General features: G+C 68.2%; 104 protein-coding genes and 4 pseudogenes (2 of these 108 running past the window's edge). 54 read left to right on the forward strand and 54 right to left on the reverse strand.

The genetic code is table 11. The features are described from left to right. Window positions 1-134, forward strand: the 3' end of a protein-coding gene (locus ACV22W_RS13510) for a DUF4148 domain-containing protein (protein WP_448019794.1). The gene continues 163 nt to the left of window position 1, outside the view; the window shows 134 of its 297 coding nt (coding positions 164-297); the start codon falls outside the window, past its left edge; its stop codon occupies window positions 132-134. Between the two features lie 228 nt (window positions 135-362). Here the strand turns inward: ACV22W_RS13510 and ACV22W_RS13515 are convergent, their stop codons facing one another. From ACV22W_RS13515 to selD, 3 genes are all read right to left on the reverse strand, one after another. Next, complete coding sequence (locus ACV22W_RS13515; protein WP_448019796.1) at window positions 363-1442, reverse strand: purine-nucleoside phosphorylase; 1080 nt, start codon at window positions 1440-1442, stop codon at window positions 363-365. A gap of 236 nt (window positions 1443-1678) precedes the next feature. Beyond that, complete coding sequence (locus ACV22W_RS13520; protein ID WP_448019798.1) at window positions 1679-2281, reverse strand: LysE family translocator; 603 nt, start codon at window positions 2279-2281, stop codon at window positions 1679-1681. A gap of 70 nt (window positions 2282-2351) precedes the next feature. Further along, the gene (gene selD, locus ACV22W_RS13525; RefSeq protein WP_063888591.1) at window positions 2352-3416 is read right to left on the reverse strand and encodes a selenide, water dikinase SelD; all 1065 of its coding nucleotides are present in this window, start codon (window positions 3414-3416) and stop codon (window positions 2352-2354) included. A 114-nt stretch (window positions 3417-3530) separates the two neighbouring features. Between selD and ACV22W_RS13530 the strand changes: the two genes are divergently transcribed. Further along, window positions 3531-4367 carry an EamA family transporter gene (locus ACV22W_RS13530; RefSeq protein WP_448019800.1) on the forward strand — a complete coding sequence of 279 codons (837 nt, stop codon included), beginning with the start codon at window positions 3531-3533 and terminating at the stop codon, window positions 4365-4367. A 96-nt stretch (window positions 4368-4463) separates the two neighbouring features. Here ACV22W_RS13530 and pdxR read toward each other — a convergent pair whose 3' ends face one another. Continuing rightward, entirely contained in the window at window positions 4464-5972 is a 1509-nt protein-coding gene (gene pdxR, locus ACV22W_RS13535) for a MocR-like pyridoxine biosynthesis transcription factor PdxR (protein ID WP_448019802.1), read from the reverse strand. A gap of 126 nt (window positions 5973-6098) precedes the next feature. Here pdxR and ACV22W_RS13540 point away from each other — a divergent pair, with 126 nt between their 5' ends. Next, window positions 6099-7382 (forward strand): 4-aminobutyrate--2-oxoglutarate transaminase, encoded by a 1284-nt coding sequence (locus ACV22W_RS13540; RefSeq protein ID WP_107938225.1) that lies wholly within the window; start codon window positions 6099-6101, stop codon window positions 7380-7382. A gap of 100 nt (window positions 7383-7482) precedes the next feature. Further along, complete coding sequence (gene gabD / locus ACV22W_RS13545) at window positions 7483-8952, forward strand: NADP-dependent succinate-semialdehyde dehydrogenase (RefSeq protein ID WP_448019804.1); 1470 nt, start codon at window positions 7483-7485, stop codon at window positions 8950-8952. Window positions 8953-9069: 117 nt separating this feature from the next. On the opposite strand, the gene ACV22W_RS13550 is transcribed toward gabD, so the two are convergent. Continuing rightward, on the reverse strand, window positions 9070-10614 hold the full coding sequence (locus ACV22W_RS13550; RefSeq protein ID WP_448019806.1) for a methyl-accepting chemotaxis protein: 1545 nt from the start codon (window positions 10612-10614) through the stop codon (window positions 9070-9072). A 395-nt stretch (window positions 10615-11009) separates the two neighbouring features. Beyond that, window positions 11010-12554, reverse strand: coding sequence for a methyl-accepting chemotaxis protein (locus tag ACV22W_RS13555; RefSeq protein WP_448019808.1), 1545 nt, complete (start codon window positions 12552-12554; stop codon window positions 11010-11012). 533 nt (window positions 12555-13087) lie between these two features. On the opposite strand from ACV22W_RS13555, the gene ACV22W_RS13560 reads away from it, so the two are divergent. Next, window positions 13088-13567: a DUF523 domain-containing protein gene (locus ACV22W_RS13560; RefSeq protein ID WP_448020052.1), complete on the forward strand. Its 480-nt coding sequence runs from the start codon at window positions 13088-13090 to the stop codon at window positions 13565-13567. A 95-nt stretch (window positions 13568-13662) separates the two neighbouring features. On the opposite strand, the gene pcaF is transcribed toward ACV22W_RS13560, so the two are convergent. After that, window positions 13663-14865 carry a 3-oxoadipyl-CoA thiolase gene (pcaF, locus tag ACV22W_RS13565; RefSeq protein WP_448019809.1) on the reverse strand — a complete coding sequence of 401 codons (1203 nt, stop codon included), beginning with the start codon at window positions 14863-14865 and terminating at the stop codon, window positions 13663-13665. A gap of 227 nt (window positions 14866-15092) precedes the next feature. On the opposite strand from pcaF, the gene ACV22W_RS13570 reads away from it, so the two are divergent. After that, window positions 15093-15881, forward strand: coding sequence for an IclR family transcriptional regulator (locus ACV22W_RS13570; RefSeq protein WP_321806074.1), 789 nt, complete (start codon window positions 15093-15095; stop codon window positions 15879-15881). A 216-nt stretch (window positions 15882-16097) separates the two neighbouring features. Here ACV22W_RS13570 and ACV22W_RS13575 read toward each other — a convergent pair whose 3' ends face one another. Beyond that, window positions 16098-17213: a succinylglutamate desuccinylase/aspartoacylase family protein gene (locus ACV22W_RS13575; RefSeq protein ID WP_448019811.1), complete on the reverse strand. Its 1116-nt coding sequence runs from the start codon at window positions 17211-17213 to the stop codon at window positions 16098-16100. Window positions 17214-17258: 45 nt separating this feature from the next. Further along, a complete protein-coding gene (locus tag ACV22W_RS13580) occupies window positions 17259-18011 on the reverse strand; it encodes a transporter substrate-binding domain-containing protein (RefSeq protein ID WP_236873269.1) in 753 nt (250 codons plus the stop codon). A 184-nt stretch (window positions 18012-18195) separates the two neighbouring features. Between ACV22W_RS13580 and ACV22W_RS13585 the strand changes: the two genes are divergently transcribed. Then, on the forward strand, window positions 18196-19116 hold the full coding sequence (locus ACV22W_RS13585) for a LysR family transcriptional regulator (RefSeq protein ID WP_448019812.1): 921 nt from the start codon (window positions 18196-18198) through the stop codon (window positions 19114-19116). 34 nt (window positions 19117-19150) lie between these two features. Here ACV22W_RS13585 and ACV22W_RS13590 read toward each other — a convergent pair whose 3' ends face one another. Together ACV22W_RS13590 and ACV22W_RS13595 are read right to left on the reverse strand one after the other, a co-directional pair. Further along, the gene (locus ACV22W_RS13590; protein WP_448019814.1) at window positions 19151-20482 is read right to left on the reverse strand and encodes an MFS transporter; all 1332 of its coding nucleotides are present in this window, start codon (window positions 20480-20482) and stop codon (window positions 19151-19153) included. 56 nt (window positions 20483-20538) lie between these two features. Next, window positions 20539-21729 (reverse strand): M20 aminoacylase family protein, encoded by a 1191-nt coding sequence (locus tag ACV22W_RS13595; protein ID WP_448019816.1) that lies wholly within the window; start codon window positions 21727-21729, stop codon window positions 20539-20541. 166 nt (window positions 21730-21895) lie between these two features. Between ACV22W_RS13595 and ACV22W_RS13600 the strand changes: the two genes are divergently transcribed. Both ACV22W_RS13600 and ACV22W_RS13605 read left to right on the forward strand, forming a co-directional pair. Beyond that, a complete protein-coding gene (locus ACV22W_RS13600) occupies window positions 21896-22030 on the forward strand; it encodes a hypothetical protein (RefSeq protein ID WP_448019818.1) in 135 nt (44 codons plus the stop codon). An 85-nt stretch (window positions 22031-22115) separates the two neighbouring features. Continuing rightward, window positions 22116-22694 carry a peroxidase-related enzyme gene (locus ACV22W_RS13605; protein WP_448019820.1) on the forward strand — a complete coding sequence of 193 codons (579 nt, stop codon included), beginning with the start codon at window positions 22116-22118 and terminating at the stop codon, window positions 22692-22694. Between the two features lie 133 nt (window positions 22695-22827). Here ACV22W_RS13605 and ACV22W_RS13610 read toward each other — a convergent pair whose 3' ends face one another. Continuing rightward, window positions 22828-23703, reverse strand: coding sequence for an SDR family NAD(P)-dependent oxidoreductase (locus ACV22W_RS13610; protein ID WP_448019822.1), 876 nt, complete (start codon window positions 23701-23703; stop codon window positions 22828-22830). A 199-nt stretch (window positions 23704-23902) separates the two neighbouring features. Beyond that, on the reverse strand, window positions 23903-24481 hold the full coding sequence (locus ACV22W_RS13615; RefSeq protein WP_448019824.1) for a TetR/AcrR family transcriptional regulator: 579 nt from the start codon (window positions 24479-24481) through the stop codon (window positions 23903-23905). 202 nt (window positions 24482-24683) lie between these two features. Between ACV22W_RS13615 and zwf the strand changes: the two genes are divergently transcribed. Beyond that, window positions 24684-26159 (forward strand): glucose-6-phosphate dehydrogenase, encoded by a 1476-nt coding sequence (gene zwf, locus ACV22W_RS13620; protein ID WP_448019826.1) that lies wholly within the window; start codon window positions 24684-24686, stop codon window positions 26157-26159. 99 nt (window positions 26160-26258) lie between these two features. On the opposite strand, the gene ACV22W_RS13625 is transcribed toward zwf, so the two are convergent. Continuing rightward, window positions 26259-27203 carry a LysR substrate-binding domain-containing protein gene (locus ACV22W_RS13625; RefSeq protein ID WP_448019828.1) on the reverse strand — a complete coding sequence of 315 codons (945 nt, stop codon included), beginning with the start codon at window positions 27201-27203 and terminating at the stop codon, window positions 26259-26261. A gap of 101 nt (window positions 27204-27304) precedes the next feature. Here ACV22W_RS13625 and ACV22W_RS13630 point away from each other — a divergent pair, with 101 nt between their 5' ends. The 7 genes from ACV22W_RS13630 to ACV22W_RS13660 all read left to right on the forward strand — a co-directional run bounded on the left by ACV22W_RS13630 (window position 27305) and on the right by ACV22W_RS13660 (window position 33684). After that, on the forward strand, window positions 27305-28507 hold the full coding sequence (locus ACV22W_RS13630; protein ID WP_059528553.1) for an MFS transporter: 1203 nt from the start codon (window positions 27305-27307) through the stop codon (window positions 28505-28507). 29 nt (window positions 28508-28536) lie between these two features. Further along, window positions 28537-28860: a MoaF-related domain-containing protein gene (locus tag ACV22W_RS13635; RefSeq protein WP_448019830.1), complete on the forward strand. Its 324-nt coding sequence runs from the start codon at window positions 28537-28539 to the stop codon at window positions 28858-28860. A 16-nt stretch (window positions 28861-28876) separates the two neighbouring features. Beyond that, window positions 28877-29833, forward strand: coding sequence for an LLM class oxidoreductase (locus tag ACV22W_RS13640; protein ID WP_448019832.1), 957 nt, complete (start codon window positions 28877-28879; stop codon window positions 29831-29833). A gap of 149 nt (window positions 29834-29982) precedes the next feature. Further along, window positions 29983-30789 carry a 2,5-didehydrogluconate reductase DkgB gene (dkgB, locus tag ACV22W_RS13645; protein ID WP_448019834.1) on the forward strand — a complete coding sequence of 269 codons (807 nt, stop codon included), beginning with the start codon at window positions 29983-29985 and terminating at the stop codon, window positions 30787-30789. Window positions 30790-30853: 64 nt separating this feature from the next. Further along, window positions 30854-31969, forward strand: a complete 1116-nt coding sequence (locus ACV22W_RS13650; protein ID WP_448019836.1) for an alkene reductase — start codon at window positions 30854-30856, stop codon at window positions 31967-31969. Between the two features lie 20 nt (window positions 31970-31989). Then, the gene (locus ACV22W_RS13655) at window positions 31990-32994 is read left to right on the forward strand and encodes an aldo/keto reductase (protein ID WP_448019838.1); all 1005 of its coding nucleotides are present in this window, start codon (window positions 31990-31992) and stop codon (window positions 32992-32994) included. A 171-nt stretch (window positions 32995-33165) separates the two neighbouring features. Beyond that, the gene (locus ACV22W_RS13660) at window positions 33166-33684 is read left to right on the forward strand and encodes a DUF3455 domain-containing protein (protein WP_448019840.1); all 519 of its coding nucleotides are present in this window, start codon (window positions 33166-33168) and stop codon (window positions 33682-33684) included. A 141-nt stretch (window positions 33685-33825) separates the two neighbouring features. Here the strand turns inward: ACV22W_RS13660 and ACV22W_RS13665 are convergent, their stop codons facing one another. Then, a complete protein-coding gene (locus tag ACV22W_RS13665; RefSeq protein ID WP_448019841.1) occupies window positions 33826-34491 on the reverse strand; it encodes an O-methyltransferase in 666 nt (221 codons plus the stop codon). A 93-nt stretch (window positions 34492-34584) separates the two neighbouring features. Here ACV22W_RS13665 and ACV22W_RS13670 point away from each other — a divergent pair, with 93 nt between their 5' ends. The 6 genes from ACV22W_RS13670 to ACV22W_RS13695 all read left to right on the forward strand — a co-directional run bounded on the left by ACV22W_RS13670 (window position 34585) and on the right by ACV22W_RS13695 (window position 41511). Continuing rightward, window positions 34585-35217: a TetR family transcriptional regulator gene (locus ACV22W_RS13670; protein ID WP_448019843.1), complete on the forward strand. Its 633-nt coding sequence runs from the start codon at window positions 34585-34587 to the stop codon at window positions 35215-35217. A gap of 536 nt (window positions 35218-35753) precedes the next feature. Beyond that, window positions 35754-37142 (forward strand): NCS2 family permease, encoded by a 1389-nt coding sequence (locus tag ACV22W_RS13675; protein ID WP_448019844.1) that lies wholly within the window; start codon window positions 35754-35756, stop codon window positions 37140-37142. 237 nt (window positions 37143-37379) lie between these two features. Then, complete coding sequence (locus ACV22W_RS13680) at window positions 37380-37973, forward strand: hypothetical protein (RefSeq protein ID WP_448019846.1); 594 nt, start codon at window positions 37380-37382, stop codon at window positions 37971-37973. Window positions 37974-38208: 235 nt separating this feature from the next. After that, the gene (locus ACV22W_RS13685) at window positions 38209-39129 is read left to right on the forward strand and encodes a LysR family transcriptional regulator (RefSeq protein ID WP_448019848.1); all 921 of its coding nucleotides are present in this window, start codon (window positions 38209-38211) and stop codon (window positions 39127-39129) included. Window positions 39130-39354: 225 nt separating this feature from the next. Then, window positions 39355-40137 carry an ABC transporter substrate-binding protein gene (locus tag ACV22W_RS13690; protein ID WP_059528597.1) on the forward strand — a complete coding sequence of 261 codons (783 nt, stop codon included), beginning with the start codon at window positions 39355-39357 and terminating at the stop codon, window positions 40135-40137. A gap of 258 nt (window positions 40138-40395) precedes the next feature. Then, window positions 40396-41511, forward strand: a complete 1116-nt coding sequence (locus tag ACV22W_RS13695; protein ID WP_448019849.1) for a succinylglutamate desuccinylase/aspartoacylase family protein — start codon at window positions 40396-40398, stop codon at window positions 41509-41511. 132 nt (window positions 41512-41643) lie between these two features. On the opposite strand, the gene ACV22W_RS13700 is transcribed toward ACV22W_RS13695, so the two are convergent. After that, a complete protein-coding gene (locus tag ACV22W_RS13700) occupies window positions 41644-42450 on the reverse strand; it encodes a MetQ/NlpA family ABC transporter substrate-binding protein (protein ID WP_448019850.1) in 807 nt (268 codons plus the stop codon). 307 nt (window positions 42451-42757) lie between these two features. Here ACV22W_RS13700 and ACV22W_RS13705 point away from each other — a divergent pair, with 307 nt between their 5' ends. The 5 genes and pseudogenes from ACV22W_RS13705 to ACV22W_RS13725 all read left to right on the forward strand — a co-directional run. Then, window positions 42758-43918, forward strand: a complete 1161-nt coding sequence (locus tag ACV22W_RS13705) for a porin (protein ID WP_059467242.1) — start codon at window positions 42758-42760, stop codon at window positions 43916-43918. Window positions 43919-44139: 221 nt separating this feature from the next. After that, on the forward strand, window positions 44140-44400 hold the full coding sequence (locus ACV22W_RS13710) for a DUF2866 domain-containing protein (RefSeq protein ID WP_059528608.1): 261 nt from the start codon (window positions 44140-44142) through the stop codon (window positions 44398-44400). Window positions 44401-44545: 145 nt separating this feature from the next. Continuing rightward, window positions 44546-44929: a DUF6232 family protein gene (locus ACV22W_RS13715; RefSeq protein ID WP_448019852.1), complete on the forward strand. Its 384-nt coding sequence runs from the start codon at window positions 44546-44548 to the stop codon at window positions 44927-44929. Window positions 44930-45000: 71 nt separating this feature from the next. After that, the gene (locus ACV22W_RS13720) at window positions 45001-45228 is read left to right on the forward strand and encodes a hypothetical protein (protein ID WP_059528614.1); all 228 of its coding nucleotides are present in this window, start codon (window positions 45001-45003) and stop codon (window positions 45226-45228) included. A 237-nt stretch (window positions 45229-45465) separates the two neighbouring features. Beyond that, window positions 45466-45745, forward strand: a pseudogene (locus ACV22W_RS13725) (TonB-dependent receptor plug domain-containing protein); the annotation flags it as partial. Between the two features lie 32 nt (window positions 45746-45777). Here ACV22W_RS13725 and ACV22W_RS13730 read toward each other — a convergent pair. Further along, the gene (locus ACV22W_RS13730) at window positions 45778-46389 is read right to left on the reverse strand and encodes a trimeric intracellular cation channel family protein (protein ID WP_448019854.1); all 612 of its coding nucleotides are present in this window, start codon (window positions 46387-46389) and stop codon (window positions 45778-45780) included. An 8-nt stretch (window positions 46390-46397) separates the two neighbouring features. Further along, window positions 46398-48524 carry a penicillin-binding protein 1A gene (locus ACV22W_RS13735; protein WP_448019855.1) on the reverse strand — a complete coding sequence of 709 codons (2127 nt, stop codon included), beginning with the start codon at window positions 48522-48524 and terminating at the stop codon, window positions 46398-46400. Between the two features lie 209 nt (window positions 48525-48733). On the opposite strand from ACV22W_RS13735, the gene ACV22W_RS13740 reads away from it, so the two are divergent. Continuing rightward, complete coding sequence (locus ACV22W_RS13740; RefSeq protein ID WP_448019856.1) at window positions 48734-49531, forward strand: aminoglycoside phosphotransferase family protein; 798 nt, start codon at window positions 48734-48736, stop codon at window positions 49529-49531. A gap of 108 nt (window positions 49532-49639) precedes the next feature. On the opposite strand, the gene ACV22W_RS13745 is transcribed toward ACV22W_RS13740, so the two are convergent. From ACV22W_RS13745 to ACV22W_RS13765, 5 genes are all read right to left on the reverse strand, one after another. Beyond that, the gene (locus tag ACV22W_RS13745; protein WP_059608096.1) at window positions 49640-50476 is read right to left on the reverse strand and encodes a bifunctional allantoicase/(S)-ureidoglycine aminohydrolase; all 837 of its coding nucleotides are present in this window, start codon (window positions 50474-50476) and stop codon (window positions 49640-49642) included. 701 nt (window positions 50477-51177) lie between these two features. After that, on the reverse strand, window positions 51178-51621 hold the full coding sequence (locus ACV22W_RS13750; RefSeq protein ID WP_059528642.1) for a hypothetical protein: 444 nt from the start codon (window positions 51619-51621) through the stop codon (window positions 51178-51180). A gap of 376 nt (window positions 51622-51997) precedes the next feature. Further along, window positions 51998-52657, reverse strand: a complete 660-nt coding sequence (locus tag ACV22W_RS13755) for a methyltransferase family protein (protein ID WP_448019858.1) — start codon at window positions 52655-52657, stop codon at window positions 51998-52000. 167 nt (window positions 52658-52824) lie between these two features. Further along, window positions 52825-52989, reverse strand: coding sequence for a hypothetical protein (locus tag ACV22W_RS13760; RefSeq protein ID WP_167359263.1), 165 nt, complete (start codon window positions 52987-52989; stop codon window positions 52825-52827). Between the two features lie 255 nt (window positions 52990-53244). Then, window positions 53245-53664 (reverse strand): HIT family protein, encoded by a 420-nt coding sequence (locus tag ACV22W_RS13765; RefSeq protein WP_448019861.1) that lies wholly within the window; start codon window positions 53662-53664, stop codon window positions 53245-53247. A 250-nt stretch (window positions 53665-53914) separates the two neighbouring features. Here ACV22W_RS13765 and ACV22W_RS13770 point away from each other — a divergent pair, with 250 nt between their 5' ends. After that, a complete protein-coding gene (locus ACV22W_RS13770) occupies window positions 53915-55318 on the forward strand; it encodes a serine hydrolase domain-containing protein (RefSeq protein WP_448019863.1) in 1404 nt (467 codons plus the stop codon). A gap of 66 nt (window positions 55319-55384) precedes the next feature. Here ACV22W_RS13770 and ACV22W_RS13775 read toward each other — a convergent pair whose 3' ends face one another. The 6 genes and pseudogenes from ACV22W_RS13775 to ACV22W_RS13800 form a co-directional block, all read right to left on the reverse strand. Continuing rightward, window positions 55385-56008: a glutathione S-transferase family protein gene (locus tag ACV22W_RS13775; protein WP_448019864.1), complete on the reverse strand. Its 624-nt coding sequence runs from the start codon at window positions 56006-56008 to the stop codon at window positions 55385-55387. Between the two features lie 72 nt (window positions 56009-56080). After that, a pseudogene (locus ACV22W_RS13780) lies at window positions 56081-57578 on the reverse strand (TIGR01777 family oxidoreductase). Further along, the gene (locus ACV22W_RS13785; protein WP_448020054.1) at window positions 57575-58441 is read right to left on the reverse strand and encodes a thiol-disulfide oxidoreductase DCC family protein; all 867 of its coding nucleotides are present in this window, start codon (window positions 58439-58441) and stop codon (window positions 57575-57577) included. The pseudogene ACV22W_RS13780 and the gene ACV22W_RS13785 overlap by 4 nt, the downstream one beginning before the upstream one ends. Window positions 58442-58533: 92 nt before the next feature. Further along, the gene (locus ACV22W_RS13790; protein ID WP_059528664.1) at window positions 58534-59004 is read right to left on the reverse strand and encodes a DUF2269 family protein; all 471 of its coding nucleotides are present in this window, start codon (window positions 59002-59004) and stop codon (window positions 58534-58536) included. Further along, a complete protein-coding gene (locus ACV22W_RS13795) occupies window positions 59001-60260 on the reverse strand; it encodes an SDR family oxidoreductase (protein ID WP_448019865.1) in 1260 nt (419 codons plus the stop codon). The genes ACV22W_RS13790 and ACV22W_RS13795 overlap by 4 nt, the downstream gene beginning before the upstream one ends. A 143-nt stretch (window positions 60261-60403) precedes the next feature. Then, window positions 60404-60937 carry a GbsR/MarR family transcriptional regulator gene (locus tag ACV22W_RS13800; protein ID WP_047902276.1) on the reverse strand — a complete coding sequence of 178 codons (534 nt, stop codon included), beginning with the start codon at window positions 60935-60937 and terminating at the stop codon, window positions 60404-60406. A 205-nt stretch (window positions 60938-61142) separates the two neighbouring features. Between ACV22W_RS13800 and fabV the strand changes: the two genes are divergently transcribed. Then, on the forward strand, window positions 61143-62345 hold the full coding sequence (gene fabV, locus ACV22W_RS13805) for an enoyl-ACP reductase FabV (protein WP_448019867.1): 1203 nt from the start codon (window positions 61143-61145) through the stop codon (window positions 62343-62345). Between the two features lie 136 nt (window positions 62346-62481). Here the strand turns inward: fabV and ACV22W_RS13810 are convergent, their stop codons facing one another. Further along, entirely contained in the window at window positions 62482-63060 is a 579-nt protein-coding gene (locus ACV22W_RS13810; RefSeq protein WP_448019868.1) for a hypothetical protein, read from the reverse strand. Between the two features lie 171 nt (window positions 63061-63231). Next, window positions 63232-63762 carry an N-acetyltransferase family protein gene (locus ACV22W_RS13815; RefSeq protein ID WP_448019870.1) on the reverse strand — a complete coding sequence of 177 codons (531 nt, stop codon included), beginning with the start codon at window positions 63760-63762 and terminating at the stop codon, window positions 63232-63234. Window positions 63763-63958: 196 nt separating this feature from the next. Here ACV22W_RS13815 and ACV22W_RS13820 point away from each other — a divergent pair, with 196 nt between their 5' ends. The 3 genes from ACV22W_RS13820 (at window position 63959) to ACV22W_RS13830 (ending at window position 65381) form a co-directional block, all read left to right on the forward strand. After that, entirely contained in the window at window positions 63959-64336 is a 378-nt protein-coding gene (locus tag ACV22W_RS13820) for an ArsR/SmtB family transcription factor (protein ID WP_448020056.1), read from the forward strand. Further along, a complete protein-coding gene (locus ACV22W_RS13825; protein WP_448019872.1) occupies window positions 64299-64784 on the forward strand; it encodes an SRPBCC family protein in 486 nt (161 codons plus the stop codon). Before ACV22W_RS13820 ends, ACV22W_RS13825 begins: the two co-directional genes overlap by 38 nt. A 120-nt stretch (window positions 64785-64904) precedes the next feature. Next, window positions 64905-65381, forward strand: coding sequence for an SRPBCC family protein (locus tag ACV22W_RS13830; RefSeq protein WP_448019873.1), 477 nt, complete (start codon window positions 64905-64907; stop codon window positions 65379-65381). Window positions 65382-65405: 24 nt separating this feature from the next. Here the strand turns inward: ACV22W_RS13830 and ACV22W_RS13835 are convergent. Then, window positions 65406-66137, reverse strand: a pseudogene (locus ACV22W_RS13835) (amidohydrolase family protein); the annotation flags it as partial. Here ACV22W_RS13835 and ACV22W_RS13840 point away from each other — a divergent pair. The 4 genes and pseudogenes from ACV22W_RS13840 to ACV22W_RS13855 all read left to right on the forward strand — a co-directional run. Next, window positions 66123-66683: pseudogene (locus tag ACV22W_RS13840) on the forward strand (IclR family transcriptional regulator domain-containing protein); the annotation flags it as partial. The pseudogenes ACV22W_RS13835 and ACV22W_RS13840 sit on opposite strands and share 15 nt — an antisense overlap. A 133-nt stretch (window positions 66684-66816) precedes the next feature. Further along, complete coding sequence (locus ACV22W_RS13845; RefSeq protein WP_448019875.1) at window positions 66817-67455, forward strand: 2-hydroxychromene-2-carboxylate isomerase; 639 nt, start codon at window positions 66817-66819, stop codon at window positions 67453-67455. A gap of 18 nt (window positions 67456-67473) precedes the next feature. Next, on the forward strand, window positions 67474-67893 hold the full coding sequence (locus tag ACV22W_RS13850; protein ID WP_448019877.1) for a hypothetical protein: 420 nt from the start codon (window positions 67474-67476) through the stop codon (window positions 67891-67893). A gap of 92 nt (window positions 67894-67985) precedes the next feature. Then, entirely contained in the window at window positions 67986-68681 is a 696-nt protein-coding gene (locus tag ACV22W_RS13855; RefSeq protein ID WP_448019879.1) for a phosphatase PAP2 family protein, read from the forward strand. 136 nt (window positions 68682-68817) lie between these two features. Here ACV22W_RS13855 and ACV22W_RS13860 read toward each other — a convergent pair whose 3' ends face one another. From ACV22W_RS13860 to ACV22W_RS13870, 3 genes are all read right to left on the reverse strand, one after another. After that, window positions 68818-69477: a glutathione S-transferase family protein gene (locus ACV22W_RS13860; protein WP_448019881.1), complete on the reverse strand. Its 660-nt coding sequence runs from the start codon at window positions 69475-69477 to the stop codon at window positions 68818-68820. A gap of 130 nt (window positions 69478-69607) precedes the next feature. After that, window positions 69608-70678 carry an MBL fold metallo-hydrolase gene (locus ACV22W_RS13865; RefSeq protein WP_448019883.1) on the reverse strand — a complete coding sequence of 357 codons (1071 nt, stop codon included), beginning with the start codon at window positions 70676-70678 and terminating at the stop codon, window positions 69608-69610. 421 nt (window positions 70679-71099) lie between these two features. Next, window positions 71100-72236, reverse strand: a complete 1137-nt coding sequence (locus ACV22W_RS13870) for an ATP-binding protein (protein ID WP_448019885.1) — start codon at window positions 72234-72236, stop codon at window positions 71100-71102. Between the two features lie 961 nt (window positions 72237-73197). Between ACV22W_RS13870 and ACV22W_RS13875 the strand changes: the two genes are divergently transcribed. Then, window positions 73198-74103 (forward strand): HTH-type transcriptional regulator ArgP, encoded by a 906-nt coding sequence (locus tag ACV22W_RS13875; RefSeq protein WP_448019886.1) that lies wholly within the window; start codon window positions 73198-73200, stop codon window positions 74101-74103. A 31-nt stretch (window positions 74104-74134) separates the two neighbouring features. Here ACV22W_RS13875 and ltaE read toward each other — a convergent pair whose 3' ends face one another. Then, complete coding sequence (gene ltaE / locus ACV22W_RS13880; RefSeq protein WP_448019887.1) at window positions 74135-75148, reverse strand: low-specificity L-threonine aldolase; 1014 nt, start codon at window positions 75146-75148, stop codon at window positions 74135-74137. Window positions 75149-75561: 413 nt separating this feature from the next. Between ltaE and ACV22W_RS13885 the strand changes: the two genes are divergently transcribed. The 3 genes from ACV22W_RS13885 to ACV22W_RS13895 are packed head-to-tail and all read left to right on the forward strand — an operon-like array spanning window position 75562 to window position 78172. Beyond that, window positions 75562-76983: a cytochrome ubiquinol oxidase subunit I gene (locus ACV22W_RS13885; RefSeq protein WP_059528704.1), complete on the forward strand. Its 1422-nt coding sequence runs from the start codon at window positions 75562-75564 to the stop codon at window positions 76981-76983. Window positions 76984-77013: 30 nt separating this feature from the next. Then, entirely contained in the window at window positions 77014-78021 is a 1008-nt protein-coding gene (cydB, locus tag ACV22W_RS13890) for a cytochrome d ubiquinol oxidase subunit II (RefSeq protein ID WP_059528706.1), read from the forward strand. Beyond that, window positions 77993-78172 carry a hypothetical protein gene (locus ACV22W_RS13895; RefSeq protein WP_059598950.1) on the forward strand — a complete coding sequence of 60 codons (180 nt, stop codon included), beginning with the start codon at window positions 77993-77995 and terminating at the stop codon, window positions 78170-78172. Before cydB ends, ACV22W_RS13895 begins: the two co-directional genes overlap by 29 nt. Before the next feature lie 103 nt (window positions 78173-78275). Here ACV22W_RS13895 and ACV22W_RS13900 read toward each other — a convergent pair whose 3' ends face one another. From ACV22W_RS13900 to ACV22W_RS13925, 6 genes are all read right to left on the reverse strand, one after another. Next, the gene (locus ACV22W_RS13900) at window positions 78276-78470 is read right to left on the reverse strand and encodes a YqaE/Pmp3 family membrane protein (RefSeq protein ID WP_044848494.1); all 195 of its coding nucleotides are present in this window, start codon (window positions 78468-78470) and stop codon (window positions 78276-78278) included. A gap of 77 nt (window positions 78471-78547) precedes the next feature. Further along, the gene (locus ACV22W_RS13905) at window positions 78548-79003 is read right to left on the reverse strand and encodes a TIGR00725 family protein (RefSeq protein ID WP_448020058.1); all 456 of its coding nucleotides are present in this window, start codon (window positions 79001-79003) and stop codon (window positions 78548-78550) included. Between the two features lie 70 nt (window positions 79004-79073). Further along, window positions 79074-79889: an ABC transporter permease gene (locus tag ACV22W_RS13910; protein WP_448019890.1), complete on the reverse strand. Its 816-nt coding sequence runs from the start codon at window positions 79887-79889 to the stop codon at window positions 79074-79076. Window positions 79890-79914: 25 nt separating this feature from the next. Continuing rightward, window positions 79915-81003, reverse strand: a complete 1089-nt coding sequence (locus tag ACV22W_RS13915) for an extracellular solute-binding protein (RefSeq protein ID WP_448019892.1) — start codon at window positions 81001-81003, stop codon at window positions 79915-79917. A 35-nt stretch (window positions 81004-81038) separates the two neighbouring features. Next, on the reverse strand, window positions 81039-82070 hold the full coding sequence (locus ACV22W_RS13920; protein ID WP_448019894.1) for an ABC transporter ATP-binding protein: 1032 nt from the start codon (window positions 82068-82070) through the stop codon (window positions 81039-81041). 7 nt (window positions 82071-82077) lie between these two features. Then, window positions 82078-82929 carry an ABC transporter permease gene (locus ACV22W_RS13925; RefSeq protein WP_059698068.1) on the reverse strand — a complete coding sequence of 284 codons (852 nt, stop codon included), beginning with the start codon at window positions 82927-82929 and terminating at the stop codon, window positions 82078-82080. 162 nt (window positions 82930-83091) lie between these two features. Between ACV22W_RS13925 and ACV22W_RS13930 the strand changes: the two genes are divergently transcribed. Then, window positions 83092-83988 (forward strand): LysR family transcriptional regulator, encoded by an 897-nt coding sequence (locus ACV22W_RS13930; RefSeq protein WP_448019896.1) that lies wholly within the window; start codon window positions 83092-83094, stop codon window positions 83986-83988. Between the two features lie 79 nt (window positions 83989-84067). Here the strand turns inward: ACV22W_RS13930 and ACV22W_RS13935 are convergent, their stop codons facing one another. Further along, entirely contained in the window at window positions 84068-85744 is a 1677-nt protein-coding gene (locus ACV22W_RS13935; protein WP_448019898.1) for an alkaline phosphatase family protein, read from the reverse strand. 289 nt (window positions 85745-86033) lie between these two features. Between ACV22W_RS13935 and ACV22W_RS13940 the strand changes: the two genes are divergently transcribed. Further along, window positions 86034-86255, forward strand: a complete 222-nt coding sequence (locus ACV22W_RS13940) for a hypothetical protein (protein ID WP_011548933.1) — start codon at window positions 86034-86036, stop codon at window positions 86253-86255. Between the two features lie 69 nt (window positions 86256-86324). On the opposite strand, the gene ACV22W_RS13945 is transcribed toward ACV22W_RS13940, so the two are convergent. Both ACV22W_RS13945 and ACV22W_RS13950 read right to left on the reverse strand, forming a co-directional pair. Continuing rightward, a complete protein-coding gene (locus ACV22W_RS13945; protein ID WP_448019900.1) occupies window positions 86325-90128 on the reverse strand; it encodes a DUF748 domain-containing protein in 3804 nt (1267 codons plus the stop codon). A gap of 152 nt (window positions 90129-90280) precedes the next feature. Then, on the reverse strand, window positions 90281-91720 hold the full coding sequence (locus ACV22W_RS13950; RefSeq protein WP_448019902.1) for a DUF1254 domain-containing protein: 1440 nt from the start codon (window positions 91718-91720) through the stop codon (window positions 90281-90283). A 378-nt stretch (window positions 91721-92098) separates the two neighbouring features. Between ACV22W_RS13950 and ACV22W_RS13955 the strand changes: the two genes are divergently transcribed. Continuing rightward, a complete protein-coding gene (locus ACV22W_RS13955) occupies window positions 92099-94912 on the forward strand; it encodes a heavy metal translocating P-type ATPase (RefSeq protein ID WP_448019904.1) in 2814 nt (937 codons plus the stop codon). Between the two features lie 167 nt (window positions 94913-95079). Here the strand turns inward: ACV22W_RS13955 and ACV22W_RS13960 are convergent, their stop codons facing one another. The 4 genes from ACV22W_RS13960 to ACV22W_RS13975 all read right to left on the reverse strand — a co-directional run bounded on the left by ACV22W_RS13960 (window position 95080) and on the right by ACV22W_RS13975 (window position 98260). Beyond that, window positions 95080-95559 carry a GNAT family N-acetyltransferase gene (locus tag ACV22W_RS13960; protein WP_448019906.1) on the reverse strand — a complete coding sequence of 160 codons (480 nt, stop codon included), beginning with the start codon at window positions 95557-95559 and terminating at the stop codon, window positions 95080-95082. Between the two features lie 157 nt (window positions 95560-95716). Next, window positions 95717-95872 carry a hypothetical protein gene (locus ACV22W_RS13965; protein ID WP_448019908.1) on the reverse strand — a complete coding sequence of 52 codons (156 nt, stop codon included), beginning with the start codon at window positions 95870-95872 and terminating at the stop codon, window positions 95717-95719. A 175-nt stretch (window positions 95873-96047) separates the two neighbouring features. Further along, window positions 96048-97061 (reverse strand): flagellar hook-length control protein FliK, encoded by a 1014-nt coding sequence (locus ACV22W_RS13970; protein WP_448019909.1) that lies wholly within the window; start codon window positions 97059-97061, stop codon window positions 96048-96050. A 500-nt stretch (window positions 97062-97561) separates the two neighbouring features. Next, a complete protein-coding gene (locus tag ACV22W_RS13975; protein ID WP_448019911.1) occupies window positions 97562-98260 on the reverse strand; it encodes an MgtC/SapB family protein in 699 nt (232 codons plus the stop codon). A gap of 106 nt (window positions 98261-98366) precedes the next feature. Between ACV22W_RS13975 and ACV22W_RS13980 the strand changes: the two genes are divergently transcribed. Further along, window positions 98367-99476, forward strand: a complete 1110-nt coding sequence (locus tag ACV22W_RS13980; protein WP_448019913.1) for an AGE family epimerase/isomerase — start codon at window positions 98367-98369, stop codon at window positions 99474-99476. Here ACV22W_RS13980 and ACV22W_RS13985 read toward each other — a convergent pair. Next, a complete protein-coding gene (locus tag ACV22W_RS13985) occupies window positions 99449-101077 on the reverse strand; it encodes a methyl-accepting chemotaxis protein (protein WP_448019914.1) in 1629 nt (542 codons plus the stop codon). The genes ACV22W_RS13980 and ACV22W_RS13985 overlap by 28 nt on opposite strands. A gap of 272 nt (window positions 101078-101349) precedes the next feature. On the opposite strand from ACV22W_RS13985, the gene ACV22W_RS13990 reads away from it, so the two are divergent. After that, window positions 101350-101793, forward strand: a complete 444-nt coding sequence (locus tag ACV22W_RS13990) for a PaaI family thioesterase (RefSeq protein ID WP_448019916.1) — start codon at window positions 101350-101352, stop codon at window positions 101791-101793. Window positions 101794-101855: 62 nt separating this feature from the next. On the opposite strand, the gene ACV22W_RS13995 is transcribed toward ACV22W_RS13990, so the two are convergent. Together ACV22W_RS13995 and ACV22W_RS14000 are read right to left on the reverse strand one after the other, a co-directional pair. After that, complete coding sequence (locus ACV22W_RS13995; RefSeq protein ID WP_448019917.1) at window positions 101856-102908, reverse strand: CaiB/BaiF CoA transferase family protein; 1053 nt, start codon at window positions 102906-102908, stop codon at window positions 101856-101858. Window positions 102909-103031: 123 nt separating this feature from the next. Beyond that, complete coding sequence (locus ACV22W_RS14000) at window positions 103032-103871, reverse strand: IclR family transcriptional regulator (RefSeq protein ID WP_448019919.1); 840 nt, start codon at window positions 103869-103871, stop codon at window positions 103032-103034. Window positions 103872-104005: 134 nt separating this feature from the next. On the opposite strand from ACV22W_RS14000, the gene ACV22W_RS14005 reads away from it, so the two are divergent. From ACV22W_RS14005 to ACV22W_RS14035, 7 genes are all read left to right on the forward strand, one after another. Next, window positions 104006-104788 (forward strand): crotonase/enoyl-CoA hydratase family protein, encoded by a 783-nt coding sequence (locus ACV22W_RS14005; RefSeq protein WP_448019920.1) that lies wholly within the window; start codon window positions 104006-104008, stop codon window positions 104786-104788. Between the two features lie 70 nt (window positions 104789-104858). Continuing rightward, window positions 104859-106079 carry a CaiB/BaiF CoA transferase family protein gene (locus tag ACV22W_RS14010; RefSeq protein ID WP_448019922.1) on the forward strand — a complete coding sequence of 407 codons (1221 nt, stop codon included), beginning with the start codon at window positions 104859-104861 and terminating at the stop codon, window positions 106077-106079. Next, window positions 106076-106876: an enoyl-CoA hydratase/isomerase family protein gene (locus ACV22W_RS14015; RefSeq protein WP_448019924.1), complete on the forward strand. Its 801-nt coding sequence runs from the start codon at window positions 106076-106078 to the stop codon at window positions 106874-106876. Before ACV22W_RS14010 ends, ACV22W_RS14015 begins: the two co-directional genes overlap by 4 nt. A gap of 94 nt (window positions 106877-106970) precedes the next feature. After that, the gene (locus tag ACV22W_RS14020; RefSeq protein WP_448019925.1) at window positions 106971-108023 is read left to right on the forward strand and encodes a porin; all 1053 of its coding nucleotides are present in this window, start codon (window positions 106971-106973) and stop codon (window positions 108021-108023) included. A 10-nt stretch (window positions 108024-108033) separates the two neighbouring features. Then, the gene (locus tag ACV22W_RS14025) at window positions 108034-109356 is read left to right on the forward strand and encodes an MFS transporter (protein WP_448019926.1); all 1323 of its coding nucleotides are present in this window, start codon (window positions 108034-108036) and stop codon (window positions 109354-109356) included. 38 nt (window positions 109357-109394) lie between these two features. Continuing rightward, the gene (locus ACV22W_RS14030; RefSeq protein ID WP_448019928.1) at window positions 109395-110549 is read left to right on the forward strand and encodes an acyl-CoA dehydrogenase family protein; all 1155 of its coding nucleotides are present in this window, start codon (window positions 109395-109397) and stop codon (window positions 110547-110549) included. Between the two features lie 61 nt (window positions 110550-110610). After that, a complete protein-coding gene (locus tag ACV22W_RS14035) occupies window positions 110611-111549 on the forward strand; it encodes an alpha/beta hydrolase (protein ID WP_448019930.1) in 939 nt (312 codons plus the stop codon). Window positions 111550-111623: 74 nt separating this feature from the next. On the opposite strand, the gene prpF is transcribed toward ACV22W_RS14035, so the two are convergent. Both prpF and acnD read right to left on the reverse strand, forming a co-directional pair. Beyond that, window positions 111624-112814, reverse strand: a complete 1191-nt coding sequence (prpF, locus tag ACV22W_RS14040) for a 2-methylaconitate cis-trans isomerase PrpF (protein WP_448019932.1) — start codon at window positions 112812-112814, stop codon at window positions 111624-111626. Window positions 112815-112840: 26 nt separating this feature from the next. After that, window positions 112841-113268: the end of a Fe/S-dependent 2-methylisocitrate dehydratase AcnD gene (acnD, locus tag ACV22W_RS14045; protein WP_448019934.1), read on the reverse strand. The gene runs 2167 nt beyond the window's last position; the window shows 428 of its 2595 coding nt (coding positions 2168-2595); its start codon lies off the right edge, out of view — the gene reads right to left on this strand; the stop codon is at window positions 112841-112843.

Here is a 113268-nt window from a genome sequence, read left to right on the forward strand (position 1 = left end):
TCGAGCAGGCACGCCGCGACGGCACGCTGGCCTGGCTGCGCAAGGCGAATTCGTATCCGCAAGGGCTCGAACTCGCGCAAGGCCCGTATCGCTCGATGCCGGAAAGCAACCAGCTCGCAGGCGGGGCCCGCTGAACGTCGGTAAACGCGCAACGCCGCGCAGCGGACGATCCACCGCGCGGCGTCGCGATACCGCCGTCGAACACTCGATTAGTCAGTTAGTTGCAGGAGTCAGTGATGAACGACCAACTTCCTTCGCCGCTCGATCATTGGGACGACACCACGCCGGTGTGGACGCCGTTCCGTTCCGCGCCGCAATCGCGTTGACCTTCGCGCCGACGTCTCGTCGACAGCGTGCGGCCGTCAACGGCGCGGCACGCCGTCGCGCCATTCGCCCCAGTGCGTGACGATGTCCTGCACGAGCGGGTTGCCGGCGCGATACAGGTTTTCGGTCGCCGGCGTGAAGCCGCCCTGATCCGCGTAGTTCAGCAGGTTGTCCGCGCTCGTCTGCCCCGCATACGGCCGGTCGAAATCGGAGCCCGTGCGCAGCACCGCGACGCGCGACAGGTCGACCCGCTTCACGCTCGCCGCGCGCTTGAGCGCTTCGTACGTCGCGTTGTCTTCCTGCGCGGTCATGCAGTAGGTGCCCTTGCCGTCGGTGAGGATCTTCGTCCACTGACGCGCGCGCTCGCCGATCAGCGTGCCCGAGAACCACGTATTGCCCGATGACGTGTCGCACTGGATCACCGTCGGCGGCCGGTTCGCCGGCGCATACGTGAACTTCGCGCGCGCGGCCTGGGCCTGCGCGCTGTCGGCGAGCACGACGTTGCGCGAGAGCGCATACGCGGCGTCGGTCAGTTGCGGGTTGAGCTGGAATACTTCGGTGCGGTAGTCGAGCGGCGGCTTGTCGTTCGGGCTCTTCGTATTGATGCCGAGGAAGCCGGTGTTCCAGCCGGCCGGAATCTCGCGCGCATCGAGCTCCCACTGCAGGCTGAAGTCGACCAGATATTTCGACCAGGCGGCGGAACCGACCGTGCCTTGCGCGGGGTCGACGCCCGCGATGCCCGACACGAGGAAGTACGTGCGGCGCAGGTCGAAGCGCTGCGAGAACGTGAGCGCCATGATCGTCGCGGAGGCGTTCGCGTAGCCCATGCCGGTCGTCACCACGCACACGTCCTGCTTGTTGCAGTGAACGGCCGGATAGTCGGGCGACAGGCCGGGCACGGTGACGTCGCGCCACGGGCCGAGCCGGTCGAGCCATGCCTGGCCCTCCGGACCGAACATCGTGATGATCATGACCTTGACCGGGCGGCCCTGTGCACCGGTCTCGGCGAATGCGGCATTGCCCGCGTCGTTGCCCTGGTGATCCTGCGCGATCGACGGCGCGGTCGCACAGGCGGCAAGCGAGAATGCAGCGGCGGAAAGGATGGAGCGAGTCAGCATCGGCGTTCCTTGTTTCGGTGATGTTGGGTGAGAACGGCTCTCGGAGACTGCGCGAGGGAGTATAGAACGCGCGTGCGCGATGCGGAACCCGGCTACGAAACGGCCCGCGGCGTTCGATCACGCGGTTCGTGTGCGCGTGGTTCGAACGATATCCGACAAAAAAATCAGGAATGCCATTCGATTGGGCGACGCGACATCGCCGCTATCGATCGTGACCGGCGACGGCATCCGATTCGCTAAACGCGCAGCATCCCCGCGACGCCATAACCGAGCACGACGAGCGCCGCCAGCACATGGCTCGCCACGAGCCATCGCGGCGACTTCACGATGCGCCCGATCGCGCTGCCGCCGAACGCGAACACGAGTTGTCCGGCGAGACTGCCGGCAAACACGCACGCGGCGCCGAGCGGCCAGTGCCGGTGCGCGCCGGCAGCTTCGGTGGCGGTAGCGGTGGCATAGCCATAAAACAGCAGGATGGTCAGCGGATTCGCGAGCGTGACGACGAACATCGACGTGAACGGGCGCGTGCCCGGCGGCGGGGCGGCGCCATCCAGCGTGCGGCGCCGATCCTTCAGCGCCTGCCACAGCATGCGTGCGCCCATGGCGAGCAACACGAGCGCGCCGACGAAGCGGAACAGCGGCAGGTACGACGCGAGCGTGCTCGCGAGCATCGCGCCGAGCGTGAACGCGACGAGCGCATAGCAGCCGTCGGCCGACGCCACGCCGACCGCCGCGCGCACGCCGCTCGCGGTGCCGGCGCGCATCCCGTGGTTCGCGATCATCAGCGCGACGGGCCCGACCGACAGCGCGATCGCCAGCCCGAACAGGAAATCGTTCATCGGTCGTCGATGCCGTCGAGGGAAGGCATCGATTCCAGCGACCGACGGCGATCCGCGGTAAGAAAACGCGTCAGGCGACGTCGACGCGCGCGGGACCGTCCACCATCTCGCCGATCACGGCCGCGCGATCGAAACCGTCGGCGCGGAAGCACGCGAGCACGTCGTCGACCGCGTCCGGCGCGCATGCGACCAGCAGGCCGCCGGATGTCTGCGGATCGGTCAGCAGCGCCTGCGCGACCGGCGGCAGCCCGTCGGCGAGCCGCACGTCGGCGCCATACGCCGCCCAGTTGCGGCCCGATGCGCCGGTGAACACGCCGTCGGCGACGAACGCCTCGACGCCCGCCAGCCACGGCAGCGACGCGTAATGCACGCGTGCGGTGAGATTCGCGCCGCGCGCCAGTTCGAGCGTGTGGCCGAGCAGCCCGAAGCCCGTGACGTCGGTCAGTGCATGCACGCCCGGCAGCGCGGCGAGTTCGGCACCCGGCCGGTTCAGCTTGGTGGTCGTCGCAACCATCTGCGCGTAGCCCGCGTCGTCGAGCTGATTCTTCTTCAGCGCGGCCGACAGCACGCCGACGCCGAGCGGCTTGCCGAGCACGAGCACGTCGCCCGCGCGCGCGGCCGCGTTGCGCTTCACGCGCGACGGATGCACGACGCCGATCGCCGCGAGCCCGTAGATCGGCTCGACCGAATCGATCGAGTGGCCGCCCGCGACCGGAATGCCGGCATCCGCGCACACCGATTCGCCGCCGCGCAGCACGGCCGCGATCGTCTCGTGCGGCAGCACGTTGATCGGCATCCCGACCAGCGCGAGCGCGAGAATCGGCTTGCCGCCCATCGCGTAGACGTCGGACAGCGCGTTGGTTGCCGCGATGCGGCCGAAGTCGAACGGATCGTCGACGATCGGCATGAAGAAGTCCGTGGTCGCGACGATCGCCTGCTCGTCGTTCAGCCGGTAGACGGCCGCGTCGTCGGAGGTCTCGGTGCCGACCAGCAGGTCCGGGAACAGCGCCGGCGGCGTGGCCCGCTTCAGCAGCTCGGACAGCACGCCCGGCGCGATCTTGCAGCCGCAACCGCCGCCGTGTGACAGGCTCGTGAGGCGCGGAACGGCGGGCGGGGTGAGGGGGGCTTCGGTCATCGTCGGCATCCGGTGAATAACAACGCTCCATTATCGACAATTCCGCGCGAGCGCGCCGGATACCCACATAATTGACGGCGCTCGCCGCTCCCCTTCCCGTCCGCGCCTTCGTTCATGGATCACCTGTTCATCGGTCTCGTGCTGTGCTCCGCGTTGCTGCACGCGATCTGGAATGCCTTCCTCCATGTCAGCGAAGACCGGCTCATCCAGCTCGGCACGATGTCGCTGCCGTATCTCGCGTTCGGCATCGCCGGCACCGTGCTGCTGCCCGCGCCGGCGCCCGCCGTCTGGCCGTATGTCGCGGCGTCGGCGGTGCTCGAGGTCGCGTACTGCTTCACGCTGGCGCGCGCGTACCGCAACGGCGAGTTCGGGCAGATCTATCCGATCGCGCGCGGGCTCTCGCCGCTGCTCGTGTCGGTGCTGGCGCTCGCGATGCTGCACGAGCGGCCGACGCCGTTCGGCTTCGCGGGCATCGCGCTCGTGTCGTTCGGCATCATGTCGCTCGCGCTGCGGCGCGGCTTCCGGTTCTCCGGCGAAGGCGTGCCGTATGCGCTGCTCACGGGTGTGTTCATCGCCGCGTATTCGATCTGCGACGGGATCGGCTCGCGCGTGTCCGGCAGCGCGCTCGGCTACATCGCGTGGGTGTATCTGCTGTGGAGCGTGCCGCAGCTCGTGCTCGTCTGCGTGCTGCGCGGCGGCCCGCGCGCGGTGCTCGCGTCGCGCACCGCGCTCACGCAGGGCGCGATCGCCGGCACGATCTCGCTCGCCGCATACGGGATCGTGATCCTCGCGTACCGGCACCTGCCGGTCGCGACGGTGTCGGCGCTGCGCGAGACGAGCTCGATCTTCGCGGTCGCGATCGGCTGGTTCGCGATGCGCGAGCGGCCCGGCGCGCAGCGGCTCGCCGCGTGTGTGCTGGTGGTCGCGGGCGCGGTGTTGATTCGGCTGTAGCGCACGCCGACGATCGGTCCGCACCGCGGAGGCGATCGTTGGCTCACCCATCGACGGCCCGCCCCGCGGCGCGCGCGTGCCACCGTGCCGTTCCCGTCAGACCGTCGCGACGACCTGCTCGAACGCCCGCTCGTCGATCGCCTCGGCGAGCGTCGCGAACGCCGTCGCGATCTCGTCCTCCGGCACGCACGCATAACCGAGCAGCAATCCCGATGCCGCACGTTCGCGCTGCGCGTAATAGCCGGACAACGGCCGCACGACGATGTTGCGTTCGAGCGCGGCCTGCGCGACCGCGCGATCGTCGACACCGTCCGGCAGCCGCGTGACGAGATGCAGCCCCGCATCGCTGCCGAGCGCCTGCAGCGTATCGCCGTAGCGGCGCGCGACCGCGTCGAGCAGCACCTCGCGGCGCTGCCCGTACAGCGTGCGCATCTTGCGGATATGCGACACGAAATGCCCTTCCGCGATGAACTCCGCGAGCACCGCCTGCTGCAGCAGCTGACCTTCGCGATACAGCTCGGCGCTCGCGGTCGCGAAGCTCTCCGCGAGCGGCTCCGGCGCGACGAGATACCCGACCCGCAGCCCCGGGAACAGCGTCTTGCCGAAGCTGCCGACGTAGATCACCTGCCCGGCCGTATCGAGCCCCTGCAGCGACGCGAGCGGCCGGCTGCCGTAACGGAATTCGCTGTCGTAGTCGTCCTCGATGATCCAGCAGCCGTGCTGGCGCGCGTATTCGAGCAGCATCCGCCGCCGCGCGAGGCTCATCACCATCCCGAGCGGATACTGATGCGACGGCGTGACGAGCATCAGCTTCGGCGGCTCGGCGAGATCGGCGGCCGACGGCGCGATCCCTTCGTCGTCGACCGGAATCGGCCGCGTGGTGAGCCCCGACACGTTCAGCACGCTGCGCACGCCCCAGTAGCACGGATCCTCGGTCCAGATCGCGTCGCCCGGATCGGTCAGCAGCCGCACCGCGAGGTCGATCGACTGGTGGATCCCGGTCGTGATCACGATCTGCTCGGGCGTGCAGCGCACCGAGCGCGACGTGCGCAGATAGTCGGCCAGCGCCTCGCGCAACAGCGCGAGCCCGCCGCCCGGCGCATAGGTCAGCAGGTCCGGGCGCAGGCGCCGCCAGTACTTGTTGTGCAGCCGCGTCCACACGCGCGCCGGAAATCGCGACACATCGGGCACGCCCGGCATGAACGCACCGCCCTGGCGCTTCGACACGCCCGCGCCTTCGACGAGCCGCGTGCCACGCGAGGACAGCCGCCGCGCGGAAGCAGGCACCACCGCCGGCCCGGCGCCCGCGTCGGCCGGCGCGCCGACGATCTCGTCCGGCGCGCTGTCGGCGACGAACGTGCCGCGCCCCGTCGCCGAGTTCACGTAGCCTTCGAGCGCAAGCTGTTCGTAAACCTGCGTGACCGTGTTGCGGGCGATTCCGAGTTCCGCCGCCAGCAGCCGCGACGACGGCACGCGCGTGCCGGCCGGCAGTTCGCGCGACAGGATCGCCTGCTGCAGCAGGCGGTGCAGCTGCCGGTAGATCGGCTGTTCGCCGCCGCGCACGAGGCGCTGCGCCAGCCAGTCCGACAACACGCTTGCGCGCATGATTGGCTCCTGAATATTTATTGAAATGGCTCTGATTGCCAGAGCCAAATGTGATTATAGTCGCCTCCATGGGCTGCCAACGCGGCCGATTTTTATCCCACCGGGCAAAACATCAAGGAGATGACCGTGAAGAATGCCGACCTGCAGGCCCGCAAGAACGCCGCCACCCCGCGCGGCGTCGGCGTGATGTGTGATTTCTACGCAGCCCGCGCCGAGAACGCGGAGCTGTGGGATGTCGAAGGCCGCCGCTTCATCGATTTCGCCGCCGGCATCGCGGTGCTGAACACCGGCCACCGCCACCCGAAGATCGTCAAGGCGATCGCGGATCAGCTGAACAGCTTCACGCACACCGCTTACCAGATCGTCCCGTACGCGTCGTACGTCGAGCTGGCCGAAAAGATCAACGCGCGCGCGCCGGGCGACTTCCCGAAGAAGACCGCGTTCTTCACGACCGGCGCCGAAGCCGTCGAAAACGCGATCAAGATCGCGCGCGCGGCAACCGGCCGTCCGGGCGTCATCGCGTTCTCGGGCGGCTTCCACGGCCGCACGATGATGGGCATGGCGCTGACCGGCAAGGTCGCCCCGTACAAGCTGAACTTCGGCCCGTTCCCGGGCGACGTGTTCCACGCACCGTACCCGAACGCGCTGCACGGCGTGACGACGGCCGACTCGATCAAGGCGATCGAGATGCTGTTCAAGGCCGACATCGATCCGAAGCGCGTCGCCGCGATCATCTTCGAACCGGTCCAGGGCGAAGGCGGCTTCAATCCGGCGCCGGCCGAATTCGTGCGCGCGCTGCGCAAGATCTGTAACGAGCACGGCATCCTGCTGATCGCCGACGAAGTGCAGACGGGCTTCGCGCGGACCGGCAAGCTGTTCGCGATGCAGCACTACGACGTGCTGGCCGACCTGATCACGATGGCGAAGAGCCTCGCGGGCGGCATGCCGCTGTCGGGCGTCGTCGGCCGTGCCGACGTGATGGACGCGGCTGCCCCCGGCGGCCTCGGCGGCACGTACGCGGGCAACCCGCTGGCCGTCGCGTCGGCGCACGCGGTGCTCGACATCATCGACGAAGAGAAGCTGTGCGAACGCGCGACGCAGCTCGGCGACGTGCTGAAGGCGAAGCTGAATTCGCTGCAGGCCGACGTGCCGCAGATCGCCGACGTGCGCGGCCCGGGCGCGATGATCGCGGTCGAATTCCTGAAGCCGGGTTCGGGCGAGCCGGACGCGGAATTCACGAAGCGCGTGCAGGCGCGTGCGCTCGAGCGCGGGCTGCTGCTGCTCGTGTGCGGCGTGTACTCGAACGTCGTGCGCTTCCTGTTCCCGCTGACGATCCCGCAGGCCGTGTTCGACGAAGCGCTCGTGATCCTCGAGGAAGTGCTGAAGGAAACGGTCGGCGTGCCGGCCTGAGTTCCCGTCCGCCTCAACTGAATGTGCCGCCGCCGTCGTGAAGACGGCGGCGGCCGTTTTCATCCGTCCTTATCCGTCCTTTTCAAAGCAGGCGATGCATATGAGCACTGTTCAGGAAACCCTGGCACTGAAAGACCCGTCGCTGTTCCGCCAGCAGGCGTACGTCAACGGCGAATGGCAAGGCGCGGCGAACGGCGAGTCGTTCGAGGTCCGCGACCCGGCAACCGGCGGCCTGCTCGGCACCGTGCCGGCGATGGGCACGGCCGAGACGCGTCACGCGATCGAAGCCGCGAACGCCGCATGGCCGGCATGGCGCAAGAAGACCGCGAAGGAACGCGCGGCGATCCTGCGCAAGTGGCACGACCTGATGATGGAAAACGCCGACGACCTCGCGCTGATCCTGACCACCGAGCAGGGCAAGTCGCTGGCCGAGGCGAAGGGCGAGATCGGCTACGCGGCGTCGTTCCTCGAGTGGTTCGCGGAGGAAGGCAAGCGCGTGTACGGCGACACGATCCCGACGCCGGCGAGCGACAAGCGCATCGTCGTGACGAAGGAAGCGATCGGCGTGTGCGCGGCGATCACGCCGTGGAACTTCCCGGCGGCGATGATCACCCGCAAGGTCGGCCCGGCGCTCGCGGCAGGCTGCCCGATCGTCGTGAAGCCGGCTGAAGCGACGCCGTTCTCGGCCCTCGCGATGGCCGTGCTGGCCGAGCGCGCGGGCGTGCCGGCCGGCGTGTTCAGCGTCGTCACGGGCGACCCGAAGGCGATCGGCGGCGAACTGACGTCGAACCCGATCGTGCGCAAGCTGTCGTTCACCGGCTCGACGCCGGTCGGCCGCCTGCTGATGTCGCAATGCGCGGCGACGGTCAAGAAGGTGTCGCTGGAGCTCGGCGGCAACGCGCCGTTCATCGTGTTCGACGACGCCGATCTCGATGCGGCCGTGCAGGGCGCGATCGCGTCGAAGTACCGCAACAGCGGCCAGACGTGTGTGTGCACGAACCGCTTCTACGTGCACGAAGCCGTGTACGACCAGTTCGCGCAGAAGCTCGCTGCGGCGGTCGGCCAGCTGAAGGTCGGTCGCGGCACGGAGCCGGGCGTCACGCAAGGCCCGCTGATCAACGAAGCGGCCGTGCTGAAGGTCGAGGCGCACATCGAGGACGCGCTCGCGAAGGGCGCGACCGTGGTGACGGGCGGCAAGCGCCACGCGCTCGGCCACGGCTTCTTCGAGCCGACCGTGCTGACGGGCGTCACGCCGGCGATGAAGGTCGCGAAGGAAGAGACGTTCGGGCCGCTCGCGCCGCTGTTCAAGTTCGGCAGCGACGACGAGGTGATCCGCCTCGCGAACGACACCGAGTTCGGTCTCGCCGCGTATTTCTACAGCCGCGACATCAGTCGCGTGTGGAAGGTCGCCGAGGCGCTCGAATACGGGATGGTCGGCGTCAACACAGGCCTGATCTCGAACGAAGTCGCGCCGTTCGGCGGCGTCAAGCAGTCGGGCCTCGGCCGCGAAGGCTCGCACTACGGCATCGACGATTACGTCGTGATCAAGTACCTCTGTCTCGCCGTCTGACGGTTCGGGGCCTGTCGCGTCCGTGACAGGCCCTGACCGCCCGGTGGAAACCGGGCGGTCCCGACGCGGGCCGGCGCCCCCTCTCCGCCGCGCCCGCGTCACCTCCCTCCGCCGCCTTCAACGAAACACGTTCACCGCATCGACGAGCCGCGTCGCCTGCTGCTTCAGGCTTTCCGACGCCGCCGCGCTCTGCTCGACCAGCGCCGCGTTCTGCTGCGTGATGTTGTCCAGATGCACGACTGCCTGATCGACCTGCGCGACGCCCGTGCTCTGCTCGGCCGTCGACGAGCTGATCTCCGCGATCAGGTCCGACACGCGCTTCACCTGCGTGACGATGTCTTCCATCGTCTTGCCCGCGCCGTCTACGATCCGTGCACCCGATTCGACCCGCTCGACGCTCGCACCGATCAGCGTCTTGATCTCCTTCGCCGCGTTCGCGCTGCGCTGCGCGAGCGCCCGCACCTCGCCGGCGACCACCGCGAAGCCGCGCCCCTGATCGCCGGCGCGCGCCGCCTCGACCGCCGCGTTCAGCGCGAGGATGTTGGTCTGGAATGCGATGCCGTCGATCACGCCGATGATGTCGGAAATCTTGCGCGAACTCGCCGTGATGTCGTTCATCGTCGTCACGACCTCGCTCACCGCCTGCCCGCCGCGCTCGGCCGCTTCGCTCGCGGAAACCGACAACTGGTTCGCCTGCAGCGCCGTCTCCGCATTGCTCGACACGGTCGCCGTCATCTCGGCCATCGACGCGGCCGTCTGCTGCACGCTGGTCGACGCCTGCTCGGTGCGTGCGCTCAAGTCGTTGTTGCCCTGCGCGATCTCGTTGCTCGCGCGCTGCACGTTGTGCACCTGCTCGCTGACGTCGTCGACAAGCCAGCGGAACATCAGCCCGAGCTGGTTGATCGTGCGCAGCGTCATGCCGATCTCGTCGACGCGGTTCATCGCCACGCCGGTGCGGCTCTCGCCGCTCGCGACGCGCAACGCCTGGTCGCGCAGCTGCATCAGCGGACGCGCGATCTGCGCATCGAGCCACAGGCCGGCCGCCACCGACACGCCGGCCGTCGCGGCGGCAAACGCCGCGAGCCCGCCGCCGGCCAGCCCGCATGCCCAGCCCGCGCCGACGACGGCCGGCGCGAGCACGCACAGCGTCGAATGCAAACGCGCGCGCACCGACATCGTCTGGAACAGCGACGCGACCCGCATCAGCCCGGTCCGGACGATCAATCCCTTGTGGAAACGGCGATTGCCGGCCTTGCCTTCACGGAACGCGCGATACAGCGCGTCGGCCGCCGCGATCTCGTCGCGCGTCGCCTTCGTGCGCACCGACATGTAGCCGGTCGGCTGCCCGTTGCGCATCACCGGCACCGTATTCGAACGGACCCAGTAGTGATCGCCGTTCTTGCGGCGATTCTTTACCAGTGCGGTCCATGGTTCGCCGTTCTTCAGCGTCGCCCACATGTCGGCGAACGCCTCCTTCGGCATATCCGGGTGCCGCACGACGTTGTGCGGCTGGCCTTCGATTTCCTCGGGGGAAAATCCGCTGACCTGAATGAACGCGGCATTCGCGTATTTGATGTAACTGTCCGCGTCGGTGGTCGACATCAGCGTCGCGTCATCGGGGAATTCGAATTCGCGTTGCGTGACAGGCTGGTTATTGCGCATGGTGTGGAGTTCCCGGTTGCGAATCTTGTGTCCGCTTGTGGATTGGATCGAGACCGTACGCATCGCGGCTGTCCCGCATGCGTTCGGTCACACTCCTGCGCTTTCGGCAAATCCGGCGAAAACATTATGCCGGCCACGGGTAAATATGCATTAATTTCGCATCATCTTGATTCAGCCGAAAACTTCGTTTATACGTGAATCAAAAACCCCGTTTTATCAAATACCTGGCCGTCAATCGTCTGATCAATGGAGACATATCCTCCGTCCGGATTGGCGAAATAAATCCGGGTTCGGAAATGAGAATACCTCTCGTTCGATACATTCGAATCGAATCGGAAAGCCGGGATTTAACCGGCTCGCCGCGACGGAACGCGCGGACGCGCGCCCCCCGCCGATTATCGAAACACGTTCACCGCATCGACGAGCCGCGTCGCCTGCTGCTTCAGGCTTTCCGACGCCGCCGCGCTCTGCTCGACCAGCGCCGCGTTCTGCTGCGTGATGTTGTCCAGGTGAACGACCGCCTGATCCACCTGCGCGACGCCCGTGCTCTGCTCCGCCGTCGACGAGCTGATCTCCGCGATCAGGTCCGACACGCGCTTCACCTGCGTGACGATGTCCTCCATCATCTTGCCCGCATCGTCGACCCGCCGCGCGCCCGACTCGACCCGCTCGACGCTCGCGCCGATCAGCGTCTTGATCTCCTTCGCCGCGTTCGCGCTGCGCTGCGCGAGCGCCCGCACTTCACCGGCGACCACCGCGAAGCCTCGCCCCTGTTCTCCCGCGCGCGCCGCCTCGACCGCCGCGTTCAGCGCAAGGATGTTGGTCTGGAATGCGATGCCGTCGATCACGCCGATGATGTCGGAAATCTTGCGCGAACTCGCCGTGATGTCGTTCATCGTCGTCACGACCTCGCTCACCGCCTGCCCGCCGCGCTCTGCCGCTTCGCTCGCGGAAACCGACAACTGGTTCGCCTGCAGCGCCGTCTCCGCATTGCTCGATACGGTCGCCGTCATCTCGGCCATCGACGCGGCGGTTTCCTGCACGCTCGACGCGGCCTGTTCGGTGCGCGCGCTCAGGTCGTTGTTGCCTTGCGCGATCTCGTTGCTCGCGCGCTGCACGTTGTGCACCTGCTCGCTGACGTCGTCGACGAGCCAGCGGAACATCAGCCCGAGCTGGTTGATCGTGCGCAGCGTCATGCCGATCTCGTCGACGCGGTTCATCCGCACGCCGCGGCGGCTTTCGCCGGTCGCGACGTTCAGTGCCTGGTCGTGCAGCCGTTTCAGCGGACGCACGATCTGCGCATCGAGCCACAGGCCGGCGGCCACCGACACGCCGGCCGTCGCGGCGGCGAACGCCGCGAGCCCGCCGCCGGTCAGCCCGCATGCCCAGCCCGCACCGACGACGGCCGGCGCCAGCACGCACAACGCCGAATGCACGCGCGCGCGCACCGACATCGTCTGCGGCAACGACATGATCCGCAGCAGCCCGGTCCGGACGATCAACCCCTTGTGGAACCGGCGCTGGCCGGCCTTGCCTTCGCGGAACGCGCGATACAGCGCGTCGGTGGCCGCGATCTCGTCGCGCGGCGCCTTGGTGCGCACCGACAGGTAACCGTGCGGCACGCCGTCGCGCATCACCGGCACCGCGTTCGCGCGCACCCAGTAATGATCGCCGTTCCGGCGGCGATTCTTTACCAGTGCGGTCCACGGCTCGCCGTTCTTCAGCGTCGCCCACATGTCGGCGAATGCCTCCTTCGGCATATCGGGGTGCCGCACGACGTTGTGCGGCTGACCGACGAGTTCGTCGTTCGAGAAGCCGCTCACGGATTCGAACGTCGTGTTCGCGTACGTGATGATGCTGTCGGCATCGGTGGTCGACATCAGCGTGACGTCGTCGGGAAATTCGAATTCTTGTTGGGTGACGGGTTGGTTGTTGCGCATGGAAGGCTCCGAAAGGCGGATCCGTCTGCGGGATCCGCGCGGCGCGAGAATCACGCTCAGTAGCCGAAAAACGGTTTATCGCTTTACGACGGTCTCGTCCTTACTGTCGGCAATCACCGGGAAATCCTGAGTCCGAAAGCGCTCGAAAATTTGAATTCCGTCGTCGACATGATTTCGATCAAGTAATCCCGCGATAATCGCGTCCGGCGCTTTGCGGATACGGCCCGATGCTTTGCTGGATTACATCAGGCGACGCATCGGTTCACATAACCATTGCGCACAGCGAAACGATTCAGTCTGCTCGGCCTCATTCGACCGGCATTTGAATTCGATGAAAACATCCAGCAATCAATGGAATCGGTCGTGCCGGAATGCGGCGGCGGACATGCCGCACGGCGCGAGATCCTCCGTCATCCGTACACGCGCGAACGCAACCCGCGCGTAGAATTTCCGCTCGCTCAACACCGCCTGCTCGGAGAACGACATTGCATGACACGTCGCAGCCGCCGGCCTTGCCGAAGATCCTCGTCAGCATGTGCGTGCTCGGTCATCCCGTCCGTTACAACGGCTCGGCGAAGACCGCCGCGCATGAAACGCTCGCACGATGGCAGCGCGAAGGGCGCCTGGTGCCCGTGTGTCCGGAACTGGCAGGGGGATTGAGCGTGCCGCGACCGCCCGCCGAAATCGCGGATGGGGCATCAGGGCAACGCGTTCTGTCGGGTGCCGCGCGCATCGTCGACGTGCACGGCACCGACGTGACGGCGCCGTTCATCGGCGGCGCGCGCACCGCGCTCGCGCTGGCACGCGCGCACGACTGCCGCTACGCGATCCTGGCGGACGGCAGCCCGTCGTGCGGAAGCAGTTTCATTTACGACGGGAGTTTTGCGGGCCGACGGCATGCCGGCGCCGGCGTGACGGCGGCGCTGCTGCGCCAGCATGGCATCGAGGTGTTCGCGGACACCGAGATCGACGCGCTCGTCGCACGCCTCGCGCAACGATCGCAAGCTGAATGACGATGTGGCCGGCACGACGAACGCGTGCCGGCCACATCGTTTGGAGGGAAACCCGGTGAAGCGGCGCGAACTTCGCCGCTCCGCCGGATGCGCGATCAGACGCGTTCGATCGCGATCGCGATGCCCTGGCCGACGCCGATGCACATCGTGCACAGCGCGAAGCGGCCGTTGATGCGATGCAGCTGATACATCGCGGTCGTCACGAGACGCGCGCCCGACGCGCCGAGCGGATGGCCGAGCGCGATCGCGCCGCCGTTCGGATTCACGCGAGGATCGTCGTCGGCGACGCCCAGCATGCGCAGCACCGCGAGGCCCTGCGACGCGAATGCTTCGTTCAGCTCGATCACGTCGAACTGGTCGATCGTCATGCCGAGCCGGGCGAGCAGCTTCTGCGTGGCCGGCGCGGGGCCGATGCCCATCACGCGCGGCGCGACGCCGGCCGTCGCGATGCCGAGCACGCGCGCGCGCGGCGTCAGGCCGAAGCGCTTCGCGGTGGCTTCGTTCGCGAGCAGCAGCGCGGCGGCTCCGTCGTTGACGCCCGACGCGTTGCCGGCCGTCACCGAGCCGTCCGGACGCACGACGCCCTTCAGCTTCGCGAGCGTCTCGAGCGACGTTTCGCGCGGATGCTCGTCACGCGAAAAGACGACCGGATCGCCCTTCTTCTGCGGAATCGTGACCGGGACGATTTCCTCGGCGAGCGTGCCGTCCTGCTGCGCACGCGCGGCCTTCTGCTGGCTGCGCAGCGCGAAGAGGTCCTGGTCGGCGCGGCTGATGTTGTAGTCGACCGCGACGTTCTCCGCCGTCTCCGGCATCGAATCGACGCCATGCAGCTGTTTCATCAGCGGATTGACGAAGCGCCAGCCGATCGTCGTGTCGTAGATGTTGGCCTGGCGCGCGAACGCGCTGGCGGCCTTGCCCATCACGAACGGCGCGCGCGTCATGCTTTCGACGCCGCCGGCCACCATCAGCGCGGCCTCGCCCGACTTGATCGCGCGCGCGGCCACGCCGACCGCGTCCATCCCGGAACCGCACAGGCGGTTGATCGTCGAACCCGGCACGCCCTCCGGCAAACCCGCGAGCAGCGCGGACATGCGCGCGACGTTGCGGTTGTCCTCGCCGGCCTGGTTCGCGCAGCCGTAGATCACGTCGTCGATCGCCGTCCAGTCGACGTCGCGGTTGCGCTCGACGAGCGCCTTGAGCGGCACCGCGCCGAGGTCGTCGGCGCGCACGCCGGACAGCGCGCCGCCGTAACGGCCGATCGGGGTACGAATCGCATCACACAGAAAAGCTTCGGTCATCAGTGTCTCCGGTCTCATGCAAGGCTGGGAAGTGAATGAAACGCGCCCCTTGCATTGCCCGCCGGGATGCGCTTAAATGTTCTATATACGAACATAAGATCGTGTATCGAACGTTCAACGCATCATAGGGAGTGCGGGGACGACCTGTCAAGCGCCCGGTCCGCGGTGCGGTTGGCGTGTCGGGCCCCATGCGCTATCTTCTCGGCTGCACGACAATCCGACCGTTCATGACAACCGAAGACATCCAGACGAAACCGGGCGACTCCTATGTGCAGTCGTTCGCGCGCGGCCTCGCGGTGATCCGCGCATTCGACGCCCAGCGCCCGGAGCAGACGCTCACCGAGGTCGCCTCGGCCACCGGGCTCACGCGCGCCGGCGCGCGCCGGATCCTGCTGACGCTGCAGACGCTCGGCTATGTCGAGGCCGACGGCCGGCTGTTCCGGCTCACGCCGAAGATCCTCGAACTCGGCTTCGCGTATCTCACGTCGATGCCGTTCTGGAATCTCGCCGATCCGGTGATGGAGCAACTGTCCGCGCAGATCCACGAAAGCTGCTCGGCCGCCGTGCTCGACCGCACCGAGATCGTCTACGTGCTGCGCGTGCCGACCCACAAGATCATGACGATCAACCTGTCGATCGGCAGCCGCCTGCCCGCGTACTGCACGTCGATGGGCCGTGTGCTGCTGTCCGCGCTCGACGACGCGGCGCTCGATGAAACGCTCGCGCAGAGCGGCATCCGCGCGCACACGCCGCGCACGATCACCGACATCGGCGAGCTGAAGGCGACGATCGCGCAGGTGCGCCAGCAAGGCTGGGCCGTGGTCGACCAGGAACTCGAAGTGGGCTTGATGTCGATCTCGGCGCCGATCCGCAACCGGCGCGGGCAGGTGATCGCCGCGATGAACATCAGCGGCAACGCGCAGCGGCACACCGCGAAGCAGATGGTGAAGGAGTTTCTCGGGCCGCTGCAGCAGGCCGCGCAGACGGTGTCGGAACTGGTGGCACGGCGCGGGTAAGTGCACCGCGCGATGGCCGGATCGGCGCGACGGCCATTCGCGGACACAATAGGGGGCGGCACCTGGCCGCCCGTTCAATGCTCCGACTCTCCTGCAACACCCCTCCCACGGAACACGGAGCGAACGCCGTACCGCCCGATTTCGTGGCGCGCCAACGCCCGGTCAATTCGACGAGCACGACATTGCACGGTGCCTCTCGGACACCGTGCCCACCACTCACGCGCCGAGCAGCATCCCCGTGCGCACCGGCACCGCCCCCGTCACGCGGCCGAGCGGCGCGCCGGCCGTCACGAAGCGAATCGCGCGGCGCATGTAGAACACGCCGTCGGTGCCGCTCGACACCGTCGTGATCGCGTCGGTCAGCGGATCGACGATGTCGAACAACGGATCGCCCGCACGAATCGTCGCGCCGATCGCCACGCGGTGCACGAGAATCCCGCTCACCGGCGCGTAGAACTGCTCGCTGCCCGCGAGCGGCGTGGCCAGCGCGGCGAGCGGCGGCAGCGGCGTGCGCTCGCCGCGCACCGCGCCCCACCACACCAGATAGTCGACGAGCGCATCGGCGTCGCGCGCCGCGTATTCGTGCGTCACGTCGCGCTGGCCGCGGCACTCGACGGTCACGGCCACCGTGCCCGCCGCCATCGGCGTCCGTTCCGGCAGATGCTGCCGCAACTGCGTCCACAGCAGGTGATGCGCATCGTCGAACGCGTGACCGCCGGAATCCTCGGCGAGCAACGACACCTCCGCACCGAGATAGCGCGCGAGCGGCTCGACCTGCGGCCATGCCGAGTCGTTCGTATACACGTGCATCACCGCTTCGAGCGAGCAATGCAGGTCGATCACGACGTCCGCGTCGTGCGACAGCTTCAGCAACGCAAGCTGCAACGCGTCGAATTCGGTGCGCGGCGCGATCTCGTCGAGCGCCGCGCCGACGCATTCGCGCACGACCGCGCGATTGCGTTCGGGATCCGTGCCGAGCTGGTCGCGCGCCCGCGCGGCGATCTCGGCGAGCGGCAGGAAGCCGCGATTGAAATTGCGCCCGCTCGCGAGATCGAACCGGCCGATGAATTGCCCGAGCAGATGGTGGTTGAGCCCGATCGGGTTCGCGACCGGCACCAGCACGACCTCGGCCGCGAGCCGGCCGGCCGCGTCGAGCTGCGCGAGTCGCTGCTTGAGCGCGACGGCGGCGAGCATCGCGGGCGTCTCGTCCGCGTGCAGCGCGGCCTGCAGGTAGATCTTGCGGCCGGCGTCGGCCGGCCCGAAATGAAAGCTCGTCAGCGTGCGCTGCGTGCCGATCGACGGCGACAGGAGCGGCGTGGTGCGAATCTGCATCGATGGTCCCGAATGAAGGAGTGCGACGGAAACGGCGCGTTCGGCTCAGTCGCCGTACGGGTTGAAATCGAAGTACTGCTTCGCGATCCGCTCGTACGTGCCGTCCTTCAGCATCGACGCGATCGCGCCGTCGATCGACGCCTTGAGCGCCGTATCCGACTGGCGCATTCCGATGCCGACACCGCGATCGCCCAGGTCGAGCGGCGCGCCGACGAACGCGAAGCCCTTGCCCTTCGGCTGGCGCAGGAATCCGTAGTCGGCTTCCACCGTGCCGAGCAGCGCGGCGTCGAGCCGGCCGTTGACGAGATCGGCGAACACGTCGTCCTGGCTCTTGTACGGCACCACGCCGACACCGGCCGGCGCCCAGTGCGCGAGCGCCCACGATTCGAACTGCGTGCCCGACTGCACGCCGACACGCTTGCCGGCCAGCGACGCGGCCGTGCTGCCGAGCCCGCGCTCGGGCCGCGCGACGAGTCGCGACTTGAAGCGGAACAGTTTCGACGAGAACAGGATCTGCTTCTCGCGCTTCTCGGTGATCGCCATCGACGACAAAATCGCGTCGATCTTGCGCGCCTGCAGCGCCGGGATCATCCCTGAGAATTCGAGCTCGACCCACTGGCAGCGCAACTGCGCGCGGCGGCAGATCTCGTTGCCGAGATCGACGTCGAAACCCTTCAGGCTGCCGTCGGGCGCCTTCGCGTCCATCGGCGGATAGGTCGGATCGATGCCGAGGCGCACCACATGCGCATCGAGCGCGTGCGCGGACGGCGCCGCGAAACCGATGCACAGGGAAGCCAGCGGAACGAGGAAGCGGCAGAAGCGAGGCAGGCGTGGCACGCGTTTCATGATCGATGGAAGGCGGGAAATGGGACAACCGGCATGGGCCGGACTGCCTGCGATCGTAGTGCGCGCGCGCCGCCGCCGGAACGCGCGGCTGTCTTATCATGATCAGTATTTCCGATCACCGGCCTCGCGCTCGACCATGGCGTTCACGCTGTCCCAGCTCCGCATCTTCCAGGCCGTCGTCGAACACGGCAGCCTGCGCGCCGCCGCACGCGCGCTGGATCTCGCGCAGAGCGGCGTCACGCAGCAACTGCAGAGCCTCGAAGCGACGCTCGGCGCGACGCTGTTCACACGCACCAATCGCGGGATCGTGCCGACGGCCGTCGGCCAGCGGCTGCTCGCGCGCTCGGGCGCGATCCTCGGCGAATGCGAACAGGTCGAGCACGAGATCCGCCAGCTGAGCGGCGCCTGCGAAGGCACCGTCACGCTGGGCCTCGTGACCGAACCGCTGATCGATGCGTTCGCGCCGGTGCTGACCGCATTCCGCGCGCGCTTCCCGAAGGTCGACGTGCACTTGCGCACCGGCACGTCGCGGATGATGATCGGCTGGCTGCGCGAGAGCGCCGTGGATTTCGCGATCGCGCTCGTCGCGAAGCAGACCGACACGACCGATCTCGCGGTCACGCCGCTGCATGCGTCGGCGCCGGTGGTCGTGTGCCGCAACGGCCATCCGCGGCAGCACGCGCAATCGCTTGCCGAGCTGGCCGACTACGCGTGGGTGTCGACGCGTTCACCGAACCTGAGCGCCGATCCGGTCGTCAACCGGCTGCTCGCGTATTTCGACGCGCACAGCCAGCCCGCGCCGACGATCATCGCGACTGTCGAAGGAATGTTCGAAACGCTGCAGCTCGTCACGCAGACGGATTGCCTCGCGCTCGAATCCGAAGCCGTGACGCGGCACGGGCCGTTCGCGGGCGCGCTCGCGAAGGTGCGCGTGCGCGAGCAGGCTGAATCGCAGGAAGTCTGCCTGCTGCAACGCGCGGCCGTGCCGTTGACGCCCGCCGCGCAGGAACTGGCGACGATGCTCGCGTCGTACCTGAGGACCGTGCGCGGGCGGTAATCCAGACGCGGATCGCCGCCCGCGGCGCCGCACGTCAGTCCATCGATTCGCGCGCCGTCTCGCGCAGCATCGCGACCGCGATCAGCGACAGCACCACGCACACGGCCACGTAGCCGGCCGGCGCGAGCTTGCTGCCCGTCGTCTTCACGAGCCAGGTCGCGATCAGCTGCGCGGTGCCGCCGAAGATCGTCACCGCGAGCGCATACGCGATCGAGATGCCCGTCGCGCGCACGTGGCGCGGCAGCGATTCGCACATCAGCGCCATTTCGGATGCCGAACCGAGCGAATAGAACAGCAGCATCAGCGCGGTCAGCGGCAGGATCACCGGCAGCGTCGGATGATGGTTCATCAGCCAGAACGCAGGGAACAGCAGCAGGACCAGCACGCCGCGCCCAACGAAGATCGGCATGCGCCGGCTGCCGAGGCGGTCCGACAGCCAGCCGAACAGCGGACACGTCACCAGCATCACGCAACCCGACGCCACGCCGACGAACATCGACAGCTTCATCGGCAGCCCGAGCGTATGGATCGCATAGGTCGGCATGTAGAAAGTCAGGATGTAGGTCGACACCGTGCCACCCATCACCGTCAGCATCAGCAGCAGCACCGTGCGCGTGTGCTGCGAGAACAGCTCGCGCAGCACGCCGCGTTCGATCCCGTGATGGCGGTCGCCGGGCGCATCGTCCGCGAGCCGGCGGCGCAGATACATGCCGACCGGCGCGATCAGCACGCCCACCAGGAACGGCAGGCGCCAGCCCCAGCCCTCGAGCGCGTCCTTCGTCAGCGTGTTCGACAGCAGCGCCGCGAAGCCCGAACCCATCAGCGCCGCGCCGCCCTGCGTCGCCAGCTGCCAGCTCGCGCGGAACGCGCGGTGCGACGTGCCGCCCTGCTCGATCAGCGTGGAAGTCGCCGCGCCGAATTCACCGCCCTGCGAGAACCCCTGCATCAGCCGTGCGCAGACGACCAGCAGCGGCGCGGCCACGCCGACCTGCGCGTAGGTCGGCGCGATCGCGATCAGGCCGGTGCCGAGCGCCATCAGCATGATCGTCAGGTTCAGCGCGGCCTTGCGGCCCTTGCGATCCGCATAGACGCCGAGCACGACGCTGCCGAGCGGCCGCGTGAAGAAGCCAGCGGCGAACGTCGCGACCGACAGCAGCAGCGACGTGGTCGGATCGCTCGACGGGAAGAACAGCTTGCCGATCAGCACCGCGAAAAAGCCGTACACGGTGAAATCGAAGAACTCCAGCCAGTTGCCGATCACGGCCGCCGCGATCGCGCCGCGCTTCGTGACGGCCGGTGCGCCGCGCGTATCGGCTTCGGCAGCCCCCGTCGACGCGGGGTGCAGCGCGAGGTGGTCTTTCTGCATCGTTCGTTTCTCCTCTCAATGCGGCCGGAAGCGCCGGCCGCGCGCCGCCGCCGTGGCTACTGCCCGAGGTATCGCTCGACGAGACGCGTCCAGAACGCCGCGCCGATCGGCAGGTTGCGATCGTTGAAGTCGTACTTCGGGTTGTGCACCATGCAGCCGTCCTCGCCTTCGCCGTTGCCGAGCCGCACGAACGAGCCCGGCCGCTGCTGCAGCATGAACGCGAAATCCTCGCTGCCCATCAGCAGGTCGGCCTGCTCGACCACATGCGCGTCGCCGACCAGCTCGCGCGCGACCTGCGCGGCGAAATCCGTTTCGGCATCCGTATTGACGACGACCGGATAGCCTTCGATGTACTCGACGTGCGCGGTCGCGCCGTAACTCGCGGCCTGCGACTCGGCGAGCTCGACGATGCGGCGCTTGAGCAGCGCGCGCACGTCGGGGCTGAACGACCGCACGCTGAGTTCGAGGCGCGCGCCGTTCGGGATCACGTTGTTCGCGGTGCCCGCGTGCATCGAGCCGACCGTGACGACCGCCGGCTGCGACGGGTCGACGTTGCGCGCGACGATCGTCTGCAGCGCCATCACGATGCTCGCCGCGACGACCACCGGATCGACCGTCAGGTGCGGCCGCGCCGCATGGCCGCCGACGCCCTCGATCGAGATGATCGCCTTGTCGCCGGCCGACATGAACGGGCCGCGCCGCGTGAGGAACACGCCTGGCGCCGCGCCCGGATGGTTGTGCATGCCGAATACCGCATCGCACGGAAAGCGGTCGAACAGGCCGTCGTCGATCATCTTCTTCGCGCCGCTGTCGACGCCGTGCTCTTCCGCCGGCTGGAAATACAGGTGCACGGTGCCGGAGAAGTTGCGCGTCTTCGCGAGGTGTTGCGCGGCGCCGAGCAGCATCGTCGTGTGGCCGTCGTGGCCGCATGCGTGCATCTTGCCGTGCGTGCCGCTCGCGTACGGCAGACCGGTCGCCTCGAGGATCGGCAGCGCGTCCATGTCCGCACGGATGCCGATGCTGCGCGTGCCGCCGCCGACGCGCAGCGTGCCGACCACGCCCGTCTCGCCGACCCCGCGCGTCACCTGCCAGCCCCATTGCTCGAGCTTGTCCGCGACGAGCGCGGCCGTCTCGTGCTCCTCGTACGCGAGTTCCGGATGATGGTGAATGTGATGGCGAATCTCGCGCAGCCCGCCGGCGGCGGGCATCAGATCCTCGATTTCGGTGAATCGGACGTCGGTGGTCATCAAGCGGCTCCTGCTGATCGTCAGCGTGTCAGCCGCACGCGAACGGTTGCGTGCGGGAAAGCGAGCCACTATAGCGAGCCGATATCCGTTCAATAAGATGCGGAATTTTTCACCGCGATAAATTTATTTAATCAGGGTTTGTACCAGTGCGAATGAGATCCTATGCTTGCACCGTTCGCTGACAGACTTGCTCCATCCGGCTAGAAACACGCTCTTCGGCGTCGGCAGCGTCATCCCACTTGGCGAGGAGCTGATGAACAACCCGATTCGCGGCGACATCATCGTCGACGTCAACGCATGACGCCACTGGCAACACGCGATGTTTCTTTTTCAGGCCCGCGGCTCGTGCGTCGAGACCGCCCGTGCCATTTCATCCAGGAGACCTCATGACCGCTGCAGACAACACGCCCGTCAGCCGCTTCCCCGTGCCGGCACTCGAAGACCTGCCCGACGACATTCGCGAACGGATCGCGGCCGTCCAGGAAAAATCGGGCTTCGTCCCGAACGTATTCCTCACGCTCGCGCATCGCCCGGACGAGTTTCGCGCGTTCATGGCGTACCACGACGCGCTGATGGACAAGCCGGGCAACCTCACCAAGGCCGAACGCGAAATGATCGTCGTGGCCACCAGCAGCGTGAACCAGTGTCAGTACTGCGTGATCGCGCACGGCGCAATTCTGCGCATTCGCGCGAAGGATCCGCTGATCGCCGACCAGGTCGCGACCAACTATCGCAAGGCCGACATCACCGCCCGACTGAAGGCGATGCTCGACTTCGCGATGAAGGTGTCGCAGACCGCGCACCTGGTGGGCGAAGCGGACTTCGATACGCTGAAGTCGCATGGCTTCACCGACGAGGATGCCTGGGACATCGCGGCGATCTCGGCGTTCTTCGGGATGTCGAATCGCCTCGCGAACGTGACGAACATGCGGCCCAACGCGGAGTTCTACGCGCTGGGCCGCTGAAGGCTGCCGGCAACGGTGATCGCGGTCGGCGACCGGCGTGCATGCGACCGGGCTTCCTCCGGCCGCCGCGCGCACCAGCTTCGGCGACCGGCGCCGCGCTCAAGCGAACCCGCGATGCCCCGGTGTCCCCGGCTTACCCGACCTTCTTCAACGCCTGCAGCCCATCCGGGAGCTTCGCGTCCGGGAACATCGTCGACAGCGTCGCATCGCGCCACCGCGCCGCCTCCTCCGCACGCTGCGCTTCCGCCTGCTCGCACACGAACAGCGCATCGCCGCCGAGCAGCAGACGCATCGGCACGTCGTCGCGACGCGACAGCTCGACGATCAGCGCCGCGATCCGTGCGGGATCGCCGACCTCGTGGCCGCCATACGCGCCGAGCAATTCGAGAATCTTCCCGACCGACGGCTGATAGTCGGGCAGCAAGCCGTCGATCTCGCGCTTCGCCTGCGCCGCCCATTCGGTGCGCATCCCGCCCGGCTCCAGCGTGCACACGCGCACGCCGAACGGCGCGACTTCCTTCGACAGCACGTCGCTGAACCCGCCGACCGCCCACTTCGCGGCCTGATACGCGGACAGGCCGGCCGTCGCCGTACGCCCGCCGACCGACGACACCTGGAAGATGTGGCCCGCGCGCTGCGCACGCATCGTCGGCAGCACCGCGCGCGTCATGTTGACCACGCCGAACAGGTTCGTTTCGATCTGGTCGCGGAAATCGTCGGCGGCCATCTGCTCGAACGGCGCCGTATGGCCGTAGCCCGCGTTGTTCACCAGCACGTCGATGCGGCCGAACGCGTCGCGCGCAGCCGCCACCGCATGCGCGGCCGCAGCGGCGTCGGTCACGTCGAGTTCGATCGGCAGCAGCCGGTCGCCGTACCGCTCCTCCAGATCCGCGAGCCGCGCGGGATCGCGCGCACCGGCCACCAGACGATCGCCCGCCGCCAGCACCGCTTCCGCGATCGCACGCCCCAGGCCGCGCGCGGCCCCTGTTACCAGCCAGACTTTCGACATTTTCCACTCCTCGACAAGGTTGAAACCACAAAATGAATGATTACTCACTCATTAATATGGGCGCTGAAACGATGGTTTTCACCGTGCCTCGCCCTGCCTGAAACCACCTTCCGCCGCAGCGGACGCGCCGGAATCGAACGCGCCGCCGATCACCCGCCTCCCGCTGTCCGCTGCGCAGCCCGCCCGGCGGGCCGTCCGCTCAGACCGCGTGCAACACGGCCCACAGCGCACGAAACCCCGCTTCCCGGTATCCGTCGGCCAGCGCCGGATCGCGCGCGATCGATTCGATCGCCGTCTCCGCGATCGACGTGAACAGCGCCGCGCAGAACGCGTGCGCATCGTCGGCCTTCAGCCCGCCCGCCGCGGCAACCTGCGCGCGCAGCAGCGACCTGATCGCGCCGAACCCTTCTGCCCCGGCCGCGCGATGCGCGTCGTCGATGCGGCCGCTCACGCCGAGCTGCTGCAGCGCGCGGCGCCCGTCCGGGTTCGCGACGCCCCACGACACGTAGCCGTTCCACGCATGCCGCATCGCCTGTTCGGCCGGCGCATGCTCCGGAAACCCGATCATCATCGCCTCGCGCATCTCGGCCTTCAGGCTCAGGTACAGCGCATTCAGCAGCGCATCCTTGGTTTCGAAATAGGTAAACACCGTGCCTTCCGCGACGCCGGCGAGCCGCGCGATGCGCGCGGTGGTCGCGCTCGCGCCGTCCTCCGCGAGCGCGCGGGCGGCGGCGGCGAGGATGGCGTCGTGCTTGTCGGGGCTGCGCGGTCGGGCCACGTTCGATTCCTTTAATGAGTGAGCGCTCAATCATAATCACGGCATGCATGCGATGCAAGTGCTGTTTCAACACGGGAACACATACACGATCGATCAAAAGCGTGCACTATTAGCGTTTTCGCGTACTGGCGCGCCAACGCACCGGCGCCCGGCGCTTCGACGTTCGTTCCACGCTCACACCGCTTCAGACCGCGATCCACTCATGACGAATAAGCCCAACCAGACCGAAGCCGACCAGCCCGTCGACATGATCATCTTCGGCGGCGGCGGCGACCTGGCCGCCCGCAAGCTGTTGCCCGCGCTGTACATGGCGCACCTGCACTGCAACCTGCCGCCGGAGACGCGCATCATCGCGGTCGGCCGGCGCGACTGGGGCATCGACGGCTATCGCAAGTTCATGGACGAGCAATCGCGCCCGTTCATCGACGACAAGGCGTTCGACGCCGACGCGTGGGCCCGTTTCCTCGACCTGTTCAAGTACGTGCTGATCGACGTGAACGCGCCGGAAGACTACGCACGCCTCGCCGACGCGGCGCGCGGCGATGCGATCCGCGTGTTCTACCTGTCGACGTCGCCGGAGCTGTTCACGACGATCTGCGACAACCTGTCGGCCGCGCACCTCGTCGACGCGCGTTCGCGCGTCGTCCTCGAAAAGCCGCTCGGCCACGATCTCGCGTCGGCGCAGGCGATCAACGATGCGGTCGGCAAGCATTTCGCGGAATCGCAGATCTACCGGATCGACCACTACCTCGGCAAGGAAACCGTGCAGAACCTGATGGTGCTGCGCTTCGGCAACCCGATCTTCGGGCCGCTGTGGCAGGCGCCGAGCATCCGCAGCGTGCAGATCACGGTGGCGGAGACGGTCGGCGTCGGCAGCCGCGCGGGCTTCTACGACCATACCGGCGCGCTGCGCGACATGGTGCAGAACCACCTGCTGCAACTGCTGTGCATCGTCGCGATGGAGCCGCCGGTATCACTCGACCCCGACGCGGTGCGCGACGAGAAGCTGAAGGTGCTGCGCTCGCTGCGGCCGATGGCGCTGTCGGACGTCGCGCGCGACACGGTGCGCGGCCAGTACACGGCCGGCGCGGTCGACGGTCAGCCGGTCAAGGGCTATCTCGAGGAAGACAACGTGCCGGCGGACAGCCACGCGGAAACCTTCGTCGCACTGCGCGCGCACATCAACAACTGGCGCTGGGCGAACGTGCCGTTTTTCCTGCGCACCGGCAAGCGGCTGCAGCGCCGCCAGTCGGAAATCGTGATCGAATTCGCGGACATGCCTTTCTCGATCATCCCGACCGGCCCGCGCCACTACAGCAACCGCCTCGTGATCCAGCTCCAGCCGGAAGAATCGATCCAGCTGCAGATGCTCGCGAAGGAGCCGGGCAGCGGGATGAAGATGGTGCCCGTGAGCCTGAACCTCGACCTGCAGCAGGCGATTCCGGAGCGGCGCGCGGAAGCGTACGAGCGGTTGCTGATCGACGTGATCCGCGGGCGCCTCACGCACTTCATGCGCCGCGACGAACTCGAGGCCGCGTGGTCGTGGGTCGAGCCGATCCTCGAGGGCTGGAAGCAGCTCGGCGATCGCCCGCGGCTCTATACCGCGGGCACGTTCGGACCGGCGGCATCGTCGGCGCTGCTGGCGCGCGACAACATGTCGTGGTCCGAGGAAGCGTAAGCGCTGCACGACGGCGTGCCCGCGGCGCAAGCGCCGTGCGGCACGCCGGATCACGCACGGCCCACCGCCGCCCCCCGTTTCCCTTCCGGCGCGCCGCCGTTACAGCGGCCCCATCCAGGCGGCCTTGCGCCGCGTCGGCGCATCGCTGCCGCTGGTCCCGCCGCCCAGCACTTCGATCATGTAATCGACGAACGACGCGATCCGCGACGAGATCGCGGTGTTCCGGTAATACACCGCGTTGATCGGCTGTTCGACTTCGAGCGTCTGCCGTGCGAGCACCTGCACGAGCCGGCCGGCCTCGCGATCCTGCGCGGTCATGAAATCCGACAGGCACACCATGCCCGCCCCCTCCAGCGCGAGCTGCCGCAGCGTCTCGCCGCTCGACGACCATATGCCGGGCTCGATGCGGCTCGGCTCGCCGTCCGCGCCGAGGATCGGCCACACGTTCAGCGATTCCGGCTGCGTGAAGCCGAGCAGCGTGTGCCTGGCAAGATCCTCCACCTTGCGCGGCTGGCCGTGCGCTTCGATGTACGCGGGGCTCGCGAGGATGCGCAGCCGGCTGTTGCCGATCCGCCGGCTGTGCAGCGTCGAATCCTTCAGGCGGCCGATCCGGATCGCGACGTCGGTGCGCCGCTCGAGCAGGTCGATGATCCCCTCGTTGCTGTTCAGCTCCAGCTCGACCTTCGGGAAGCGTTCTCGGTAGCCGCGCACGAGCGGCACGATCACGTGCAGCATGAACGGCGTCGCGGCGTCGACGCGCAGCCGCCCCGACGGCATCTCGCGCCGCGCGAGCATCTGCTCCTCGGCGTTTTCGACCGATTCGATGATCGCGCGCGCATCCTGCAGGAACGCGTGCCCTTCTTCGGTCAGTTCGAGCCGGCGCGTGGTCCGCCGCAGCAGTGTGGTCTTCAGCTTCTCCTCGAGCCGCGCAAGCGTGCGGCTCGCCGCCGACACGGTCACGTCGAGCTGCTGCGCGGCGGCGGTGATCGAACCGGTGTCGACCACGGCGGCAAAGGCCTGGAGTTCGTCGAGCGTGATTTTCATTGTTGACCTGAAATCAAAACAATTTGGTTTATAGACCAGTTTTTCCGCAAAAGTAAAGGCGGCACACTGCGATCCATTCTTACTGGAACCTGGATCCCGCCATGCCACTCGCCCTGCTTGCGCTGACCATCAGCGCCTTCGCCATCGGCACGACCGAATTCGTGATCGTCGGGCTGATCCCGACGATCGGCGCCGATCTCGGCGTCAGCCTGCCGTCGGCCGGCCTGCTCGTCAGCCTCTACGCGCTAAGCGTCGCGATCGGCGCGCCGCTCCTCACCGCGCTCACCGGCCGCGTGCCGCGCAAGACGCTGCTCGCCGCGCTGATGGCGCTGTTCACCATCGGCAACCTCGTCGCCTGGCAGGCGCCCGGCTACGAATCGCTGATCGTCGCGCGCGTGCTCACCGGGCTCGCGCACGGCGTGTTCTTCTCGGTCGGCTCGATCATCGCGACCACGCTCGTGCCGAAAGACAAGGCCGCCAGCGCGATCGCGACGATGTTCAGCGGCATGACCGTCGCATTCGTCGCCGGCATTCCGCTCGGCACCTTCATCGGCCAGCACTTCGGCTGGCGCGCGACGTTCCTGATCGTCGCGCTGTTCGGCCTCGTCGCGTTCCTCGGCGCGGTTGCCTTCGTGCCGCGCGGTCTGCCACGGACGCCGCCGGCGCCGCTCGCCCGCCAGTTCCGCGTGCTGGCCCAGCCGCGCCTGCTGCTCGTCTATGCGATGACGGCGGTCGGCTACGGCGGCTCGCTGATCGCGTTCACCTACATGGCGCCGCTGCTCGAACAGATCGCCGGCTTCACGCCGTCGCAGGTCAGCCTCGTGCTCGTCGGCTACGGCGTGTCGGTCGCGTTCGGCAACGTGTGGGGCGGCAAGCTCGCCGACCGCGTCGGCCCGGTCAAGGCGCTCAAGCAGATCTTCCTGCTGCTCGCGATCGTGCTGCTCGCACTGACCTTCACGGTGCACGTGAAGTGGCTCGCGGTGCTGACGATGCTCGCGTGGGGCGCCGTCGCATTCGGCAACGTGCCGGGCCTGCAGGTGTACGTCGTCAAGCAGGCGCGCCACTTCGCGCCGGACGCCACCGACGTCGCATCGGGCTTCAACATCGCCGCGTTCAACCTCGGCGTCGCCGGCGGCTCGTCGCTCGGCGGCCTGATCGTCGCGAACGTCGGCCTCGGCCATACGCCGTGGATCGCCGCCGTCGTCACGCTCGGCGCGTTCGCACTGACCGCGCTGAGCGGCCGCCTCGACCGCGGCCAGGGCCTGCCCGAACGCACGGCCGAACCCGTCGAACTCGCCCATTGAACGTCACTTTTTTGCAGGAGCCGCACAGCATGAACGCATCGACCCGACGTCCGCCGTTCGCCGGCAAGACTTTCGAAGTCCGTTACGACGATCTCACCGCCCTCAACGCATATGACGAGGACGGCCTCCACATGCGCTACGAGATCACCGAAGGCGCGTACGCGGGCGCGACGGGCGAAGTCGCCTTCACGTGGCAGCACGTCGCCGGCGAGACCTACGCGATCTCGTGGCAGGAAGCCGACCGCGCGACGGTCGTGCACCTCGACGATTTCGCCGGCGGCACGTCGCGCGCGTTCTTCACCGCATCGTCGCTCGTCTTCTACCGGCTCGAAGGCAGCCTGCGCGCGATCTGAACGGAGACGCCCGACCATGTCCACTTCACTCGACAAGCTCGCCGACGGCGGCTTCAGCATCGGCATCGAACTGCCGCTCGACAACGACTGGTCGCCGGCCGGCGACGCGAGGCGCCAGCATGACGGCCGCCGCCCCGGCGTGCCCGACCTGGAAATCCACGCGGAGCTCGCGCAGCTGGCCGACACGCTCGGCTTCCGCGCGCTCTGGGTGCGCGACGTGCCGGTGTACGACCCGTCGTTCGGCGACGCCGCGCAGGTGTTCGAGACCTTCTCGTATCTCGGCTACCTCGCCGGCATCACGCGCGACATCCTGCTCGGCACGGCGGCCGTCGTGCTGCCGCTGCGCGAACCGCTGCTCACGCTGAAATCGGCCGCGACGATCCAGGAACTCAGCCGGGGACGCCTGCTGCTCGGCGTCGCGAGCGGCGACCGGCCGGTCGAATATCCGCTGTTCGGCCGCGACTTCGCGTCGCGCGGCGCGAACTTCCGCGACCAGATCGCACTGCTGCGCGACGGCGCGCGTGCGCATCTGCCGCCCGGCCTCGACGTGCTGCCCGCCGCGCGCTCGCCGGTGCCGCTGCTCGTCGCCGGTCTCGCGCAGCAAACGCCCGCATGGATCGGCGAGCACATGGATGGCTGCCTCGCGTATCCGGGCACGCCGGCCGATCACGTGCAACGCGTCGCGAACTGGCGCGCGGTGGCCGGCGACAAGCCGTACGTGAGCTTCATCCACCTCGACCTCGCGGACGATCCGCATGAGCCGCTGCAGCGGCACCGCTTCGGCGCGCGCGCCGGACGCATCGCGTTGACGGAGGAACTCGCGGCGATGCGCGACGCCGGCGTGCAGCACATCGGCCTGCATTTCCGCCGCAACCGCCGCCCGCTCGACGAGACGATGGCCGAGATCGCGTCGGACGTGCTGCCGGCATTCCATGCGAATGCCGCTGCGAGCGCGCTGGCGGGCACCGCCTGAGGCCGGCACACCGCCAGCCGGCCGGATCCTCGACCGATATTTGACTTCAAATCAAATATTTTTGACCTCTAGAGGCGTTTATCTCATCAGTCCAGGACGCCAGAATGACTTCCATAACGCAATCGGCCCACCTCTTCCAGGAACACAAGATGAGCAACATTCCCGCATTCGGCCTTGGCACTTTCCGCCTGCAAGGCCAGGTTGTCATCGACTCGGTCCGCAACGGCCTCGAAGTCGGCTACCGCGCGATCGACACCGCGCAGATCTACGGCAACGAAGCCGAAGTCGGCGAAGCGATCGCCGCATCGGGCGTGCGCCGCGAAGACCTGTTCCTCACGACGAAGATCTGGGTCGACAACTACGCGCCGGAAAAACTGGTCGCCAGCCTCGAGGAAAGCCTGCGCAAGCTGCGCACCGACTACGTCGACCTGACGCTGATCCACTGGCCGGCTCCGGAGAGCGGCGTGTCGGTCGAGACGTTCATGACCGCGCTCGCCGACGCGAAGGCAAAGGGCCTCACGCGCCGGATCGGCATCTCGAACTTCAACATCGAGCTGACGAAGGAAGCGATCGCGGTGGTCGGCAAGGATGCGATCGCGACGAACCAGATCGAACTGAGCCCGTACCTGCAGAACCGCAAGCTGGTCGAGTTCCTGAACGGCGAAGGCATCCACGTGACGTCGTACATGACGCTCGCATACGGCAAGGTGCTCGGCGACCCGGTGATCGGCGCGATCGCGCAACGTCACGACGCGACGCCGGCGCAGGTCGCGCTGGCCTGGGCGCTGCAGCTCGGCTACTCGGTGATCCCGTCGTCGACGAAGCGCGAAAACCTCGCAAGCAACCTGCTCGCGCAGACGCTGCGCCTCACCGACGAGGACATGGCGCAGATCGCCGCGCTCGAGCGCGACGGCCGCGAAGTCGACCCGGTCGGCCTCGCGCCGACGTGGGACTGAACGCACCGCTCCCTCAATCGAACCGTCCGCGGCCAGCCGGCCGCGGCACCGACAGGAATCCATCATGACCCAGGACCCGCTTTTCCAACCGTTGCAATTCGGTTCGCTGACACTGCCGAACCGCATCGTGATGCCGCCGATGACGCGTTCGCGCGCCAGCCGGCCCGGCGACGAAGCCAACGAACTGATGGCCGCGTATTACGCGCAGCGCGCGAGCGCGGGCCTGATCGTCAGCGAAGGCACCTACATCGCGCCGCTCGGCAAGGGCTACGCATGGACGCCCGGCATCCACACGCCGTCGCAGGTCGCCGGCTGGCGCAAGGTGACGGACGCCGTCCACGCCGCGCACGGCCGCATCTTCGCCCAGCTCTGGCACGTCGGCCGGCTGAGCCACACGAGCCTGCTCGGCGGCCGGCAACCCGTGTCGTCGTCGCCGCTCCAGGCGAAGGGCGTGAACGTGTTCGTCGCCGGTGAAGACGGCAGCACGCCGGGCTTCGTGCAGGCCTCCGAGCCGCGCGCGTTGTCCGTCGACGAAATCCGCGAGATCGTCGATCAATATCGCGCCGCCGCGCGCAACGCGATCGAAGCCGGCTTCGACGGCGTCGAGCTGCACGGCGCGAACGGCTATCTCGTGAACCAGTTCATCGACTCGAACGCGAACACGCGCACCGACGCGTACGGCGGCTCGCTCGAAAACCGGCTGCGCTTCCTGCGCGAAGTCGCGCAGGCGCTGATCGAAGGCACCGGCGACGCGTCGCGCGTCGGCATCCGCCTCGCGCCGCTGACCACGCTGAACGGCTGCGTCGACGACGAACCCGAGACGACCTACCTCGCCGCCGCGAAGCTGCTCGGCGAACTCGGCGTCGGCTACCTGCACATCGCGGAAGCCGACTGGGACGACGCGCCGCTGATGCCGGTCGAATTCAAGCAGCAGCTGCGTGCCGCGTATCCGGGCGTGCTGATCTACGCCGGCGCGTACACCGCCGAGCGCGCGCGCGAAGCGATCGCCGCCGGCTGGGCCGACCTCGTCGCCTTCGGCCGCCCGTTCGTCGCGAACCCCGACCTGCCCGAGCGCCTGCGTACCGGCGCCGCGCTCACGCCGCACGACCGCAACACGCTGTTCGGCGGCGGCGCACGCGGCCTGACCGACTATCCGACGCTCGCGCAGGCCGCGGCCTGAGCGATCGACAGGAGTCCGACATGAGAATCACGTCCCCTTCCCGCGTGGGTTTCGGCACCGCGCCGCTGGGCAACATGTATCGGGACATCCCGAACGAAGAAGCGCTGGCGACCGTCGACGCGGCCTGGGAAAGCGGTATCCGCTACTTCGACGCGGCGCCGCTGTACGGCGCCGGCCTCGCCGAGCTGCGCCTCGGTGAAGCGCTCGCCGGCCGCCCGCGCGACGAATATTCGCTCGGCACGAAGGTCGGCCGCCTCGTGCTCGACGAGCACGAGGATGCGTCGCAGCGCGATCTCGGCGAGAAGGGCGGGCTGTTCCGCCATGGGCTGCCGAACAAGGTCGTCTACGACTACACGGAAGACGGCACGCTGCGCTCGATCGAGGCGAGCCTCGCGCGGCTGCGCACCGACCGCCTCGATACCGTGTGGATCCACGATCCGGCGATCGACTTCCACGGCGAGCGCTGGCTCGAAGTGTTCGACATCGCGATGTCGGGTGCGGCCAAGGCACTCACGCGGCTGCGCGACGAGAAGGTCATCAAGGGCTGGGGCCTCGGCGTGAACCGGATCGAGCCGTGCGAGCTCGCGCTCGAGCGCTCGGACCCGGACGGCTTCCTGCTCGCCGGCCGCTACACGCTGCTCGACCATGCGGGCGCGCTCGAACGGCTGATGCCGGAAAGCGCGGCGCGCGGCCTCGGCATCATCGTCGGCGGCCCGTACAACTCCGGCGTGCTCGCGGGCGGCACGCACTTCGAATATCAGCCGGCCACGCAGGAGATGCTCGACCGCGTCGCGCGCATCCGGCAGATCAGCGAGCAATTCGGCGTCGACGTCCGCGCAGTGGCGCTGCAGTTCTCGCTCGCGCACCCGGCCGTCGCGGCCGTGATCCCCGGCGCGAGCCGGCCCGATCGCATCGACGAGAACCTGCGGCTCGCGGCGGCGCCGATTCCGGCCGCGCTGTGGGACGCGCTGAGGGCCGAGCACCTGATCGCGGAACACGCTCCGACGCCGGCCGGCGCGGCCTGAGCCGCTTCCGCGCGAGCGCCGCGACGAGCGGTCGCGCACATCCCTTCCCTTGCGATCGCGGCGACTATCGCCGCGATTGCCATTTCCGAATTGCAGCCTGCGCAATCGCCGCCTAACGTTTACACGATCGACTCCGCACGACCGTCACCCGAACTGAAAGGACGCCCCGCCATGCCAAGCCGCTTTCCGACACGCGACATGCTGTGGGCCCTCGCGGCCGGCCTTTCGTTCGCGGCCTGCACCTTGCCGGCCTACGCCGACGATGCAACCGGTCTCGTGCCGCCCCAGCCGGCGTCGCCCGTGCTGTCGACGACCGCGACCGGCGTGCAGATCTACACATGCGAATACGACGCCGGACACCGGCTCGCATGGGCATTCCAGCGCCCGGAGGCGATGCTGTTCGACGCCACCGGCGCGCTCGTCGTCCGGCACGGCGCGGGGCCGTCGTGGGAAACGCTCGACGGCAGCCGCATCACCGGCAAGAAGCTCGCGGAAGCGCCCGGCGCGCGCCCGGGCAGCATTCCGCAGCTCCTGCTCGCCGCGACGCCGGCCGCAACCGGCACGCTCGCCGGCGTGCGCTTCGTACAGCGGCTCGATACCGTGGGCGGCACACCGCCGGAGGCGACGTGTGCGACCGAGCATGCGATCGGCCGCTTTCCGTATTTCGCGCGATACGTGTTCCTGAAGTAACGCGCGGCAGCATCCCGAAGCGCGGACGCCGCCGTCAGGGTGCTCACAGCCACGTCAGTTTGATCAGTTATCCTGCATTTACCGCTCGGATACCCGGCGTATGCATCGTCATCGATCCGGTCACGACATGATGCGCGCGCGTCAGCGCGTCCGCATCGACAGCTCGACGTCGCCGCCGAACGGGACCGACAGATAGCCGTTTTCCGGCGCGCGCACGTAAGCGAGGTAGTCGGGGCTGTATTCCGCGTTGTCGGCAACGACGAACGCACCGGGCCGCAACCGCGGCTCGACCCGCGCGAGGATCTCCGGATACAGCGCCTTGGCGCCGTCGAGCAGCAACAGATCGACAGTGTCCGGCAGATCGCTCGCCAGCGTGTGCAACGCATCGCCTTCACGGATCTCCACCAGATCGGCCAGCCCGGCCGCCGCCAGGTTCGCGCGCGCCCGCGCAACCTTCGACGCCTCGAACTCGCTCGTGATCAACCGGCCGCCGCCGTTGTCGCGCAGCGCGGCCGCGAGGTGCAGCGTCGAGATGCCGAACGACGTCCCGAACTCCACGATCGAGCGTGCGCCGCAGCCGCGCGCGAGCATGTACAGCAGCGTGCCCGTCTCGCGCGACACCGCGAGCGGATAGTCCTTCAGGCGTGCATAGAAATCGGTGTAACCGGTCTTGCTGCGCATCAGCCGCGCGTGCTCGTCGTGCGACAGGTCGGCGAAGTCCGGGCTCGACGCGGGCGACGACGCATCGGCTTCGTCGAACAGGCGCGCGAGCAGCGACGCCAGCGGGTCATGAATCAAAGTGGTCATGCGAATCTCCGGTGTCAGGTTGAGTGCGTCAGGGCACCCGACTAGAATATGACGAACTATTCATGTTTTACTATTCGCATTGGCAAATCCGTCATGACCGACCGCCGCAACGCCCCGATCGCCTCGCGCAGACTGCCTCGGCAGGCCCGCTCGACCCAGCTCGTCGATGCCGTGCTGCAGGCCGCTATTCAGGTTCTGGCGACCGAAGGCGCGCAGCGCTTCACGATGGCGCGCGTCGCCGAGCGCGCCGGTGTGAGCGTCGGCTCGCTGTATCAGTACTTCCCGAACAAGGCGGCCGTGCTGTTCCGGCTGCAGTACGACGAGTGGCGACAGACGTCCGGGATGCTGCGCGGGATGCTGGAAGATCGGCACAAGACACCGCCCGAGCGGCTGCGCACGGCTGTCCATGCGTTCATCCGCTCGGAATGCGACGAAGCGCGGATGCGCATCGCGCTCGACGACGCCGCGCCGCTTTATCGCGATACACCGGAGGCGCAGGAAGCGAAGGGCGCCGGCAACCGGATCTTCAGCGCGCTCATGCTCGACGCGCTGCCCGACGTGCCGGATGCCACGCGCGCGCTCGCGTGCGAGCTGATCACGAGCACGCTCACGAGTTCCGGCAAGGCGTTTTCGGAAACCGAACGCACGCCGGCGGAAATCGACGCTTACTCGGCCGCGATGGCCGACATGTTTTGCGCGTATCTCGCGCAGCTCGCGAGCGGCTGATGCAACGGCGGCAACGACGCACGCCAGCGCAGCACGCGCGCGCCCCCGGTATCATCCGGACTCACGTTGCGCAGGGCGGCGCGGCGCGTCACGCGCGGCCGCATTCACGCACCCGCGCGGCCTCGATGAAAGACATTCGTAATGCCCGATGCATCACCCGCTGCCGCCCTGCCCGCCGATCCGGCATTCAAATAATCGCCTTAACGGATTCGAACTAGGCGTATACACGCGTTCCGCGACGACGAAGCCCCGTTGCACGCCGATATAAGCGCTGCGACATGCGCTGCATGCTCTTCCCCCAATGGGACGTGATGGGCCGTTCGCCTAACCTTCGCTACGGCAAAGCACACGTGACGGAATCGACCACGCCACGCGTCGTACGACGCGGCACACGCGCGCCCTTCGACGCGCGGACGACGACACGAAGCACGCGTGATGCGTCCCCACGACGCCGCCGATAATTTCAACCAGATACGAGACACCCTGACGACGGCCTGCCACAGGCCGTTTCAGCATGCTGATAAAGGAGCAAGCTCATGAGTGATACCCCGGTGCAGCCGACGGTCGGCGTCGGCGCGGAAGAAACGGACTTCGGCACCAAGGGAGTCATCGACCGGTACTTCGGCATTTCGTCGCGCGGCAGCACGCAGCGTCGCGAAATCGTCGCGGGCGTGACCACTTTCCTCGCGATGGTCTATTCCGTGTTCGTCGTGCCCGGCATGTTCGGCAAGGCCGGCTTCGACACGAGCGCGGTATTCGTCGCGGTCTGCCTCACCACCGCCTTCGGTTCGCTGCTGATGGGCCTGTGGGCGAAGCTGCCGATCGCGATCGGCTGCGCAATCTCGCTGACGGCGTTTACCGCGTTCGGCCTCGTGCTCGGCAAGGGCCTGCATCCGACAGTCGCGCTCGGCGCCGTGTTCCTGATGGGCCTCGTGTTCACGGGCATCTCGGTCACCGGCGTGCGTTCGTGGATCCTGCGCAACCTGCCCGCGGGTGTCGCGCACGGCACCGGGATCGGCATCGGCCTGTTCCTGCTGCTGATCGCGTCGAACGACGTCGGCCTCGTGATCAAGAATCCGGGGGCCGGCCTGCCGGTCTCGCTCGGCCAGATCACCGCGTTCCCGGTCATCATGTCCGTCGTCGGCCTGGCCGCGATCTTCGGGCTCGAGAAGCGTCGCGTGCCCGGCGGCATCCTGCTCGTCGTGGTCGCGATCTCGCTGATCGGCCTCGTGTTCGATCCGGCCGTGAAGTATCGCGGCATCTTCGCGCTGCCGTCGCTGAGCGCACCGGGCCACGCATCGCTGATCGGCGCGATGGACATCAAGGGCGCGCTGTCGATGGCCGTGCTGCCAAGCGTGCTCGCGCTCGTGATGACCGCCGTGTTCGACGCGACCGGCACGATCCGCGCGGTCGCGGGCCAGGCGGGCCAGCTCGACGAAAACGGCCGCATCATCAACGGCGGCCGCGCGCTGACCGCCGATTCGGTCAGCTCGATCTTCTCCGGCTTCCTCGGCGGTGCGCCGGCCGCGGCCTACATCGAGTCGAGCGTCGGCGTGGCCGCCGGTGCGAAGACCGGCCTCGCGGCCGCGGTGGTCGGCGTGCTGTTCCTGGTCGTGATGTTCTTCTCGCCGCTCGCGGGCCTCGTGCCGTCGTACGCAACGGCCCCGGCGCTGATGTACGTCGGCCTGCTGATGCTCGGCAGCGTGAGCAAGCTGCACATGGACGACATGGTCGATGCGATGTCGGGCCTCGTGTGCGCGGTGTTCATCGTGCTGACCGCGAACATCGTGACCGGCATCATGCTCGGCTTCTCGACGCTCGTAATCGGCCGCATCGCCAGCGGCGAATTCCGCAAGCTCAACGTGGGCACCGTGCTCATCGCGGCCGTGCTCGTCACCTTCTACCTCGGCGGCTGGGCGATCTGACCGCGCATCATGCGCGACGTCGCCGGCAGAAGGACGGCGCGCATCGGGACGACATCGTCTCCTCCACCATCGTCGTCGATGGCCTCGCGGTCCGGAAACGCATGTTTCCGGGCCTTTTTTGTCGGTGCGGCCGGCGTTGCGGCGCGCTGTCCGGGCGGGATGGAAGGCGACGAGCGGCGTGTCGCACCGCGAGTCCGCACGCGGTGCTACGATCGCATTTTGTCCTCCGGAACGACCATGAATCCGTTCGGCATCGTCTCTGAATCAGGCACGCGGACAGCGGCGCACAAGCCGCCGTTCATTCCGTCGTTCGGCTTCGTCGAAGTTCATGAATCGCACCCGATCGACGCGCCGCCATCGCGCATCATCGACGCCGTGGCCGCGCTCGACATGCGCGCCGATCCGGTCATCGACGCGCTGCTTGCCGTGCGCGAATCGCCGGCGGCCATCGCGCGTGCGCTGGGCAACCGCCCCGCCGAGGCCGCACGCGAGCGCTTCGGCTTCGATACGTTCACGCTGCTGCATCGCGACGACACGTCGCTGTCGCTGGGGCTCATCGGACGCTTCTGGCGCCCGACGCCCGACGTGCGGACGATCGACGACGCCGCGGCCTTCGTCCGGCACGACGATCCGCGCGACGCGAAGCTCGTGCTGCGGTTCGAGGTCGTCGGACTGTCGTCCGGCACGCGCCTGCTGCGCACCGAAACCTTCGTGCACTGTCCGAGCACGCGCACGCGCCTGCTGTTTCTGCCGTACTGGCTCGCGATCCGGCTCGCGAGCGGCTGGATCCGCCGCCGCACGCTCGCGGCCGTCGAACTGGCGCTTGCCTGACACACCGGGCCGCCACGGTATCTTCACGCGGTGCGTCGTCGCGGCGCATCTCGACGTCTTCACGGACCGCACGCACCGTCATCTGCAATCCTGATCGCTTCGCCGTCGGTCGCGGCGCAAGAATGCCGTGCCGCGCCCCGCGGTTTTTGATCCGCCCGGCGTTCGCCGTCGCGGCGCGCTACCCTATCGATCTTCGCGCCGGCGCCCCGGCCCGCCGCCAGATCCGGACCGATCGATGACCCGCATCCGAAACCACCTGAACATCGCGCAGCTCCAGGCGTTCGTCTCGGCCGCGCATCACAAGAGCCTGCGCGCCGCCGCGCGCGAACTCGGCGTCACGCAGCCCGCGATCACGCACACGATCCGCGAACTCGAGACAGCGCTGAACGCGGAACTGCTCGCGCGCAGCGTGCGCGGCGTCGAGCTGACCGCGTGCGGCCACGCGCTGCTGCCGCGCGCCGAGCAGTTGCTCGGCGACATGCGCCGCACCGTCGAGGCCGTCGAGCAGGTGAAAGGGGAAATGTCCGGACGTGTCGCGGTTGGCACGATGCCGTCGATCGCGCTGACCGCGCTGCCGCACGCGGTCACCGCCTTCCGCCGGTCGATGCCGAACGTGAGCCTGCATCTGGAGGAGGTGACGGTGCCGGACGCGCTCGCGCAATTGCGCAACGGCACGCTCGACATCGCTGCGATGCACCATGTGCCCGCGCTCGACCGCGATCTCACGCAGGTGCCGCTGCTGTCGACCGAATTCACCGTCGTGATGCGCGAAGGCCACCCGCTCGCGCACGCGCGCCGGTTAGAGGAATTGCTCGACGCCGAATGGATCGTCACGGTCGGGGCCGAGCAATTCCCGCACAGCGTGATGGTCGGGATGTTCGAGGCGCGCGGGCTGCCGCTGCCGAAGCGCCTGCTGCGCTCGCCGATGTCGTTCGCGGTGACGCTCGGGCTCGTCGCGCGCTCCGACGTGATCGGCTGCTTCACGCGCCCGCTGGCCGCGATGGTGGCGCCGCTCGGGATTCGCACGGCCGATCTCGACGAAAGCATGCCGCGCTTCGACCTGTCGATCATCGCGCGCCGCGACCTGCTGCCGACGCCGGCCGTGTCGCAATTCGTCACCTGTCTGCAGCGCGCGGTCAACGAAACGCTCGGTTGAATCGTTCCTTCGTCTGAAACGGTCGCGCGCAGCATGCGCGGCCGTCGGGTCCGGTATCGGGGCATGTCCTAGGCGCCCTGCCGGTATTTTGTCTTGATAATCTTGCGCACGTCGCGCGCCCGCATCGGGCAGCGAAACGGACAGTCCGACGCGAAGCCGCGCCGGACCGAAGGCTTACGGCGCGGCACAACCGCGCACCCATCGAACAAAACGAGGAGTCACCGAGTGAAAAAGATTCTTGCGGCTGTGACCGTAGCCCTGCTCGCCGTATCGGCCGGCACTGCATACGCGAAGGACTGGACGACCGTGCGCTTCGGCGTCGACGCAAGCTACCCGCCTTTCGAATCGAAAGGCGCCGACGGCAAGGTGGTCGGCTTCGACGTCGACCTCGGCAACGAAATCTGCCGCCGCATGAACGCGAAGTGCGTGTGGATCGAAAACGACTTCGACGGGATGATCCCGGCGCTGAAGGCACGCAAGTTCGACGGCGTCCTGTCGTCGATGTCGATGACGCCGGCGCGCCAGGAACAGATCGCGTTCTCGTCGAAGCTGTTCAACACGCCGACGCGCCTCGTCGCGAAGAAGGGTGCCGGCCTGATGCCGACGGCCGAATCGCTGAAGGGCAAGTCGGTCGGTGTCGAGCAGGGCACGATCCAGGAAACCTACGCGAAGACGTACTGGGCCCCGAAGGGCGTGAACGTCGTGCCTTACCAGAACCAGGACCAGGTCTACGCGGACCTGATCTCCGGCCGTCTGGACGGCGCGCTGCAGGACGCGGTGCAGGCTGAAATCGGCTTCCTGAAGACGCCGCGCGGCGCGAGCTTCGATTTCGCCGGCAAGGACATCGACGATCCGAAGACGCTCGGCAATGGCGCCGGTATCGGCCTGCGCAAGGAAGACACCGACCTGAAGGCGAAGATCGACGGCGCGATCGCCGGCATGCGCAAGGACGGCACGTACGACAAGATCGCGAAGAAGTACTTCGATTTCGACGTGTACGGCAAGTAACACCGCGCAACGCGCGCTTCGCATCCGCGCAGACGGGCTCCGCAAGGAGCCCGTTTTTTTTGCCCGCGCGCGCCGAAAGACCGCGAGGCACGCATGAACGAAGGGCCGCGGCGACGTTATTTTTTACGCAGCAACCCGATGATTCGTAAAGGAAATCGACTTGCCGCGTACGCGGTTTGATAGGTTCGCGGAAGGCAACGTACAATCGATCTTCCACGCATACCGGATCACTCGCGGCTGCGCCGCCCTCCCCTCACCATGCAAACGCAGACCCATCCGCTGATTTCCCCCGCCGTCGGCACCGAACGCCAGATCACGAGCTTCCACTACGGCCCGCGCGGCGGGAAGAAGGTCTACATCCAGTCGTCGCTGCACGCGGACGAACTGCCCGGCATGCTGGTCGCCACGCTGCTGCGCCGCAAGATCGCCGCGCTCGAGACGGCCGGCAAGCTGCGCGGCGAGGTGGTCATCGTCCCCGTGCCGAACCCGATCGGCCTGTCGCAGCACGTGTTCGGCGATCACCTCGGCCGCTTCGAACTCGGCTCGATGCAGAACTTCAACCGCAATTTCCACGATCTCGCGGCGCTCGTGATGCCGCGCATCGAAGGCCGCCTGACGAACGACGCGCAGCGCAACGTCGCCGCGGTACGCGCCGCGATGCGCGAGGCGCTCGACGAACAGAAGCCGCGCACCGAGCTCGAATCGCAGCGCCTCGCGCTGCAGAAACTGTCGTTCGATGCCGACATCGTGCTCGACCTGCATTGCGACAACGACGCGGTGATGCACCTGTATACGAACCCGGACCTGTGGGAAGACGTCGAGCCGCTGTCGCGCTATCTGGACGCACAGGCGTCGCTGCTCGCGCTGAATTCGGTCGGTAATCCGTTCGACGAGATCCACAGCTTCTGCTGGTCCGATCTGCGCAGCCGGTTCGGCGATCGCTTCCCGATCCCCAACGGCGCGATTTCCGTCACCGTCGAACTGCGCAGCGAGCGCGACGTGTCGTACGAGCTCGCGGAGAAGGATTCGCAAGCGATCGTCGAATACCTGACCGAGCGCGGCGTCATCGACGGCACGCCGGCGCCGCTGCCGCCGCTCGCGCATCCGGCCACGCCGCTCGCGGGCACCGATCCGCTCGTCGCGCCGGTGTCGGGCGTGATCGTGTTCCGCACGCCGGTCGGCGCGTGGATCGAGGCCGGTCAGGAGGTGGCCGATATCGTCGATCCGCTGACCGATCGCGTGATCACGCTGAAGAGCAGCGTGTCGGGCGTGCTGTACGCGCGCCAGGTCGTGCGCTTCGCGACCGCCGGGATGGAAGTCGCGCGGATCGCCGGCGCGACGCCGATCCGCACCGGGTCGCTGCTGTCGGCCTGAGCCCCCGGGCCGCCCGAGCGGCCGGCCCGTGTGCCGCATCGCGGCGCGCCAACGAAATCGCCCGCTTGCGCGGGCGATTTCCTTTTCGGTCCGGCGCGTTGCCCGGCGATGCGGCCGGGCATCGGCCGACGTTCAGAACGCCGGCACGATCGCACCGCCGAACTTCCGGTCGATGAACTTGCGCACGTCGTCCGATTCATAGGCCGCGACGAGTTTCTTCACCCACGGCTTGTCCTTGTCCTGCGCGCGCACCGCGATCAGGTTCGCGTACGGCCCGCGCAGATCCTCGATCGCGATCGCGTCCTTCACCGGCGTGAGCCCGGCCTTCACCGCGTAGTCGGTGTTGATCGACGCGGCGTCGAGGTCGGGCAGCGCGCGCGGCAATTGCGCGGCGTCGAGCTCGACGATCCTGATCCTCTTCGGATTCTCGGCGACATCGAGCGGCGTCGCGTTCACGCCGTTCGTGCCGGCGCCCGCCTTCAGCTTGATCACCCCGTATTTCTGCAGCAGCAGCAGCGCGCGGTTGCCGTTCGACGGATCGTTCTGGATCCCGACTTTCGCACCGGTCGGCAGGTCCTTCAGCGACTTGAGCTTCTGCGAATAGAAGCCCATCGGCGCCGTGTAGGTCAGCCCGACGTTGACGATCCGGTAGCCGCGCTGCTTGATCTGGCTGTCGAGAAACGGCTGGTGCTGGAAACCGTTCGCATCGAGGTCGCCGGCGTCGAGCGCCGCGTTCGGCTGCACGTAGTCGTTGAATTCGATGACCTTGATCGTGAGGCCTTCGCGTGCGGCGACTTTCGTCACCTCGGTCCAGATCTGCGCGTCGGGGCCGCTCATCGTGCCGATCTTCAGCGTCCGGGAGTCGGCGTGCGCGCCGGGCGCGGCAAAGGCCAGCGCCGCGGCAAGCGCGCCGAGGCCGGTCAGGATCGAACGTCGCATGGTGTCCTCTTGTCCCGTGTCGTTGTTGAAGCGCGCATCGTGGCACGGGGCCGGAACGACACCAACCAAGTTTGTTTCATGTGCATATTCCGGATCCCGATCGAATCTCAGCCGAAATCGGTATAACTCCCCGCTGTACAACCGGGCAGAATCCAGTGTCGCTTCGGCACCACAGATTCGTCATATGACAAAGCCTGTCACATTCATTACGTGGCCCGCCGATAAAGTTGCGACCGGTCCGTGAAAGCGCCCATAGAGAGCGCCGGAACCGCAACTGGACACGCCATTTACTCGCTCGGAGAATCCTTTGAACAAGAAACTGTTGACCATCGCCATCCTCGCAGCAACGGCTGGCGCGGCACACGCACAAAGCAGCGTGACCCTGTATGGCGTCATCGATGCCGGTATCAGCTACGTGAACCACAGCAAGACCGCGAACGGTGGCAGCGGCAAGCTGTTCAAGTACGACGACGGCGTGGCCCAGGGCAGCCGTTGGGGCCTGCGCGGCACCGAAGACCTCGGTGGCGGCCTGAAGGCGATCTTCGTGCTCGAGAACGGCTTCAACAGCGGCAACGGCACGATCGGCCAGGGTGGCGCGATCTTCGGCCGTCAAGCCTACGTCGGCCTGAGCCAGTCGCAATACGGCACGGTCACGTTCGGCCGCCAGTACTCCTTCTCGACCGACATCCTCGGTTCGAACTACTCGACGGGCGGCAACACGGTCGCGGGCAACTACGCGTACCACGTGAACGACATCGACCAGCTCACGTCGAGCCGCATCAACAACTCGGTGAAGTTCCAGAGCGCGAACTACGCCGGCTTCACGTTCGGCGCGTTGTACGGCTTCTCGAACTCGACCGACTTCGCCGGCGCACCGTCGACGACGACGGGCACCACGACGACGGCCGGTTCGTCGCGCGCATACAGCTTCGGCCTGAACTACGCGAACGGCCCGTTCGCACTCGGCGCCGCATACACGGACATCCGCTTCCCGAGCCAGTCGACGCCGGCATTCTCGACGTCGATCGCGAACATCGCGCTGACGAACATCCGCGACCTGCGCACGTACGGCGTCGGCGGCCGCTACATCTTCGGCCCGGCAACGGCATGGCTGCTCTGGACGCGCACGCAGTTCACCCCGATCGCGGCTGGCGCGTCGGGCACGTTCTACAACGCGTATGAAGCAGGCGTGAAGTACGCGATCACGCCGGCCCTGTCGGCAGCAGCGGGCTACACGTACACGAACGCGACGCAAAGCGGCAACTCGGCGCACTGGAACCAGGGCAACCTGGGCCTCGACTACGCGCTCAGCAAGCGTACGGACGTGTACGGCCTGGTGGTCTACCAGAAGGCGTCGGGCAACGGCGTGCAAGCGCAGATCGGTTCGAGCACGAGCTACTTCAGCACGTCGGGCAACGGTTCGTCGAACCAGCTGGCCGCTCGCGTCGGTATCCGTCACAAGTTCTAAAGCATCCGCTTAACTTGTCCGCTCATTTCGCGGACGACGACGGCAAGAAGCGCCCCGCTCCACGCGGGGCGCTTTTTTATGGGCTTTTAAGTTTCGCTTAATTCTGGGCTGAGACGATGCTCTCACCCCCCCTGTTGGCCGCCTGAGCATCGGCGGCTTTTTTTTTGAGACCCACTACGGCACCGCCATCAACTGCCCACAAGACAGGATCGGAGCCCAAGATGATCGAAGATACCGTTTTCAGCCATCTGCACGCGATTCTGACGCGCCGGCATTCGCTGCCTGTCCAGAGCTGCCGCGTGTCGGTCGAAATGCAGCGCCCGTGGGGCCGCCCGTACCGGCTCGTCGAATGGACGATGCATCTCGACGCACCCGCGCGGCGCCAGATCGTGCCGGCCGAATCGACCGACGAAGAAATCGCGGAGGTCGTCGCGTCGCACGTGCCGGGCCGCCTGTACGGCGACGGCCGGCTGCAGTTCTGACTCTCCCCGTTACCCGCCATTACCCACCATTGTGCCCGCCGTTGCCCGCATCGCGGCCGGCCCGCACGCATCGTGCGGCACTCGGTCTCGTTTGACGCGGCAACGAAGTCTGCTACGCTGCGCGTTTTCGTCCACGCAACGCACGATGGAAAACGCATTCAACGAACGCGGCGTGATGGTCACGCGCAACGGCCTGTCGGCCGCAGGGCAGGTCTTCCCGCTGCGTGACATCCGCAACGTCGATGTCGTCAAGATCCCGAAGAATCGCCTCGTGCCGTCGCTGATCTCGCTGATCGGCGTGGCCACCGCCGTCGCGGGCGGCATCGGCACATCGAGCGCCGCGCTGGTCGTCGGCGTGATGCTCACCGTCGTCGGTTATCTCGCATGGACCACGCAGGACATCACGTACCGCCTGATGGTCGAGATGCCCGACGGCAAGCGCGAGGCGCTGTCCAGCGTCGATGCCGAATTCGTCGAGCGCGTCGCGCAGGTCGTGCGCGATGCACGGACGGCGACGGCCGCCGGCTGATTTCCGCTGTGCGCGCCGACCACCTACTATGAAATGAGCGGCACGCCGCCGCGTCGTTCGAGGAGGTCGGCATGAACGCTCAATCGCTGTCCGGCATGCTGCGCGCGCAGGAACTGCTGCTCGTCTCGATGATCCGAGCGCTGCCGCCCGACACACGCAGCGCGCTCGTCGACCTCTACGCCGAACAACTCGCGTTCGCCGAACAGGCCGGCTTCGAAGGCCACGGCGATCGCGCGACGCACGATGCGTTCATCGCGCATGCGCGCAACCTGCTGATTCGTATCGAATCGTTGGCCTAAGGCCAGCCTGCTTTCACCGCATGTCTCGCCGGGCGCGGCTCGTCCGATCCGCGCCGACGGCGCGCATTCGCATGCGCCGCTTTTCGCCCTTGTATTAATAATGATTCGCATTTGCGATGGCGAAATCGTCAATTTCCTTTCAATTCGCCGTTCGCCGTCAGTCGCGCACGAACGGGCCAGCCAGCGAACGCGTCACTCAGCCAGCCTTCGGGCAGACCACCTGCGCATTGCGATCCGCTGGCGCGGCGGCCGATCTGTGCCGCGCTGTTCGGCGCGTTCGGCCAACCCGCCACCTGTCGCCCTGACCGCCGCCGCGTCCACACGTGGCCATGCGGCGCTGCTCGACCCTGTCACGGCCACCCGCACCGCCACCGCCGCGAGCCGCACGGCCGCGTCCGCGTCGGTGATCACCCCCGACGATCTCGAGGAACAGCAGGCCACCAACATCAAGGACACGCTGCGCGACGAGCCGGGCGTCACGGCGCGTCGCACCGCGTATCGCACCGGCAGCGCCGCACACGCGTGTCGTCGCGTCCGCGGCGACGTCGCTCAATGCTCGACGTCCGCGACGCCGAACGTCCGCATTTTCCATCCGAGCCGCACCGCGAGCATGCGCGTCGTGAACCCCGCCGCCAGCGCGACCACCGACGCCAACCCGGCATCGATGCCGAGATGCTGGATCCCGACGTACAGCGTGCCCGTGAAGAATGCGACGCTCGCATACAGTTCCTCGCGCAGGATCAGCGGCATCTCGTTGCACAGCAGGTCGCGCAGCATCCCGCCGCACACGCCGGTGATCGCGCCGGCCAGCACGACGATGATCGGTGCGCTGCCCGTCGCCGCGCCGATATCGCAGCCGATGATCGTGAACGCCGCGAGACCGATCGCGTCGACGATGACGAACAGCGTCTTCATCCGCGCGACGTGCCGCGCGGCCCACGACGCGATGGTCGCCGCGACGAGCGTGATCACCAGATATTCGGGATGCGCGATCCAGCCGAGCGGATAGTGGCCGAGCAGCACGTCGCGCACCGTGCCGCCACCGAGCGCCGTCACCGCGCCGACGAGCGCGAGCCCGAAGCGGTCCATCCCGCGCCGCATGCCCATCAGCGCGCCCGACATCGCCTCCGCGACGATCGCGATCAGATAAAGCGTATGCATCGCGCGCCTCAGTCTGCGGTACGGAACAGGTCGAGCACGCGTTCGCGCTCGGCCGCATCGACGGCTGCGGGCATCGGCTCGTCGGGCTTGCCCTTCTCGCCCGATGCATCGCGCGCCTCGGCCGCCGGCGAGCCGCCGCATGCAAAGCGGCTGCGGATGTACGACGGCACGTCCGCCGTGCACGTGCCGCGCGTGTATTCGGCGTACACGAAATCGCCGTCGACGAGCGCGACGTCCTGCGGCGGCGTTGCAGCGACCGGCGTGCGTCCGTCGACGGCCGTCTTCATGTAGTCGAGCCAGACCGGCAGCGCGAGCGTCGCGCCGGTCGCGCGCCCCATCGGGCGCGGCGTGTCGTAGCCGAGCCACGCGACCGCGACGATGCCCGACGAGTAGCCGGCGAACCAGACATCCTTCGATCCGTTCGACGTGCCCGTCTTGCCGGCCGCGTCGTCGCGGCGCAAGGCGAGCGCGCCACGCGCGGTGCCGGCCTTCACGACATCGCGCAGCATGCTGTCCATCATGAATGCGTTGCGCGCCGACACGACGCGTGCGCCTTCAGGCGTCGTCGCCTCGTACATCGCGCCGCCGTGACGCTGCTTCACCGACAGGATCAGGCGCGGCTCCATCCGCGTCCCGCCGTTCGCGAACACGCTGTACGCGCTCGCGAGTTCGAGCGGCGTCACCGCGCCCGCGCCGAGCGCGAGCGGCAGCGACGCTGGATTGCGCTGCGCGTCGAAGCCAAAATGCACCGCGTGCTGCTGCACGTAGCGTGCGTCAGTGGCCTGCATCAGGCTGACCGCGACCAGGTTCTTCGAGCGCACGAGCCCGCGCCGCACCGGAATGAAGCCCTCGTAGCGGTTGCCGAAATTGCGTGGGCGCCACGGCCGCGCGCCGGTCTCCTCATGGGTCAGCGTGCGCTGCGTGTCGTCGACCAGCACGCCCGGAAAGTAGCCCTTCTCCAGCGCCGCCGAATAGACGAACGGCTTGAAGCTCGAACCCGGCTGGCGATACGCCTGCAATGCGTGGTCGAACACGTTGCGGTTGAAATCCGCGCCGCCGACGAGCGCGAGCACGTCGCCCGTCGCCGCATCCAGCGACACGAGCGCGCCTTCGAGCCCGTTGCGCGCATCGCGCCTCGCGCGCGGCTGCCGGGTGAGCGTGCGCTGGAGCGCGGCTTCGGCGGCGCGCTGGTCGCGCATCGAGATCGTCGTGGTCACGTCGAGGCCGAGCGTATAGGCGTCGTCGTGAAAGCGCTCGACCATCATCCGGCGCGCGCGCTCCGCGACGTACGGCGCCGCGATGATGCCGGGCGGCGGCGTGGTCGCCAGCGCGATCGGCACGTCGACCGATGCGCGATAAGTCGCCTCGTCGAGCTCGCCGAGCGCATGCATGCGGCCGAGCACGTAGTTGCGCCGCGCGGTCGCGCGCGCCGGATTGACGACCGGATTGAACGCGGACGGCGCCTTCGGCAATCCTGCGAGCACGGCCGCTTCGCCCGCGCTCAGCGCGTCGAGCGGCTTGCCGAAATACACGTTCGCGGCCGCCGCGAAACCATACGCGCGCTCGCCGAGATAGATCTGGTTCATGTAAAGCTCGAGCAGCTTGTCCTTGCTGTACTCGCGCTCGAGCTTGATGGCCATCAGGATCTCGGCGAGCTTGCGGCTCAGCACCTTGTCGCGCGTCAGGTAGAAGTTGCGCGCGACCTGCATCGTGATCGTGCTGCCGCCCTGCCCCGGCTGTCCCGTCACGACGTTCGCGAACGTCGCGCGCGCGAGGCCGCCGATATCGACCGCGCCGTGCTGGTAGAACTTCGCGTCCTCGGCCGCGAGCAGCGCGTGCCGCATGAGCGGCGGAATGCGTTCGAGCGGCACGAATTCGCGGCGCTCGACGCCGTACTCGGCCAGCAGTTCGCCATCGCGCGAGAAAATTCGCAGCGGCAGCGCGGGCCGGTAGACGGCCAGATGCTCGACGGATGGCAACTGCGTCCAGATGCGGTGGATGGTCCATGCGCCGATGCCCGTGCACGCGAGCGTCAGGCCGAACAGCGCGCCCGCGAAGATGCGCCATGCGCGGCGGCGCGGCGATGCGGGAGGCGGGGCCGGTGGCGTTGGAGGGTTGGCGGTGTGGTCGGTCATGCAGGCTCCTTCTTCAATGCGGCGAACGCGGGCGCGCAACTGGCGCCCGTCGGTCACGGAAGGCGCGCATTGTCGAAGGGATGCCGGGATACCGGAAGATTCTTTAGCCTAAGTTTGGCTGGCTAAATTTTATTTAGGAATGGTTGCGCGGCAGCCGTGCCGGGTGCCCCGCGCGGCGCACGAGCCGGTTCGCCTGTACCATCGTCTGCATGTTCGACACGTACCTGCGCCTGTGGGACCTCGTTCCCGACGGCGGCCCGATCCTGACCGCGAGCGGCGGCGTGCTGCCCGTCGTCTGGCACGCGCGCCCCGCGATGCTCAAGGTCGCGACCTGCGACGAAGAGCGCCGCGGCAATGCGCTGATGACCTGGTGGAACGGGGATGGCGCCGCGCGCGTGTGGCTGCACGACAGCGACGCGGTGCTGCTCGAACGCGCGCAGCCGGCGCCGACGCTCGTCGGCCTGTCCGCCGCGGGCCACGACGACGATGCGATCCGGATTGCATGCCGCGCGGTCGCGCGGCTGCATGCGCATCGCGCACCGGCAGCGCCCGAGGTCGTACCGCTGACCGACTGGTTCCACGCGTTGCTGTCGCATGACACCGGCGATGACACGCTGCGGCGTTCTGCGGCGACGGCGCGCCGGCTGCTGGCCGCGCCGCCCGTCGACGACGACGTCGTGCTGCACGGCGACATCCATCACGGCAACGTGCTGCACTTCGGCGATCGCGGCTGGCTGGCGATCGACCCGAAGGGTTTGCGCGGCGACCGCGCGTTCGATTACGCGAACCTGTTCTGCAATCCCGCGCACGACATCGCCGTCGATCCCGCCCGCTTCGCGCGGCGCGTCGCGCTCGTCGCCGAGGCTGCGCAACTCGACCGCCGCCGGTTGCTGCAGTGGATTCTTGCGTGGGCCGGCTTGTCGGCGGTCTGGCTGATCGAGGACAGCCTGCCGCCCGATACGCGGCTGGAGGTCGCGACGCTGGCCGCCTCGGCGCTCGACGCGTAGCGTGCGACGACGGCCCGGCCGCCACGTCCACTGCATCGCACGGCGGCATCAATAACAAAAACCCGCCGGCATGCACCGGCGGGTTTTCGTGTCCGACGTGCGCGACGCTTAGCGCGCCGGATTCAGCGTCAGGTTCATGTGACGGTTCACATCCTTGTACAGCAGGTAACGGAAGCGGCCGGGGCCGCCCGAATAGCATGCCTGCGGGCAGAACGCGCGCAGCCACATGAAGTCGCCCGCTTCCACCTCGACCCAGTCCTGGTTCAGGCGATACACGGCCTTGCCTTCGAGCACGTACAGGCCGTGCTCCATCACGTGCGTCTCGGCGAACGGAATCACGCCGCCCGGCTCGAACGTCACGATGTTCACGTGCATGTCGTGACGCATGTCGCTCATGTCGACGAAGCGCGTCGTCACCCATGCGCCGTTGGTGCCCGGCATCGGGATCGGCTCGACGTCCTGTTCGTTGGTCACGAACGCTTCCGGCAGCGCGATGCCGTCGACGACCTGATAGTGCTTGCGGATCCAGTGGAAACGCACGGCGGCATCGCTGACGTTGTGCAGCGTCCAGTCGGCACCCGGCGGGATGAAGGCGTAGCCGCCCGGCTTCAGCGTGTGCTGCTTGCCCTGCAGCGTCAGTTCGGCCTCGCCTTCGACGACGAACAGCACGGCTTCGGCGTTCTTGTCCTGCTCGGGCTTGTCGCTGCCGCCGCCCGGATTCACTTCGACGATGTACTGCGAGAAGGTTTCGGCGAAACCCGACAGCGGACGCGCGATCACCCACAAGCGCGTGTTGGTCCAGAACGGCAGCCAGCTCGTGACGATGTCGCGCATCACTCCCTTCGGAATGACCGCATACGCCTCGGTGAACATCGCGCGATCGGTCAGCAGATCGGTCTGCGGCGGGTGGCCGCCATGCGGCGCGTAATACGTTGTCTTAGACATAAAGCATCCAGGCAATGGGTTGGTCCGGCCCCGGGTCGCAACGGCAGGCGCGGCACGCGCGTGGGGCACGCATGCGGCGGCGGGACATCGTTGCCGGGGTGGCTTGAAAGCGCGGGCGCCTTCGTTCGGTCGGCCAGGCTTCGCGACGGGCCCGCCCGGTTCAGCGGGCGGGGCGCCCCATGCTTGCGGGTCCGGCGGCCGGGCCGCGGACACTCGGGGTCATGCGGCGGGGCACGGGGGACGGCACGATTCGGTTCCGTACGCGGGCAGCGTTGACGATAGCGAAGTCGATCCTGATCGACCAATTAAATGTTGCGATGACATCCATTCGATTTCGCACTACCCGCCGTGGCGCGCGACGGCCGGTGAACGCGTGACGCGAGCGCGTCGGCGCATCGGGGAAATCCTGATGACCGAACGGCAACGCGTCGGTCAGCAATGGCGAAATGGGATTGGGCGAACCTGCGCAGCTGCATGTCGATGCAACTGGCGATGTCGTCTACAAGCGGGAAAGGTGAAGCGGGAGAGAGCGTGCCAACCCGTCGAGCGGGGCCGGGCATGGACTGCCGAAGGGGGTGAAGGCCGCCGGTCTTGCCGGCGATGGCGGCCCGGCTGAGGCCGCCGGGCCGGCTGTCGGATCGGATGCCGACGCGTCGGGCGCGCCGGTGCGCAGGCCGCGCACCGTGCCGCGCCCGCGGCGATCAGTCCCAGTCGCGGTGGTGGCGATGCTTGCGGTGGCGATGGCCGCGATCGCCATAATCGCCGCCGCGATCGTACGAATTGCGCGACAGGTTGCCGCCGAGCGCCGCGCCGGCGCCGCCGCCGACGGCCGCGCCCAGCAGGCCGCCCGTGCGGCCGCCCATCGCGTTGCCGGCCGCGGTACCCGCGCCGCCGCCGAGTGCGCCGCCGATGATCGCGCCGGTGCGCTCGCGACGGTTCGACGTCACGGCGCCACCCGCGCCGCCGCCGATCGCGCCACCGATCACGGAGCCGGTGCTGCCGCCGACCGCGCCGCCGACCGCTGCGCCGGCAACCCCGCCGAGCGCGCCGCCGAGCGCGTTGTTCATGTCACCGGCCAATGCCGGCACTGCGGTCGCGCCGGTCAGCACGGCGACGACGAGAGCGGGGGCGATTTTCTTCCACATTCCCGTATTCTTCCTTGTTCGCAATCTGGTTATCGAAGGTCCGCTCGATACGACGATCTGAATCGATCGGCGTCGATGCCGGCATTGTGCCGAATCCCGGACCAATTCATTTCAATGAGCTTGCGGCGAAGAATAGCACCTGTCGAGCCTGCTTGCCGTCGACATTCTGGTAACAAGTTGTTTACCGAAAAAGGACCGGAAAAGCTTGCCGGAAACCGCCGGCAACGCCCGCCGGCAGGAGCTCCGGCCATGGTCAAGCCCCGTTTTTCGGCGATGCGGAACGTGCCCGTCGCGCGGGTTCGGACACACGTGGCAACACATCGGAGCCGCGCCGCGCGCCGGCGGAATCGCACCGGTGGTTCGGGTCGAACGAGGGTCAGTACACGCCCGGAATCAGCCGCCAGGTGTGCGCGCAATACGCGTCGTATTCGGCGCCGAATTGCGTGCGCAGCAACGCTTCCTCGGAACGGATGCGCGCGACGAGCGGAATCACCGTCAACGCGACGAGCAGCAGCCCGACGCCCGAGCGGAACGCCAACGCCCAGCCGGCCGCATTGACGAGCAGGCCGAGATAGCTCGGGTTGCGGATCTTGCTGTAGATGCCGTCCGTCACCAGCGTATGGCCCGGCTGGATCGCGACGAGCCCGCTGAAGCGCTTGCCGAGCACGAACACCGGCCAGATGCGCAGCACGCCGCCCGCGACGTACAACACGACGCCGATCCAGCGCACCGTGTCGCCGCCGAAGGTCCACACGTCGAGCCGGTCGGTCAGCGCCGGCAAATACGCGAGCAGGAACCCGCTCGCGCCGAAGGCCGCGAGCACCCAGCGGTTGTCGCGGTTCTCGCGTTCGCCGGCACTCAGGTTGCCTTCGGTAAACATCGCGACGACGGCAAGCGCCAGCGTCGCGACGGCAATGGCGATCAGTGGCGGATGCGAGAAGAAGGCGGCGAACCCGCCGATGCCGAGCACGGCAAGCCCGAGATAGACGAGCGTGGAGACGCTCGCAACGATTGCGAACTTGCGCGTAACGGCCATGGCTTGCCTCGCCGGGGTGGGCTTTCCTGTGAAGTATAGGAACCCGGGCGGGCGATGCGCACGCGCGCCGTCATGCGGCGCGCGAGTTTTCCCTGCGAGAAGCGGTGGCGGCGCGTCGAACGACGCGCTCGATCGACGTGCGGGCTGCGCCCGCGACCGCCGCCCGGTCAGCGAATGCGGAAGTTGCCGCCGATCCCGACGCTGACGGGCGGTGCGTAATAGGCCGGCGCATAGCCGTAGTAGGCCGGCACGGGCGCGTAGCCGTAAGGCGGCGCGACATAGCAGCCGGACAGGCCGCCGATCAGCGCAAACGTGATGAGAACTTTGTACATGGCTCGATTCCCGGCGAAGAGGACACGTCGCATCGCGCGAAAGCCGTGCCGTCGCAACCCGTGACGGCCGGCACGAAGAGGCAACCGGCCCGTTCTATCGCTCGATGCAGCAATGCGCGGAGTCTAGCGCCGGAGCCGCCGGATCGAGTTTCGCGAGCGGTTACACGTGTTACGTGGTGTGACCGCTGAAACAGGCGCGAACGGCGTCGCCGCGCGCGCCCGCTGGCGCCGCCCGAATCACGCGCCGTACAGGCGTTACACGAAATGCGCGCGGATGCGCTCGGCGAGCGATTCGAGCGTGGCCGCGTCGGCGATGTCGCGCGCGTGCATCCGCAGGTCGACGCCTTCCCAGCGCGGAATCACGTGGAAATGCACGTGCGGGACCGTCTGGCCCGCCGCCGCGCCGTTGAACTGACCGATGAACACGCCGTCCGGCCCGAGCGCCGCGCGCACGGCCGCCGCGACGCGCTGCGTCATGCGGATGCCGGCCGTCGCCGCGTCGCCGGACAGCTCGAAGATCTGCGCGGCCGGCTCCTTCGGGATTACGAGCACGTGACCGTCGGCCTGCGGCATGAGATCCATGATCGCGAGCGTGGCGTCGTCTTCGGCGACCTTCACGCACGGCAGTTCGCCGCGCAGGATCCGGGCGAACGGGTTGTTGTTGTCGTAGGACATGGCGTTTTCCGATTTGGCGATTGCGGTTTGACTGGGAACGATGCCGGACGATTATCGGCCGACGGCCGGTCGGATTTCAACTTGTCAGGCCGTGTCGCCGCGGCATCGAACACGCAAGTCACCGCCACCGTGATCGTGAAGCTGCCGGCCGGCGTCGCCCCACCGCCACCCCCGCGATTGCCACCGCTCGCCCGAACCTGCGACACTGCCGGATCGTTGCCGGCCGGCACGCCACCGAGGACGCTCGCGCATGACGATCCCCTTCAAATCGCTGATCCTGCGCGGCATCGCCGTCGCGCTCGTCGCCGCGGCCGGCTACGCCGGCTACATGCTGTCGCGGCTCGCCCCGATCGCGACGGGTTATGCCGCGAAGGCGCTGTGTTCCGGCGTGTTCGTGTCGGGCCGTCCGGCCGCGTCGGTAATCGACGTCGACATCATGGCCGGCGTGCACCCGCTGCTGAAACTGGTGCGTCCGTCGATCGATGCGGAACATCATCGGGCCGTCGCAACGTTCGCCGGGTTCGCGCAACGCGAGGCGGACTTTCGCCCCGGGCTCGGCTGCACGCTCGCGCTCGGGCCGTCGCCCGGCGTGCTGCCCGCCGCGCTGCCGCCCGTCCCCGATCCGCCACCCGCGCAGGAAGTGGCGCCGGCCGCACCGCCCGCCGCCATCGACGCGCGCAAGCTGCAGACCGCGCTCGACCGCGCGTTCGACGAGCCCGATCCGGCGCGGCCGCGGCGCACCCGCGCCGTCGTCGTGATGTGGCGCGGCCAGATCGTCGCCGAACGCTATGCGCCCGGCTTCACCGCCGATACGCCGCTACCCGGCTGGTCGATGACGAAGACCGTGACGGCCGCGCTGGCCGGCATGCTCGTCGCGCAGCACAAGCTGTCGCCGGACGCGTCGGCGCTGCTGCCGGAATGGCGCGACAGCGGCGATCCGCGCGCGGCGATCACGCTCGACGAGCTGCTGCGAATGACGAGCGGCCTGCAATTCAACGAGGACTACGACGACCCGCTGTCCGACGTCGCCGTGATGCTGTTCACGCAGCCGGACACCGCGCGCTTCGCGTCGGCCAAGCCGCTCGCCGCGCAGCCCGGCACGCAGTGGTACTACTCGAGCGGCACGAGCGCGATCGTCGCGCGTGTGATGCGCGAGGCGATGGGCGGCACCGAGAGCGACTACCTCGCATTTCCACGCCGCGCGCTGTTCGCACCGCTCGGGATGCGCAGCGCGGTGTTCGAGCCCGATGCGGCCGGCACGCTCGGCAGCGCGTCGTTCATGTATGCGAGCGCGCGCGACTGGGCGCGCTTCGGGCAGCTTCTGCTGCAGGACGGGGTATGGGACGGGCAGCGGCGGCTGCCGGAAGGCTGGGTGCGCTACCTGACGCGCGCGACGCCGTTGTCGACGCGCGGAGAATTCGGCGCGCATCTGTGGGTCAAGGTGCCTGAGCCGTTCAACGATCGCGATCCGCACGCGCGGCCGCTGCCCGCCGATGCGTTTCATGCGGTCGGCCATGAAGGCCAGTTCGTGAGCGTGGTGCCGAGCCGCGAGCTGGTGGTCGTGCGGCTCGGATTGTCGCGGCCGGAATCCGCGTGGAATCACGAGGCGTTTCTCGCGCGCGTGCTCGAGGCCGTACCGGCGTCCGGCACGTGACGCGCCACGGGGAGGCGGCGATGCGGCGGCGGTCAAGCAGCCGCACCGCGCGCGACATGCAATGCGTTACGGGTTCGCGCTGCCCGCATACTGCTTGAAGCCCTCGCGCGTCGCCAAACGCTCGATGTAACGCTTCACCGCAGGGAAATCCGGGTGCTCGAACGGCGTGCCGAACCAGCGGTTCACCGACAGGCCGATCGGAATGTCGGCGAGCGTGAAATGGTCGCCGGCCACGAATGCGCCGGTCGCTTCGAGCTGCGCGTTCAGGATCTGCATGTGCTTCGTCCAGCCCGCGATCGACTGCGCGATCGCCGCCGGGTCCTGGTGATCGGGCGACTTGCGCACGAGGCCGAGGAACGCACCGACCCACGAACGGTTCAGGTCCGTGCCCTGCCAGTCGATCCACTGGTCGACCCGCGCGCGCGCCTGCGGCTCGGCCGGATAGAGCGCGTCGCCGCCATAGCGGTTCGCGAGATAGCGGATGATCGTGTTCGATTCCCACAGCACGAAGTCGTCGTCCTTGATCACCGGCACGAGGCCGTTCGGATTCAGCGCGAGGTACGTCGGATCGTTGGTCGTGCGAAAGCCCGCACCCCAGTCTTCCTGTTCGAACGGCAGGTTGAGTTCGGTGCACAGCCACAGCACCTTGCGGACGTTGATGGACGGGATCTTGCCGAGGATGTGCAGCATGCAGGCTCCTTGTGAGGTCGAGTGCGAAGCGTTCGGAACGCGCGAAACGGGCCGAGCGCGCTTCCGTCGAGTTTATACACGACCACCCGGCAAACGACATGCCGTGCGCAGAAAATCCGCGTGCGGCCGATTCGTCAGGTCACGCAGCGCATGCTCGGCCGTCGGGAACCGGAACACGAATCCGTCCTGATGCAGCCGCGCCGACATCACCCGCTGCCCGTCCAGCAGCAGCGCGGCCATCTCTCCCATCGCGACGCGCAGCGGCGCGGCCGGCACGTGCAGCCAGACCGGGCGGTGCAGCACCTTCGACACGACCTGCACGAACTCGCGCTGGGTCAACGGCGCGGGTGCGACCGCGTTGTAGACGCCGTGCATGCCCGAATTCCCCATCGCGCGCGCGATGATCCGCAGCACGTCGTCCCGGTGGATCCAGCTCATCACCTGCGTGCCGTCGCCGAATCGCCCGCCCACCCCGAAGTAATGCGGCAGCAGCATCGCGCGCAACGCGCCGCCGGGGCCGAACACGAGGCCCAGCCGCAGCACCACCGAGCGAACGCCGTGATGCTCGAGCGCCTGCGTGGACTGCTCCCACTGCCGGCACAGCTCGGACATGAAGCCGGTGCCGGCGCTGCTGCTCTCGTCGAGCGGCTCGTCGGAAGGACGCACGCCGTAGTAGCCGATCGCCGACGCCTGGATCCACGTGCGCGGCTTGACATCGGCGGTCTCGACCCAGCGCATCAGCGATTCCGTGACGCCAACCCGGCTGGCGAGCAGCAATGCCTGCCGGCGTTTGCTCCAGCGCGCGCCGAGCACCGGCGCCCCCGCGAGATTGATGATCGTGTCGAAACGCTCATGCGGCTGCAACTGCTCGACGGACGTCACGCTGCGCACGCTGCCGTGAAACTGGTAGGCCGCGCGCAGCGGATCACGTGCCAGCAACGTGACCGTGTGCCCTGCATCGAGCAGCCCGTTCACGAGGGTTTCGCCAATGAAGCCGGTCCCGCCGGTGACGAGCACGTTCGCCGGCGGGTGCCCCGCGAACGGATTGGCGGCCGGCGCGTCGCGCGACCCGGCAGGCCGCGATCCCGTCGCGGAATCCCGATACCGTCACGCCGACGGCAAACAAACTCAGCAACCCGCCGCGCCAGCCGAGATCGAGCGCCTGCAGCGCGGTCGGCTCGTGCGCCCAGGCGGCCAGCTGTATCGCGATCATCCCGAACAGCGCACCGCCGTTGATGGCCAGCAGCGTGTGCAGCACGCGCTCGGTCGCCGGCAGCTTGCGGCTCCGATCCTCGACGACGAAATCCCACAACGTCAGCACCACCTCGACGACCACCACCGCCGCGATGACCGCGACCCAGGCACCGTGAAAGGCGACGTTCGCGATCGACGCGAACACGACACCGTAAAGCACGGAGCGCACCGCGTGAATCGCCAGCTCGAGCCGCGCGCGCGGGCGGTGCGGCAGATCCTGCGTGAGCTCGTGGTGATAGAGCGTATCGAATGCGCCCATCGCGCCCTGCACGATCAACAGGATGAGCGCCCAATCGAAAGCGGGCAAGGTGTTCATATGCTATCCCTCCTCCAGAGCCAGACGAGTGGCGGCATCATCGCGACGAGTGCCGCCGCGTCGATCGCGACGTGGCCCCATACATGTGCCTGCAATGAAAACAGCATGTCCTGCGGCGCCCAGATCAGCAGGCCGGCCAGCAGCCACCCCCACACTTCCCGCCGGCGCAGCCGGTTGCCGAGGTGGACGAGCGCCAGCATCCAGACCGACGCGCATTGCACCGTCGCACCGATCAGCGCCATCCACCAGATCTGCTGCGCGCGCGCCGGTGCGGGCGCCGTTCCCGCCCAGAAATGCAACTCGATGACGCGGTGATACGCGTCGAACCATGGCGTACCGGCTACCCACGGAACGGCAATGCCGACGAGCAAATGTGCGATCGCCGCGCCGTACACCCAGGCCAACACGATGCGGCGCACGTCATCACGTGCGGGGCGATCCGCTGCGGATTCGGCGGCTCGGTCGTTGCCGCACGCCACCCCGTCGCACTGTGCTTCGACGCGATAGCCGAGCCAGCGCGAGACGGCAAGGCGGTTGCGCGCGACGCGGCGATACAGCAGCGCCAGCGCACTGCGCACGACCGGCACGCGAAGCAGCCGGACGAGCCGGCTTCGCCCGGTCAGCGCATGGGCGGCCAGGATGCCGTCCACACCGGTCAGCATGCGTCCGTCCGGCAGGCGCACGTGCAGCTCCCGATTCAGCGCGGGCAGGTCGATGCCCAGCGGAGCGGGATCGAAGCCTGGCCCGGCGATATCGACGAAAGCCAGCTGTTCTCGCGCGTCGCGGGCCCGAAGACGCTGTATTGCCGCGACACATAACGGACATCGCCCGTCGAAGTACAGCACCAGTTCACTTGAGTCCATGATTCGCACTCCTTTTGTTTACGCGTGCATCATGAATCGATCGACTGCTTTCCCGTACGCCATGCCGCCGCTCCCGTGCGCCGGCAGCGCGCTTACATCGGCTTGACCACCATCAGGAAATACACGCTCAACATCGCGAAGAACGCCGGATAGCCGAGCAACTCCCAGCGCTTCGCATAACGCCAGTAGCGTGCCGGCAGCTCCGCATCGCCATTCGCATGCGCGAGCTTCGCCATCGCGGCCAGCTCGATCTGCAGCCACACGACCGGCAGCCAGCACGCGCCCGCGACCGCATACAGCACGATCGACGCCATGAGCCACGGCGTCGTCAACGGCCAGCCGGCCGTGTGCGCGAGCCACAGCCCGGACGCGGGCTGGAACAGCACGGCCGGCGTCGTGAACCACCAATCGGCGCGCACCACGAGGCGCGACACGGCGGCGATCGCCGGCACCGAGCGCGTGCGGTTCGCGAAGAACAGGTAGAACGCGGTGCCGAAGCCCGTGCCGACCATCAGCACCGAGGACAGGATATGCAGCGTCTTGATCACGAGATAGATGTTCATGCGTGTTCTTCTTCTGAAAAAAGGATCAACAGGATCGCGAGAATCGGCACGTTCTTCAGCACGGGGCCGAACGGCTCGGCGAGCAGCCCGGGCATCGTGACCGCGATGACGGCCGAATACGCGACGATCAACGCGCCTTGCGCGGCCCACAGGCGGCGGGACGGCGCGGCGACCGTCGCCACGCCGAACGCGAAGTCCAGCGCGCATGCTCCGTAGAGCGCGATCAGCGCGGGCAGTCCGTTCAGGTGGACGCGGGCGAGCATCGCGAGGCTGTCGTGCCGCGGATGGATGAACGCGCTGACGATGGCCGTCCAGATCCAGACGATCGCGAGCGCGCCGAGCAGCAGCGGCCGCCGCCACATCGCGAGCGCATCGCCATGCAGCGCGGCCGCGTACGCGCTCGCGCCGATGAAATCCCGCATGCCGAGCGGCGGCCGGCCGAGCACGGCCGCGAGCGCGGCGGGATCGCCGGTGTTGCCGCCGCGCAGCATCGTCCATGTGTCGCGGGTCAGCATCGAGCCCGGCATCGTGCCGAGCAGCGCGGCCGCCGCGCCGACCAGCGGGCCCGGCAGCGTCACGCGCGCCGCCGGCGGGAAGCCCAGCGCGGCGCGATACACGCTCAGCATCTCGCGATACTCGACTTCATCGCCGCCGACCGCGTCGATGACCGGGCCGCCGACCGCCGGCGCATCGACGAGCCGCGCGACGAGTTCGGCGAGATCGTCGACGTGCACGGGGCGCAGCCGCTGGTGGCCGCCCGCAGGCAACACGTGCACGGGCAGGCTCGCGAGCATCCGGAAGAACCGGGCGGACGTGCCGGCGGTGCCGTAGACGAGCGCCGGACGCACGATCCGGTAATCGAGCGGCAGCGTCTGCAGGAAGGTGTCGGCCGCGTACTTGCTGGCGAAATACGGCGTGTCGCCGCGCTCGACGCCCAGCGCCGAGATCTGGATCACGCGTCGCACGCGGGCACGGCAGCATGCGGTGAAGAGCGCGCAGGGCGCCGCGCGATGCACGGTGTCGAACGTCTCGTCACGCCGGTCGGCGAGGATCCCGACCGCGTTGATCACCACGTCGACGCCATCCAGCCGGGCGAGCCACGCGTCGGCATCGACGTCCTTCGCGAAGTCGATCGCGACGTCGTGCGGGCCGACCGCATGCCGCACGCCGCGCAGCACGCGATGGCCGCCGGCCTCGAGCCGCGCGCCCAGCGCCCGCCCGATGAAGCCGTTCGCGCCGCAGACGAGGATGTTCATGTCGCGCTCCGCGATGCGCAATGCCGGCGGATCGACAGCACGATTTCGTTCATTGTTTCATCCTCTATATACAGTTATTTCTGTAATGACAGAAATACAGATTCCAAAAAAAGCGGGCTGCGTGCCCGCATGTCCGGTGCCGCCTACTTCGACGACTTGCGCCTGACCGTCTGGCTGATCTTCGCGCCGATCCCGAGCGCCTTCATCAGCGTGTCGGGCTTGAGCCGCAGCATCTCGTCCGACCAGGTCGTGAGCGTCTCGACGAACTGCAGCGTGTCGCGAATGCGCTGTTCGGTTTCGCGGCTCTCGTTGGCGATCTCGGGGCTCGTCAGGCAATCGCGCAGCACCGTGAGCGTCGGTTCGATCTCGCGCTGCCGCCGCCCTTCGACGATCAGCTTGAACAGTTCCCAGATGTCGGTCGACGTCTCGAAGTGGTCGCGGCGATCGCCCAGCACGTGCACGACCTTCGCGAGCCGCCACGCCTGCAGTTCCTTCAGGCTCGTGCTGACGTTGGAGCGCGCGACGTTGAGCGTCTCGGCGATCTCGTCGGCCGCGACCGGCCTTCCGGCCAGGTACAGCAGCGCATGAATCTGCGAGACGGTGCGGTTGACGCCCCACCGCGAGCCCATTTCGCCCCAGTGGAGAATGAATCGTTCGGCAATCGGTGTGAGTTCCATGTCCGGAAATTTAGTTTTTTCAGTTATTTCTGTCAAGAGAGAAATAACTGGCGGCGACGTCAATCGCCGCCCTCGATGGTCCGCCCCCGGGCCACCGCGAATGTCGCCGCCGCCCGCCTTTCCCGCCCTGACCGCCCGCTTCCATTACAATGCGCGGGATTTTTCCGATTTCAGGCCGTCCGCGCCTTTCTGACTAGAGGTTTTCATGATCATCAAACCGCGCGTGCGTGGCTTCATCTGCGTGACGACACATCCGGTCGGCTGCGAAGCCAACGTCAAGGAACAGATCGACTACGTGACTTCGCACGGCCCGATCGCCAACGGCCCGAAGAAGGTGCTCGTGATCGGCGCGTCGACGGGCTACGGCCTCGCCGCCCGGATCTCGGCCGCGTTCGGCTCGGGCGCGGACACGCTGGGCGTGTTCTTCGAGCGTGCCGGCAGTGAAACGAAGCCGGGCACCGCCGGCTGGTACAACAGCGCCGCGTTCGAGAGATTCGCCGCGGAAAAGGGGCTCTATGCGCGCAGCATCAACGGCGACGCATTCTCCGACAAGGTCAAGCAGATCACGATCGACACCATCAAGCAGGATCTCGGCAAGGTCGATCTGGTCGTCTACAGCCTCGCGGCGCCGCGCCGCACGCATCCGAAGACGGGCGAAACGATCAGTTCGACGCTGAAGCCGGTCGGCAAGTCGGTCACGTTCCGCGGCCTCGACACCGACAAGGAAGTGATCCGCGAAGTCTCGCTCGAGCCGGCGACGCAGGAAGAGATCGACGGCACCGTCGCCGTGATGGGCGGCGAGGACTGGCAGATGTGGATCGACGCGCTCGCTGAAGCCGGCGTGCTGGCCGACGGCGCGAAGACGACCGCGTTCACGTATCTCGGCGAGCAGATCACGCACGACATCTACTGGAACGGCTCGATCGGCGAAGCGAAGAAGGATCTCGACAAGAAGGTGCTGTCGATCCGCGACAAGCTCGCCGCGCACGGCGGCGATGCCCGCGTGTCGGTGCTGAAGGCCGTCGTCACGCAGGCGAGCTCGGCGATCCCGATGATGCCGCTCTACCTGTCGCTGCTGTTCAAGGTGATGAAGGAAAAGGGCACGCACGAAGGCTGCATCGAGCAGGTGTACGGGCTCCTGAAGGACAGCATGTACGGCGCGACGCCGCACATCGACGACGAAGGCCGCCTGCGCGCGGACTACAAGGAGCTCGATCCGCAAGTGCAGGCCAAGGTCGTCGCCATGTGGGACAAGGTGACGAACGAGAATCTGTACGAGATGACCGACTTCGCCGGCTACAAGACCGAGTTCCTGCGCCTGTTCGGCTTCGAGATCGCCGGCGTCGACTACGACGCGGACGTGAACCCGGACGTGAAGATCCCGGGCATCATCGACACCACGGTCTGACGACCGGGCCCGCCGCGCACGACGCGTGGCGGCGGGCTGACTCTCCACGGGGCGAAGCACGAGCGGCGTCGCCCCGTCTGCACACGTCCGCCGACAACGCGGTTCGCGCTCGCCCGCCGTGCGCGCGCGTCCCGCGCTATTCCACCGCCCTTGCCGCATCCCACATCGGCTGTCCGCCCAGCGCCGCATGCCACGCGCCGAAACGCGCGCGCCATGCCTCGAACGGCTCCGTCAATGGATGACGCGGATCGTCGCTGAGCGCATACGCCATCCCCTCGATCAGCCAGCGCGGCTTGGTCGCGACCGCGACGTTGCCGAGCACTTCGGCCTGACGGTGATGGATCAGCTCGTGCGCGAGAAAGTAGGTCTGCCAGCCGCGCGGCGCGACGACCACACCGAAATCCCCGAGCGTCAGTGCCGCGCGTTCGCCGAGACCGAACTTGTCGGCACACTCGCGCGTCGAGCAGAACACGACGCGCGGGGCCTCGCGAAACGGGCCCACGGCCGCCGCCGCGCGCGCATAGCCGTCGCGATAGAGCTGCTGCGCGGCGCCGAACTTCGCGGCATCGTCCGTGCAGATGTCCGCGCTGGGGCACGATACGCCGGGAAGCAGCGCGGGCGCAACGACGCGCAGCGGCTTGACGAGCGCGTAGGCGGCAATCGGCACCGCGACGAGCAGGCCCGCGAGGGCGAAGGTGACATGGGAGCGTTTCATCGAGGCGGCGATTCCTTCCGTTGGCATGGTCGTGGCGTGTTCCAGCACGAATATATCGGAGCGGCGCCGTCGCCGGCCGGATTTTCGTGTCCGCCCGGCGTCCTGCCCGCGGCCCCGCTCCGCCGCAAGGCGCGCCGATCGCGAACCGGCTGGCGATCGCATCCAGCCCGGTTACGCGAGCTGCTTGTGAAAATACGTCGTCGCGCACAATGCGCCGTCGGGCATCAGCGCGAAGTTGGGCACGACGCCGACGCGCTGCCAGCCGGCCCGCTCGTACAGACGCTCGGCATCGCCGCCCGTCACCGTGTCGAGCACGAGCACGGTCTTGCCGGCATCGCGCGCGGCTTCGTCGGCAGCCGTCATCAGCCGCGCCGCGATCCCCTGCCGGCGTGCATGACGGGACACGAGCATCTTCGCGATGTCCGCGCGATGGGGCTGGTTCTCCGGCTGCGCGGTCACGACCTGGACGGTGCCGACGATCCGGCCGGCGGCGTCCTCGGCCACCAGCAGGATGCGCTCGCCGCTCGCGACGCCGTCGGCGACGCGCGCCCAGAACGCCACGGCGGTCGAACGCTCGATCGGCAACATGAAGCTGACGGACGCGCCACCCTCGACGCAATCGATCAGCACATCGGCCAGCGCATCGATGCACGCATACGCTTCGCTCGCATCGAGGCGGCGCACGGTCACGGGTTCGGTCATACCCTCTCCTGTATGTCAGGTGGGGCACGCGTTCGGTCGGCGTGCACCCGGATCGAATGGAATGCCGGCGTGCGGTCGATGCATGCGCAGTGGCGGCCGGTGCCAGGCAACACCGCACCCAGCCCGAGCGGCGCGTGTTCCCGCCCCATCATGCTACGCGATGAAAAACCCCGCTGCATCGCCTATGCTTAGCCACATGGCTAACTTTCAACCCGGTATCAGCGACGTATTCCACGCACTCGCCGATCCGACACGCTGCGCGATCGTCGGCGCGCTCGGCAATGGCGAGCGAACCGTTTCGGAACTGGCCGCGCCGTTCGGCATGGCGCTGCCGTCGTTCATGAAGCATCTCGCGGTGCTCGAGCGCAGCGGCCTCGTCACGACCCGGAAAACCGGCCGCTCGCGCACCTGCGAGCTGGTCGGCAGCCGGCTGGCGGAGGCCGAGCAGTGGCTCGCCGCGAAGCGCGCGCAGTGGGAAGCGCGCTCCGATCGCCTCGTGGAATTCGTCGAACGCCGTCACCAGGAGGAGCAAGCGCATGTCAACCAGCCACGTCGACCCCGCCGAAACCCATGACCTCGTGATCACGCGCACGCTGCGCGCGCCGCGCCAGGCACTCTGGCGCGCATGGACCGACCCGGAATTGCTGAAGGAATGGTGGTGCCCGAAACCGTGGACCACCGAAGTGCTCGCGTTCGACCTGCGCCCGGGCGGCGCCTTCCACACGTTCATGCGCGGCCCCGACGGCGGCACGAGCGACAACCCCGGCTGCTTCCTCGAAATCGTCCCGCAAGCGCGAATCGCATTCACGTCGATGCTCACGGGCGGCTGGCGGCCGCAGGTGCCATGGCTGGGCTTCACGGCCGTCATCACGATGGCCGATGACCCCGCCGGCTGCCGCTACGAGGCGCGCGTGATGCATCCTGATGCCGCGACGCGCGAACGCCACGAGGCTCTCGGATTTTTCGAGGGCTGGAACATCTGCATCACGCAGCTCGACGAATTCGCGGCCGCGTTGCGCTGAATGCGGCCGCATGCGCGGGCCATTGCATGCGGCCGCGCGCGCGCCTAGGATTCCTGAAGGAAGCACGACGACACGCCGGCATCCGGCGTGCACCGTCGTGCGCGCTCCGCGGGAGGCCACATGCTGCACATGCACACGCATTCGACCCGGGTCAGCCGGCACCTGAACGCGCCGCGCGGGCGCGTCTACCGCGCGCTGCTCGATCCGCACGCCGTCGAGCAATGGAAGGTGCCCGACGGCATGACGTGCCGCGTGCACGCATACGACACGCGCGAAGGCGGCGCGCTGCGCGTGTCGCTGAGCTACGACGGACCTTCTGACGGCACCGGCAAGACCACCGCGCACACCGACACCTATCACGGCCGTTTCGTGACGCTCGTGCCGGACCAGCAGATCGTCGAAATCGACGTGTTCGAAACCGACGATCCGATGCTGCGCGGCGCGATGACGGTCACGATCACGCTGTCCGACGAAGCAGGCGGCACGCGCGTCGATGCGGTGCACGATGGTGTGCCGCCCGGCGTGCCGGCCGCCGACAACGAGGCCGGCTGGCAAATGGCGCTCGCCCGGCTGGCCGCGTTGGTCGAGACGGGCTAGCCCGAGGCGACCACGCAATACGCGTCAGCCGAGCCGGTACGTGTGCGTGACGGTCCCGCGGAACAGCGCATCGCGCTCGCTCGGGCTCGCGTGCGCGGTCAGCCGCTTGAACGCGTTCCAGCCGTTCACGTACGAATACGAGCCCTTGTCGACCGGGAAATTGCTCTCGAACATGCAGCGCTCGGCGCCGAACGCCTCGATGCACGTGAGCATCCACGGCTTCCATGCGTCGGCGAGCTGTTCGGACGACGGCGGCCGCGCGCCCTTCTCGAACTCGAAGCCATTGATCCGCATGCCGAGGCCGCCAACCTTCACGAATACGTTCGGCAGCCGCGCCAGTTCGCGCATCGACGCAGACCATCGCTTGAACACTTCCGGCCGCTGGTCTGCATAGCTCGCGATCCGCACGACGCCGCCGCAGTGATTGACGACGATCCGCGTGTCGGGGTTCGCCTTCGCCAGATCGAACAGCTCGGGCAATTGAGGAAAGAACAGCCACGCGTCGTACGACAGTCCGAGCGGCGCGAGCTGCGCGACGCCGGCGCGGTACGCGGGATCGAGCAACAGCCCGCGCGGCACCGCCGACAACGGGTTGGCGAGCGACGGATCGGCATCCCAGGTCGTCAGGTGTCGAACGCCGCGAAAGTGTCCGCGACCGGCGTCGACATGCGCTTCGGGCGGGTCGCGCGCGCCGAGCCGCAGGTCCGCATGCCCGACGATCCCTTTCACTACGGCCGGACCACTCCGTTGCGGCTTGCCGCGCTGTATCAGCGCTCGTTCCGCGTCGGCCCGGTCGTCGAACCATTGCTCGAGACGCTGAGCCGCGAACTCGGCGAGACGGCATCGTTCTACGTGCGCCATGGCGACATGCGCTCGGTGCTCCATCGCGTCGAACCCACGCGCACGGTGCGCGTGTCGATCCGGGTCGGCGAGGAGTTTCCGGTTCACCAGGGGGCGTCGGGGAAGGTGCTGCTCGCGTTCACCGAGCCGCACGATGCGCGCTGGAACGACGTGCGCGAACAGTTGTGGGCTGCGTCGTACGGCGAGCGCGACCCGGAAACCGCATCGGCCTCCGTGCCGGTGTTCGGCGCGGCCGGCGACTGCGTCGGCGCGCTGACGGTGTCCGGTCCGATGTCGCGGCTGGCCGCCGCGCCGGCGATGGCCGCGGCGCTCGCGATGCTGTTGCCGCTCGCGCAGAAGGCGACCGTCGCGCTCGGTGGCGCGGGCGCGCGTTACGATGCGCAAGCCGTGCGCGACAGTCTCGCCCGATTCGCGATACCGGGCAGCCCCGCCCAGCCATAGCCGGCCGCGCGCATGCGGCGATGAGGCAGCGCACAAGGCGGCCGCATGCGACACTGGCCGTCGACGCATGCGGCACGCCGCCCGTCGGCGCCGCACATGCAACCGCCGTCAGGACACGCAAGGGAACCCCACGATGAACACCCCGCGCACCGCCACCTGGTACTTCGATTTCGTTTCGCCGTTCGCGTATCTGCAGCAGGAACGGTTCGACCCATTGCCGCCTGCCGCCGCATACGAGCCGAAACCGATCGTACTCGGCGCGCTGCTCACGCACTGGGGCCAGAAAGCGCCGGCCGAGATCGCCGCGAAGCGCATCTTCACCTATCGCCACGCGCAATACCGCGCCGACAAGCTCGGCATCCCGTTCCGGATGCCGCCCGCGCATCCGTTCAACCCGATCCGGCCGCTGCGTCTCGTGATCGCGATGGGCAACACGCCCGATGCGATCCGGCGAATCTTCCGGCACATCTGGCGCGACGGCCAGGACGTGTCGACGCCGGACGGCTTCGCCGCGCTGTGCGAGGCGGTCGGCTTTCCGGAAGGCGTAACGGCCGTCGAGGCCCAACCGGTGAAGGACGCGTTGCGCGCGAACACCGATCAGGCGATCGCGCACGGCGTGTTCGGCGTGCCGACCTTCGAACTCGACGGCGACCTGTTCTGGGGCGACGATGCGACCGACATGTTCGTCGACTGCGCGACGTCTCGCGCGTGGCTCGACTCGCCCGAAGTGCGCCGCATCAGCGCGCTGCCGGAAGGCATCCGGCGCGGCTGACGGCACGCACGACGACGCTTGCGTGTCGCGCCCTTCGACGCGCAGCGGCACGGCTTCGCGCATCATCGCGATGAAGTCGATGAGCAGCGCGGGGCGCAAGCGCTGTTGGCAAATGCGGAGCGGGCAGGCCCACACGGCCTGCCCACTTTTTCTTTTTATTTTTATTTTCGTTCGGTGCTGCGCGGCCCGGCGCGGCACGGCAGATCCGCGCGAGACGCGACGCGCATTCGGTCATCCGATGCAAGATCCTCGGTGGCCCGCCGAATTGTCCAGTTCAACGGATTATTTTCGACGATGCGCAGCGAATGCGCCCGCAACCGTCAGATGATTCGACATGACCGCGCCGCACGGTCGCTTCGAATCCGGCCCCATCGGAAAATCGCGTTTTCTCAGGGGAATCCCGGTATTTTTTCCCATTTTCTTCGAAATTACCGGTGACATACTTGCCCCCCATTGCGCTCCGGTGCGAGCGCGCTTCCTGATCCCGTCGGTCGCGTGTCATGTGCTGCGCGTCCGCCGGGTCGCAGAACATGAACAATTTCGACACCACGATCCAGGTCTTCCTCACCCACATCACGTTCGGACCGCTGATGAACCACGCGATCCGCGTGATCGCCGGCCTCTATACGTTCAAGGGTTTCATTCTCATCCCCGTGCTGTGCTGGCTGTGGTTCCAGCCGGGACCGGAACGCGAACGGCAACGCGAACTGGTCATCGCGACGGTCGCGAGCGGGCTCGTCGCGCTCGCGTTCGGCCGCATGCTCGCGAAAGTCCTGCCGTTCCGCGTGCGGCCGATCTACAACCCCGATCTGCACCTGCACTTCCCGTCCGAAGAACTGCGTGCGGCCACGCTGCAGGCCTGGAGTTCGTTTCCGAGCGATCACGCGATGCTGTGGATGGCGATCGCGACCGGCATCTTCATCATCGCGCGCCGCGCCGGCGTGCTCGCGTTGCTGTACGCGGTCGTGTTCATCTGCGTGCCGCGCGCGTATCTCGGCTATCACTATCCGACCGACCTGATCGCCGGCGCCGCGATCGGCATCGCGATCGCGTGGCTGCTGACGCGCGACGCGATCCGATCGCGCTTCGCGCCGCAGGTGCTGGAGGCGATCCGGCGCTTCCCCGCGCCGGCCTATACGCTCGCGTTCCTGCTGTGCTTCGAGCTGATCACGCAGTTCGACGAACTGCTGACGCTCGCGCAGTCGGTCAAGCACACGACGATGTAACGGGACGGCGCCGCGATGCATCCGCTGCTGTCGTCACGACGCCCGGGCACGCGCTGCCGGCCCTGCGCGGCGGCATCGCGCGCTGCGCGCGCCGCCGGTCAGGTCGTCGCCGCGCCGGCAACCGCGGCCGCGCACGTCAGTCGCGATCGGGCGCACCGAGCGGGAAGAACGCACGATACGGCCGCGCCTCGTCGACCGCACGCGCAAACGACGGCCGCGCAAGCAGCCGCTTGCGATACGCGATCACGTTCGCGAACGACGGGTCGATCCGGTGCGTCCAGTCCGCATAGAACAGGAACGGCGCCGCGCCGCAGTCGGCGAGGCTGAAGCGGTCGCCGGCCGCCCATTCACGATCGGCCATCGTTCGATCCAGCCATGCGTACGACGTTTCGAGCATCGCGCGCGCATCGGCGACGCCCCGCGCATCGCGCTCGTGCGCCGGCCGCAGCGCATCGAACACGACCTTCTGCTGCGGCGTCGACACATAGTTGTCGAAAAAACGATCCATCGTCCGCACTTCCAGCGCCGCGCGCCGGTCCTCGGGCACCAGCCGCACGGGGCCCGGATGATAGAGATCGAGATACTCGACGATGATCGTCGCCTCGATCACGGTGCGGTCCGCGTCGACGAGCACCGGAAAGCGCTTCAGCGGCCACAGCGCGGCCAGTTCCTGCATCGGCTTCGGGTCGTCGTGCGCGAGCACGCGATACGCGAACGGCGTGCCGTTCTCGTACAGCGCGGTCAGCGCCTTCTGGCAATAGGAGGAAAAGGGATGGGCGTATAGCGTCGGCATCATCGCGAGGTCTCTCAGAGTTTCGGCGCCGCGTCATGCGGCGCCACGTGATCGGATACCTTGACGACGAACGGCGCCAGGCCGATTCGACATCGGACCGATCGATTTTTTCTGCGCCATGCGCACCGCGCCGCTACGACCGGCCGTCCATCACGACGCGGCCTTCGCCGCGCCAGCGCAGCATCCCGCCGCCGAGGTTCGCGACGGCATCGAAACCGGCTTTGCGCAGAATCACGGTCGCCTGCGCGGAGCGGCCGCCCGCGCGGCATACGGTCACGATCGGTCGGTCACGCGCAAGCTCGCCGGTGCGCGCGGCCAGTTCGCCGAGCGGAATCGGCGTCGCGCCGGGCAGATGGCCGAGCGGGCCGGTGAATTCGTCCGGCTCGCGCACGTCGACCACCTGTACCGCCGACAGGTGATCCTCGAGCCATTGCGGATCGATTTCCCAAAACCCGGCGAACGTATAGACGAGCGGCGCCCAGTCGGGCGCCGCTTGCACGTCGGGCGCGTTCGCGGCAACGCCGCATTGCAGGTTCGCGGGCACCGCGACGTCGATCTGGCGCGGATGCGCGAGCCCGAGATTGCGCATGTAGCCCGCGAAATCGTCCTCGCTGAGATCGCCGCCGAGGCGCGGATTGAAGCGCCGCTCTTCGCCGACGCTCGTCACCGTCAACCCGCGATAGTCGTGCGCGGGGTACAGGAGGCAGGCCGCCGGCAGCGTGAAGAGTCGACCGTGGACCGCGCGATACAGCGCGCGCGGGTCGCCCTGTTGAAAATCGGTGCGGCCGGTGCCGCGAATCAGCAGGCAGTCGCCGGTGAACGCCATCGATTCGTCGTCGAGCACGAGGCTGATGCAGCCGCTCGTGTGGCCCGGTGTCGCGCGCACGGTCAGGTAGCGCGTGCCGAATGCGCAGCGATCGCCGTCGTTCAGGTAGCGGTCGGCGCCTTGCGCGCCGCTCGCGGCCGAAATCGCGATCGCGCTGCCGGTGCGCTGCTTCAGCAGCCACGCACCCGTCACGTGATCGGCGTGCACGTGCGTATCGATGGTGGCGATGAGCCGCAGCCCGAGTTCGTCGAGCAGCGCCGCATCGCGGCGCACCTGCTCGAACACGGGATCGATCAGCAGCGCCTCGCGCGATGCGCGGTCGGCGAGCAGGTAAGTGTAGGTCGACGATTGCGGGTCGAAGAGTTGCCGGAAGATCATGGCGAAGTCGCTCCGTCGGCTGGGCATGTCGGTTGGGTGGAGGGCGCGGGTCGTACAACCCGCCCCGCGTATATCGCCGGCGCGCGGGGCGCACATTCATACAGCGTAGTTCAAAACACGCGCGTAACCGGCATCGACGCACGCGGCGGGACGTCATGCCGCGCCCGGAGCGTCACGCGCACTGCCTTGCCCTACCGCCTGTTCTCGTCTTACGTTCACAGGAATTGCGTCGACATGCCGACGACGGTCGATCACGGACAAAGACATGCAAATCATCGATCTCCAACCACTCGTCTCGCGCGGGTCGGAACGCAGGCTATGTAAGCTTTGCTGATCTCTGTTGAATATCCGGCGACCTGCGCCTTATGCGACGAGGCTCTAACGGGAACACAACGCTGCGTTATCGCGGCTAGACACGGGCTCAGGGAAGCTCAATTCGCGCCCGTCTTGGCAGGTGCACCGCGAATACCGTTTCTGTCTGATCGGATCGCGCATCAATGCGACCGTGATGTGCCTTGGCAATCTCGCCGGCGATGTATAAACCGAGCCCCAATCCGACATCCTCATCGGTTCTTTCCGACCGGTCGGCACCGCGCTGAAGCGGATCGAAGATACGATCCAGCGTGAGCGGATCGATGGCAGCTCCGCTATTCCCTACCTCGATATGCACCTCGGTGTCGTCCGACGTCGCGGCCACCCGCACCAGTGTATCGGGCGCGCCGTACTTGATGGCGTTGCTCACCAGATTACTGAGGAGTTGCTGCAGCCGCTGACCATCCCAGTCACCCCGCAGATCGCCGTTCACGTCGATTTTGATCTCGCGATCCGGATGAACTGTCTGCAATTCGTCGACCACATTGGCGACGACATGAGCGAGATCTATATTGCCAGGAACAACGTTGATGCCCAGCCCGAGCCGGGTCCGGTTGAAATCGCAGAGATCGTCGAGGAGACCTTGCATACGACGACCGCTTCTGATCAGCCGGGCCGCGGCCTCCGATATGTCCTCGCCAGCATTGAGCGCAGCAAGATATGAGGCCGTTACCTGAATGGTCTGCAGCGGCGTGCGCATGTCGTGACCAAGCATACCCAGCAACAAGTCGCGAGCCTGGTCGACCTGCGCCGTAAAAAAAGCAACTGATTCCGCGAGCGCCTGGTCTATTGCCTCGTTAAAGCGAATCATGTCATCCAAATGAGGCACGCTCGGCTGGCATTCGTCGATCCACAAGCGCAGCACACTGGCACGCAGAGCCCGATACTCGGCCGCCAACTGGTTGATGTTGAAGCCTCGCCGGGCGCGCAGGACGGCATGCGTCTGCGCCGCCGTTTCCTTGGCGTTCGCTGGTTCGGGAGCGCGTCCAAGCGATTTTTCGTGTTGCTCCTCCCGTGTTTGCGGGGTACCCAGGTCTTTGGCGACGGCCTCCAGGATCTGGCGTGCGTGGTCGCGCAGCCCGCGCGAGTCCATGCTTCTCGCGGCCGGCAGCAGCGTGGCAGCGAATGCTTCCCACTGCACCAAGATCGGTTCCGTGTTCCGAACGATGAAATCAGCTAGACGCATGTCGCTCCCCATAACGGAATGAATGGTGGATGCTTCTATCGCTCCGCGACGATATCACGTGAGTATCGTCGATCGAAGTCGATTACATCGAAAATCAGGCATAGTCGCGTCGTCAGGTGACGCGCATTTTCGTGATCGGTACGTCGGTCCGGATGGTCATTCAGTCTGACGATCGCCCTGCCCTTCAGCGATCTCAGATCGCTGCGCCAGCTTCGCGTACTCTCCACGAAGAAGCTGCGGAGTTGCTCGCGGTTTCATATTGGACAATCCATGCCAGTCGGCGTGCCCTGGGTTTTCTCAAGGTCGGAGGGGTTAGGCGAATTTGGCTTGAAGTTCTGAAATCGAACTCGTCCGGGTAAAATGCCGATCGACCGGCGCGGATGGAAGGCAAGGAGAGGCAACAATGTCCATCCGAAAGCGCGGTGGCGTTTATTGGCTCGATCTCCGCATGCCAAGCGGCGAACGAATACGCCGCTCTTGCGGGACTCCCGACCGGGACGAACCTGATGAGTATCGCCACAAGCTGAAAGTGGAACCGTGGCGTGTGCAGAAACTCGGATAACCGCGCCGCTGCGTTTGCGAAGAAGCCGTGGTGAGATACATCAAAGCGCAGACGAATCCCGCCTCCGTAGCCACCCGAAATCGGTATCTCGAGCGATCGCACTGATCCGCAAGAAGATCGGCCAGCACCACCGGTTTGTACGCGTCCGAAACGGCAAGCAGATCACGTCGTGGGACCGGAAACGAGGCTCGGCGCCTGTACGCGGGAGAAAGTCGAGAATTTTCGGTTTCACGACGCACGGTACCTGGCACAACATGCCGAACCGGTCAGGTTTGGTCTCAGGATGCGCCCAATTTCAACGTCGGACCGGCCCGCCCGGGGTCGCGATTGTTCGTAGCACCTTAGTGGGCAAGGCTTTATTGATTTGAGCAACACCATCTGTCTCGGGCAATCCAGAACATGTCTCTGACGATCGATCCGAAGCAGGCCGCCGCGCTGCTGGCCGTCGCCGACACCGGCAGCTTCGAACAGGCCGCCGTGCGCCTGCACGTGACCGCGTCCGCCGTCACGCAGCGCGTGCGCGCGCTGGAGGCGAGTCTCGGCACGCCGCTCGTGCTGCGCACGCGGCCGTGCCGGCCGACGGTGGCCGGACAGCGCGTGCTGCAACACCTGCGCCGCGTCGCGCTGCTGCAGGCCGACCTGCAGAGCACGCTCGCGGCCGAACGCGAATCGCCGATCTCGGTCACGATCGCGCTGAACTCCGACAGCCTCGGCACGTGGTTCCTGCCCGCCTTGACGTCGGTGCTCGCGGGCGAGCGCATCCTGTTCGAGCTGATCGTCGAAGACCAGGATCACACGTTTGCCTTGCTCGAAAGCGGGATGGCCGTCGGTTGCGTAACGACCGAGCCGAAACCGATGCGCGGCTGCGTCGCGACGCCGCTCGGCACGATGCGCTACCGGCTGCTCGCGGCGGCCGCGTTCGCGGTGCGCTGGTTTCCGCGCGGGCTGAACCGCACGAGCGCGCGCCATGCGCCCGTCGTCGCGTATTCGCGGCGCGATACGCTGCAGTCGACTTTCCTCAAGGAGAAATTCGGGTTGCCAGAAGGCGCGTACCCGTGCCATTACGTGCCGGGCACGCACGCGCATTTCGCGGCGGTGCGGCACGGGCTCGGCTACGCGATGGTGCCGGAGCCGCTGATCCGCGGCGCGCCGCTCGACGCGCAGGGGCTCGTCGATCTCGCGCCCGTGCATCCGACCGATATCGCGCTGTACTGGCACGCATGGACCGTGCAGTCGCCGACGATGGCGTCGCTGTCCGCGCGGGTGGTCGAAGCGGCGCGCCGGCTGCTCGCGCCGCTGCCATGACCGGCGCCTCCGCCGGCCGGCGCATTCCGCCTTACGCGCGCCGTTGCGCGAAATACGCGCCGACCGCGTCGATGAAGGTATCGATGTCCGCGCGCGACACGTCGCAATGCGTGACGAAGCGCGACGCGTACAGCATCTGCGTGAGGATTCCGCGTTCCTTGAGCCACGCCTCGAGCGGCGCGCAATCGGCTTCGGGGAATTGCGCGAACACCATGTTCGTCGCATGCGACAGCACCTTCACCGGCTCGATGCGCGCGAGGCCCGCGGCGAGATGCGCGGCGTTCGCGTGATCGTCGGCCAGCCGTTCGACGTTATGGTCGAGCGCATACAGGCAGGCCGCCGCGAGAATGCCCGACTGGCGCATTCCGCCGCCCAGCACCTTGCGCCAGCGCTGCGCGCGCTCCACCAGCGCGCGATTGCCGACCAGCACCGAACCGACCGGCGCGCCGAGCCCTTTCGAGAAGCAGATCGACACGGTATCGAACGGTGCACACAGTTCCGCGATCGGACGGCCGGACGCAACGGCCGCATTGCACGCGCGCGCGCCGTCAAGGTGCGTGGCCAGCCCGCGGCTGCGCGCGAGCGCGACGGCTTCCTGGACATAGCCGTTCGGCAACACCTGGCCGCCGATCGTGTTTTCGAGCGCGAGCAGGCGCGTGCGGGCGAAGTGATTGTCGAGCGGCTTGATCGCGGCGGCGATCTTCGCGAGCGGCAGCGTGCCGTCGGGCGCGTTCTCGATCGGCTGCGGCTGGATGCTGCCGAGCACGGCCGCCCCGCCGCCTTCGTACTTGTACGTGTGCGCGAGCTGACCGACGATGTATTCGTCGCCGCGTTCGCAATGGGCCATCAGCGCGGCCAGATTGCTCTGGGTGCCGCTCGGGAAGAACAGGCCGGCTTCCTTGCCGGCCCGCTCGGCCGTCACCGCCTGCAGGCGCAGCACGGTCGGGTCGTCTCCCCATACGTCGTCGCCGACTTCGGCGGCAGTCATCGCGGCCAGCATCGCCTGGCTCGGACGTGTCACGGTATCGCTGCGTAAATCGATCATCTTCGTGCCCTGAGTGAACGCGGACCGGAACCGATGCGCCCGGCCCTGCCGAAACGAGATTCAGAGTGTACGCAATTCGCGCAGCGCTTGCCGATGCATCGCACCGCCCGATCCGGGCGCGACCGGCACGGCGCACACACTCCGCGCCGGCGCGCCGTTCCCGTGATGCGACGCGCCATATTGCCGCACATGCGGCAGACCGCCACGCCGCCGGCACCCGCGGCGCGCGTCGCGATCTTGATACGAATCAACGATTTATCCCGAAACCGCCCGTGCGGGGCTGGACATCTGCGACGAGTTGGCGCATTTCGCGGCGCAACATCGCGCCACATACTCCAGCCAACCCCGATGCCCCGTCGGCCGGGGTCCGCCGGCACCCCGCCGGCGGGTATCGTCAGCTTCGGTCAACTGGTATGGACACCGCTTTTTCGGCCCTCGATCTGGCCCGCCTGCAATTCGCGTTCACCGTCTCCTTTCACATCGTCTTCCCGGCGCTGAGCATCGGCCTCGCCAGCTTCATCGCCGTGCTCGAATATCGCTGGTTGAAGACCGGCAAGCAGTACTACAAAACCCTCTGCCTGTTCTGGTCGAAGATCTTCGCCGTCGCGTTCGGCATGGGCGTCGTCTCCGGCGTGGTGATGAGCTATCAGTTCGGCACGAACTGGTCGGGCTTTTCGAGCTTCGCGGGCGCCGTCACCGGGCCGCTGCTGATGTACGAAGTGATGACCGCGTTCTTCCTCGAAGCCGGCTTCCTCGGCATCATGCTGTTCGGCTGGAATCGCGTCAGCCCGCGCGCGCACTTCGGCGCGACGCTGATGGTCGCGATCGGCACGCTGATCTCGACGTTCTGGATCCTCGCATCGAACAGCTGGATGCAGACGCCGCAGGGTTTCGAGATCGTCGACGGCCGCGTCGTGCCGACCGACTGGTTCGCGATCATCTTCAACCCGTCGTTCCCGTACCGCCTGTTCCACATGGCGATCGCCGCGTTCATCGTCGCCGCGCTGGTCGTGGCCGCGACGGGTGCATGGCACCTGCTGAAGGGCCGCCGCGACAAGGGTGTGAAGAAGATGTTCTCGATGGCGCTGTGGCTGCTGCTGGTGCTCGCGCCGCTGCAGGCCGTGATCGGCGACCAGCACGGCATCAACACGCTGAAGCACCAGCCGGCGAAGATCGCCGCGATCGAGGGGCTGTGGGAAACCGAAAAGGGCGGCACGGCGCTCAACCTGTTCGGCATTCCGGACATGAAGGCCGAAACGACCCGCTACGCGGTGAAGGTGCCGCACCTCGGCAGCCTGATCCTCACGCACAGCTGGGACGGCGAGATCCGCGGGCTCAAGGACTTCCCGCCCGAGGACCGCCCGAATTCGACGGTCGTGTTCTGGAGCTTCCGGATCATGGTCGGCCTCGGCTTCGCGATGATCGGTCTCGCCGCGCTCGCATGGCTGCTGCGCCGCCGCGGCGGCCTGTATGAATCGAAGTGGTTCCAGCGCTTCGCGCTCGTGATGGGCCCGACCGGATTCGTGTCGCTGCTCGCGGGCTGGGTGACGACCGAAGCGGGCCGCCAGCCGTGGGTCGTCTATGGCGTGATGCGCACCGCGCAAGCCGTGTCGCCGCTGTCGGTGCAGCAGGTCAGCCTGTCGATGATGACGTTCGTGATCGTGTACTTCCTCGTGTTCGGCACCGGCGTGTATTACATGCTGAAGCTGATGAAGGCCGGCCCCGCGCTGCCCGACGTCGGGCACGACGCGCATCACGGCGAGCCCGACACGCGCCCCGACCACACCGCGCGCCGCCCGATGTCGGCCGTCGACGAACTGATCGAGACCGTCTGAGCCCCTTTATATTCGCAAACGAGAAAACCTATGGACGTCACCGTAATCTGGGCCGCGATCATCGCATTGGGGCTCTTCATGTACGTCGTGCTCGACGGCTTCGACCTCGGCATCGGCATCGTCTTCCCGTTCTTCCCGGACGAGAAGGAACGCGACCTGATGATGAATACCGTCGCGCCCGTGTGGGACGGCAACGAGACGTGGCTCGTGCTCGGCGGTGCCGGGCTGTTCGCGGTGTTCCCGATCGTCTATTCGACGGTGCTGTCGGCACTGTACCTGCCGCTGATCTTCATGCTGGTGTGCCTGATCTTCCGCGGCGTGTCGTTCGAGATCCGCGCGAAGGCGCGGCGCACCAAGCAGCTGTGGGATCTCGCGTTCATCGGTGGCTCGGCGGGTGCGACGCTGTTCCAGGGGATCGCGCTCGGCGCGTTCCTGCAGGGCATCGACGTGAAGGACGGCGTGTTCGCGGGCGGCGCGTTCGACTGGCTCACGCCGTTCAGCCTGCTGACCGGCCTCGGCCTGCTCGTGACCTACGCGCTGCTCGGCTGCTGCTGGCTCGTCGCGAAGACGGAAGGCGACCTGCAGCGGCGCCTCCATCGCGTCGTGTGGCCGCTGACGGTCGTGCTGCTCGGTTTCATCGCGGTCGTCAGCCTGTGGACGCCGCTGCAGGACCCGGCCATCGCGCAGCGCTGGTTCGATTCGGGGCTGTTCTGGCGCCTGCTGCCGGTGCCGTTCCTGGTCGCCGGATGCGCGGTGTGGATGCGTCGCGCGGTGCGCGACCGGCACGACATGACGCCGTTCGTGCTCGCGCTGGCACTCGTGCTGCTCGGCTACGTCGGCCTGCTCGTCACGATGTTCCCGTATGCAATTCCGCAGACGATGACGATCTGGGAAGCCGCGGCACCGCGTTCGAGCCAGACCTTCACGCTGGTCGGCGCGGCGGTTATCCTCCCGATCATCATCGCCTACACGACGATGGGTTACTGGGTATTCCGAGGCAAGGTGCGCCATGAAGACCAGCATTACTACCACCACTGATTCCGCCGCTCGCCAGCCCGACGCGCCGCGGCCGCGGATGCGCGGCTGGATGTGGTTCGTCGTGCTGTGGGCGGGCGGCGTGCTCGGCGCCGTCACGCTCGGCTATGCGTTCAAGATCTTCATGAACCTGACGCTGTTCGCGGTGAAGTAAGCCACGCGGCCGCTTCGATCGGACGACGATCGGGGCGGCCGTTTTCGTATCGCCGGCCGATTTTTCCGATTCGCCGACCTCGCCGGCGCCGCGCGTCGCTCCCCTACCGCCGCTCGCGCAGTGCCGCCTCGATCTTGCGATCGGTCTTGTACTGGCTCAGCGCATACACCGACCAGATCGCGGCCGGCAGCCAGCCGATGATCGTGAGCTGCAGGATCAGGCAGATGACGCCGGCGATCGGCCGGCCGATCGTGAAGAACTGGAACCACGGCAGCAAGAGGGCAAGCAGCAGACGCATCGGATTTCCTTTTCGCATCATTGACGAAGAACGTACGCGGCCAATATGGCGCGTCATGCCCCCCATTTCAAGTCGAGCTACGCCGAGGCGGACAGCCATCGCGCGACGCGCGCGACGAGCGGGTCTGCTTCGTCGAAACGCTCGACGCCCGCCACCTGCGGCGCGTCGCAGATCCCGAACACCGGCTTGCCCCATTGCAGCCCCAGCGCGATTTCCGACAGCGTGCCGAGCCCGCCGCCGACCGCGATCAGGCACACGGACGCGCGCGCGATCAGCGCATTGCGCGTGATGCCGAGCCCGGTCGGCAGCGCGACGGTCAGGTACGGATTCGCGTCCCGCGCGTCATCCTCGGGCAGCAGCCCGATCGCGCATCCGCCCGCGGCCCGCGCGCCGCGCGCGGCGGCCTCCATCACGCCCTGCTTGCCGCCGCCGACGATCGCGAGGCCCGCCGCCGCGATCCCGTGCGCGATCCGCTCGGCGACGGCGAGCTGCGCGTGCGTCGCGTCGCGCGGCCCGATCACGCCGACCGGCATCCGGTGCCGTTGCGCGCCGCGCTGTCGCCGCGCGAGTTGCGCCAGCGCGTCGCGCGTGTCGTTCGACCATTCAATGACGTCGTTGCCGTGCAAGTCCTTCCCCCAGTGCAAGAACGCAGGTGCAATGCGCCGTCAGCACGATCGACAGCACGGCGGCCTGCGAGAAATCGGTTTGTCCGTCGGACAGCTTCAGGTACATCAGGAGCGGCAGGATGTTGACCTGCGTGCCGGCCAGCGCGAGCGCCGTGCCGTACGTGCCGAGCGCGATCGCACCCACGAGGCACCACGCGGACGCGATCGACGGCCACAGCTCGCGCCACGCGACGTCGAACCACGCGCGCCACGGCCGCGCGCCGAGCGTCAGCGCCGCCTCGAGCGGCCGCCGGTCGAGATTTGCGAGCGCCGGGTAAAGAATCAGCGCGACGCGCGGAATCAGGTAATACGCATAGGCGAACGCGAGCCCCGGCATCGAATAGATCGCGCCGCCGACCACGGTCGGGTCCGCGCCGAGCGAGGCCAGCAGCATCGTGACGAAACCGGCGCGGCCGAACACGAGGATGAAGCCGTACGCGATCACGAGGCCGGAGAAGGCGAGCGGCACGCCGAGCAGCGCCAGCGACCAGCGGCGCCGCGCCGGCGACTGTCCGGCCAGCACGAACGCGACCGGCACGCCGACGGCGACGGACAGCGTGCCGGCGCCGATCGCGAGCGCCAGCGAACGCACGATCGCGTCGGCGACGAGCGGATCGCCGAACACCGCGGCGAACGCGCGACCGCCGCCGTCGAACGCGGCGCCGACGAGCGCGGCAAGCGGCAGCACGAAACACACCGCGAACAGCGCGGCCGCCGGCGCCGCGCCGTAGCGGCGCAGGACGCCGTGCCGCATGGACGAAACCCGCATCGCGCGCCCCTTACTTGCCGAGCGTGGCCTGCGACCAGAGCTGGTCGACTTCGGCCTTGTGCGTCGCGGCCTTCGCGACGTCCAGCGGACGCACCTGCGGCGCGTTCGGCAGCTTCGCCGCGACGTCCTGCGCGACCGGCGTGCCGGGCACGGCCGGGCGCACGTAGCCCTGCGCGAACAGCCCCTGCCCGACGTCGCTCATCACGAGATTGAGCCACAACTGCGCGGCGGCCGGATTCGGTCCGTTCTTCACGAGACTCATCGCATACGGCGCCGATACGCTGCCGTCCTGCGGAATCACGACTTCGGCCGCATCGCCCATGCCGTCCGTGTACTTGGCCTTGAGCCCGTCGTTCTCGTAGCCGATCAGGATCGGAATCTCGCCCTTGACGAATTTCGCATACGGCGTCGTCCCCTCGACGCGCAGCACGTTGCCGGCCTGCTTCAGCTTGCCGAAGAACTCCGCGCCCGGCTTCGGGTTGTCGACGCTGCCGCCGTTTGCATAAGCGGCGGCGAACACGGCGACCTGCCCCTGCCCGGTCGAGCGCGGGTCGAGATAGACGACCGCATTGCGATATTCGGGTTTCAGCAGGTCGGACCAGCGCTGCGGCACGTTCTTCACGAGCTTCTTGTTGACGAGCAACGCGATGTTCAGCGAGTGCACTGCGAACCAGCGGCCGTCGGCCGCGCGAAACACCGCGGGCAGCTTGTCGAAATTGACCGGCTTGAACGGCGCGACGACGTCCTTGGCCGTCGCATCGAGCGCCGATGCCGCGAAGTAGTAGGCCGTGTCGGCCTGCGGGCGACGTCGCGACTTGTCGAGCGCGACGACCGTGGCCGCCGATCCGATGTCGTTGTACGTGATCTCGACCTTCGGATAACGCTTGCGGAATTCGGCGAACAGCGACTTCCAGTTCGCCCACTCCGGGCCCGTGTCGAACGACACGACGAGCCCTTCGTCGGCGGCCTTCTCGTACAGCGCGTCCTCGCCCGGATAGAGCGGCGCGGCATGGGCCAGTGCGGGCGCCAGGGTCGCCAACGCGCAGAGCGCCAGCAGGCGGCGGCGCGTCGCATGAAGAAAGTGGCGGCGTGCGGACATCGTGATTCTCCGTTGAATGAATAGGTCGCCCGCGCTCACGCGGCGGGCAGCACGAGCAGATGGCGCGGCTCGATCGACACGCAGCGCGCGGGCAGTTCGCGCCCTTCGCCGAGCAATGCGTCGGTCGCGCCGGCCGGCACGAAATCGAAGCGCTGTGTCGCGCCGAAGTAGCGCACCTCGCCGACCCGGCCATCGATGCGGTTCGCAACGTACGCGGGTGGATCGGGCTGCAGGTGTTCCGGACGGATCAGCACCTCGACCGGGTCGCCCGGCCGGTGCGCACCCGTATCCGCGCACAGCGTCGTGAACCGCACGTCGACCGCGCCATGCGCCAGCACACGGCCGCGCAGCAGTGTCGAATGGCCGACGAAACGCGCAACCTGCGCGGTCGCCGGGCGCTCGTACAGGTCGCGCGGAGTGCCGGCCTGCAGCACGCGTCCGCCGTCGACGATCGCCACGCGATCGGCCATGCTGAGCGCTTCGTCCTGGTCGTGCGTGACGAGCAGCGTCGTCGCGCCGCATGCGCGCTGCAGCGCGCGGATCTCGTCGCGCAGCTGGTGGCGAATGCCGGCGTCGAGCGCCGCGAGTGGCTCGTCGAGCAGCAGCAGCTTCGGTTCGATCACGAGCGCGCGGGCCAGCGCGACGCGCTGCTGCTGCCCCCCGGACAGCAGCGCCGTGCTGCGCCCGGCCTGCGCGGCGAGGCCGACACGTTCGAGCATGTCGAGCGCGCGGCGACGGCGCGGCGCCGCGGCCATGCCGCGCATCTTCAGGCCATAGGCGACGTTGTCGACGACCGACAGGTTCGGAAACAGCGCGTAGTGCTGAAACACCATCCCGACCTCGCGCTGCCACACCGGCACGCCGGCCATGTCGCGGCCGCCGATCGCGATACGGCCGCGGTAGCCGTCGAGCAGGCCGGCGGCGAGGCGCAGCAGCGTCGATTTGCCGGAGCCGCTGCGACCCATCACGGCGAGCAGTTCGCCCTGGGCCGCGGACAGCGTGACCGCGTCGACGCCGTGACGGGCGCCCGGATACTGGAAGCTGACGTTTTCGAAATCGAGACTCATGACGGTTTCACTTCAGGCGTTGCACGGTGAAGACGGAGGCGAGCGTCGCGAGCACGGCGAGGACGAGCAGCACGACGGTCGCCGCGCAGGCCATCCCGGACGCGCCGTAGAACGCCTGCAGCAGCACGATCGGATAGTTGCGGTAACGGAAGCCGGCGATGAGGTTCGAGATCTGGAATTCGCCGATCGACAGCGCGGCGACCATCACGAGGCCGGAGAACAGGCTGTGCCGCAGGTTCGGCAGCACGATCGTGACGAACTGGCGCAGCGGCGTCGCGCCGAGCGTCGCCGCACATGCCTCGAGATGCGCGAGGCCCAGGTGCCGCAGGTCGCTCAGCAGCGTCTGCAACAGGTACGGCAGCGTCAGCACGGCGTGCGCGGCGATCATCAGCGGCAGCGTGCCGAGCCACGGCAGCGCATCGCCGCTGAAGATCGCGATGTAGCCGAACCCGAGCGTCAGCGCCGGCACCGCGATCGGCATCAGCATCACGATGCGCGCCGCGAAGCCGCGGCCGGCCAGTGCTCGGTGATGCAGCGCATACGCGAGCGGCAGCGCCAGCACGGCATTGATCGCGCAGCAGGCGAGCGCGACCGCGAGGCTCGTGCCGAATGCGCGGGTGAAGCTGCGATTCGCGGCCAGATCGACGAACCAGTGCGACGTGATGCCGGTCGGCAGCAGCGTGTTCGTCCACGACTGGCCGACCGAGCCGATCAGCAGCAGCACGATCGGCAGCGCGAGATACAGCCCGAACGCCGCGACGAACGCCCGCAGCAGCAGGCGTCCCGCCATCGCGCGCGGCCGTTTGTTACGACGAATCGGAATAGCTTCGGCAAGGGCCGGAGCGGATGGCGAATGCATGGCGAATCTCGCTGACGGACACGGAACGGGTCACGCAACGCCCGCCGTGCCGGGCCGGCACGCGTCGTCGTGACGGACGCAGTGTGCGGATCCGACATGGCATCGTCATGAAAAAAACGTACAACGCCCGCATCGATCTGTGCGCGCAAGGAATAGTTCGCCGTGAAGCACCTGTTTCCCAACGTCGCGGAGCTGCACGCGTTCGCGAGTTCCGTGAAGTACCTGAACTTCTCGTATGCGGCGCGCGAGCTCGGCCTGACGCCGAGCGCGGTCAGCCGGCAGATCGCGAATCTCGAGGCGCTGTTCGGCGTGAAGCTGTTCGTGCGCGAGGGGCGCAATCTCGCGCTCACGCGGGCCGGGCAGGTTTATCACGCGCGCGTGATCGGCCCGCTGCGCGAGATCGGCAACGCATCGATCGAATTGCTGAGCGCGCGCGAGGACAGCGACCTGCTGACGATCGCCAGCGTGCCGACCTTCACGACGAAGTGGCTGGTGCCGCGTCTCGCGCGCTTTCTGGCCGTCGCGCCGGCGGTCACGCTGAGTTTTCGCCGCCATCTCGCGCACGGCGACGTGTTTCCGTTCGGGCTCCACGCGGCGATCCGCTATGGCGACGGCGCATGGGAAGGCGTCCGGTGCGATTACCTGGATGGCCGCACGTTCGTGCCGGTCTGTTCCGGCGAATTCGCGGCGCGGCATGCGCTGCGCACGCCCGCCGACACGGCCGCCGCGCCGCGGCTCGTGCACGAGCAGGCGGAAATCGCGTGGTCGCTCTGGGCGGAGCGCCATCGCGTCGCCCGGATGAACGCGCTCGCGGGGCCCCGCTTCGAACAGTATTCGGTGCTGATCCAGGCCGCGCAAGCCGGGCTCGGGCTCGCGCTCGTGCCGCGCTTCCTGGTCGTCGACACGCTCGCGAGCGGCGCGCTCGTCGAACCGTTCGACGCGCCCGTCGACGTCGACGCGCAGGGGCACTACCTGTGCTACGCGCCGGAGCGCCTCGAGACGAGCGCCGCGTTGCGGCGCTTCAGGGAATGGATGCTCGACGAATGCGCGGACCGATGAGCGTGCCCGATGTGGCCGGGCACGTCTGGACGGCACGGCGGCGCCCGTGGCGCGTCGCCGTGCCGCCCGTCACGTTGCGTCAGTGGTCGATACCGAGCCCCGGCAGCACGTGCGTGTTCTCGGCCACGACCGCGTGCAGCAGCTTCGGTTCGGCGCCGAGCAGCCCGAGGATGGTCGGCGCGACCTGCTTCGTGCCGACGAGATCGCTCACGGTGCGCGCGCGGTGGAGGCCCGGATACGACACGAGCAGGCCGAGGTGGCTGTCGTCCGGCGCGTTGCCGCCGTGCTCCTCGTCCTTCTTCGTGCTCGACGTGTAGATCACGCCCGGATTCGGCTGGACGACGATGTCCGGCGTGCGGCCGTTGGCCGGATCGCCGAACCGGTCGGCCAGCGCCGCGCCGTACAGGATGTATGCCTGCGAGCCGTCGGCGCAGATCCCCGGCGCGTTGCAGCCGAGGTTCGCCTTCAGCGTCTGCACCACGGCCGTGCGCTGGCTGCGGTCGCGCAGCCAGATCAGGCCGACGTCGTCGGTCTGCACGAAGCCCGTGCCGACCAGGCCCGAGCCGTCGTTCAGGTTGCCCGTCGTCGTGTTGTTCTGGCCGAAGTTGCCGTTCGGGTCGAGATAGTTGTTCGCTTCGAGCAGTTTCGTCAGCGTGTCGCCGTTCTTCACGAGCTTCGTGTGATCGGTCGGCGACTGGCCGTGCTTCGCCGTGACGATCACCGCCGTCGACGTGTACAGGTTGCGCTGCTTCAACTCGTTGACGATGCGGCCGATCGAGTTGTCGACGTACGTGATCGCGTTCGCGACCTGGCCGTTCGGCGTGAAGTTCGCGTCGAGATAGCCGCCGCCCTTCGCGACCGGCGCCTTCTGCGCGACGCTGAGCGTCTGGAAGTTGGCGCCGAACAGCGTCGGCACCGGCGCGTTCTTTGTGCCGGTCGAGTCGCGGCCGTCGATCTGGTTGACCAGCGCCTGCACGTGCAGGTTGTCGAAGCGCGCGGTGTGCGAATAGACGTCGGTGTAGGCGGTGTTCGTCGCCGGGTCGATCGAGTTGATCTCGGTGCGCATCAGATCGTCGACGCCGGTGCCCGACGGGCCGTTCAGCCAGTCGTAGCCCCACGCGTGCTTGTCGGTCCACGCGGTGTACGCGTTCGGCACGCCGGCCTTGACGGCCTCGAACACCGTGTTGGTCTTCACGTAGTTGTGCGGATAGACCGGCACGCACTGGCCATTGACCTTCGCATGCGGGATCGCCTGCGGGTTGAACGCGCCGCCGCCGTCGAGGTGCACGAGCGCGCCGCCGTTGAACGCATCGATGCCGGTCGTCTCGTCGAACACGACGTTCCAGCCCTGCTTGCCCGAGCAGGTCGTGTCGCTCGGCGCATACAGGTTGCGGTCGTACGACACGTCGTAGAACAGGCCGGCCGTTTTCGGCGAGCCGCCCGTCACGAGCGCCGCGAGGCCCGGGAACGAATCCGACAGGCCCGGCGTATAGGCATTCGTGTACGTGACGCCGTTTTGCGCGAGCACCGCAATGTTCGGACACGTATTCGCGCCGACGCAGCGCGCGAGGTCCTGCTCGTGCAGGCCGTCGACGCTGATCAGCAGCACGTGCTTCACGACGCGCCGGCCGTGGCCGGCGGCGTCGCCCTGACCGTTGCCGTCCTGCTGCGCGGCATGGACACCCGCGCTTGCGAGCGCCAGCGCGCCCGCCACCACCGCCGCCACCTTCCGCTGCTTACCAAGGAAAGACATCATCACCCCACCTCATCGATTGACGTTGAACTGCGTGACCTGCCATCAGGCGCGCAGAATATGGCCGGATCGTGCGGCGGTCCGATGAAGCGGGGCTTTCTGTTTTCTGTCAAACGTAACCAATCGCAAGTGACACGACGCCGTCGCAATGCAGGGTCACCCGGCGCACGCCGCGACGTGCGCACCGGGCCGGTGCATGGTGCGCGCCATCGCCCGCCGCGCGATTTTTTTCGTGCTTGGCGCATGAGTATTGGCGTGTGATAAAGGGTTTTCCCTGACCCGGAGCACGAGTATGTCGACCCTGGAAGCTCTCCGGTTCGTGCTGGACGATGCACGTACCCCCGAAATCATTCGCCATCACGTCGTCGACGCGCTGCAGTACGCGCTGCGCAACTACGGACAGGTGTTCACCGCGAAGGAAGTCGAGTGGCTGACGCAGTGGGACGATGCCCGCCTGCCGCTGGCCGCGAGGAAGGAACTGGACAAGCGCGAACCGGCGATCGCCGGGCGCTGAAACGAAGGCGCGCCGCCGCGCCCGATTGCCGGTCGGGCGCGGCGGCGGCGGATGATGGCGTGACGCGGCTTACTGCAGGCCGAAGTCGACGCGGGTCGTCGCGCCCTTGTCCTCGATGCCCTTCGCATCGAGCTTCGGCGCCACGACGAACATGCGGCTCGAATCGATCTTGCCGTCGAGGTATTGGCGCACGGCCTGCGCGCGCTGCTGCGCGAGCGCGCGCAGCGCGTTGTCGTCGGCCGGCGCGTGATCGGCGAGCGCCTGCTTCATGTCCGCATCGGGCAGCGTCTTCTGCAGGCCGATCAGGTTGCGCGGCTTCTTGAAGTCGGCGGCCTTGTACGCACGCGTCAGGTACTTGGTGTACTCGGCCGGTTCGACCTTCACCGACATCGGATCGACGCTCTCGCCCTGGCCGACCACGTCCTTCAGCTTCTGCTGACGCACCAGCCGCTCGACGTACGCGTCGCGCAGCCCCGGTGTGTCCTTCGCCGGATCGACGCGGCCGATCAGGTCCAGCCGGATCGACGGCTTCTCGGTCAGCATCTTCACGACGGTGTCGAGCTTCTTCTGCTGCGCGTCGGTCAGCGCATACGTGCCCGGCGCGAACTCGACGTAGCCGAGATCCTCGCCGCCGCTGCCGCCGAACGCGTTCGCGAGCAGCGTGAACGGCGACGTCACGGCCTTCGCGATCAGGTTCAGCACCGCGCGCCAGATCAGCCCGCCGACGCTGAACTCCGGATTCGACAGCGAGCCCGACACCGGCAGGTTCACGTCGATCTCGCCGCGCGTGTTCTTCAGGAGCGAGATCGCGAGCTTCACGGGCAGCTTCGTCGCCGTGTCGTTCTCGACGTGATCGCCGAACGTGAGCTGGTCGATGAAGATGTGGTTGTTCGCCTGCAGTTGGTCGTTCGCGAGCTGGTAGTGCAGGTCGACGTTGAGCTTGCCCTTCGTGATCGGATAGCCGGCGTACTTCGCCGAATACGGCGTCAGGTTGGTCAGCTCGATGTCGTGCGCGGTCGCCGTGAGGTCCAGCGCCGGCTTGTCGATCAGCGGGTTCACCGAGCCCTTGATCGAGATCGGCCCGTTGCCCGCGAGGTTCGCGGCGACGTCGACCGGCGCGGACGTCGTCGAGTCCGTGCCGAACGCGCCGACCGTCCCCTTGATCGCGACCAGATTCGCCGTGTAGTTCGGCTTGATGAAGTTGTCGGTGTAGGTCACGCGGCCGTTCTGCAGCACGAGCTGGCCGAAATGCATGCGTACCGGATTCTGCGGCGGCGGCGCGGCCTTCACGACGACCGTCGCCGATGCGGCGGCCGGCGCGGACGCCTGCTGCACGGCCGCGGCCGACGCGGCCTGCGCGGCGGCCGGCGGCGTCACGCCCGGCGACAGCGGCACGGGTTCGTTCTTGCTCGCGTCGCGCGTAAGCGATTGCGCGGGGCCCGTTTCCTTTGCGACGACGTCCTTCAAGTTCAGCCGCCCCTGCGCATCGAGCAGCACGCGGCCGTAGAAGTTCGAGAACGTCACGCGCGCGGCGTCGACGTCGGTGCCCTTCTCGTCGTAGTTCACCTTCAGGTTCGACAGCGCGAGCGAGCGCCAGCCCGCGAACGGGTCGGACGTCGCCTTGTCGAGCATCCGCACGTCGACCAGCGCGACATCGCCGCGATAGGTCGCGCGCGGCGTGTCCTTCACCTGCGCGAACGTCAGGTTGCCCTGCGCGTTGAGCAGCGCGCTCGCGATGGTCGCGTTCAGCGCGCTGCCGAAGTACGGCTCGAACGCGGCCGCGTCGAGGCGGTTGCCGTTGATCTTCAGGCCGAGCTTCAGCGGCTGCGCGGTCACGTCGCCCGACACGTTCACCGAGCCCTTGCGGTTCAGCGTCGCCTTCAGCTGCACCGGCAGCGGCTTCGTCATGTCGTCGCTGATCTTCTGCACCGACAGGTCGAGCGGCTTGATCGCGAGCTTCACCGGGCGCGGCGTCGACAGGTCCGTGAAGTTCGCGGACGATTCCTTCACGTTCAGCGCGTCGATCCGGTAATGCCACGACGGCGCGGCCGCCTCGGCCTTGCGCGCGACCGTGCGCCCGGGCACCGCCGCCTGGGCGGGTTCGGCCAGCGCAGCCAGGTCGATCTTGCCGTCCTTCAGGCGCTTCACGTCGAGCGCGAGCCCGGTCGCATCGACGCTCGCGATTTCCGCGGTGCGCGCGGCGACGTCGACCTTCGCGATCTTCGCGCTTGCGTCGGGCAGCACGATCGCGGGCGCCTTCGCGTCCGGCGTCGCGAGCTTCAGCGACTTCAGGCTCACCGTGCTGTCGGCAACCTGCGCGTCGAGCGGCGTCTTGCCCCAGTCGGCCTTCGCGTTGACGCTCGCGCCGAGCGTGCCGTCGAGCACGCGCGCGCGGGTCGCCTCGCCGAGATACGGCTGCAGCGCCGGCAGCGCGAGCGCGTCGACCGCCAGCTTCGTGTCGGCCTGCTTCGACGCCAGGCTGAACGCGCCTTCGGCCTTCACGTCACCGCCGCGCGACAGCGACGTCGACAGCGTGTATTTCGCGGGTGTCTTGCCCTGCAGCGTGAAGCCGTCGAGCGTCGCGGCGAGCTTCGTCAGCGACATCGCGGTCGGCGTCGCGGGCACGCGGTCGTCGACGTTGATCGTGCCGCCGTCGATCGCGAAATGACGGATCGTCAGGTCGAGCGGCGGCGCTTCCTTCGCGGCGGCTTCGGCCTTCGCGCCGCTCGCGGCGTTGGCGGCGGCGACGGCCGATGCGGCGGCGCCCGACGCGGCCGGCTTGCCCGCGTCGGCCTTCGGCGCGGCGGCCGGCGTGCCGGCGAGCTTCTCGACGTTCAGCACGCCCTGCTTGTCGCGCGCCAGGTCGACGACCGGCTGGTCGAGCCGGATCTCGTCGAAATGCAGCACGTTGCGCAGCGGCTCGAGGCCGGCCGCCGCGACGTGCACGCCGCGCGCGGCGAACAGCGGTGCGGACGCGCGGTCTGTCACCTTCGCGTCGTTGAGATCCACGGTGCCCGACACGCGCAGCGACGGCGTGGCGCCGCTCATCACGAAGTTCAGCGTGAGGTTGCTGCTCAGCAAGCCGCTCGCGACGATCACCGGCAGCTTCGCCGGCGCGTAGGAAATCAGCTTCGGCACGTCGAGCCGGTCGAACTTCAGCGCGACTTCCGACTCGCGCGACAGCGCGAACGGCTTCGTTTTGCCGTCGATCGCGATCGGGCTGCCGTCGAATCGCGCGCGCAGTTTCGGCTGCACGAAGATGTCGGTCTTCGACGGCAGCGTCGCGATGAACGGAATGCCGAGCGTCCAGTTGTCGACCACGTGCTTTTCGTTCAGCAGGCGGTCGTCGAAGTCGATCCGCCCGTCGTTGACCTGAATGTTCGACACCGAGAAATGGGTCGGCTTGCTTTCAGGTTTGGACGGCGTCGAGAACTTTTCGATCAGGTCGGTGAAGTTGAAGCGTTGCGCGTCGTAGCGGACGATATGGAAGCGCGGCGAGTCGACGCGCACTTCGTTGACGATCGGCGCGCCGCGGAACAGCGACGACCACGATGGCCGCACGACGAGCTTGCCGATGTCGATGAAGTCGCCCTGGCCGCCGCGCTCGCCGATGTGCACGCCGTCGGCTTCGAGATTCAGCGTGTACGGGTTCAGCGCGATGCGCTGGATGGTGGACGGCCGACCGAGCTGCTGGCTCAGTTGCTGTTCGGCGATGTGGCGGATCAGCGGCGGCGCCGCGAAGAATCCGAGCAGTCCAAATAAAACGAGGAAGATCAGCACGCCGAGGCCGATACGTCGCGTCCGGCGCGAGCGTGCAACGCTGCCGAGGGCATGGAAGGTCGAGGGTACGGTTTCTTTGTCTGCGCTTGACATGCTTGGATGCCTCGGAAATGGATGCCGGGCCGCGCCGGAAAACCGGCACGGCCGCGCACGCTATCCCGAAAGTATAGGCTCAGGTGGTGACGGAACGACGTTCGGGCGAGGCCGCCGCGCCCGCGGATCGGACAGTGGCGGCGCCCGTCGGTTCATTTTCGGACGACGACGGGCGGCATCCACGAGCCGTCGCTCGCCTGCGGCTTCGGTGCGTAGAGTCGCAGCGCGAGCGTGAAGTCGGCGCGCGGCGCCGGCAGCCAGTTGGCCGCGTGCGTGCCGCCCGGCGACGCTGACACGACCACGTCGATCGAGCCGTCGTGATTGCGACGCAGCCGGTCGCGGTCGCCGAGCGAGCGGCGCGCCGAGCCGACGTCGGGCAGCGCGCCGTTCGTCGCGTACGGCGTGAGCGTCCAGAACCCGCGCACCGGCGGCAGCGCGCCCGGCGCGAAGTGCAGCACGTAGCGGTTCGCGCCGTTCAGCGAGTGGCCGTCGCTGTCGACGCGCACGAGCGCGAGCGTCTCGTCGTCGCGCGTCGCGGTGCCGAACTGCGTGTAGGCCGCGTACGCGCGCAGCGCGTAGTCCTGGCCATACTTGCCGGCCGTGTCGCCGATCCAGCTCCAGCCGTTCGCGCTCAGCAGGTTCGACGGCGGCGTGACGAGCCGCGCACGTGCCTCGGCGACGCCGGCCGTCGCGGCGTTCAGGCGATCGCCCGTCCACAGCACCGGGTAGCCGGCCGTCACGCCGATGTCGCCGAGCAATTCGTTCGCGTGCGCGTCGTCGGCCGGTGCTGGATTATCCTGAAGCGCCTGCGCGAAGCGCGTGAAGAACGCCTTCGGGTCGAGCGCGGCCACCTGCTCGGCCGGCGTGCCGCCGCTCGCCGCTTCCAACGGCGCGCTGCCCGCATGGACCGCGACCGACGCGCCACGCGTGCTGCCCGTATAGACGGACAGCGGCACCACGCGGATCGCCCGCTGCAGTTTCTTCACGTTCGTGAGGTCGCGCCCGCCGCTCGTCTGCAGCCGCACCTCGAGCCACGCGTTGGCCGACGGCACGTCGATACGCAATGCGCCCTTCGGCAGCGTGCCCTGCCAGTCCTTCGCGGCGAAGGCAATCGTTTGCGATCGCGCGGCGCCGCGAGCGCCTCGCGCCGCCACGCTCGACGACGACCACAGCACGTTCGTCCACATGTCGAGCGCGCGGGCATCCCAGTAGCGGCCGCGGGTATCCGGCAGCGTCACGATCACCGGTTCGGCACCGACGTCGAGCCAGCCGGTCGAGTCGAGCGTATCGACGCCCGGCAGCGGCGGGTTGAGCGCGCCGACCGGCGGCAGCGCCTGCGCGTGACGCAGCGTGTTGAGCGGCGCCTGGCCCGGCTGCGCGCTGTCGCCGCCCGTCGCGGCTTCCTTCGCGACGTCCATCAGCACGAGCGGATACGCGTATATATAGGAGTCGGCCACTTCGGCACGCATCCAGCCGGTTTTCCGCTGGATCGCGTCCGGTTGCGACGCGCATCCCGCCAGCAGCGCCGCCAGAGCCAGCGACGCGCCTGCCGCGCGCCGCAGAGAAACTGATTCTCGTAGGTTTTCAATCATTGAGTACTGGCCGAATATCGTTCTTGTCAGTCAACGCCTTGTTCGACTCACGATCGGCGAAAGCAAGGCACCCCAGCGTGCCCGGTCGCCGCTTCGCTCGGCGGGCGCTGATGTCAGGCCGGTATCATAGCGCCTAAGGGCATCCCCCAATATGCCGAATATCGGGCGGAGCGGTAACCGGGCTGTCGTCAGCCAGGACTTCCATTGATCCGGCCCTTGTCCGGCGCCGTCCGCCGCCTGCGCGGGGCGGCATGTCGAGCGAGAATGGGTCGGCCGTCGGCACGATCCTGTATTGCACGCCCCCCTTGACCTTCCCATCATGGGAATGTTGATACTGAAGTCATTCGCGGCACGAACCGCGCTTTTGGGGAATCCGACATGACTGAACCACTCGCCTCCGCCGACATGCAAACGATCGAACTGACCATCGACGGCATGCATTGCGGCGGCTGCACGGGCCGCGTGCAGCGTGCGCTGGCCGCCGTGCCGGGCGTCGTCGAGGCCGCGGTCGATCTCGACGCGCATGCGGCGACGGTAACCGCACAGGACACGGTCGAGCCCGCGCAGCTCGTCGCCTCGGTCGATGCCGCCGGCTACCGCGCGGCCATGCGCGAAGCGGCAGTCGAAGCCGCAGCGTCTGCGCACGTCGAACACGCGATGCACGAGAACGCCGGGCCCGCAATGGCGGCGACCGCACTGCCCGCGCCCGCCGCCAGCATCGAACTCGACATCGACGGCATGACCTGCGCGTCGTGCGTGTCGCGCGTCGAAAAAGCGCTGGCGAAGGTGCCCGGCGTCACGCGCGCGTCCGTCAACCTCGCCACCGAGCGCGCGACCGTCGACGCGGCTCCGGACGTTTCCGCGTCGCAACTGGCCGAAGCCGTGCGGCAAGCCGGCTACGGCGCGACACCGGTCGCCGCGCCGCCGCCGGCCGCTTCCAGCGATCTCGAATTCGACATCGGCGGCATGACGTGCGCATCCTGCGTCGGCCGCGTCGAAAAGGCGCTGGCCGCCGTGCCTGGCGTCACGCGCGCGTCGGTCAATCTGGCGACCGAACGCGCGTCGGTGCATGGCGCCTGCGCGCTCGACGCCGCCACGCTGATCGCGGCGGTCACGACGGCCGGTTATCGGGCATCGCTCGCCGTTGCGCCGGACGCAGGCGTCTCGGCCGACGCCGAAGCCCGCGCCGCCGAAGCCGCGCAAGCCCCCGACGCCCGCAAGCGCCGCGAAGCGATCCGCGAACGCAATCTCGTGATCGGCTCGGCCGTGCTGAGCGTGCCGCTCATCGTGCCGATGCTCGTCGCGCCGTTCGGCATCGACGCGATGCTGCCCGGCTGGCTGCAGCTCGTGCTCGCGTCGGTCGTCCAGTTCGGCTTCGGCGCGCGCTTCTACCGCGCCGCCTGGCATGCGGTGATGGCACGCACCGGCAACATGGACCTGCTCGTCGCGCTCGGCACGTCGGCCGCGTTCGGCCTGAGCCTGTGGATGCTGCTGCGCGACCCCGCGCACCCCGGCCATCTGTATTTCGAGGCATCGGCCGTCATCATCACGCTGGTGCGCTTCGGCAAATGGCTCGAAGCGCGCGCAAAACGCCAGACGACCGAGGCGATCCGCGCGCTGAACGCGCTGCGCCCCGACCGCGCGCGCGTCGTCGAGCACGGCATCGAACGCGACGTGCCGCTGGCGCAGGTACGCGTCGGCACGACCGTCGGCATCCGTCCGGGCGAGCGTGTGCCCGTCGACGGCCGGATCGTGTCGGGCCGCTCGCACGTCGACGAATCGCTGATCACCGGCGAAAGCCTGCCGGTGCCGAAGGAAGACGGCGATCCGGTCACGGCCGGCTCGATCAACGGCGAAGGCGCGCTCGTCGTCGAAACCACCGCGATTGGTGCGGAAACGACGCTCGCGCGCATCATCCGTCTCGTCGAATCCGCGCAGGCGGAAAAGGCGCCGATCCAGCGGCTCGTCGATCGCGTCAGCGAAGTGTTCGTGCCGGCGATCCTCGGCATCGCCATGCTGACGCTGGCCGGCTGGCTGATCGCCGGCGCCGGCATCGAAACGGCGATCCTCAACGCGGTCGCGGTGCTCGTCATCGCGTGCCCGTGCGCGCTCGGCCTCGCGACGCCCGCCGCCATCATGGCCGGCACCGGCGTCGCGGCCCGCCACGGCGTGCTGATCAAGGACGCCCAGGCGCTCGAACTCGCGCAGCGCACCACGGTGATCGCGTTCGACAAGACCGGCACGCTGACCGAAGGCAAACCGTCCGTGACGGCATTCGACGCCGTCGGCATCCCACGTGAGCAAGCGCTCGCTCTCGCGGCCGCGGTCCAGCGGCAAAGCGACCACCCGCTCGCGCGCGCCGTGGTCGCCGCGCACGATGCGGACGTCGTGGCCCGCGGCGGCGGCGCGGGTTCGACCGAGGTTGTCGCGGCCGATGCGCGCGCGGTGGCCGGTCGCGGTGTCGAGGCGCGCATAGGCGGCGAACTTCTCGCACTCGGCAGCACCCGCTGGCGCGACGAACTCGGCATCGTCGTGCCGCCCGAACTCGACGCGCGTGCCGCGGAACTCGAACGCGCGGGCAACACGATCTCGTGGCTGATGCGTGCCGACGCGCCGCGCGCGCCGCTCGCACTGATCGCGTTCGGCGACACCGTGAAGCCGGGCGCGCGCGACGCGGTCGCGGCACTGTCGGCGCGTGGCGTCGCGAGCGTGCTCGTCACCGGCGACAACCGCGGCAGCGCGGCGGCCGTCGCGGCGACACTCGGAATCGGCGAAGTGCATGCGCAGGTGCTGCCCGACGACAAGGCACGCGTGGTAGCCGAACTGAAACGCGCGCACCGCGGAATCGTCGCAATGGTCGGCGACGGGATCAATGACGCGCCCGCGCTCGCCGCGGCCGACGTCGGCATCGCGATGGCGACCGGCACGGACGTCGCGATGCATACGGCCGGCATTACGCTGATGCGCGGCGACCCGGCGCTCGTCGCCGATGCGATCGACATCTCGAAGCGGACGTATCGGAAGATCCAGCAGAACCTGTTCTGGGCGTTCGTCTACAACCTGATCGGCGTGCCGCTCGCGGCACTCGGCTGGCTGAATCCGGTGATCGCGGGCGCGGCGATGGCGTTCTCGAGCGTCAGCGTCGTGACGAACGCGTTGCTGCTGAGGAGATGGAAAGGCCGCGCACGCTGATGCGGGCCACGACGGGCGCCGGGTCGTTCGATGGACGTCCGGCGCTTGTCGTAGCGGAAATGGCTTGCCGACCTGCGTGGCGCAAATTGCATGCACTGCGTCGGGACAGATCAGCGGAAGAGGCTGGGAAAACAACAACGCGCGTCACCGACGCGCGTGTGCTGGCCTCAGCTCTGGACGACCGGCTTGATCAGCGTCGTCGTGATCGGCACGAAGCCGCACGCCCGATACAGCGCACGGGCCGCCGTGTTGTGATTGAACACCGACAGCCCGATTTCGGTGACGCCGTGACGGCGCGCCTCGGCCTCGAGCGCATCGAGCGCACGTGTGGCCCAGCCCTGGCGGCGCCGGGTCGGGACGATGTCGAGATCGTAGATGAATAGCGTACGGTTCGGCCCTTCGGGCACGATCGCGTACCAGAGGTCGCCGACCGTGTCGCCGCTGGCGGCGTCGATCAGTTGGACGAGCGTCTGGCCGGAAGTGAGCAGGCCGTCGGGCAGCAGCGTATCGAAGCAGGCACGGGCGCGGGTCTGCGCGTCGTCAGTGGCGTTCTGCCCGGATGACACGAGATCGCGCGCGTAGCCGTCGATGGCGCGCGTGCGGTATGCGTGGAATTCACCGGCCGTCATCGGCCGCATCTGCAACATGGCCCGTGTCGCGAGGGAAGTCGGACTTCCAGTGTAGCGGGACGGTCGCACCGGCGCGCGAGGCGGCGGTGGAAAACGGGCAGGCAGAGGCGGCGAGCGCCGCGCCGAATCAGCGAATCAGCGAATCAGCGAATCAGCGAATCAGCGAATCAGCGAATCAGCGACGGTACAGGACGGTCGGCACGTGGTTCGCACGACGCACGCGCTCGGCTTCGGCGTGACGCGCAGCGTACGAATATTCCGCGTCGAGCGGCAGGTGCGGGGAGACGAAAAGGTCGTCGATCTTTTGCAGCAGGGCAAGAATGAAGCTCATGTGAGACTCCTGACAGATGGCGCTAGGGTTTTCCCTTAGATGGATGCCATTCTAAGGGTTTTCCCTGAACTCTGCCAGCTCACCGCATCAGTTTGCCGCACCCGCTCCACCGACGATCGATCGTCCGCCCCGTCCCGCCTTGTCACGCCTGGGTTCGCAGGTAGGGTCGGACGATTCAGCGCGTTCGACGCACGCGCTTCGCGGCCGCCGCCTCGCGATTCGCATTGCGCTGCAGCCGGTCGACCTGCGACAGCATCGCTTCGTGGTGTTCCGCGAGCGTCATCAGCGTTGCCTGCTGCGTCGACAGGTCGGCAGCCAGCCGGTCGATCCGCTGCTGCCTGGCGTCGACTTCCTGCTTCAGGTGCGCGATCTGCCGCGTTTGCAGCACCAGCGCGACGAGCCCCGTGAACACGACGATCGCCAGCGCCAGCAGCAGCCGGTTGACGCGACGCATTTCGCGATCGGCCGCCTGCTTCATGCCGGCCGTCTCGGCCTGCAGCGCGGCGAGTCGATCCGACAGCGGGCGCAGTTGCGTATCGGGGTCGAAGGCCGACGCGCCCGACGTGGCCGGTTGCGCACGATCCGCCGACGGCTTCGTCACGAACGACGCAGCAGATGCAACAGGCTGCACGAACGGGGAGGCCGGCGCTTCCGCTGCTTGCGCGGCGTCACGGGCACTCGCGGCCACGGCGGGCTCGGCCGGTTCGGCGGTCGCTGACCGTTCAGTGGATGGCGCAAGGTGCAGCGCCGGGGTCGCTTCCGCCCCCGCGTCGACGGCGGCCACTCCCCGCGCGCTACGCGCCGCTGCCGCTTCGCGCGCGCCTGCGCCCACACGGCGCTTGCCGCCGGAGGATGCGCGACGCCCCTTCATGGTCTCGCCGGGCGTCCGCACCGCTTCGTCGCGTGTGGCCGGCACGGCGGCGCCTTCGGGCTCACTGCCCGCTTTCACGGGGCGGTCGCCGATGATTGCATCGACCACCGCACCTTCCACCGCTCCCGCATTCGCCGTCGAACGCTCGGCTTGCGTCCCGGCCGCATCGCCTGCTTCCGCCACGCCGCCGGTCTTCACCTGGTTGCCGTCGGTTGCCGGCTCGCCGGCTGCAATTGCGGCGATACCATCGGACCGCCGCGCCTCGCCGAGCTTCGTTGCATCGGCAGCGGACGCACGCACGACATCGGTATCGGCCACAGCGCCGTTTCCTCGCGTCGACGCGGACGCAGACGCCGTCGCAACGTCAGGCGCCGACTCGACCGACCCGCCGTCGGCGCCCGGCGTGCCGAACCCATCCAGCGTCGCCTGCCGACCGCCGTCATCGCCGTCCGCGACGGCGACCGCCGTGTCGGCATCCATCGCCCCGTCAACGCGCGAGACCACCGGCCCACGCGCAGCCGGCTCGAGCACCGGATCGCCGAACAGGTCTAGCGTACGTTCGTCCCGCGGCGCATCGCCGCCCGTCGCGTTGCCCGACCGCGCGGTTGCCTGGGCGGCGGTGTCTGCCGCGGCCGCGACGGAGCGTGGACGCGAACGGGCCGACGAGCGGTCGGAGCGGGAACGGGAGCGAGGCAGGGAAACGGATTCGGTCATGGAGTCGGATTACAGGCCCGCAAACGCGGAACCGGATGTCGAACGGAATCAGTGACCGGCCATTGTCGCATGACCGATCGCCGATCCTGCCGACCGGATGCCGCCTATTCGTCGCCCGACAACCCGCCGCCTTCCTCGAATCGCGTCACGCACGACAGCCCGCGCAGCTTGTCGCAGATCGCACGGTATTCGAGATCCGACACGCGCGCGAGCGCGATGCGCACCTCGTCGTGCTCGCCCGTGTCGTCGGCGCGCTGCACGATGAATTGCTTCACGCGCGCGCTGTCGGGGCCGAGGGCCGCGTGCAGCGAATCGAACGTCAGCGCGCCGCCCACCACCGTCAGCGCGAGCTGACGCCGCTGCCGCACCGTGAAGTAGCGCCGCTCGAGCGGCTTGATGCCGGCCAGGATGATCAGGATGATGATCGTCGCGGAAATCGACGCGACGTACAGTCCGCCACCCACCGCGAGGCCGATCGCGGCGACCGACCACAGGCTCGCGGCCGTCGTCAGCCCGCGCACGATCTCGCCGCGCAGCAGGATCGAGCCCGCGCCGAGGAAACCGATGCCCGAGACCACCTGCGCGGCGATCCGCGACGGATCGAGCACGATGTGGTCGCTGCTGCCCAGCACATCGGCGAAACCGAACGCCGACACGATCATGATGAGCGTCGAGCCGACACAGACCAGCATGTGCGTGCGCAGGCCGGCCGCCCACGACAGGCGCTCCCGCTCGAAGCCGATGACACTGCCGAGCGCCGCCGCGAGGACCAGGCGCATCACGAGTTCCAGATTGCCGAGCATCCGATTTCTCTCCTGTTTTGAAGACTGCCGCGCGGAATGGTTTATCCTTGGCCCCGGCCGCGCCGCTCCGCGCCGACTCAATTCGATCCAAGCGCTCAACCCCGCCATGTCCGTTCCCGATTCCGCTTCCGCCCGGGCCGCCCGATTGCGCGACCATTTTGCGCACGTCATCCTGCCGATCTGGCAGGGTTCAGGGTTCGACCAGACGCTGCGGCTGCCGTTCGAGGCCGTCGATCCGGCCACCCATGCACCGCTGCCCGTCACCCGTTATCGCGCAATGGCATGCGCGCGACAACTGTTCGTGTTCGCGCAGGCCGGCCACACCGCGCACGCGGCCACGCTGTTCGATTCGCTGTGCAGCCGCTTCCGCGATCCGCGCCACGGCGGCTGGTTCTACAGCGTCGATGCGCAAGGCGCGCCGCTCGACACGACCAAGGACCTTTATACGCATGCGTTCGTCGTGTTCGCGTGCGCCGCATGGCATGCGGCGTCGGGCGACGCCGCGGCGCGCACGGTCGCCGAGGACACCGCCGCGCTGATCCAGGACCGCTTCGCGCCGCAGCCGGGTGACGCACTGCTCGACGCCGCGCGTCACGCCGACTTCTCGTCATCGGGCAGCGGCGCGCTGCAGAACCCGCTGATGCACCTGACCGAAGCCTGGCTCGCGGCCGCCGATGCGTTCGGCGACGCGGCGTTCGACGATGCGCTCGCGCGCACCGCGCAGGCCGTCGAGCGCACGTTCGTCGATACGGCGACCGGCTGCGTCGCCGAACTGCCGCTCGGGGCGGCCGACAACCGCTTCGAGCCCGGCCATCAGTTCGAATGGTTCTATCTGGTCGATGCGGCCGGCGCGCGCCTCGCGCAAACCGGGCTCCGCGACGCGCTCGCGCGCGCGTTCGCGTTCGCCGAGCAGCACGGAATCGATCCGCGGACGGGTGCCGTGTGCGCGGCAGTCGACGCGCAAGGCGCATGCATCGACGGCACGCAGCGGATCTGGGCGCAGACGGAATACTTGCGCGCGCTCGCCACGCACGGCGGCACGCCGGCGTCCGCGCCGCTCGCGCAGCAGATTGAACGCTTCGCCGCGCGCTTCCTGCATCCGCGCGGCTGGTTCGAGTGCAAGACGGCCGACGGCCAGGTGTCGCGCGCCGACATGCCGTCGACGACGCCCTACCACCTCGCGACCGCTTACGCGGCGCTGCCCGCCGTTTCGTAACCGGCGTCGGCAAACGACGACGGCGCGCGCGCGTCGCGAACACCGCGAGCCGCGCGCGCGTCGCCCAGTTCGAACACCGACACCGCCTGCATCAGGTGCGCGGTCTGGTCGTTCAGCGACGCGGCCGCCGCCGCGACTTCCTCCACCAGCGCCGCGTTTTGCTGCGTCAGCTGGTCCATCTGCGTGACCGCCTGATTGACCTGCTCGATGCCGACGCTCTGCTCGACCGACGCGGCCGTGATCTCCGACATCGTCTGCACGACCCGCGTGATCGACGCCGATACCGTCCGCATCGCGTCGCCGGCCCGTTCGACGAGTTCCGAGCCGCCATCGATCTGCGTGACCGACTCCTCAATCAGCGCCTTGATCTCCTTCGCCGATTGCGCACTGCGCTGCGCGAGCGAGCGCACTTCGCCCGCGACCACCGCGAAGCCGCGACCCTGCTCGCCGGCACGCGCGGCCTCGACCGCCGCGTTCAGCGCGAGGATGTTGGTCTGGAATGCGATGCCGTCGATCACCGAGATGATCTCCGCGATGCGCCCGGAGCTTTGGGCGATGCCCCGCATCCCCTCGATCACGCTGTCGACCACACCGCCGCCGTGGCGCGTCGCGTCGAGCGCCGCGTCGGCCAGCGCGCTGGCCGCACGCGCGCTATCGGTGTTCTGGCGGACGGTCGCGGTCAGTTCCTCCATGCTCGCGGCGGTTTCCTCGAGCGACGCGGCCTGCGTGCCCGTGCGCGCGGAGAGGTCTGCGTTGCCGCCGGCGATCTCGCCCGCGCCGAGATGGATCGCGTCGGACGCGTGACGCACGGTACGCACGGTGTCCGTGATGCTCGCCTGCATTGCAGCAAGGCCGCGCAACATCCGGTCGATCTCGAACACGCCGCCTGCCCGCACGGCTTCGTCGAGCCGGCCCTGCGCGATGCGCTCGAAATGGCGGCCGGCCTCGTCCAGCGGCGCGACCACCGCGCGCCGCGCGGCGGCGTAAATCGCCGCGCTCGCGGCGAGCATCGCCATCAGCAGCACGATGCCGACCCACTTGAACCACTGCACCCCGCTATCGATCGTGGCCAGCGCGTCGCGGCTCGACGCGGCGCCGTAGTCGGCGAAGCGGTGCAGTTCGGCGAGGTACGCGTCCTGGAAGCCCTGCGTCGGCTGATCGAGGAACGCCTGGATGTTGTCGGCATCGAGGAACTGCACGAGTTCGCCCAGCGCGCCGCGCAGCGCGCGATAGCGCTCGGTGAGCGCCGCCACGCGCGCGCGGTTCGTCGCGTCGACGGCCTGCGCGGCCGTCAGCACGGTGAACGCCTTGTCCGCTTCGGCGAGCGAAGCGCTGGCATGGCGGATGATCTCGTCGGGCTTCGGGCCGCCGCGTACCATCCGCGTGCCAGCGCGCGACAGGTTCACGCGTGCGTCGAGCAGGCGCTCGGTCGCCTGGCTGGCCGCGTCGACCTGCGCGATCGCGACGTTCGACAGGTCGTCGACGCCGCTGCGCGTCGATGCGAGCGCCCAGAAGCCGAGCGCCTCGATCGCGAACAGAAAGAGGCAAAACACGGTCAACACGCCGAGCAGACCCGACGCGAGCTTGATTTTTCCGAACATGGGGGAGATTCCTGGAGAGGCGACGATGGAGCAATGCCCCGGCATTAGCGGCATTTCTGCGTCGGACTTTAGGAACATCCGGCGAGCGGCGCCCGGCCAATCCCCTCCATCCTCGTGGAATCGCCGGCAAACGAGGACAATGCGCGCGTTCGGCGCAATAATCGCGTCGCATCGCGCCGGCCGTCACGCGAAATGCGGACGAATTTCCTTGCTTATCCGCAGCCCCCTTCCTAGAGTTCAGCGCAAGCGGACACGCATTGCGAGGGCAGTCGATGACGGACATCACGGACCACGCGCGCGGCGCATTGCGCGCGCAACCGTTCAGCATGCTGCTGGGCACGGAGCTGATGCATATCGGCGACAACGAAGTGTCGCTGTGCCTGCCCGTGCGGGAAGAACTGCGGCAGCAGCACGGCTTCGTGCACGGCGGCGTGATCGGCTACCTCGCCGACAACGCGCTGACCTTCGCCGGCGCGCTCGTACTCGGCCCGCGCGTCATCACCGCCGAATACAAGATCAACTACCTCCGGCCGGCCGTGAACGGCACGCTCGTCGCGCGCGCGAAGGTCGTCTATGCGGGCCGGCACCAGGCGACCTGCCAGTGTCATGTGTTCGTCATCGACGGCGATCACGAGCGGCTCGTCGCGATCGCGCAAGGCACGATCAATCGCGTCGGCGACGGCAAGATGCCGGATTCGCCGGAGGAAACGGCGTAAGCGGCCGATATCGCTCGACACGGCGAAGCACACGCGGCGGCGAGCCCGCGCACCCGGCTCCGTCAACCCGCGTCATCATCCTGCAACGATAGAAACCGCGGCGCAACGCGCGCCCGCACGTTCCCGTTCTCGTCAGTTCGATAGATCCCGCGCGCCGCATTGTGCGGATGGTCGACCGCAGCGGCCACGCTCAGCACCGGGGCGAAGCACGCGTCCGTCCCTTCGAGGAGCGCGCGCCAGTGCTCGGACGGCTGCCGCGCGAACACCTCCGCAAAGCGCGCCTTCAGCGCTGGCCAGCGCGTGCGATCGTACTGCGACGCCGGATCGACGTCGGTCAGTCCGAGCCGCTCGACCAGCAGCGCGTAGAACGGCGGCTCCAGCGCACCGATCGTCACGCATTCGCCGTCCGCGCAGCGATATACGTCGTAGAACGGCGCATCGTGGAAGAGGCTCGGCTGCGCGCCATCGATCTGCCCGTTCGCGCGCGCCCACAGTGCGAGCGAGCCGAGCATCGACACGATGTCGACGATCGCGCCGTCGACCACGCGCCCCGGCCCGCCGCCGCGCACATCGAACAGCGCGCAGACGATCCCGAATGCGAGCCCGAGCGCGCCGCCGGCATCGCCGACGACGGTCGGCGGCACGCCGGGCCGGCCGTCGCGCGGCGCGGACAGCGACAGCAGCCCCGTCAGCGCGACGTAGTTCAGGTCGTGCCCGGCGGCCGTCGCGAGCGGTCCGTCCTGGCCCCAGCCCGTCATCCGTCCGTACACGAGCTTCGGATTGTCGCGTGCGCAATCGTCCGGGCCGAGCCCGAGGCGCTCCATTACGCCGGGCCGCAGCCCCTCGATCAGCGCGTCGGCCTGCGCGATCAGCGCGAGCGCCGCGTCGCGGCCGGCCGGCGTCTTCAGATCGAGTTCGACGATCGTCTTGCCTTCGCGCAGCAGGTCGCCGTCGCGGCTCTGCAGCGCGTCCGGTGCGCTGGTGCGGCCTGCGGGACGCGCGATCAGCGTGATGCGCGCCCCCATCCCGGCGAGCATCCAGCCCGCGAGCGGGCCGGGGCCGAGGCCTTCGAATTCGACGATGTGGACGCCGGAAAGCGGCGCGTTCAATGACATGGCGACCTCGCGGAAATGCAACCGGACAGGGGCGAAACGAAACGACGCTCCGATTCTATGCGAACGTGCGCGGCGCCGACGGCAAGACGGCCGATACGCGAGGTTCGCGTCGACACCGGATGATCACCCGCCGCCGTCTGCCCGATGCCGGCGGAGGCCGCCGCAGGCGGACGCGTCGTCGCACGAGCGGCCACGCGACTCGCCGACCGCTTCGTCCACGCGCTCGGCCAGCGCGTCGCGCATCGCGAGCACGATCGCGCCGCGATGCTCTTCGATCCGCTCGACCGGCCCGGCGACGCCGATCGCGAGCGGCATGCCGTTCCAGCCGTCAGCGATCACCATCGAGATCATCGCCGCGCCTTGCGTCACCGTATGCGCCGAATACGAATAGCCGAGCCGGCGCGTCTCTTCGACCTTGTCCAGCACGACGTCCTCGTCGATCGTCCTGCCCGACTTTCCGATGCGCCGGATGCTGCGCGCCACGAGCCGGCGAATCGTGCTGTCCGGCTGCAGGCTCAGCAGCGCCCAGCCGAGCCCCGACATGCAGATCTCGCGACGCGTGCCAATCGGCGCATAGAACTGGACCGGAATCCGGTGCGCGCCCGCGACGGCGTCGATGTACTGCACGTAAAGATCGCTCTGCACCGCAATCACGACGGCCTCCCGCGTGCCGGCCGCCAGCCGTTTCGCCAAGGCGTGCCAGTATCGCCGGCTGGCCGCCGCCGAATCGACGAGCGCTTCGCCGAGATTGACGAGCCGCGCCGTCGGCGCATACGCGTGCGTCCGTTCGTCGTACGACAGGTAGCCGAGCACCTTCATGCTGGTCAGCAACGCCGCCGCGCTCGACCCGGGATAGCGGCAGCGCGTGGCGATCTCGCGCACGCTCAGCGGCCGCTGCAATTCGCTGAACAGCTCCAGTACCTCGAACACGCGCGCCGCGCTCTTGACCACGTTTCCGCTCATCCCGCCCCTCCGCGCCCGTCACGGCGGCCCCTTCCACGTATGTGGAACAGAATTTCCCGCCGCCAACCGTCGTGACGATACTAGGCTTCGGCCCGCGGCGTGAAGCCCCGCGGTACAGAACATACGGAGACACCATGTCAGCCTTTCTGATCCGTGAACGACAGGGACCGATCCTGACCGTCACGATGAACCGCCCCGAAACCCGCAACGCCATTTCGGACACCGATGCGATCGATGCACTGGTCGCGTGCTGCGACGAAGCGAACCGCGACGAGTCGATTCGCGTGCTGGTCCTGACCGGCGCCGGCGCCGTGTTTTCGTCGGGCGGCAACGTGAAGGCGATGCGTGCGCTCGCCGAGTCGGACCTGCACGACCTCGCGGCGATCCGCACCGGCTATCGCCGCGGCATCCAGCGCCTCGCGCACGCGTTCCACCAGCTCGAAGTGCCGGCCATCGCGGCGATCAACGGCCCGGCCATCGGCGCCGGTACCGACCTGGCTTGCATGTGCGACATCCGCATCGCCGCCGACAGCGCGCGCTTCGCGGAAAGCTTCATCGCGCTCGGCCTCGTGCCGGGCGACGGCGGCGCGTGGTTCCTGCCGCAGATCGTCGGCGCGGCCGTGGCCGCCGAGATGTCGTTCACGGGCGACGCGGTGGACGCGCAAACGGCGCTGCGCCACGGGCTGGTGTCGCGCGTCGTCTCCGACGGCGAACTGCTGGCCCACGCGCACGCGCTCGCCGCGCGCATCGCGCGCCATCCGGGCACCGCACTGCGCCTGACCAAGCGGCTGCTGCGCGAAGGCCGGCACGCGAGCCTCGACACGCTGCTCGACCTGTCCGCGTCGTACCAGGCATTCGCCCATGCAACGCCCGAACACCGAGCGGCCGTCGAAGCGCTGTTCGCCGCGCGCGACTGACCCCGCGGCGCTTCGCCCGGCATCCAGCCGGCGAACGCCAGCATCGCCGACCATCGAAGGAACCATCGTCATGATCATCAGCAACGAAGGCGCGCTCGCGGGCGTGCGCGTGGTGGACCTGAGCCGCGTCTATGCGGGCCCGTTCTGCACGCAGACGCTCGCCGACCACGGCGCGGACGTCATCAAGATCGAACCGCCGCAAGGCGACGAAACACGCGACTGGGGGCCCGCGATGCCGAGCGGCCTCTCCAGCTACTACTGGGGGCTCAACCGCAACAAGCGCAATCTCGCGCTCGACCTGTCGCATCCCGACGGCCGCGACGTGCTGTTCCGCCTGCTCGAGACGGCCGACGTGCTGGTCGACAACTTCAAGCAGGGCACGCTCGAACGCTGGGGCATCGGTTACGACGATTGCCTGCGCGAACGCTTTCCGCGCCTCGTCCATTGCTCGATCTCCGGCTACGGCACCGACGGCCCGCTCGCGCGGTTTCCGGGCTACGACGCCGTCGCGCAGGGGCTCGCCGGCTTCATGTCGATCAACGGCGAGCCGGGCGGCATGCCGCTGAAGGTACCGTTTCCGGTCGTCGACTACGCGGCCGGGCTGAGCGCCGTGTCGAGCATTCTGCTCGCGCTGGTGGAACGCACGCGCTCCGGGCTCGGGCAGCACGTCGACATCGACCTGTTCAGCACCGCGCTGTCGATGCTGCATCCGCTCAGCACGACCTGGATGGCGACCGGCGACGTGCCCGTCGCGACGGGGAACGTCTATGCCGCGATCGCGCCGTACGGCGTGTATTCTTGCAAAGACAAGCCGGTGGCGACGGGCGCGGGCAACAACCGCACGTTCGCGAAGCTGGTCGAAGCGCTCGGCGTGCCCGAGCTCGCGCGCGATCCGCGCTTCGCAACCAACGCGCAGCGCGTCGCGCACCGCCACGCGCTCGACTCGCTGATCGGGCAGCTGACCGCCGAGCTGCCCGCCGACGAGGTCGTCGACCGGCTGATGCGCGCCGGCGTCGCGACGGGACCAGTCAACACCATCGCCGACGGGTTCGGCCATCCGCAAGCGGCCCGCAACGCGATGTTCGTCAAGAACGACACCTACACCGGCGCGGGCATCCCGGCCAGGCTGTCGCGCACGCCCGGCTCGATCCGCCGGCCGCCGCGGCCGTTCGCGGCCGACACCGACACTGTGCTCGACGCGCTCGGCCTCGACGCGGCCCGCCGCGACGCGCTGCGCAAGGCCGGCGTCGTTCACGACGAGCGCGCCGCCACGTCCGGGAGCGCGTCGTGACCACGCCGCGCACGTTCTCCTCCCTGCCCGGCGACGACGCCCCGTCGATCCTGCGCAGCGACGACGACGGCATCGCGTGGCTGACGATTCATCGCCCGCATGTCGCCAATGCGCTGTCCGCCGACGCGATCCGGCGCCTGTGTGACGAACTCGTCACGCTCGACGACAACCCCGCGGTGCGCGCGATCGTGATCCGCGGTGCGGGCGAGCGCGCCTTCAGCGCGGGCATCGATCTCGGCGATCCCGAGATGCGCGGCATGCGGCCGATGCGCGGACTTGCACGCAACGTGCACGAGCTGATCCTCGAACTGCGCAAGCCGACCATCGCGGCCATCAACGGCTACGCGGTCGGCGGCGGCTTCGAAATCGCGCTCGCATGCGACCTGCGGATCGCCGCCGATCACGCGTATTTCGCGCTGCCCGAAGCGCGAGTCGGCATGGGCGCGAACTTCGCGAGCGTGCTGCTGCCGCGCATCCTGCCGCGCGCGGTCGCGATGGAGCTGCTGTTCACGGGCCGCCGCTTCGACGCTGACGAAGCGCTGCGCGTCGGGTTGCTTAGCCGGGTCGTCCCCGGCGCCGCGCTCGACGATGCCGTGCGCGAACTGACGCAGGCGATCGCCGCGAACGCGCCGCTCACGATCCGGCGCATCAAGGAAACGGCGACCCGCAGCTGGGGCCTGCCGGTTGCCGCGGCGCTGCGGCTCGACGTCGGCCCCGACGTCTATGCGAGCGAGGACCGGGTCGAAGGTGCCCGCGCGTTTCTCGAGAAGCGCAAGCCGGTGTTCAAGGGACGCTGAGCCCGGCGGCGCGCGGCCCCGTCCGCCGCGTGCCGTCGATCGCCGCCCCGCACGCGGGCGCGGCGCATAACAAACATGGAACGGAGACACATTCATGCAACGCAAAGCACTCCTGATCGGCGCCTGCGTGCTGTGCGCGCCGCACGCGCACGCGTCGTCGGTGACGCTGTACGGAATCGTCGACAGCTACGTCGAATTCGATCGCATCGGCAGCGTGTCGAGCTTCCGGCAGAGCGGCGGTGGCGGGTCGACGAGCCGCGTCGGTCTGACGGGCGTCGAGGAGCTCGGCGGCGGCACCTCGACGAAATTCGTGCTGGAAAGCGGCTTCTCGCCGGCCGACGGTTCGCTCCAGGGCGGCACGCTGTTCTACCGGCAGGCGTACGTGGCGCTACAGGACACGCGCTACGGCGACCTGCGGCTCGGCCGGCAATACACGCCGTCGTTCTACATCGTGTACGAGGGCGATCCGTTCGGCCTGAACGAACGCATGTCGCCGCTCGCGCTGCTCGCGACGTCGACGGACTCGATCACGACCGCCACGACGCCGCCGATTCCGCGCTTCAACCAGGCGGCGTCGTATCTCGGCCCGGACTGGAACGGCTTGCGCGTGATGGCCACCTACGGCTTTCCGACGCCGAACGCGCTGTCCATGCAGGCCGGCCGCAACTACGGCGCGGGGCTCCAGTACCGGATCGGCGGCCTGTACGTCGGCGCGGGCTTCCAGGACGACATGTCGGCCGGCCACCTCGCACCCGTCGTCCAGCCGACGACCACCCGCCACTACGTATTCGCCGCCAACTACGCGTTCGCGCGGGTCAAGCTGTACGGCGCGTTCCTCCACGGCGCCAGCACGGCGCCCGGCTCGCCCGCGTTCTCGACGGCGAGCGTCGGCGCGACGGTCGACGTCGGCGCGCTCGACCGCGTGCTGGTGTCGGCCGTGCGCCGCGACGTGAAGGGCTCGGCAAACGACGCGACCGCGTTCGGCCTCGGCTACGACCATCCGCTGTCGAAGCGGACCTCGCTCTATGCCCGCTACCTGTACATGAAGAACGGCGGCCGCGCGCGCAACACCGTCGTCGCCGGCGTGCAACCGCAACCGGGCGGCGCCGAGCAGGTGCTGGCGCTCGGCATCACTCACCGCTTCTGACGGAGTGCCCATGACCTCGACCGTGTCCACCCCGGCCAGCGTGCGCGACGACGCGATGCCGGCCCTCTACCGCCGCATCTCGCGTCGCCTGCTGCCGTTCCTGATCCTCTGCTACACGCTGTCGTTCATCGACCGCATCAACATCGGCTTCGCGCACGCGCAGATGGCCGCCGAGCTGCGCTTCTCCGACGCCGTCTACGGGCTCGGCGCGGGCATCTTCTTCATCGGCTACATGGCGTTCGAGATTCCGAGCAACGCGCTGCTCGCGCGGATCGGCGCGCGCCGGACCATCGCGCGGATCATGGTGCTGTGGGGGCTCGGCTCGGCCGCGACGATGTTCGTCGCGACGCCCGCGCAGTTCTACGTGTGCCGGTTCCTGCTCGGCGTATTCGAGGCCGGCTTCTTCCCCGGCATCCTGTTCCATCTCGGCGCGTGGTATCCGCCGAAGCAGCGTGCAAAGGCGTTCGCGCTCTTCATGAGCGCGCTGTATCTGGCGGGGCTGATCGCCGGCCCCGTGTCGGGCGTGATTCTCACGGTCTTCGACGGCGTCGCCGGCCTGAGCGGCTGGCAATGGCTGTTCGTCGTCGAAGGGTTGCCGAGCAGCGCGCTCGGTCTCGTCGCGCTGCGCTTCCTCGACGACCGGCCGGACGACGCGCGCTGGCTGTCGGACGCCGACAAGGCCGCGCTGCGCGACGCGCACGCGCAGGCCGATGCCGATGTCGGCAACGGCGCGACGTCGACACGACCGTTGCTCGCGCATCGCGACTTCTGGCTGCTGTGCGCGGCCAATTTCTCGATCGCGGCGGCCGGCTACGCGCTCGTGTTCTGGATGCCGGTGATCCTGCACCGCGGTGGCCTGCACGGCGCGATGCAGATCGGCGTGCTGTCCGCGCTGCCCTACCTGTGCGGCGTCATCGGCTTGCTCGGCATGGGCTGGCGCACCGAACACCGGCAGGCGTGGCGCGAACACGGCGCGGCCGCGATGCTCGCGTGCGCGGCGGCGCTCGTCGTGCTGGCGCGCGTCGATGGCACCGCGAACCTGACGATCGCGCTCTGCGTCGCAGTCGCCGCGCATGCCGCGGCACTGCCCGCGTTTTGGGTGCTGCCCGGGCTCGCGCTGCCGAAGCGCTCGATGGCCATCGCGATCGCGGCGATCACGATGTCCGGCGCGATCGGCGGATTCGCGAGCCCGTTCCTGATGGGCGTGCTGAACACCGCCACCGGCTCGATGCGCGGCGGCCTCTATTTCAACGCCGCGTTGCTCGCGGCCGGTTGCATGGCGCTCTTCGGCACGCTGCGCGCCCGGGCAGCGTGCCCTGCGCGTGCGATCTGAGCGCGCCCCCTTCCCTTCACTCCTTCATCGACACACCCATGAATTTCGAACTCGATCTCGACCACCAGATGATCAAGGATCTCGTCGCACGCTTCGTGAAAGACGAGCTGATGCCGCTCGAAGCGGCCGTGATGGCGCGCGAGGCAGACGGCCAGCGCTTCGCGCTGCTCGCCGACGAGCGCGCGCGGCTCGACGAGCGCTCGCGGCAACTCGGCCTGTGGGGTCTCGACGCGCCCGCCGATGCCGGCGGCTCGGACCTGCCGGCCGTCGCGATGGTCGGCGTGAACGAAGCGATCGGCACGACCGTGACGCCATACATCCTGCCGCCCGACTCGCCGAACCTGCGGATGCTGTGCGACGCGGCCGACGACGCACAGCGCGCGCGCTACCTCGAACCGTACGCGCGCGGCGTCACGCGCTCCGCAATGGCGATTTCCGAGCCGGGCGCCGGCTCGGACCCGGGCGCGCTGTCGACGACGGCCGAGCGCGACGGCGACACATGGGTGCTGAACGGCCGGAAGATCTGGATCAGCCACGCGCGCGAAGCCGACTGGACGATCGTGATGGCGCTGACCGACCGAAGCAAGGGCAAGCGCGGCGGCATGTCGGCATTCATCGTCGAGCGCGACACGCCGGGCTTCGTCATCGAACGCCGCATTCCGATGATCGGCGGGCTGTCGACCTATGAAATCGTGCTGGAGGATTGCCGCGTTCCCGCCACGCAGCTGCTGGGCCGCGAAGGCGCCGGTTTCGCGCCGATGCAGGCGCGCCTGTCGAACCGTCGGCTGGAGATGGCCGCTTGGTGCATCGGCCGCGCCGAGCGCGCGGTCGCGCTGCTGTGCGACCATGCGAAACAGCGCAAGACCTTCGGCGTGCCGCTGGCCGAGCGCCAGGCGGTCCAGTGGTGGGTCGCCGACGCGCTGACGCAGATCCACGCGTGCCGCCTGATGACCTATGAAGCGGCCGCGCGAGTGGATGCCGGACAAGATGCGCGCACGCAGATCTCGATGGTCAAGGTGTTCGCGACGGAGATGGCGTCGGGCGTCATCGATCATGCGATGCAGACGCTCGGCGCGATGGGCATGACGAAGGAGCTGCCGCTGCATCAGATGGCGAACGAAGCGCGGCTGATGCGCATCTTCGAAGGCCCGACAGAAGTGCATCGCTGGGTCGTCGCACGCAGCGTGCTGTGACGCCGCCATCACCGGTTCCCCGGTCGCGCGCGTCGCGCCGTTTTCCTCACGGAGTCGCACCTTGGATACACGTCATCTCGTCGATCCCGACATCCGCCCCTGGCTGGACGCCTGGCCGACCGTCACGCTCACCGCCGACAACCTCGCCCGGTATCGCGACCGCGTCCTGCCGCTGCCGCCGGTCGACACGGTCGGCAACACGCTCCAGCATCGGCGCGTGCCGGGCTCCGGCGGCGCGCCGGACGTGCCGGTGCGCGTATACCTGCCCGACGACGCGACGCGCCCGCTGCCAGCGATCGTGCACATGCACGGCGGCGGCTATGTGCGCGGGGCCGCGAAGGATCTCGAAGCCGTGCACCGCCCGCTGGTGAAAACGCTGGGGTGCGCGCTGGTGTCGATCGACTACCGCCTCGCGCCCGAGACGCCGTTTCCCGGCGCGATCGACGACTGCTACGCGGCACTCGCCCGGACCTTCCACCACGCGGACGCGCTCGGCATCGATCCGGCGCGCATCGGCGTGATGGGCGAAAGCGCGGGCGGCGGGCTCGCGGCAGCGCTGGCGTTGCTGGCGCGCGATCGCGGCGAATACCCGCTGGCGTTCCAGCACCTGATGTATCCGATGCTCGACGATCGCACCTGCGTGCGCGCACCGCATCCGCATGCCCGCGAATTCGTCTGGCACGCGGCCAACAACCGGTTCGCGTGGACGTCACTGCTCGGCCACGCACCGGGCCTCGACGGCGTGTCGCCATACGCGGCGGCGGCCCGAGCGGAACGGCTCGACGGGCTACCGCCGGCGTTCATCGCCGTCGGCACGGTCGACCTGTTCGTCGACGAGAACATCGGCTACGCGCAGCGGCTCATCCGGGCCGGCGTGCCCACCGAGCTGCACGTCTTCCCGGGCGGCGTGCACGGCTTCGACATCGTGCCCGACGCGCGCGTATCGACGGCCGCGCGGCGCATCAGCCACGACGCTCTGCGCCGCTTGCTGCACGGCTGACCGCCATCGACGCAGAAACGAAAAAGGGCGGCCGAAGCCGCCCTTGCCGTTCGTCGATACGACGCCCGGCACGCTCAGAACGCATCCCCCGGCACCCGCACCCAGCCTTCCATCAGCACGCGCGCGCTGCGGCTCATGATCGCCTTCGTGACGGTCCATTCGCCATTTTCGAGCCGGGCTTCCGCGCCGACGCGCAGCGTGCCCGACGGATGGCCGAAGCGCACCGCGTTGCGTTCCCCGCCGCCCGCCGCCAGGTTGACGAGCGTGCCGGGGATCGCCGCGGCCGTGCCGATCGCGACCGCCGCCGTGCCCATCATCGCGTGATGCAGCTTGCCCATCGACATCGCCCGCACCAGCAGGTCGATGTCGCCCGCGTTCACGCGCTTGCCGCTCGACGCAACATAGTCGGCCGGCTTCGCGACGAACGCGACCTTCGGGGTGTGCTGACGCGTCGCGATCTCGTCGAGCGTGTCGATCAGGCCCATGCGCAGCGCGCCGTGCGCGCGGATCGTCTCGAACTTCTCGAGCGCCTTCGCGTCACCGTTGATCGCGTCCTGCAGCTCCGTGCCCGTATAGCCGATCGCCTCGGCCTCGACGAAGATGGTCGGAATCCCCGCGTTGATCATCGTCGCCTTCAGCGTGCCGATGCCCGGCACGGCGAGGTCGTCGACGAGGTTGCCGGTCGGAAACATCGAGCCGCCCGAGCCTTCTTCCTCCGCGGCCGGATCCATGAACTCGAGCTGCACTTCGGCGGCCGGAAACGTGACGCCGTCCAGCTCGAAATCGCCCGTTTCCTGCACCGCGCCGTTCGTGATCGGCACGTGCGCGACGATCGTCTTGCCGATGTTCGCCTGCCAGATGCGCACCGTCGCGATGCCGTCGTGCGGCACGCGCGAAGCATCGACGAGCCCGCCGCTGATCGCGAACGGGCCGACCGCCGCCGACAGGTTCCCGCAGTTGCCGGTCCAGTCGACGAACGCGCGGTCGATCGCAACCTGCCCGAACAGGTAGTCGACGTCGTGGCCGGGCCGCGTGCTCTTCGACACGATCACCGTCTTGCTGGTCGACGACGTCGCGCCGCCCATCCCGTCGATCTGCTTGCCGTACGGATCGGGGCTGCCGATCACGCGCAGCAGCAGCGCGTCGCGTGCGGCGCCCGGCGCCTGCGCGGCGTCCGGCAGGTCCTGCAGCCGGAAGAACACGCCCTTGCTGGTGCCGCCGCGGATGTACGTCGCCGGAATCCTGATTTGAGGAATGTGAGCCATGTTTGCGTTGTCCCTGTGTGCCCCGGTCAAGCGGCCTGCGACGATTCGAGGAAGTCCTGCGCGAAACGCTGCAGCACGCCGCCCGCCTCGTAGATCGACACTTCCTCGGCCGTATCGAGCCGGCACGTCACCGGCACCGCGACGCGCTCGCCGTTCTTGCGGTGAATCACGAGCGTGAGATCGGCGCGCGGCGTACGCTCGCCTACCACGTCGAAGGTCTCGGTGCCGTCGATGCCGAGCGTCGCGCGGTTCGTGCCCGGCTTGAACTCGAGCGGCAACACGCCCATCCCGATCAGGTTCGTGCGGTGAATCCGCTCGAACCCTTCGGCGACGATCGCCTCGACGCCCGCGAGCCGCACGCCCTTCGCGGCCCAGTCGCGCGACGAGCCCTGGCCGTAATCGGCGCCGGCGACGACGATCAGCGGCTGCTTGCGATTCATGTACGTCTCGATCG

The sequence above is a fragment of the Burkholderia sp. AW49-1 genome (genome assembly GCF_053427845.1).

Bases quoted from the DNA above. Each gene is read 5' to 3' on its own strand.
- ACV22W_RS13515 (WP_448019796.1), bottom strand. From the start codon at position 1,442: ATGCTGACTCGCTCCATCCTTTCCGCCGCTGCATTCTCGCTTGCCGCC.
- ACV22W_RS13520 (WP_448019798.1), bottom strand. From the start codon at position 2,281: ATGAACGATTTCCTGTTCGGGCTGGCGATCGCGCTGTCGGTCGGGCCC.
- selD (WP_063888591.1), bottom strand. From the start codon at position 3,416: ATGACCGAAGCCCCCCTCACCCCGCCCGCCGTTCCGCGCCTCACGAGC.
- ACV22W_RS13530 (WP_448019800.1), top strand. From the start codon at position 3,531: ATGGATCACCTGTTCATCGGTCTCGTGCTGTGCTCCGCGTTGCTGCAC.
- pdxR (WP_448019802.1), bottom strand. From the start codon at position 5,972: ATGCGCGCAAGCGTGTTGTCGGACTGGCTGGCGCAGCGCCTCGTGCGC.
- gabD (WP_448019804.1), top strand. From the start codon at position 7,483: ATGAGCACTGTTCAGGAAACCCTGGCACTGAAAGACCCGTCGCTGTTC.
- ACV22W_RS13550 (WP_448019806.1), bottom strand. From the start codon at position 10,614: ATGCGCAATAACCAGCCTGTCACGCAACGCGAATTCGAATTCCCCGAT.
- ACV22W_RS13555 (WP_448019808.1), bottom strand. From the start codon at position 12,554: ATGCGCAACAACCAACCCGTCACCCAACAAGAATTCGAATTTCCCGAC.
- ACV22W_RS13560 (WP_448020052.1), top strand. From the start codon at position 13,088: ATGTGCGTGCTCGGTCATCCCGTCCGTTACAACGGCTCGGCGAAGACC.
- pcaF (WP_448019809.1), bottom strand. From the start codon at position 14,865: ATGACCGAAGCTTTTCTGTGTGATGCGATTCGTACCCCGATCGGCCGT.
- ACV22W_RS13570 (WP_321806074.1), top strand. From the start codon at position 15,093: ATGACAACCGAAGACATCCAGACGAAACCGGGCGACTCCTATGTGCAG.
- ACV22W_RS13575 (WP_448019811.1), bottom strand. From the start codon at position 17,213: ATGCAGATTCGCACCACGCCGCTCCTGTCGCCGTCGATCGGCACGCAG.
- ACV22W_RS13585 (WP_448019812.1), top strand. From the start codon at position 18,196: ATGGCGTTCACGCTGTCCCAGCTCCGCATCTTCCAGGCCGTCGTCGAA.
- ACV22W_RS13590 (WP_448019814.1), bottom strand. From the start codon at position 20,482: ATGCAGAAAGACCACCTCGCGCTGCACCCCGCGTCGACGGGGGCTGCC.
- ACV22W_RS13595 (WP_448019816.1), bottom strand. From the start codon at position 21,729: ATGACCACCGACGTCCGATTCACCGAAATCGAGGATCTGATGCCCGCC.
- ACV22W_RS13605 (WP_448019820.1), top strand. From the start codon at position 22,116: ATGACCGCTGCAGACAACACGCCCGTCAGCCGCTTCCCCGTGCCGGCA.
- ACV22W_RS13610 (WP_448019822.1), bottom strand. From the start codon at position 23,703: ATGTCGAAAGTCTGGCTGGTAACAGGGGCCGCGCGCGGCCTGGGGCGT.
- zwf (WP_448019826.1), top strand. From the start codon at position 24,684: ATGACGAATAAGCCCAACCAGACCGAAGCCGACCAGCCCGTCGACATG.
- ACV22W_RS13625 (WP_448019828.1), bottom strand. From the start codon at position 27,203: ATGAAAATCACGCTCGACGAACTCCAGGCCTTTGCCGCCGTGGTCGAC.
- ACV22W_RS13630 (WP_059528553.1), top strand. From the start codon at position 27,305: ATGCCACTCGCCCTGCTTGCGCTGACCATCAGCGCCTTCGCCATCGGC.
- ACV22W_RS13635 (WP_448019830.1), top strand. From the start codon at position 28,537: ATGAACGCATCGACCCGACGTCCGCCGTTCGCCGGCAAGACTTTCGAA.
- ACV22W_RS13640 (WP_448019832.1), top strand. From the start codon at position 28,877: ATGTCCACTTCACTCGACAAGCTCGCCGACGGCGGCTTCAGCATCGGC.
- dkgB (WP_448019834.1), top strand. From the start codon at position 29,983: ATGAGCAACATTCCCGCATTCGGCCTTGGCACTTTCCGCCTGCAAGGC.
- ACV22W_RS13650 (WP_448019836.1), top strand. From the start codon at position 30,854: ATGACCCAGGACCCGCTTTTCCAACCGTTGCAATTCGGTTCGCTGACA.
- ACV22W_RS13655 (WP_448019838.1), top strand. From the start codon at position 31,990: ATGAGAATCACGTCCCCTTCCCGCGTGGGTTTCGGCACCGCGCCGCTG.
- ACV22W_RS13660 (WP_448019840.1), top strand. From the start codon at position 33,166: ATGCCAAGCCGCTTTCCGACACGCGACATGCTGTGGGCCCTCGCGGCC.
- ACV22W_RS13665 (WP_448019841.1), bottom strand. From the start codon at position 34,491: ATGACCACTTTGATTCATGACCCGCTGGCGTCGCTGCTCGCGCGCCTG.
- ACV22W_RS13670 (WP_448019843.1), top strand. From the start codon at position 34,585: ATGACCGACCGCCGCAACGCCCCGATCGCCTCGCGCAGACTGCCTCGG.
- ACV22W_RS13675 (WP_448019844.1), top strand. From the start codon at position 35,754: ATGAGTGATACCCCGGTGCAGCCGACGGTCGGCGTCGGCGCGGAAGAA.
- ACV22W_RS13680 (WP_448019846.1), top strand. From the start codon at position 37,380: ATGAATCCGTTCGGCATCGTCTCTGAATCAGGCACGCGGACAGCGGCG.
- ACV22W_RS13685 (WP_448019848.1), top strand. From the start codon at position 38,209: ATGACCCGCATCCGAAACCACCTGAACATCGCGCAGCTCCAGGCGTTC.
- ACV22W_RS13695 (WP_448019849.1), top strand. From the start codon at position 40,396: ATGCAAACGCAGACCCATCCGCTGATTTCCCCCGCCGTCGGCACCGAA.
- ACV22W_RS13700 (WP_448019850.1), bottom strand. From the start codon at position 42,450: ATGCGACGTTCGATCCTGACCGGCCTCGGCGCGCTTGCCGCGGCGCTG.
- ACV22W_RS13710 (WP_059528608.1), top strand. From the start codon at position 44,140: ATGATCGAAGATACCGTTTTCAGCCATCTGCACGCGATTCTGACGCGC.
- ACV22W_RS13715 (WP_448019852.1), top strand. From the start codon at position 44,546: ATGGAAAACGCATTCAACGAACGCGGCGTGATGGTCACGCGCAACGGC.
- ACV22W_RS13720 (WP_059528614.1), top strand. From the start codon at position 45,001: ATGAACGCTCAATCGCTGTCCGGCATGCTGCGCGCGCAGGAACTGCTG.
- ACV22W_RS13730 (WP_448019854.1), bottom strand. From the start codon at position 46,389: ATGCATACGCTTTATCTGATCGCGATCGTCGCGGAGGCGATGTCGGGC.
- ACV22W_RS13735 (WP_448019855.1), bottom strand. From the start codon at position 48,524: ATGACCGACCACACCGCCAACCCTCCAACGCCACCGGCCCCGCCTCCC.
- ACV22W_RS13740 (WP_448019856.1), top strand. From the start codon at position 48,734: ATGTTCGACACGTACCTGCGCCTGTGGGACCTCGTTCCCGACGGCGGC.
- ACV22W_RS13745 (WP_059608096.1), bottom strand. From the start codon at position 50,476: ATGTCTAAGACAACGTATTACGCGCCGCATGGCGGCCACCCGCCGCAG.
- ACV22W_RS13750 (WP_059528642.1), bottom strand. From the start codon at position 51,621: ATGTGGAAGAAAATCGCCCCCGCTCTCGTCGTCGCCGTGCTGACCGGC.
- ACV22W_RS13755 (WP_448019858.1), bottom strand. From the start codon at position 52,657: ATGGCCGTTACGCGCAAGTTCGCAATCGTTGCGAGCGTCTCCACGCTC.
- ACV22W_RS13760 (WP_167359263.1), bottom strand. From the start codon at position 52,989: ATGTACAAAGTTCTCATCACGTTTGCGCTGATCGGCGGCCTGTCCGGC.
- ACV22W_RS13765 (WP_448019861.1), bottom strand. From the start codon at position 53,664: ATGTCCTACGACAACAACAACCCGTTCGCCCGGATCCTGCGCGGCGAA.
- ACV22W_RS13770 (WP_448019863.1), top strand. From the start codon at position 53,915: ATGACGATCCCCTTCAAATCGCTGATCCTGCGCGGCATCGCCGTCGCG.
- ACV22W_RS13775 (WP_448019864.1), bottom strand. From the start codon at position 56,008: ATGCTGCACATCCTCGGCAAGATCCCGTCCATCAACGTCCGCAAGGTG.
- ACV22W_RS13785 (WP_448020054.1), bottom strand. From the start codon at position 58,441: ATGGACTCAAGTGAACTGGTGCTGTACTTCGACGGGCGATGTCCGTTA.
- ACV22W_RS13790 (WP_059528664.1), bottom strand. From the start codon at position 59,004: ATGAACATCTATCTCGTGATCAAGACGCTGCATATCCTGTCCTCGGTG.
- ACV22W_RS13795 (WP_448019865.1), bottom strand. From the start codon at position 60,260: ATGAACATCCTCGTCTGCGGCGCGAACGGCTTCATCGGGCGGGCGCTG.
- ACV22W_RS13800 (WP_047902276.1), bottom strand. From the start codon at position 60,937: ATGGAACTCACACCGATTGCCGAACGATTCATTCTCCACTGGGGCGAA.
- fabV (WP_448019867.1), top strand. From the start codon at position 61,143: ATGATCATCAAACCGCGCGTGCGTGGCTTCATCTGCGTGACGACACAT.
- ACV22W_RS13810 (WP_448019868.1), bottom strand. From the start codon at position 63,060: ATGAAACGCTCCCATGTCACCTTCGCCCTCGCGGGCCTGCTCGTCGCG.
- ACV22W_RS13815 (WP_448019870.1), bottom strand. From the start codon at position 63,762: ATGACCGAACCCGTGACCGTGCGCCGCCTCGATGCGAGCGAAGCGTAT.
- ACV22W_RS13820 (WP_448020056.1), top strand. From the start codon at position 63,959: ATGGCTAACTTTCAACCCGGTATCAGCGACGTATTCCACGCACTCGCC.
- ACV22W_RS13825 (WP_448019872.1), top strand. From the start codon at position 64,299: ATGTCAACCAGCCACGTCGACCCCGCCGAAACCCATGACCTCGTGATC.
- ACV22W_RS13830 (WP_448019873.1), top strand. From the start codon at position 64,905: ATGCTGCACATGCACACGCATTCGACCCGGGTCAGCCGGCACCTGAAC.
- ACV22W_RS13845 (WP_448019875.1), top strand. From the start codon at position 66,817: ATGAACACCCCGCGCACCGCCACCTGGTACTTCGATTTCGTTTCGCCG.
- ACV22W_RS13855 (WP_448019879.1), top strand. From the start codon at position 67,986: ATGAACAATTTCGACACCACGATCCAGGTCTTCCTCACCCACATCACG.
- ACV22W_RS13860 (WP_448019881.1), bottom strand. From the start codon at position 69,477: ATGATGCCGACGCTATACGCCCATCCCTTTTCCTCCTATTGCCAGAAG.
- ACV22W_RS13865 (WP_448019883.1), bottom strand. From the start codon at position 70,678: ATGATCTTCCGGCAACTCTTCGACCCGCAATCGTCGACCTACACTTAC.
- ACV22W_RS13870 (WP_448019885.1), bottom strand. From the start codon at position 72,236: ATGCGTCTAGCTGATTTCATCGTTCGGAACACGGAACCGATCTTGGTG.
- ACV22W_RS13875 (WP_448019886.1), top strand. From the start codon at position 73,198: ATGTCTCTGACGATCGATCCGAAGCAGGCCGCCGCGCTGCTGGCCGTC.
- ltaE (WP_448019887.1), bottom strand. From the start codon at position 75,148: ATGATCGATTTACGCAGCGATACCGTGACACGTCCGAGCCAGGCGATG.
- ACV22W_RS13885 (WP_059528704.1), top strand. From the start codon at position 75,562: ATGGACACCGCTTTTTCGGCCCTCGATCTGGCCCGCCTGCAATTCGCG.
- cydB (WP_059528706.1), top strand. From the start codon at position 77,014: ATGGACGTCACCGTAATCTGGGCCGCGATCATCGCATTGGGGCTCTTC.
- ACV22W_RS13895 (WP_059598950.1), top strand. From the start codon at position 77,993: ATGAAGACCAGCATTACTACCACCACTGATTCCGCCGCTCGCCAGCCC.
- ACV22W_RS13900 (WP_044848494.1), bottom strand. From the start codon at position 78,470: ATGCGTCTGCTGCTTGCCCTCTTGCTGCCGTGGTTCCAGTTCTTCACG.
- ACV22W_RS13905 (WP_448020058.1), bottom strand. From the start codon at position 79,003: ATGCCGGTCGGCGTGATCGGGCCGCGCGACGCGACGCACGCGCAGCTC.
- ACV22W_RS13910 (WP_448019890.1), bottom strand. From the start codon at position 79,889: ATGCGGCACGGCGTCCTGCGCCGCTACGGCGCGGCGCCGGCGGCCGCG.
- ACV22W_RS13915 (WP_448019892.1), bottom strand. From the start codon at position 81,003: ATGTCCGCACGCCGCCACTTTCTTCATGCGACGCGCCGCCGCCTGCTG.
- ACV22W_RS13920 (WP_448019894.1), bottom strand. From the start codon at position 82,070: ATGAGTCTCGATTTCGAAAACGTCAGCTTCCAGTATCCGGGCGCCCGT.
- ACV22W_RS13925 (WP_059698068.1), bottom strand. From the start codon at position 82,929: ATGCATTCGCCATCCGCTCCGGCCCTTGCCGAAGCTATTCCGATTCGT.
- ACV22W_RS13935 (WP_448019898.1), bottom strand. From the start codon at position 85,744: ATGATGTCTTTCCTTGGTAAGCAGCGGAAGGTGGCGGCGGTGGTGGCG.
- ACV22W_RS13940 (WP_011548933.1), top strand. From the start codon at position 86,034: ATGTCGACCCTGGAAGCTCTCCGGTTCGTGCTGGACGATGCACGTACC.
- ACV22W_RS13945 (WP_448019900.1), bottom strand. From the start codon at position 90,128: ATGTCAAGCGCAGACAAAGAAACCGTACCCTCGACCTTCCATGCCCTC.
- ACV22W_RS13950 (WP_448019902.1), bottom strand. From the start codon at position 91,720: ATGATTGAAAACCTACGAGAATCAGTTTCTCTGCGGCGCGCGGCAGGC.
- ACV22W_RS13955 (WP_448019904.1), top strand. From the start codon at position 92,099: ATGACTGAACCACTCGCCTCCGCCGACATGCAAACGATCGAACTGACC.
- ACV22W_RS13960 (WP_448019906.1), bottom strand. From the start codon at position 95,559: ATGTTGCAGATGCGGCCGATGACGGCCGGTGAATTCCACGCATACCGC.
- ACV22W_RS13965 (WP_448019908.1), bottom strand. From the start codon at position 95,872: ATGAGCTTCATTCTTGCCCTGCTGCAAAAGATCGACGACCTTTTCGTC.
- ACV22W_RS13975 (WP_448019911.1), bottom strand. From the start codon at position 98,260: ATGCTCGGCAATCTGGAACTCGTGATGCGCCTGGTCCTCGCGGCGGCG.
- ACV22W_RS13980 (WP_448019913.1), top strand. From the start codon at position 98,367: ATGTCCGTTCCCGATTCCGCTTCCGCCCGGGCCGCCCGATTGCGCGAC.
- ACV22W_RS13985 (WP_448019914.1), bottom strand. From the start codon at position 101,077: ATGTTCGGAAAAATCAAGCTCGCGTCGGGTCTGCTCGGCGTGTTGACC.
- ACV22W_RS13990 (WP_448019916.1), top strand. From the start codon at position 101,350: ATGACGGACATCACGGACCACGCGCGCGGCGCATTGCGCGCGCAACCG.
- ACV22W_RS13995 (WP_448019917.1), bottom strand. From the start codon at position 102,908: ATGTCATTGAACGCGCCGCTTTCCGGCGTCCACATCGTCGAATTCGAA.
- ACV22W_RS14000 (WP_448019919.1), bottom strand. From the start codon at position 103,871: ATGAGCGGAAACGTGGTCAAGAGCGCGGCGCGCGTGTTCGAGGTACTG.
- ACV22W_RS14005 (WP_448019920.1), top strand. From the start codon at position 104,006: ATGTCAGCCTTTCTGATCCGTGAACGACAGGGACCGATCCTGACCGTC.
- ACV22W_RS14010 (WP_448019922.1), top strand. From the start codon at position 104,859: ATGATCATCAGCAACGAAGGCGCGCTCGCGGGCGTGCGCGTGGTGGAC.
- ACV22W_RS14020 (WP_448019925.1), top strand. From the start codon at position 106,971: ATGCAACGCAAAGCACTCCTGATCGGCGCCTGCGTGCTGTGCGCGCCG.
- ACV22W_RS14025 (WP_448019926.1), top strand. From the start codon at position 108,034: ATGACCTCGACCGTGTCCACCCCGGCCAGCGTGCGCGACGACGCGATG.
- ACV22W_RS14030 (WP_448019928.1), top strand. From the start codon at position 109,395: ATGAATTTCGAACTCGATCTCGACCACCAGATGATCAAGGATCTCGTC.
- prpF (WP_448019932.1), bottom strand. From the start codon at position 112,814: ATGGCTCACATTCCTCAAATCAGGATTCCGGCGACGTACATCCGCGGC.